A 96043-nucleotide genomic window follows, 5' to 3' on the forward strand; every position below is an offset into this window, starting at 1 on the left:
ATTGAAAGGTGAAGATGATATGGCGGTTGGTAATATCATCGGCTCAAATATTTTTAATATCGTGATTGTATTAGGCGTTCCCGCATTGCTGTCCCCTGGCGATATCAACCCCGAAGCGTTCCAGCGAGATTATTGGGTCATGCTCGGTGTCAGTGTGATATTCACTGTGCTTTGCCTGGGGCGTAAACATCGAATCGGCCATATAGCGGGCGCTCTGTTATTATGTGGGTTTATTGCTTACCTGGCGGTGCTATTTTTTGCTCCCTTTAGTGCCGCATAACATAAACAATGCCGCATACAGGAACCAAGTATGTCTTCTTCTGATTTACAGCCAAGAGTAGATTTCCAACGGGCGGGTAAACAAGTTCTACAGATTGAGCGCGAAGGGCTGGCACAGCTTGATCAATATATTAACGATGATTTTGCCCAAGCTTGCGAGGCAATATTTAACTGCCACGGCAAAGTTGTTGTTATGGGGATGGGTAAATCTGGTCATATCGGATGCAAAATTGCCGCGACTTTCGCCAGCACCGGCACTCCGTCATTCTTTGTTCATCCCGGCGAGGCCAGTCATGGCGACTTGGGGATGATCACGCCGCAAGATATTGTATTAGCCATCTCCAACTCGGGTGAGTCCAACGAGATTCTGGCTTTGATTCCCGTACTTAAACGCCAGAAAATTCAGCTTATTTGCATGAGTAACAACCCTGAAAGCACTATGGGTAAAGCGGCTGATATTCACTTGTGTATTAAAGTGCCGCAAGAAGCCTGCCCACTGGGATTAGCACCGACCACCAGCACCACGGCGACATTAGTGATGGGTGATGCGCTCGCCGTAGCCTTGCTACAGGCGCGGGGCTTCACGCAAGAAGACTTTGCGCTCTCTCATCCGGGTGGCGCACTGGGGCGCAAGTTGTTATTGCGAATCAGCGATATCATGCATACCGGAGCCGACATTCCTCACGTCAGCCCTGATGCCTCATTGCGCGACGCATTACTGGAAATTACTCGGAAAAATCTGGGTTTAACCGTAATCTGTGACGACTTAATGATGATTAAAGGTATCTTTACCGACGGTGATTTACGCCGGGTATTTGATATGGGCGTTGACTTAAATAATGCGAAAATCGCCGATGTGATGACCAGCGGTGGCATTCGAGTTCGTCCTACCATGTTGGCGGTGGATGCTCTCAACCTGATGGAATCGCGTCATATTACGGCGGTGTTAGTCGCCGATGGTGACCAATTGCTGGGTGTGGTGCATATGCACGACATGCTGAGAGCTGGTGTCGTTTAATGAAAGGTAAATTATGAGCAGCGTTGTATATCTGGACACATGCTATGGCCCGGTGGCTAGCAGCGTTATAGAACGTGCGGCCAACATTCGCTTATTGATCTGCGATGTTGATGGTGTCATGTCTGATGGCCTGATTTACATGGGCAATCAGGGCGAAGAGCTGAAAGCGTTCAATGTGCGAGATGGCTATGGTATCCGCTGCCTGCTAACCTCTGGTATTGAAGTGGCCATTATTACTGGCCGTAACGCAAAATTATTAGAAGACCGCGCCAACACCTTAGGTATTACCCACCTTTATCAAGGGCAATCTGATAAGCTGGTCGCCTATAACGAATTATTAGTTGCCTTAAAATGTCAGCCTGAGCAGGTAGCTTACATAGGTGATGACCTGATTGATTGGCCTGTCATGGCACAAGTGGGTTTATCTGTTGCTGTGGCGGATGCCCATCCATTACTCATTCCCAAGGCGCATTATATTACGCGCATCAATGGCGGGCGCGGTGCGGTACGCGAGTTATGTGATTTGATATTATTGGCCCAAGGTAAACTCGAAGGTGCCAAAGGATTGTCGATATGAGTAAAACAAGACTATGGATAACCCTATCCTTAGCACTGATTGCTTTAGCCCTGATCGGCTGGAATATTTCTGGGTTCAATCAACAAGATACGCAAACTACGGTTGATGATAATGAACCCTCATCGCAAAGCCAGCATACGGTGACGGTGGTGTTTAATCCGGTCGGGCAACTGAATTATAAATTGGTAGCAGAAGAGGTTCAGAACTTCAGCGCGCAAGAACTGACCTGGTTTACCAGGCCGGTGATGACGATGTTTGATGAGAATGCTGTCGCCACCTGGACAGTACGAGCAGACCGCGCCAAGCTGACCGATGATAAAATGCTTTATTTGTATGGACATGTTGAGGTTGATAGCCTGACCCCAGACGCCCAATTGCAAAAAATTAAAACTGATAACGCCCAGGTTAATTTGATCACTCAGGATGTATCCTCCGATGATGAAGTTACCCTCTTTGGTGTTGGATTTACATCTAACGGCATGAAAATGCGTGGCAACTTGCGGGATAAAACCGCCGAGCTGATTGAAAAGGTTAAAACCTCTTATGAAATCCAAAAATAAAATTCGTCATTTGTTGCTTGCCAGCTCACTTTTGGCTGCAAGCCTGCCAGCATTGGCGTTAACTGGCGATACAGACCAGCCTGTTCTGGTCGACTCGGTTAAGCAAGCATTGGATATGGGTGCCAATACCGTCACCTTTACCGACAATGTGGTTATCAAGCAAGGCACCATTGAGATTAAAGCGGATAAAGTCGTGGTGACCCGCCCTGGTGGCGATCAGAGCAAAATGGTCATCGAAGGTTTTGGTAATCCAGTGACTTTCTATCAGATGCAAGATAGCGGCAAACCAGTTAAAGGCCACGGCCAGAAACTGCGTTACGAAGTCGCTAATGATTTTGTCGTCTTGACGGGTGATGCCTATCTGGAGCAGCTTGATAGCAATATCAAAGGTGATCGCATCACCTATCTGGTGAAAAAACAGCAAATGGAAGCCTTCAGTGATAAAGGCAAACGTGTTACCACTGTACTATTACCGTCTCAATTACAAGATAAAGGGCCAGCAGCTTCAGGCCAAAAGAAGAGTAACTAATCATTTATGGCAACATTAATCGCAGAAAAACTGGCTAAGGCGTATAAAGGCCGTAAAGTGGTCGAAGACGTTAGCCTGAAAGTAAAGTCCGGTGAAATTGTCGGTTTACTTGGGCCGAACGGTGCAGGTAAGACCACCACTTTTTATATGGTCGTCGGCATTGTCCAGCGTGACGCCGGGCGCATTGTGATTGATGACGAAGATATCAGCCTCTTGCCATTGCATGAACGCGCCCTGCGCGGGATTGGCTATTTGCCGCAAGAAGCTTCTATCTTCCGCCGCCTGAGTGTTTTTAACAATCTGATGGCGGTGCTGGAAATCCGTAAAGACCTCTCATCTGAGCAACGTCAGGAGCGGGCTGATGAGTTAATGGAAGAGTTCCATATTACTCATTTACGTGACAGTCTGGGGCAGTCGCTTTCCGGCGGGGAACGTCGCCGTGTTGAAATCGCCCGTGCGCTGGCAGCCAATCCTAAGTTTATTTTGCTGGATGAGCCGTTTGCCGGGGTTGACCCGATTTCTGTTATTGATATTAAAAAAATAATTGAGCATCTGCGCGACAGTGGCCTCGGTGTTCTGATTACCGACCATAACGTGCGTGAGACGCTAGACGTTTGTGAGCGGGCTTATATTGTAAGCCAAGGCCATTTAATCGCTCACGGCACACCACAGGAAATTTTGGCTGACGAACAAGTTAAACGTGTTTATCTGGGCGAGGAATTCCGTCTTTAATCTCCCAATACCAGACACTATTAATGATTTTGTTAGCCATCAGGAAAATTGATACCGCATTATGAAGCAAGGTTTGCAACTCAAGTTCAGCCAACAACTGGCAATGACTCCGCAGCTACAGCAGGCTATTCGCCTGTTGCAACTCTCTACGCTAGAACTCCAGCAGGAGATTCAGTTAGCGCTGGAGAGCAACCCCCTGCTTGAGCAAACCGATCTTCATGAAGAGATAGATGCAAAAGAAACGGTAGACAGTGAATCGCTTGATACCCGCGAAGCGCTGGAGCAAAAAGATATGCCGGAAGAGTTGCCACTGGATGCAACCTGGGATGAGATTTACACCGCAGGCACGCCATCGGGTATGGGCAATGATTACAGCGACGATGAGCTGCCGGTCTATCAGGGGGAAACCACTCAAACGCTGCAAGACTATTTGATGTGGCAAGTGGATTTAACCCCGTTCTCAGAAACTGATGCCGCCATTGCAACCTCTATCGTCGATGCGGTTGATGAAACCGGCTATCTCACAGTGCCACTGGAAGACATTCTGGAAAGCATGGGGGATGAAAATGTTGCACTGGACGAAGTAGAAGCTGTGCTCAAACGGATACAACACTTTGATCCGATTGGTGTTGCTGCGCGCAACCTGCGCGAGTGCTTGTTGGTGCAGTTATCGCAATATGCCAAAGACACCCCCTATCTCGCTGAAGCACGCCTGATCATTAGCGAATATCTGGATTTGCTAGGCAACCATGATTTCCGCACGATGATTCGTTTAAGTCGGCTAAAAGAAGATACACTTAAAGAAGCCATTGCCCTGATTCAGTCACTGGACCCGCGCCCTGGTCAGTCTATCAATACCGGGGAATCTGAGTATGTGATTCCAGATGTTCTGGTACGTAAAGATAAAGGGCACTGGACGGTCGAGCTTAATGCCGATAGCATTCCACGCCTGAAAATCAACCAGCAATATGCCGCCATGGGTAGCACTACCCGCAATGACAGTGACGGGCAGTTTATCCGTAGCAATTTGCAAGAAGCAAAGTGGTTGATTAAAAGCCTTGAGAGCCGTAATGAAACGCTATTGAAAGTGGCGCGGTGCATTGTAGAGCAGCAGGTGGCTTTTTTTGAGAATGGGCCAGAATTTATGAAACCCATGGTGCTGGCAGACATTGCTCAAGCCGTGGATATGCATGAATCGACAATTTCTCGTGTGACCACGCAGAAGTTCCTGCACAGTCCTCGAGGAATTTTCGAACTAAAATATTTCTTCTCCAGCCACGTCAATACCGATAGCGGAGGCGAAGCTTCTTCTACTGCTATCCGTGCACTGGTGAAAAAATTGGTTGCGGCAGAAAACCCTGCCAAACCGCTGAGCGACAGCAAGCTGACCACTCTATTATGTGAACAAGGCATTATGGTGGCACGGCGTACCGTCGCGAAGTATCGAGAGTCGTTATCCATCCCGCCGTCAAATCAGCGTAAACAGTTGGTTTGACCTGAACTGAGAAGGAAGACACTATGCAACTCAATATTACCGGACATCATGTCGAAATAACCGAAGCATTACGCGAGTTTGTTACCACTAAATTTGCCAAACTTGAGCAATATTTTGATCGCATTAACCAAGTGTATGTGGTTTTAAGTGTCGAAAAAGTAAAACAAATTGCAGAAGCCACGGTACATGTGAATGGAGGCGAGTTGCACGCAAGCTCAGAGCAGGAAGATATGTACGCCGCAATTGATATTTTGGTTGATAAACTGGCCCGCCAGTTGAACAAACACAAAGATAAATTGAAACAACATTAGGAGCCTTGTTGCTGTTATATACCCTAGATAATTCGAGTTGCATGAAGGCGGCAACTGAGCGAATCCTCAGGAGCTTACACCAGTAAGTGACTGAGGTGAACGAGGGCAGTCAACGCACATGCGGCTTGAAGTATGACGGGTAGACAGCAAAGGTTCTACACTCGCTACACAACCTGATGCCAGCAGAATATTCCGCTGGCATCAGGTGTAAAACAGCGCTTAAGTGAAAGATGAAATGATCAACGATCCAGCATTGCAATTAAGCTCGGTATTAAATATCGAGTGCACCAAAAGCTCCGTACATTGCTCAAGTAAAAAACGGGCTTTGGAAATTATCAGCGAGTTAGCTGCCAAGCAGCTTAACCTGCCGTCACAGGTCGTTTTCGATGCTGTGTTAACCCGCGAACGCATGGGCAGTACCGGCATTGGTAGTGGCATCGCGATACCTCATGGCAAGCTGGAAGAAGATACACTGCGTGCTGTGGGTGTATTTATCCGCCTGGAACAACCTATTGCTTTCGATGCTATTGATAACCAACCGGTTGATCTATTATTTGCCTTGTTGGTTCCAGCAGATCAATGTAAAACTCATTTACACACTTTGTCTTTAGTGGCCAAGCGATTAGCTGATAAAACAGTGTGCCGCCGTTTACGAATGGCGCAAAGTGATGACGAGCTTTATCAGATCATTACTGAATTACCGCCAGAAACAGCGTAATCAAGTCAGGCAAGTAACGTCTGTTTTATTTACTATGTCCGGTTCCTGTAGCCGGAATACAGGGTTCTAATATATAGCCCAATAGATTTCAAGATTCAGGAAGGCGGCAAAGGAGAGAACCCCGATAAGCTTACACAGGTAAGTGATTCGGGTGATAAATCTGCCCGGAGCAGATTTAAACGCTGCTCGCAGAGGCGAGGTCCATGGACGGGCCGAGTAGCGAAAGCAGCCAACGCGCCTGTAGCTTGAAAGATGACGGGTCTAAAGGGGAGTCACTCACATGGTGCTGATGATTGTCAGCGGCCGTTCCGGTTCAGGGAAGTCTGTTGCTTTGCGCGCATTGGAAGATATGGGCTTTTATTGCGTCGATAACTTGCCCGTGGTTCTGCTGCCGCAATTGGCAAGTACACTTGCCGATAGGAATATCTCCGCCGCAGTCAGTATAGATGTGCGCAATATGCCTGAGTCTCCTGAGGTATTTGAACATGCCATGACTCAACTGCCAGACAGCTTTTCACCACAATTGCTGTTTTTGGATGCAGACCGTAATACCCTGATTCGTCGTTACAGTGATACCCGTCGACTGCATCCGCTATCGACTAAAAATTTGTCATTAGAAAGTGCTATCGATGAAGAGAGCGACCTGCTGGAGCCTTTGCGCTCACGGGCTGACTTGATTATTGATACCTCTGAAATGTCAGTGCATGAACTGGCTGAGATGCTCCGTACCCGCCTGCTGGGTAAACGTGAGCGCGAGTTGACCATGGTGTTTGAGTCCTTCGGCTTTAAACACGGCATCCCTATTGATGCAGATTATGTCTTCGACGTGCGCTTCCTGCCAAACCCGCATTGGGACCCTAAATTACGTCCAATGACAGGCCTGGATAAGCCGGTGATCTCCTTCCTTGATCGCCATACTGAAGTGCATAACTTTATTTATCAGACCCGCAGTTATCTGGAACTGTGGTTGCCGATGCTGGAAACCAATAACCGTAGTTATCTGACAGTAGCTATTGGGTGTACCGGCGGAAAGCACCGCTCAGTCTATGTTGCTGAACAATTGGCCGATTATTTCCGCGCCCGCGGTAAAAATGTCCAATCACGTCATCGTACTCTGGAAAAGCGTAAATAAATGACCGTCAAACAAACCGTTGAGATCAAAAACAAGTTGGGAATGCACGCCAGACCCGCAATGAAATTGTTCGAGCTGGTTCAGAGTTTTGATGCAGAAGTGATGTTACGTAATGACAGTGGTACTGAAGCCGAAGCCAGTAGTGTGATTGCACTGCTGATGCTTGATTCTGCCAAAGGCCGCCAGATTGAGGTTGAAGCTACCGGGCCAGATGAGATTCAGGCTCTGGCGGCGGTGATTGAACTATTCAATTCGGGGTTTGATGAGGATTAAGTTTTTATTTTTGCGGTTCAGTTGATATTCAATTAGATGATCCGGTTCGGTTGTTAGAATTTCATTGCCAGCAAACGATCAGATTTCGGTTGATATTCGATTTATTCTCAATGCTGGCTGCGTTGCCTCAACCGAGCAGGAGGGCAAGCCGGCCCTCCTGCACCTGCGGCTTGCGCGAAATATTACTGCTTTCGCAGTCCCCTCCAGCAGTCGTTGGCCTTATCGAGCCAGCGCGAGTCGCTTCCTGCTCCAGCGCGCTTTTCGCCGCCGTCCATGGCGGCTCACTCGGGCCATCGTCTTTGTCGGTAATATTCCTGATTGCGCTCAACATCAAAACCATGATTTTTAGGTTTTGAAGTTTAAAAGCACATTTGAGCCGCCGAGTGAAGAATGGAGCAAGGGAAATCCGCCATGGACGGCGGATTTAGGCGTCACGCGGAGGGACCCGCGTAAAGCCGTCCCGCCAGCGAAAAGATGAGTCGAGGGAACCCACGCAGTGGGCAAGCGATACGTGCGAAAGCGCGGGATTGCATAAGGGGCCACGCTTATGGCCCCTTTGCCGGTTGGTTCGTCGGAGGTTAGGAAAGCTGTGAAGTTTTAACAACCGAATTAATCATAACAACCGAAAGAGGATCCAATACGTGAACAACCGAATTAATCATATCAACCGAAAGATGACCCGCAGCGTTAACAACCAAACCAGTCACTGAACAAATCACATCGAAACAAACATTACCCAACTTAAGATATTTGAAATCAAAATGTACTGAGTAATCGTTTGCTAATCATAAAAAATGCAGCTTTCCCCTCTTGCAGAGAAATCTCACGCGAGTATAATTCGCCACAATTTGCCGGGAGAAATGATGAAAAGCCGCTTGAATTTTGCTAAACATCGTCGTTTTGTTGAAAATGACCCGATCGATGGTCGACAAAATAGACTGCTAGCAGGCAGCCAATTGCCATTCTTTCTCCCGTTGCTAAACCGATCCTGAAAGGCCCCTCATTGAGGGGCTTTTTTTTGTCTGCCGATCGGCGCCAGATTAAGCATTATCACCAATTAAAAATATATACCCTAAATAATTCGAGTTGCAGGAAGGCGGCAACTGAGCAAATCCCCAGGAGCTTACACAAGTAAGTGACTGGGGTGAGCGAAAGCAGCCAACGCACATGCAGCTTGAAGTATGACGGGTCATCGAGGAGAGCGAAAATGGCCAATCCGTTGTATCACAAACACATCATCTCAATTAACGACTTATGTCGCGAGGAACTGGAACTGGTACTGCGCACCGCCGCCAGTTTGAAAAGCCATCCGCAACCCGAGCTGTTAAAACACAAAGTGATCGCCAGTTGCTTTTTCGAAGCCTCAACCCGCACCCGTTTGTCGTTTGAAACCTCAATTCATCGCCTTGGGGCATCCGTTGTCGGTTTTTCTGATAGCAGCAACACCTCACTGGGTAAGAAAGGTGAGACGCTGGCTGATACCGTGTCAGTCATCAGCACCTATGTCGATGCCATTGTCATGCGCCATCCACAAGAAGGGGCAGCACGCCTTGCCACCCAGTTCTCCGGCAATGTGCCGGTGGTCAATGCCGGTGATGGTGCCAACCAGCACCCAACTCAAACACTGCTCGATTTATTCACCATTCAGGAAACCCAGGGCCGACTGGATAAGATTAATATCGCCATGGTCGGTGACCTAAAATATGGCCGCACCGTGCATTCACTGACGCAAGCGCTGGCGAAATTTGACGGCAATCGCTTCTTCTTTATCGCCCCAGATGCATTAGCGATGCCAGCTTATATTCTTGAAATGCTGGAAGAAAAAGGCATCGAATACAGCCTGCACGAAAGTATTGAAGAAGTGGTGCCAGAGCTGGATATTCTCTATATGACCCGCGTGCAAAAAGAACGCCTTGACCCATCAGAATATGCCAACGTCAAAGCACAGTTTGTCCTGCGCGCGGCTGATTTAAATGGCGCACAAGATAATCTCAAAGTGCTGCACCCGCTGCCGCGTATTGATGAAATCACCACTGATGTTGATAAAACTCCTTACGCTTACTATTTCCAACAAGCAGGTAACGGGATTTTTGCACGTCAGGCGCTGCTGGCATTGGTATTAAACGCAGAATTGGCTCTTTAAGGGATTGAATATGACTCAGGATTACAAACTACAGGTCGAAGCGATTAAATGCGGCACCGTGATTGACCATATTCCGGCACAAATCGGGTTCAAATTATTGTCGCTGTTCAAACTGACCGCGACCGACCAACGCATCACCATCGGGTTGAATTTACCGTCGAAACGATCAGGCCGTAAAGATTTGATTAAAATAGAAAATACCTTCCTGACAGAGCAACAAGCCAATCAATTAGCCATGTATGCCCCCGATGCCACGGTCAACCGCATCGACAATTATGAAGTGGTGAAAAAGCTGACACTCAGTTTGCCAGATCATATCGACGGCGTCCTCACCTGCCCTAATAGCAACTGTATCAGCCATAATGAACCGGTCGATTCCAGCTTCAAAGTGAAGGCCAAACAAGGTGAGATCCACCTTAAATGCAAATATTGCGAGAAAGAGTTCGACCATCAGGTCGTGCTACAAGCGGATTAAGAGTTACAAGCAGATTAAGTGTCGCAAGCAGGTTGATACCTACCCAGGCGAATATTGCTGCCTAAAAATATTTACAATAGTGGCAATATTCGCCGTCGCGGAGCATCGCAAACTTGATTTGCTGCGGTTGCTGTAATTCAAGCTGCCTTTATAATACATAAATAATTATACCCTATAGATTTCATGGTGCAGGAAGGCGGCAAACGAGGAGTCCCGATGAGCTTACTCTGGTAAGTGATTCGGGTGACTGAGTGCAGCCAACACACCTGCAACGTGAAAGATGACGGGTTCCTTTCCGCATTACGTAAACCAGGAGTCTACATGTCCCGCACTATCAGCACTGAGCTTGCCCCTGCCGCCATCGGCCCTTATGTTCAGGGTGTCGATTTGGGTAGCATGATCATCACTTCCGGCCAGATCCCAGTTGATCCGAAAACCGGCCTGGTGGCTGATGATATTTCAGCTCAGGCACGCCAATCACTGGAAAATGTGAAAGCTATCGTTGAAGCGGCTGGCCTGAAAGTTGCCGATATCGTGAAAACCACGGTATTCGTGAAAGATCTGAACGATTTCAGTACCGTTAACGCCACTTACGAAGCTTTCTTCACTGAACACAATGCGCCATTCCCTGCCCGCTCTTGTGTCGAAGTTGCCCGTTTGCCAAAAGATGTAAAAATCGAAATCGAAGCTATCGCAGTACGTCGTTAATGCTGATGTGATTGCGTCTACGGCTGGTGCCTACCGGCCGTTTTTTATTATCCCGCCCCTATTTTCTCTCTGACTTTCTCAATGCGCTATTGCAGTTCATCATCTGCAAGACGGAGCAACATCCTGCTCAGTCATAAAGCATCCTGCTCAATCATTGCACCCAAATAGTGCTGAAATCGCGCTAACTTCCTCTATTTTGCCGGTTTTAAGAGCTGGCACAGTTTATGCGTGATCCCGAATACAGCCTGTTCTGTTAGCGAGGTGATAATGCTGAACATCGACCTTTCCACACCACAATTTTTCGATGAAATGTTACTGGCTGAGGGGAAACATCGAGGCCATTACGACGCCTACTGGCAATGGTTGCAGCAGGCCGACCAACTGACAATTGCGCGTAAACGCGAAGAGGCGGCGCTGCTGTTTCACCGGGTGGGCATTACCTTTAATGTGTATGGTGACGATGATGGCGCAGAGCGGCTAATCCCATTTGACAGTGTGCCGCGCATTATTCCGGCCAGTGAATGGCAGATGCTCGACCGCGGTATTCGCCAGCGGGTTCAGGCATTAAATGCATTCCTGCATGATATTTATCACGAACAACATATTCTCAAAGCCGGGATTATTCCGGCCGAACAAGTGCTGGCTAATGACCAATATCAGCCCTGTATGCAAGGAGTGAACCTGCACCGGGACACCTACGCACATATTATTGGCGTGGATATGGTGCGTAATAGCGATGGCCTTTATTACGTACTGGAAGATAACCTGCGCACCCCATCTGGCGTCTCTTATATGCTGGAAAACCGCAAAATGATGATGCGGCTCTATCCAGAGCTATTCGCCGAACAGCGCATTGCACCGGTGGAGCGCTACCCTTCCCACTTGTTGCAAACCCTGCGCGAAAGCACACCGGTTAATGACCCTACTGTGGTGGTATTAACCCCTGGGCGCTTTAACAGCGCTTACTTTGAGCACAGTTTTCTGGCTCAGCAGATGGGGGTCGAACTGGTCGAAAGTGCCGATCTGTTTGTCAAAGAAGGCGCGGTATTTATGCGCACCACCGCTGGCCCGTGCAAAATTGATGTTATCTATCGCCGTGTTGACGATGCTTTCCTTGATCCATTGGCTTTCCGCCCTGACTCCATGCTGGGGATCCCCGGATTGCTGTCTGTCTATCGAGCCGGCGGGGTTGTATTAGCCAATGCTATTGGTACTGGTGTTGCAGATGATAAATCTATCTATCCGTATGTGCCGGAAATGATTCGATTTTACCTCTCTGAAGAACCTATTCTGGCGAACGTTCCGACCTGGCAATGCCGTCAACCAGCTGATCTCTCTTACGTTTTAGCCAATTTGGATCAGATGGTAGTGAAAGAAGTCCATGGGGCCGGGGGCTATGGCATGTTAATTGGCCCAGCAGCGACACAAGCTGAAATTGCGCAATTTCGCCAGTTACTGCTGGCGCGACCACAAAATTATATTGCGCAGGAAACCCTCGCCCTCTCCACCTGCCCCACCTTTGTGAACAATGGGTTAGCACCGCGGCACATTGATTTGCGCCCCTTTGCGCTGTCTGGAGCCGAGATCCGCTTAGTGCCCGGTGGGTTAACTCGCGTGGCTCTGGCACAAGGCTCGCTGGTGGTTAACTCCTCACAAGGCGGCGGAACCAAGGACACCTGGGTACTGGAGGATGATGCATGCTAAGTCGAACAGCCAGCGAGCTTTATTGGATGGCCCGTTATCTTGAGCGGGCAGAAAACATCACCAGGGTACTGGATGTCACTAACCGGCTCTCGATGATGCCCACCAGCAATCGCGTGAATTTTGATTTACTGGTGCCACTGAGCCTGAGTAATACCCAGGTTTTGTTTGCCGAGCACTATCCGCAGGTCTCAATGACCCACCTGCTAAATTTCTTCGTGCTCGACAGCAATAACCCCAGCAGCATTTTCAGTTGCTTACAGATGGCGTGGAATAACGCTCATGCGGTGCGCGGTAGCTTATCGTCCGAAGTGTGGGAAAGCATTAATGCCACCTGGATTGAGATAAAACAGTTACGCCGCCAAGGGATTAGCGCCGCTGGAATCGATGCCTTTTTTGATTGGGTTAAGGAGCGCTCACACCTGTTCCGTGGCGCGGTATACGGTACCTTGCTGCGCAGCGATGCGCTCTATTTCATTCGTCTGGGCACTTTGATTGAACGGGCTGACAGCACTGCCCGCCTATTGGATGTGAAAAACCAATTACTGGATAACGACGATGATCCGGTGCGCGAATACTACCGGATGGATACCTTATTGCGGGCTGTCAGCGCCCGTGAGGCCTACCACAGTTTGTATAAACAGCAACTGAGCCGCGAGGCCATTGCTGAGCTACTGATTTTACGTAATGAAATCCCGCGCTCCCTGTTGGCTTGCGTCAACGATATGGAACAGCAGTTGGCATTGATTGGTGGTAATCGCAGTAATCAGCCTCGGCGGTTGGTCAGTATTTTGCTCGCCGAGTTGCGCTTTAGCAGTATCACGGATGTCATGGCCGATGGCCTGCACGTCTACCTGATGGATTTTTTAGGCAAGATAAATGCTATTGCCGATAGCATTCATCAGACCTATCTGGAGGTCCAATGAGACTAAATGTCGATCACAGCACCCATTACACCTACGCCCAGCAGGTGCAGCACAGCACACAATATCTGCGCCTGACCCCGCAGGACTCAGCCCATCAGCGCATTTTGTCCTGGCAACTGACCTTGCCGGAAGAAGCCATTTGCACCACTGATGCCTTTGGCAATGTGCTACATGTTTTGACGCTGGATAAGCCGCATCAAGCCATCACTATTCAGGCCCAAGGCGTGGTCGAGATTAAAGATAATGTCGAAGATGACAGTGGCGACCACCTCTCGCCATTGGTTTTTTTACGCCACAGCCCACTGACGCAACCGGATGCCGCGATCCGTCAATTTGCGGCGGGTTATTGTGAAGGGGTTAGCAGTGCCGAGGGGCAACTGGATTGCCTGACACATCTAATGGGCGAGCTGCTGGCTAAAATGCCCTACAGCCCCGGCACCACGACGGTGCAAGACAGCGCAGCGCAGGCTTTTGCTGCCGGGCAAGGCGTTTGTCAGGATCACACCCACGTCTTTCTTGCCTGTTGCCGCAGTTTAAATATTCCGGCTCGCTATGTGAGCGGCTATCTTTATACAGAATCCTCCAGTCATGTTGCAACCCATGCCTGGGCCGAAGTGTGGTTGAATGGTTATTGGCAGAGTTTTGATATCACTAATAATACCTGCCAACCGAATCAGCATTTGAAACTGGCGGTGGGCATCGATTATCTCGATGCCTGCCCGGTGCGCGGTATCCGCCGGGGTGGTGGCTATGAAGATATGCAAACCATAGCTGCCGTGCATATGCTATCAAACCCGCGGCTGGATATGTCGCAATAAACGCATCTGACTTAAGGATTGTTATGACCTACTGTGTGGCCATGCGGCTGTCGTCCGGGCTAGTGTTTGCTTCTGATTCCCGCACCAACGCCGGGGTGGATCATATTTCCACTTTCCGCAAATTGCATCTGTTTCAGCAAGATGGCGAACGAACGCTGGTGGTGCAAAGTGCGGGCAATCTTGCCACCACACAGAGCATTGTCAGTTTGCTGCAACGCCGATGTTTAGACCCCGAACTGACTAACCTGATGAATGTACCGTCGATGTATGAAGCGGCCACATTGTTGGGCGAAACGGTGCGGGAGGTGATTAACCGGGACAGTGGCGCACAGCAAAACAGTGGCGGGACAGATTTTAGCTGTAACCTACTGTTAGGCGGTCAGATTAAAGGTGAAGGGCTGCGGTTGTTTCATATTTATCCGCAAGGGAATTTTATCGAAGCCACGCAGGATACACCCTATTTTCAAATTGGTGAAAGTAAGTATGGTAAACCCATTATTGATCGCGTGTTGAGCTACGACACCGCGCTGGATCAAGCAATGCAATGTGCGTTGATTTCAATGGATTCAACCTTGCGCAGTAATCTGTCGGTGGGATTGCCGCTGGACGTGATGATCTATCCGCTGGACAGTTTCAGCACCGCCCAGCAGTATCGGATCACCGAAGATCACCCGTATTTTATGATGATCCGTAAAGGGTGGGGGGAAGGATTGGTGAGTATTTTTTCTCAGCTTCCGGAGTTGAAGTTGGGGGGATAATAGAGTGGATCTGGTTTCGGTTGATATGAGATTTGTTCTCAATGCTGGCATTGCCACCTCAACCGAAACCAGCTCCGAACTAGTCTGAACTGATCTAATCAATCCCTAATCCAATAAATCCCCTCATAGGCGCGCAATTCCATGGCCTGCGGCTGGAAGGCGCTTTCGCCATAGCTGCTCATCAACAACTGCCAGTGACCATCCAGCTCGATATCCTCTGGCTGCCATTGTTGCGGCTCACCACTTAGATTCGCCACCACCAGCAGTTGCTTACCTTGCCAACTGCGTAAATAACACCACAAATCTGGGTGCTGCGGGCAAAGATCCTGATAATCACCAAAAGTGAACACATCATGTTGCTTGCGCAGAGCTATCAGATATTGATAGGCATAAAATACCGAATCGGCATCAGCCAGCGCGGCATCGACGTTAATCTCACCATAGTTACTGCAAGGCTCAATCCACGGGGTTCCCTGGCTAAAACCAGCATTATGACTGCGATCCCATTGCATTGGGGTGCGGCCATTATCGCGAGATTTAGTCGCCAAAATCGCCAATAACTCATCAGGATCGCGGCCTTTTGCACTTAATTCGGCAAACATATTCAGGCTTTCAACATCACGGTATTGATCAATAGAGCTGAAGTTTGGATTGGTCATCCCAATCTCTTCGCCCTGATAAATATACGGCGTGCCCTGCATGCCATGTAGCACCATCGCCAACATTTTAGCAGCGGGTAAGCGCAGCGCACCTTCATCACCAAAGCGCGAGACGATACGCGGTTGGTCATGGTTGCACCAGAACAGCGCATTCCAGGCACGATTATGCATCCCTTGCTGCCACTGGTTAAAAATCTGCTTAAGTTGGACACGATCCGGTTGCATCAGCGACCATTTCTCACCATTAAGATAATCCACTTTCAAATGATGGAAATTAAAGGTCATCGACAGTTCATCACCACCCAATGCAGCATAGCGCTGGCAATGCTCAAGACGGGTGGAAGACATCTCACCCACCGTCATCAGGCCGCGCGGCTGAAACACATCGCGGCTCATTTCTTGCAAAAATTCGTGAATACGTGGGCCATCGGTATAGAAACGGCGGCCATCGCCGTCAAAATCATCGGGGAAGTCTTGTTGTTTGGACACCAAATTGATCACATCCAGACGCAAGCCATCCACGCCAATATCCGCCCAAAACTCACAAACTTTTTTCAATTCATCACGTACGGGTTGGTGTTCCCAGTTGAGATCAGCCTGCTCTGTAGCAAATAAATGCAGATAATACTGGCCACTGGCCGCATGCCATTGCCAGGCATTGCCACCAAATTTAGAACGCCAGTTATTGGGCAAATTATCACCCTTCCCATCACGCCAAATATAGAACTGGCGGTAAGGGCTATTGCGGTCTGTTGCTGCTTTAAACCAGGCATGTTCAGTGGATGTATGGTTGAACACCATATCCATCACAATACGAATACCACGCTGATGGGCTTGTTCCACCAGATGTTTAAAATCATCCAGGGTGCCATAAGCCGGATCAATGGCGCAGTAATCCGCCACGTCATAGCCATTATCCACCTGTGGCGAAACATAAACCGGCGTCAGCCAGATAGCATCAACACCGAGTTTTTGCAGATAATCCAACCGCTGCGTCACCCCCGCCAGATCACCGTAACCATTACCGGTGCTGTCCTGAAAACTCTTCGGGTAAATCTGATAGATGACGCCGTTTTGCCACCAAGGGACAGGATTATTCATAGCAGACTCTTATTCATTGAGAAAATAACTCCGCCAGCGAATAACCACTGGCGGAGGTTTACGATTCAGACCGGCAATTCACCACGGCTATCTTTACGTTTATAAACCAATATGGTCAGTACCAGTGGCACGACAATCGCCACCAACATTGCCAGAGAATAAATCGCCCAAAACTGCGGTTTGATGGACAAAATACCCGGCAAACCACCGACACCAATACCATTTGCCATTACCCCGGTCAGCCCGCAAATCAGGCCTGCCAGCCCAGAGCCAATCATGGCGCATAACATTGGGAAACGATATTTCAAGTTGATACCGTACATGGCGGGTTCAGTCACACCGAGATAGGCTGAGATGGCCGCCGGAACAGAAATTTCTCGTTCATTGATCTTACGGCTAATGATAATGATGCCCAGCACCGCAGAGGCTTGCGCGATATTGGACAAGGCAATCAGCGGCCAGACAGGTGTACCGCCCATGCTCTGAATCATCTGCATATCAATAGCCAATGTGGTTTGATGCACCCCGGTTATCACTAACGGCGCATACAAGAAACCAAACAGCGCAGCGCCAATAGGGGCGAAACTACCGGTCATCACTGCTTTCACGCCCCATGCCACACCATCACCAATCATGCGACCAAACGGCCCAATCAAGGTATGAGCAAGGAATACTGCCAGCAATAAAGACACCACCGGCACGATAACTAAGTAAAGATAAGCAGGAATAATTTTCTTTAGATTGGTTTCAATCCAGCCCAGCGCCAAACCGGCCAGAATTGAAGGGATAACTTGCGCCTGATAACCCACTTTTTGGATAGTAAACCAGCCGAAGTCCCACACCTCAGGGATTTGCTGCCCCAGCAGATAGGAGTTCATTAGCTGCGGAGAAACCAGCGTAATCCCCAATACAATCCCCAATACCGGCGTGCCGCCCATTTTCTTCACCGTCGACCAACAGATAGCCACTGGCAGGTAGAAGAAGATGGCTTCGCCCAGTAACCACAGGAAGTCGTAAATGGTTTTCCACGCCGGATACATCTGCGCCAGCGTTTGGCCCTCAGACATCGGGATGTCGCCGATCACATTACGGAAACCGAGGATCAAACCGCCGCTGATCAAAGCCGGTAACAGCGGGAAGAAGATCTCGGCAAAGTGAGAAATACCGCGCTCAAACCAGGTCATATTCTGGCGCGCAGCCAGCTTGGTTTGTTCTTTATCCACTTCATTTTGGCCAATTTTAGCAATGAGCGCCTGGTAGTAATCATCGACTTCCGGCCCGATAACCACTTGAAATTGACCGGCATTGGTAAAACAGCCTTTGACCATCGACAGCTTTTCGATCTCTTTGGGAAATGCTTTGGCTGGATCATTTAGTACAAAACGTAACCGGGTAATGCAGTGGCTGACGGTGGCAATATTTTCTCTGCCTCCCACCAGTACGATCAATTGATCGATGTCTTGTTGTTTTACTTTGCTCATTTCAGCATACCTTTCGTAAAGGTGGGATCGGTTCCAAGTGGCTTATTTAAGGTTAGCCAACTATTAATTTTTATGGAATGGGAACGTTCCCAACTTGCGTTCAAGATCACAATTTGACAATTTTTGTGCAAATTTTCGTCGGAAATCAGTTAATGCCTAAAGCGCCCCTACGATTCAGCGCGAATTGGCAGGGAGCATAAGGAGGAGAAAAAGCATCAGGCCAATTGGCCGGGGATGATAATTTGTTGAATGGGCTGGTTATTATTAAGTTGGTCGAGCAGTTGCTGTGCCGCTTTCACACCGGCACTGCCATAACCCAGTTCGACTGACAGGCTATTGGGGAACAAGAAGTGCAATAGCGGTGTGTTGCCGATACCACATACCTGGATATGCTGTTGCCCTTGCTGTTGCAAGTACTTACTTACCCCCATAGCAATAGTATCAGAGGCACAGACCAGCGCGGAGGTATCGGGTTTTATCACTTGAGGCGCGAGCTGAAAGCCGCTCTGATAGCTCAATTCTCCCAATGCAACAGTGGAAGTCAGGCCATATTGCTGGCAGTAATCGAGATAAGACTGATGACGACGCATGCCGGTCGTGGCATCCGAGGGCTGCACCCCGATATAGCTAATATGGCGATGCCCGGCCTGGCGCAGTTTATCCATCAGCAGCCGCACCGCCCCTTCATCGTCATAACAAACTGAAGAGAAACCGGTATATTCTCGCGCCAGCACCACCATTTTTTCCTGCCACGGCGCGAGCATTTCGGCGGTTAAGCCGGTGAAACCAAACAGAATCACCCCATCCACATGGCGCTGTTGTAAAACATGCAGATGCTCGCTGACCAGCTCAGGATCAAACTGGCTTTCCATCAGAATAGGGTCGTAACCTTGCTGATAGAACAGCGGCAACATGGTGCGCACCGCCTGATTCTCAGAGGGAGAATCCAGACGCGAGACAATAATCCCCACCACTTTATCGCTCTGACCCCGCATCGCGCGGGCCGATTTTGATGGGGTAAACCCCTGCTGACGGATAACCGCCTCAACTCGCTCGCGCGTCTGTGGGCTGACACTGCCTTCATTGTTCAATACCCGTGAAACGGTGGATTTTCCAACTCCACTCATGCGGGCAATGTCCTTAATGGTCAAACGGTTTTGCATGGTTTACCTAATGTTTAGGTTTGAATACATATAATAAACTGATTATTTATAGCTACCGTATTATTTATATTTACCAGAACGGTGGGAAGCATACCATGCCCAGAATCAGACTCAGCGCATGATATCCCCATGACTGGTAACATATTATTACCCTAACGGATGAAATTCCCGTCAGGGTGATTTTTGCCGTGGCAATAATTATGACGCAGTTTATTGTTTGTATAACTGTTTGAGCGCGATGGTGTGCCGCTCAAACAAAGCGATTCTTCACTCACCGGAGGTTAATTACCCAGTGGACCCTGTTCCCTCAATCTACACCCTTTGGGTGTACCGATAAGGTAATCCCCCGTCTGACGTGGCTGCCTTATCGGATAACAATCTGATAAGCAGTCACTACGCATTATCCCTGCGTTGGTTTCTGCTGCTGATGTTTTTGCCCTCTCTACGGCAGGTTTGCCGTGGGCGCTACCTGAAGACAATTCAGGTATGACAGTAAGGTTTGAACCATGCAAATTAAAAATTTCACCCGCCAATTGCTCAATGTATTGAGCCGCAACCTGCCCCGCCGCCTGATCCGGCGGGAAACCATGCTTGAGGGGGTTTCAGCAGGAAGTACGGCAAAAGATATCCCGGCAGAACTGGCCCGGCAACGTTTGCAGTGTGCCAATGAAACGCCACAGCAGCTTTATCAACGCTTTCACAGCCACCCCGAAGGCTTGACTGAGCAAGAAGCCGAGGCTATTCGCTTAAATTGTGGCAGTAATTTGATTGAAAATCAGCAGGCTACCCCTTGGTGGGTTCACCTATGGCACTGTTATCGCAACCCCTTTAACTTGCTATTGACCATTCTGGCCTTGATTTCTTACGCCACGGAAGACCTCACCGCCGCGCTGGTGATTGGTGCCATGGTATTGATTTCCACTCTGATGCATTTTATTCAGGAGGCTCGCTCTAACCGCGCCGCAGATGCGCTGAAAGCCATGGTCAGCAACACCGCCACAGTGCTACGCAGTGATGCACATAGCGGAAAAAGCGAACATCGCGAACTGCCGATATCTCAATTGGTGCCTGGCGATATTATTAAACTCTCTGCCGGTGACATGATCCCGGCTGATTTGCGTATTCTGGTGGCAAAAGATCTGTTTATCAGCCAGGCCGCTCTGACCGGCGAATCTCTGCCGGTGGAGAAAGTGGCGCAGTGCCGGGAGTGCAATGAACAGAATCCCTTAGAGCGGGATACCCTGTGCTTTATGGGCACCAATGTAGTGAGTGGATCTGCGCTGGCCATCGTTATTGGCACCGGTAACCAAACCTATTTTGGCCTGTTAGCTGAGCGAGTGACCCATCAGGATGAACAGCCCAATGCTTTCCAGAGTGGTATCAGCAAAGTCAGCTGGTTGTTGATTCGCTTTATGTTGGTCATGACTCCCATTGTGTTGTTAATCAATGGGTTTACCAAAGGTGACTGGTGGGAAGCGGCACTATTTGCTCTCTCGGTTGCCGTGGGTTTGACCCCGGAAATGCTGCCGATGATCGTCACATCCACATTGGCAAAAGGGGCGGTAAAGCTGTCAAAACAGAAAGTTATCGTCAAACGACTGGATGCTATTCAGAACTTTGGCGCGATGGATGTTCTGTGCACCGACAAGACCGGCACCTTGACCCAAGATAAGATTATACTGGAAAGCCATACCGACGTATTTGGAACCAATTGTGAACGTGTAATGCGCTATGCCTGGCTCAACAGTTACTACCAAACCGGCTTGAAAAACCTGCTGGACGTGGCGGTGCTGTCATCCATGACCGATTCATCCCAGTCTGCTGAAATACTGGCGGATTACCGCAAAATCGATGAAATTCCATTCGATTTTGAGCGCCGCCGGATGTCCGTGGTGGTCAGCAATAAGCCCGATTATCACGAGCTAATCTGCAAAGGCGCATTGGAAGAGATGCTGTCTATTTGCCGCCATGTCCGTCAGGGTGATGACGTCATCCCCATGACCGACGTGCTGCTGGCGCGTATCCGCCGCGTTACCGATGAGCAAAACCAGCAAGGGCTGAGGGTGGTTGCCGTCGCCACGCGGATTTTGCCAGCATATCAGCGAGATTATGCGGTTATCGACGAATATGACCTGATTCTTGAAGGCTATATCGCCTTCCTCGATCCGCCGAAAGAGAGCAGCGCGCCCGCACTACTGGCATTGAAAAACAGTGGCGTCAGCGTCAAAATTCTTACCGGTGACAATGAGTTAGTGGCGCGTAAAGTCTGTAAAGATGTCGGGCTGCCTGTCGAAAAAGTTTTGCGTGGCAGTGATATCGAACAAATGAGTGAGGCAGAACTGACGCAAGCTACTCGCACCACCACCGTATTTGCGAAACTGACACCGATGCATAAAGAGCGCATCGTGCAAAATCTGCGAGAAGCGGGCCATGTGGTGGGCTTTATGGGCGATGGTATCAACGATGCTCCGGCACTGCGAGCGGCGGATATCGGGATCTCAGTAGATTCAGCGGTAGATATTGCCAAGGAAGCGGCTGATATCATTTTGCTGGAGAAGAGCCTGATGGTGCTGGAACAGGGCGTGATAGAAGGCCGCCGCACCTTTGCCAACATGCTGAAATACATCAAAATGACCGCCAGTTCTAACTTCGGTAATGTTTTTAGTGTGCTGATTGCCAGTGCATTTTTACCCTTCTTACCGATGCTGCCGCTGCATCTGCTAATCCAGAACCTGATGTATGATATTTCTCAGATTGCCATTCCGTTTGATAATGTTGACGAAGAGCAACTGGCAAAACCACAACGCTGGAACGCCGGCGATCTTGGGCGCTTTATGGTGTTCTTTGGGCCGATAAGTTCAATCTTTGACGTTTTGACCTTCAGTTTAATGTGGTGGGTATTTAAAGCTAATACGCCGGAAATGCAGACCTTGTTCCAGTCTGGCTGGTTCGTTGAAGGGCTGCTGTCCCAGACCTTAATTGTGCATATGATTCGCACCCGTAAAATTCCCTTTATTCAAAGTCGCGCTTCATGGCCGTTGTGTCTGATGACACTGGCAGTGGTGGTAGTCGGTATCGGGCTGACCTTCTCGCCACTGGCCGGATTCCTGCAATTACAGGCACTACCACTCTCATACTTCCCGTGGCTGATGGTGATTTTGGCAGGTTACATGGTGACGACACAATTAGTGAAAGGGTGGTTTGTCAGGAGATATGGCTGGCAGTGATTCGGATTTAGTTATCGGTTCGGTTGATATGGGATCGGTGAAGTATTAACAACCGAACTCATCACCGTATAACACCACCGAGTCGATCATTCACTTAATCGGATAAAAATAAAATACGATTTAAATTCGACTCAAACAATCAATCGCAATAGCCTTAAAACTAGCAAAATTCTGGCTGCTCAATAAACGGCTCATCGAGCGCTCGCGCACAAAGGTCACGAACAAATCATAAATCGCCATTGCTTCCTCATAATCGCTTTTGCTGATAGCTAACAGGAAAATGACATGAGCCACTTCGCCATCCCCCCAGGCAATGCCATTAGGTGCCAACAAAGTGACCACGACTGTTTTCTTGGCTAATAGGCCCAGTGAATGTGGCAATGCTATCCCTTCACCCAGCATGGTAGAGACAATCGCTTCTCGCTCCACCACTGACGGGTAGAAATCCGCATCCACAAACCCTTCTTCTTCCAACTGACTACAGACTTTTTTAAACAACTGTTCCTGCGTCATCGGCTGGTCGATAATCATAAAGTGATGACTATCAAAGAACTTTTCCAACATGTAAGGCCGGGTACGATCAACCAAGACCAACTTACCCAGTTGCTCTAACTGATATTCCGTCGGGAAGGGGGACATCACGACTACCGGCTTGTTCTTTTCCGTGAGTCGCGAATTCGAAATAATGAAATCTTCGTCGATATGGTCAAGATTTTCGTAATCACGCAGGGAAATGGTTTGAGTCATCACAATTTGCGGATACTTACGCGAGATCTGCGCCTGAATCATTCGGGTAGTGGAATTACCGGTATCACACACCAGCATCACCTGCGGATGGCGCTGATAACCAATGTTGTAATGGCGCTCCAAACCCACCCCTATGTGCAACACCAGATAGCCAATTTCATTTTCACTTAAGCTGTAAGGCGTATATTTTCCCCAACTGGAAACCGCCGCCAATGTGACGTCATAGGCCATCGGGTAATGCTGTTTAATATTGGATAACAATGGGTTAGGGATCGTAATCTGATACTTCACCCGGGTTATCATGGTCTTGATATGGGTGAGTAAATCAACCCGTAGCTGCTTATCGCCCTGCAAATTGTAGTTATAGTGAGCATTAATGTACGAGAGGATGTAGTCCACCAGCGTCTCTTCGTCATCGGCATTGATTTCACTCGGACGGCTGGTATTTAGCTGACTGGCCTGCACCCGGCGGGCGGCAATATTCACGCGTAAATAAGCTTCTTCTGCGGCTGAAATATCCTTCCCTGACAGCAACTTAAGCTCCGTAGCCAAACGGCCCGAGGCCAACTTAACTGCCTCATCCACATCTTCGGCATCAAAATCAGATAAGGGATAACCGTCGGTGATACGTTTTATTGCCACCGCACAGTAGAAAATCAGGTATTGCTCGCCTTCATCGGTTAACCGTACGGCATATTGTGCGAGTAATTCATGCAGCAGCCGCGTCAGATCCGGAATGGTTTGGATACTTAAAAACTCATTCTTTAATAACGGGTTATCGGCATCTTGCAGTTGTAACTGGAACAGTAAATCTGTCAGGCAGGTACGGATAGCCAACTCAGTGCCAAACAACTTCATGCCATATCGAGGCTTGGTTTCGATGGTCAAATGATAGCGGTTTAACCTTTCTCTCACCTCAGCCATATCATTTTGCAATGTGCCGCGGCTGACAAACCATTCATCGGCTAAATCTTCCAGCTTCAATGAAAAGGCAGAAGTCAAAAAACGGATTAACAGATAATGCACCCGCTCATTGGCGGTGCGCGGCGTCAGGTGCATCTTGCGATTTTGCTGCTGTAGGCTACGGAAGCGGTCGGCATCTTCCACCATCAACCGGTAACCGAAGCCACGGTTATGCACAAAGTGCGCGCCATAATGCTCCAGGATCTCATTCAACGCCGTAATATCAGCCCGTACAGTACGTGTCGAGACCGCAAAACGTTTCGCCAACTCCTCCTGAGGTAGCGTTTCCGATTGCAGCGCATCGAACATATAGGCCAGACGTTGATAGGGAAATCTCACTGCTCCACTCCGTTGCTCAGAATATTAGGCATCCCCCTGACAGTATGACCGCAGGGGGCGCGTACCTCGTATCAAACTTTATACCAATAAATCACCAGGTTATTGCACTATCTTTTTCACGATATCCAATAATGCTTTCACATCTTCCGGGCGGGTATTGCCGGTCTTGCTATCAATAATCGAGCTATAGATATGCGGGATAACTTTCGTCACACCCGCATCCAGCGCGATTTGCACAATTTGTTCGAAATTATCCAGACCAATGCCGCCGGTTGGCTCCAGCCAGAAACCGGTTGCAGCGCATGCCTCGGCAACAAAACGGTATTCATCGATAGAATCCAACCCATTCATCGGGAAGAATTTTACCGAGCTGCCGCCCATATCTTTCAACATCGCAATGGCGGTGGTGACCGTTACAATCGCGTCTTTTTGCTGTGAACTGAGCGGGCCGGTTGAAATCTTCACATAACCGACTTTACCGGTCGGTGATATCAGGCCGTTGACCACAGTATCGTGCTGGCCCAGCAAGGCACGGCTGGCACCGACGCCAGTAAACACCTGATTCACATGCTGCGGCTGTACCTGTTGCGAAATCTGACTCACCATCACCGACTGCCTGGGGTCACCCGCACCTAGCCCCACCGACAAAGCATTGTCGATAAGGGCTGCGTACTCACGCATGTCTTTGACGGCACTGTCGACATCCGGATAATTCTTCGATAACACGCCCACCAGCACATAGCCTTCAGCAGCCTGATAAATCGCGCGCGCATTGTCTTTAGAACCGGCCAACACATTCAAGCACACCCGGTCACGGTAATAATTGGGGGTCAGTTTCATTGGTTAAGCTCCTTTAACCAGCCGGTTAATACAGGTGTAAATAGTCTCAAGCTGCGCTGGCGTGACACTGCGCACATCTACCTCAATCTTGCCTTCGTTGGCTTTGTAAGCACGGAAGTAAATAGCAATATCGCCATTTTTTAGCGCATCAACCAAATCGGGTGTCGAACGGCCAATTTTCGCTTCATCAAAACTGATTTCCGTGCGGGCAATATCGCGCCCCGCCGCATCCCAAACCACTTTGGCTGAAACACCATCGATAGTATTCAACTGACTGATAAACGGTGTCATTTTCTCTATCATCTGCTGGCCGGTTTCTTTCTCCAGCGTGATGTAACTTTCAATCGCGCGGGTCAAGCCAAGGATGCCTTCTTTACCCACTTTCATTGCTCGCCCGATGCCGTTTGATTGCAATTTCACCCAATCTACATAGTTTTTTTTGCCCAAGACCAAGCCACTGGTTGGGCCTTCAATCGCTTTGGCTCCGCTGTAAATCACCAAATCAGCGCCCATTTGGTAGTAGCACTGCAAATCTTCTTCCGCAGCCGCATCAACAATCAATGGCAGTTGATGCTTGCGTGCAATCACCACCGCCTGTTCAACCGACAGAATACTTTTTTGCACACAATGATGGGATTTTATATACAAGATCGCCGCAGTATTCGGTGTGATCGCAGCTTCCAACTGTTCTGGTAAACACTCATTAGCATAGCCCGCTTCCACCACTTTGCCGCCGCCCAATGTCACCATGGTATCGACTGGCGCACCAAAGTTAACATTGTGGCCCTTGGGTAAAACAATTTCATGGGGTACCGTGCGTGGTGCGGCGTGCAGATTCACCAGTAAATTGGCGTTGTCTTTGACAATCACGGCCGCGACCGACTGAGCAATCCCAGCCGAGGCACAAGACACCACCACGGCGCTTTCTACATTCAATAACTTCGCAATATAAGCGCCGGTTTGATTCACTAAATCTTTCATGACAAAGTAATGATTCAGGCCCAACTCTACGGCTTCGACCACATCCTGTCGTGGCGTCGAAACACCCAGCATCGTCATGCGGCCAGAAGCATTAATGACATGCTTTAACTGGTATTTTTCATAGACTGAAGACATCTTTTGACTTCCCTTCATCAGTTAATACTAAGTCACCAGCGACGACCGCAGCCAGTGGCACCAGATACTTGTCGCCAGTTACCGATTTCCCTTCTGAATCATTGAACACTTGAGGTTGCTGTTTCAGCTCAAAAATAGTGAAATCAGCATCATAGCCTGTATCCACCACCCCTTTATCGGTCAGACGGAGGGCATGCGCGGCATTTTCTGTCACACAGCGAATAACTTGCTCAAGGCTCAGACCGAGGGTGAAAAATTTGGACATCACGGTCGCCAGGCTATGGACTGGCCCGTTCAGGCGATTGCGGCAATAAATGTCAGAACTGATAGTGTGCGGATAAATACCTTGCTTGATAGCAAGCTCAGCCACATCAAAGCTAAAACTGGCGCTGCCGTGACCCACATCTAACAATACGCCGCGTTTCAGCGCCCTCTGGATAGATTCACGTAATGCGCCAGCAGGCGTTAAAATTCGGTTCGGTTTGCCGTTATAGCAGTGGGTTATGATGTCGCCCCGTGTTAATAAGTCGGCAATTTCATCCAGATCCGGTGGGTTATTACCAATATGCACCATCAGCGGCAACTGATTGTTTTCTTGCTGAATTTCTTTAGCGCGCAGCAAAGGTTTGATGCCGTTTTTACCGACCACACTGCTGCTCATGCGCGCTTTAATGCCAATAATAAAACCGGGATTGCGGGCTATCGCCTCGGTCACACTTTGCTTATCAATCTGCGCCATATCGGCTAATTCGTTTTGTGTCACGATGCCGGTTTTCGCAATATTCAGAAAAGCATAAACATGGGTTTTAGCTGCACGGGTTAAGCGGTAAAAATCGTCCACATCATTGGCACCGGTGCTACCCGCATCCACCACCGTGGTGACGCCACTGGCAACCCCGACTAAATCAGCCTCATCATGATAAATAGGTGATGCGGGGTAACAGTGGACATGGGAATCAATCCAACCTGCGCTGAGGTAATATTTCCCCGCCAAATCCAACACTTTTTTAGCGGAATAAATCTGAGATTGTGTCTGATTTTCAGCAATAGCCACACTGACCGCGACTATTTTTCCGTCATTAATGGCAATATCAACCTGGCGACCGTCAACTAATAGTGCTCCGGTAATAATAAAGTCATACATTATGTTCCCCTTCTTACTTGACGTCGCAGCGGAGTAAATATCCAGTTATTTGAATATTTACTCCGTGGATTAGGAAATGGCGACTGGGAAAATAGAACCTAAAATCATAGCCCCCAGAATAGCGCCACCGGTAATAGGTTTGTTCCAGAGATAAAACAGTAATGCACCAGCTAAAGAACCAATCCCAATTGGAATTGACGCCGTAATAGCAGACAAAATAATCAATGGCCCCAAGAAACGGCCAGATGAATTACCTGCCCCCATCATGACATCAGCACCGTAGGTTGAATTACTTTGGTTAATAGTGAATTTACGCGCCAAAATAATCAGATAACCGATAGCTAAACCAATAATCAGGCCAGTAACTAGAGAAGCGGCGAAATTAGCAACCGGGAAGACAAATCCGGCCCCCAGCAATAATGCTGGCACACCCAAACCAACACCAGTTTGAATGGCACCGCCGATATCTAAAATACCGACCAGTGAACCTTCAATAATTCGGGCGAATAAGAAGCTGGCACCAAACGCTGCAACTGCACCATAAACACCGGTATCCATACCTGCACGTAGCATTGAAACAAAAGCAACTTCGTTAAATGCGCCGATCCCATATAAATAATACATATGGGTACCCGCAAATACGCCGGAGGATAATAATCCTACAAAGATCGGAAATGACCAGTCGGCATACCAGAAATTATTCTTGGTTTGTTCATCCATCATCAAGCTCCTCTCGCTGTGTTATTTTCCGCTTAATGCGTTATGAATAGTATCGAGCCATACTGGTGCACTCAGACTGAATGATTCCAGGAATTTCAGATCGAATCCGCGGAAGAAACCACTGAGAACGAATAACAGAACAATCACTGTCATCATGATTTTAGTGACTTTATTCCAGCCACTTTCTTCAACACCTTTCCCAATTAAAATACCCAAAACCAGGCCCGGTACTGCGTTACCCATAATTAACTGCGCCAAACCACCAAAAATAGTGGCCCAGAAACCAGAGCGACGCCCTGCATCAATTGCAGCTAACCAGAAAATAACCGGCATCACAGTGTTAACCAGAATATTTGCCGCCGGTACCAGCACTTTAATTGCCGTGACTTGCAATGCCGCAGGAACTGCTGATGCTGTGGTATTTAAGAAACTGACCACAATAACCCCGATAATTCCGCAGGCAATCGCCATCTTTTTCGGGTTATGCATGGTTTCCGCCACATTGCGATTTTTAATCATCAATGCTGCGGCCCCCCAGTTAGGAATAATGCGGTGGTCAACGTCTTGAGTAAAAGCACCTGCTGCCACTGAAGAGGCCCAGGCGTTGAAGAAGAATCCTAATCCAAAAGAGAAATGCGAAGCCGGATCACCCTCACACGAGTTTAACTCGCCCAAAGTACGAAACGCCCCCATTCCCTGTATGGTTGGTGCATGGAACATGCGGGCGGCTCCAACACCAACCCCCACACCAACCAGTCCGCCGATAATAATCGACTTAAAAAGAATGATTAGAAACATCAGTATATCCTTTTCATTTAGATATGAAGACGACCTTATCTGTATTAATAATTGTCACACTCAGGGTAATATCTAATTCGACGCTGTAAGTTTTTCTTTCCCGTGGCAGGAAAAAGAATAAAAACTTTTCATTTTTGACTGATAATTCTGCTTTTAATACTTTTACGTCTTGTGGTTCAATCCGCAGCAAAATATTTTGTGTCGACTTCAACACTGTATTTTGGACATTACCGAGTGCATTGGCGAAGGCTTTACCTTTAGTATCGCCTTTGCCTTTTACTTGCACCTGAGTGGTATATTGCTCTTTCATTACGCTTGACCATATTTCTTGATATAGGCTTCCACTAGCTTTTGTCCTAATTCTTCTTTATCCATAAATCCGAAACCTAATACCTTGCAGCCTTCGTTTATTGCCGTCACACCTTCTTCCACTGAACGCATGCCGTATTTTGCTTTGTAACCATATTTATTTTGTGCTGTAATAGCACCCGCGCCACCACTACCACAGAATGAAATACCGAAATCTGCTTTTTCGCTATTCATCACATCACCCAGTTTCATATCTGCGGCCACACCGGGAATAACCACCACGCGGCCACCAGCCAATTCAACGCCTTGTCCGACTTTCTGGCCTTTTCCTAAGCGGTCGCCAATCACAACGGTAATTTGACTCATAGTTTCTTCTCCAGATCAGTATTTATGGGTTATTATCTTTCGCTACTTCAAAATGCACCGACAATAAATAAGCTTCTTCAATAGGTAAGTTAGGAAATTTATCAACCACCTGCTGTGCCATTTGCATCGAATGTGCTGAAATCTCATCAAATAATGATTTATCCACTTCTGGTAACGGCTCGCCTGTTATTGAGCGCAACACCATAGCCCGAATGTGTGATGTCAACATTTGCTGTTGAACTGCATTGGTAAAAATATTTTCGGCATTTAACATCGCGGTAATTTCAGCTAATACCCGCTCAGTGATGATAATGGCCTCTTTCATTCCAGGGTCTTCGGCTGCATTCAATGCGGCTACATCATTCACGCTAGCAATCCTCTATTCCTTGCTGCTACAACCCGATGACTGCAAAGATAAGCTCAGTTATTTATTCGACCTTGCCTCTGCGCGATAACATCACCCTACCTGCAAGCGGAATAGCTGTGTAGCGGCATTTTTTCCAGTTCAAAGTGGAAATGTAATGGAGTGAAGGGATCACTTTCGCAAATAGCGATGTTAGATAGCTAACTTAATCATTAACAACAAAATAACTTTTATATAAATGCACAGCGAAAGCGGGTAGTGGAAAAAAGTTCGTGATCCGGATCTCTTTCTTTTCTGACCGGAAGGGCCTAATATCAGACTAATATTAAGCTATTTTCTAACACCCCCTCTCCTATGGCGTGGGGGTGTTGTTTTTATGTTTTGCTGAAATTGAAATTGGAGAGTGGTATGACCAAGCCAACCATCACGATTAACGAGCTGGATGCTGAACGTTTGGATGCGTTACTGGCGCAACCGGCCTTTGCCGGTTCAGTGGTCGCAACAGCGCTCAATGAAGAACTGGATCGTGCAGAAATTCTGCCGCCGAATGCTATCCCGGCTGATGTAGTGACCATGAACAGTCGCGTGCGTTTTCGCGACCTGAATAGCCAGGAAGAACATATTCGCACCCTGGTTTACCCAGCGTCGCTAAAAGACAGCAACGAGCAACTCTCCGTCATGGCGCCTTTAGGTGCAGCATTGTTGGGATTGCATGTTAATGACGAAATTAGTTGGAAACTGCCGGGTGGGGATGAAGCCCGCATTACGGTGCTGGAATTGCTGTATCAGCCGGAAGCGGCCGGTGAATATCACCGCTAATTGATGTTATGAGGGTAACGACCTGAAACCATTACCCTCTTTCCCGATCAGCGGTACTTTTTGTGATAAGTATCGCGCGTCGATTTAAAGTCTTGTGCCGCCTTTTTAGCTTCATCTAGCTTGCCTTGATCGGCCAATGCCAGTGCACCATCAATCTTCCCAATCAATAAGTCCAAACCGTGACGGAAATCTTTCACCTCGGGGCTATCCTCGGCTTTATTTTTCAATTTGGTAGGAATCCCTTTCTGCGCATCAAGTGCTGCCGCTCGCATCGCCTGTAAGCCTTTCTTGATGACATCAGTAGAATCAGCTTTCAGCACTTTGCCGTAATTCTCAGCAATGGTGTCCATGTTATCAGCCACACTCGCTGCCATAGCCAGGCTACTGGCACTGAGTAACGCCGCCGCGATTAATGCCATGATTGTCTTGCCCATTTGCGCTCCTTATAATTATTGTTAATTTAATAGTTACATTGCTCCTACTTAACATAGGCAATGAGAGCGGAAAGTGACAATAATTTTTGTCATCAGTTGAGAAATGGAACTGGATTGGATTTAAACCAAAAAAAAGCTGGCAACAGATGCCAGCCTTAGATTCACAGAGACAATTTATTATTCGCCCGCAATCTTCATGGCAGGTAATAAAATAGAGCCACATTGAATGTTACTGCGCGTTTCGATGTCACTGCCGATGCTGACGATGTTACGTAGCATGTCTTTCAGGTTGCCAGCGATAGTTATCTCGCTGACCGGATACTGAATTTCACCGTTTTCGACCCAGAAACCGGCCGCACCACGTGAGTAATCACCGGTCACGGTGCTGACACCCTGGCCCATTAATTCAGTTACCACCAAACCTTTATCCAATTGCTTAAGCATTCCCGCGAAGTCCTGCCCCTGACCAGCAACACGCCAGTTGTGGATACCACCTGCGTGCCCGGTGCTTTGCAGCCCCAATTTACGGGCAGAATAGCTGGTCAGCAGATAGGTTTGCAGCACACCGTCCTTGACGATTTCACGTTGCAGCGTCCGCACACCTTCACTGTCAAACGGCGTCGAAGCCAAACCACGCAGTAAATGTGGATGCTCTTCAATCGTCAGCCACTCAGGCAAAATCTGCTTGCCGAGATGGTCGAGTAAGAAAGTGGATTTACGATAGATATTGCCGCCGCTGATAGCCGACACCAAATGCCCAAACAGGCCAGTTGCCACTTCTGCGGCGAACAGCACCGGCGACTGCATGGTGGGCAACTTACGCGGCGATAAGCGGGATAGAGTACGGCGAGCGCACTCTTCACCCACCCATTCCGGGCTGGCCAGATCTTCCATTCGACGGCCAATGGTATAGGCGTAGTCTCGTTCCATATCCCCGTTATGCTCGGCAATCACACTGCTGGAGAGTGAGTGGCGGCTGGAGCAGTAGCTCTGCAACATACCGTGGCTATTGCCGAATACCTTAATGCCGTAATGGCTGTTAAAACTGCCACCTTCGGTATTGGTAATCCGCTTGTCAGCCTGCAATGCCGCTTGTTCTGCCCGAGCGGCCAGCAAGATACCTTGCTCTGCATCTAAATCACTCGGGTGGAACAAATCCAAATCCGGCGCGTCAAAGGCCAGCAGCGATTTTTCAGCCGGGCCAGCGTAAGGATCAGGGGAGGTATAACGGGCGATATCCAACGCCGCCTGCACTGTACGAGCGACCGCATCTGGGTTTAAATCGGTGGTGGAAGCGCTGCCTTTACGCTGCTGGTGATAAACGGTAATTCCCAGCGCACCGTCGCTGTTGAACTCCACGTTTTCCACTTCACCAAAGCGGGTGCTAACGCTGATTCCGGTGGTTTTACTGACGGCAACTTCGGCCGCATCAGAACCCGCGCGGGCCAATTCCAAAGCTTGTGCAACAGCTTGTTCCAGCGTTTTACGCTGTTCTGCAACTTGAGTGACTACTTTCATCAGTCTGCCATAATTAATGAGATAATCGTTCAGGAAAGTGTCGTCATGAAACGACTTACACGGATAAAATAGAGAACGCCATGGTTCTGAGTCTATCAGAGATCTTTGTACAATTTCGCAGAAAGCCAACAACCTGCTACGATTAGCCTCTTTTTAAGGAATTTGACCATGAACAAACAGCCCGAAGACTGGCTAGATGAAGTCCCAGAAGATAAAAACGACGATGACGATGAAATTATCTGGGTCAGTAAAAGTGAAATTAAACGTGATGCCGAAGCGCTGAAAGATCTCGGTACCGAGCTGGTTGAGCTGGGTAAAAATGCACTTGAGAAGATCCCGTTAGATGAGGATCTGCTGGCTGCTGTTGAATTGGCACAGAAAATCAAGAAAGAAGGCCGCCGCCGCCAAATTCAGTTAATTGGTAAAATGCTGCGCGCCCGCGATGTTGAGCCGATTCAAACCGCGCTGGATAAGCTGAAAAATCGTCATAATCAGCAAGTCTCGCTGTTCCATAAATTGGAAATACTGCGCGATCGTTTGGTGGCAGAAGGCGATGATGTCATTCCAACCGTGTTGGAATTGTATCCAGAAGCTGATCGCCAGCAACTGCGTAGCCTGGTGCGTAATGCCCAGAAAGAGAAAGCGGCGAATAAACCGCCGAAATCATATCGTCAGATCTTCCAGTATCTGCGTGAATTGGCTGAGAAGCAGTAATCATCGGGCGGCAAACGAGCCTATTCAATCAGGCGTAGTTATCGGGCGGGGTCGGACTAATCCGGCTCCCGACTCAATAAGCGTCTCATTTAGGTAATATTGAAACGTAAGCTGCCCGCCAACTCCTCTTCCGCCTCTTCGAACAATAAAACTATTGCCCCAAAACGGCGTTTCCGGCGGTGATTGAAATGAATAAATTCAATCTCTACCGGTAAAGCTATCTCGCCTGTTACCACATCCCACAGCGCATCCAGATTGGCACCAAAACTTTCGCTCAGCGCAAATTTTTCGGAAAATGCGCGGTAAAAAGCAGGAAGATCAGGTATATGGTCAAAATCGAATACCACTTTTACCATCTTTTCACTCCATCCGAATGAAATGCTTGTAGTGATCCTGAGTGAGATAAATCAGGCCGTCATTGGAGTAAAGCAAGCGATCAGTACCACGATGCCCACAGCGATAATTCACATCAGCTTCACGCCAGTTGCGGCCTTTGGCTTCAGGCAGTTGGCGTTCACGGTTAGAAAAACGATCACCACCAATCGCTTTTCCCGGTAACACCTTGCACAAATTCCCCTCTTTGGGGTTCCAGCCCTTTTCACGCGCCTGTTGTTTGGTGATGTAATAATCCGGCAGGCGCTGATGGGCTTGCAAGTATTTGACGACCTGCTGGTGCTGAGTCAGTTGCTCAATAGAGGCAGGAGCCGATAACTGCGGGCGTTCAAGATCCGGCGACTGACCAATATCACGGGCAGTGACATTATCAACGCCCTGGAACGCCACCACCACTAGCAGCAATAGCGCCGCCAGAATGGCCATAAGTCGTTTATTCATGGTTCTCCTTAACCTTCGGGCTTCCAATCATGGTTTGACTACTCATCGCGATCATCCACGGCCTGCCATAACTTTAATCTGAATTATAAATTGCCCAAATGCAGGGTTTTCACTTCCATAAATTCATCCAACCCCAGCACTGAACCTTCGCGGCCAAGGCCTGATTCTTTAACGCCACCGAAAGGTGCCAGCTCAGTTGACACCGAGCTTTCGTTCACACCAATCATACCGCTTTCCAGCGCATCTGAAACCCGGAATACCCGTTGTAAGTTCTGAGTATAGAAATAAGCTGCCAATCCAAATGGAGTATTATTCGCCCGCTGAATGGCTTCTTCTTCCGTTTTGAAGCGGAAACACGCAGCCAGTGGACCAAATGTCTCTTCAGAAGCCACTTTCATTTGTTCGGTGGCATCAGCAATAACAGTCGGTTGGAAGAAATTACCGCCCAAGGCGTGGCGACTGCCACCGGCCAATAATCGCCCACCTTTCTCAAGCGCATCTTTTACGTGGTCTTCCACTTTCTCCAGACCGGCCAGGTTAATCAGCGGCCCCATGTTGACATCTTTATCCATGCCATTGCCGACTTTCAGTTTTTTAACTTCAGCGGCCAGGCGGGTAACAAACTCGTCGTAAACGCTATCCTGAATATAGAAACGATTGACACAAACACACACCTGCCCGGCATTGCGGAATTTACAAGCCATGGCTCCCGCGATGGCAGCATCTAAATCGGCATCATCAAATACGATATAGGGTGCATTCCCGCCCAGCTCCATGGAGATTTTCTTCATGGTAGCGGCAGCATTGCGCATCAAGGTCTTGCCCACTTCGGTCGAACCGGTAAAGGAGATTTTGCGTACTTCAGGGCTGGCCATGATGGCATCGCTGATAGCATGGGTATCACCGGCAACACCATTGAGCACTCCTGCTGGTACCCCCGCCTGTTCAGCCAATGCCAGTAAAGCAAAAGCGGATAACGGTGTGTTATTGGCCGGTTTAATCAGCCCGGTACAACCTGCCGCCAGTGCTGGCCCGAGTTTGCGGGTGAGCATCGCCAGTGGGAAGTTCCACGGCGTGATAGCCGCAACCACACCGACCGGTTCACGGGTCGCCAGAATGCGGGCACCTTCTTTGGCTGGAGGAATGATTTCGCCATTGGCACGCTTAGCCTGCTCACTAAACCATTGAATAAAGCTGGCGGCATAAGCAACCTCGCCTAATGCTTCTTTCAATGGTTTACCTTGCTCAGAAACCATTATCTCGGCCAATGACTGTTGATGTTCCATTATCAACAAATACCAGCGCTGTAGAATCTCTGCTCGCTGTTTAGCAGGAGTTTTGCGCCAGGCAGGAAAAGCTTTACTGGCGGCTTTAATCGCGGCCTCGGTTTCATGTTTACCGGATTTAGCCACTTTTGCCACCAATTCACCGGTGGCAGGATTGCGAACCTCGAAAGTATCCTGCGCCTGATGCCAGGTGCCGCCAACGAAGTAGCCGATATGATAAACACCGTCACTGTGTCGCTGGGGTTGTAATGGATTGCGTGATGGGGTGTCTGATGGATTATGTGATGGATTATGTGATGGATTATGTGCTGACATCTTGTCGACCTCCGGCGGGAAATGATGCCCCCCATCAATGGAGGGCGAGGAAGGATGGTTCCAGATTCAGTATAGCCGTTGAAAAAGTGATGGGAACAGCTTAGCGCCTTTCGAGTATTTGCTAAATAAGCGCACTCTGATATCTGTGCAGCATATCTGCCAGTCGTTTTACCGGGCGGGTAACCGACTCAGGTGATTGATAATCAACTAACTTCTGCTGATATTGATCAAGTTCCTGCAATAATCTGGCGAAGTAATAACGGCGCTTCTGGGAGTTCTTCGCATTAATGACTCTATCCGCGGTGTAACGAATTTGCTTATGAAAAGCACTCAATTCAGCATTCACCGGAACTTCCGTTTTGTTGAGCCGCTGATGGGCGATAATCAAGGATAAAGCCAGGCGATACTTATCGATATCACCAGGGAACATCATCAAAAGCTGATTCAGTTGTTGATATAGCGCGGGCAGATGATTTTCATTGCGGCGCGCTTTGTTGGTGGTCAGCGCGGATACTGCACTGTAAACAAAGCGATTTAACAAGGTTCTGCCGGTTCGGTCCTTGGCGTTATCGCGGATCAACAGCAACACAATCAGGGAAACAAAACAGCCGACAATTTGGCCCAATGCGCTGTCGAGAAACAGGCTGACATTAAATTCCATCGGGTTGCTCAACACCATAATATTGATGGTGCTGGCTAGCGTCCCGAGTGATCCCAGGCGCCGTTTTTGCACTTCGATACCAATAATAAATGCCAACAACCCCAGGCTGATACACAGCAGCAGCATACTCTGCTGCGTAGCGGGGATGATAAACATAAAGTACAGCGCCCCGATGGGCAGCGCCATTATCACTCCCAGCAGGAAGTCTATCGCCACCATGCGAGGATTAGGGGTTCGCATCGCCAGCGACGTCACCACCGCAATCATCACCATACAACCCGCACCGGATGTCCAGCCAGTCCAGAGCCAGAACAGGCCACCAATTGCTGTTGCAATACCGGTACGCAGGCCATTAATCATCGCGTGATGACCTTCGGCTGAGACATGTTTCACCGGCACCACGCCGGTTAAAATATCTTCCTCAACCCCGCTAATGCTGCTGTTGGTATGAATCCCTTTTGCCAGTAATAAATAGCGGGTTGCCGCCCCAACCCAACTGCTGATGGTCGCGGGAATAGCATCACTGTGGCTGGCACCGATAAATTGGCGCAGTTTTTTCATTCGTTGATGAATTTCAGCCGGTGTTTGTGCCGGTTCGCTCAACATGGCTTTCAGTTCAGCGGTTAAGATATCGGGGTGATTGGCGAGCACCAGATAGGTTTCACACGCCTGGGTGATGAGTGTTAATGACTCGGTATGTAAGACCTGTAAACGGCGATTACAGCGCTGCCAACGAGAAGACTCCATCATCAGATAGCTGCGCATCCCATTGAGTGCAGTGGTATTTTTGACTAAATCATTCCAGGCACGATCAATATCGGTTTTTTCCGCCGGGCGAATACACAGTTGTAGCAGTCGATATTGATCCACCAACACCTTATCCACCAGCCGATCGATATCCTGCTTGATTGATCGCGGCGAAAACAGCAGATCAGCCATTACCGCACAGACGATCCCCAGCACAATCTCACTACAGCGCTCAACAGCAAACTGAGGGGTTAATAGCGGGGTTTCACCGGTTGTCACAATGATGATAAGCGCGGTATAGCCTGCTAAACCAAAGGCATAGGAGTTTTCGACGCGCACCAGTGAGGAGATCCAGGTACACACCCCCGCCCACAAACAGCACAGCATCAAGGTCAAAACCGGCGCTCTGATGGTCAGAACAATTATAATCAGTCCGCCAATACAGCCGATGAATGTCCCGATGATACGCAGCCAGCCACGATGACGGATTGCACCAGAAAACGGTTCGCCACCGGCGGCAAAAGCCGGGCCAGCGGCCACAATTGCCGCCGTCAATACCGACCAGCGCGGTGTTTCCAATTGCAGATGAAAGCCCAGAAACAGTGCCGCCACAATGGCAAAACTGAGCTTAAAAGCAAAGCGCAGGCGGATAAAAGTCGGGCTGGTCATGTTAGCCAAACTCGCGCAGACGATGCATTAATTTCACAATAGGTGATGCCTGATTAGGGTCGCGATCCGTTGAGCCAGTAATAACCACTGTCGCGGTAGTACCTGCCGGATACGAATGCTGCTGATCTTCGCTATCCAACCGGATCTTCACTGGCACACGCTGCGCCAGCCGCACCCATTCCAGATTATTATCAATGGTCGCCAGCCCTTTGCTATCCGCACTGCTGCTGCTATTGGTGACCCCCGCAGAGATACTATCAACAGTGCCATGCAGAATGCGGTTGCTACCCAGCGGCGTAATTTCCGCCCGATGCCCTGGCTTAACCCCTTCCAGCTTGGTCTCTTCCAGATAGGCTAAAATATAGAACGTATCTTTTTTCACCAAGGCCACCGCCGTTGCACCACGGTTAATAAACTCTCCGGCGTGAACATTCAGGTTTGTCACCCACCCTTCGGCGGGAGCGCGCACGGTGGTGCGCTCCAGATCAAGTTTGGCTAAATCGCGCACCGCGACAGCTTTCGCCAATTGATGACGCACGGTTTGTAATACGTTGTTAGACTGGTCGATCTCTTCTTGCGACATTGCCTGAATCCCCAGACGTTGGCGTCGGCCGGATTCCCGCTGTTTCTCAGCGGCTAGCGTCTGATAATAGGCCACATCAGCTTCGGCCTCAGCCAACGCTTGTTGATAGCGCGGTTGGTCAATCACAAACAGGACCTGGCCTTTCTGCACCAGTTGGTTGTCTTTCACCGGTACATCAGTAATCAGGCCGCTGACGTCAGGGGCAATCGCCACCACATCGGCGGTAAATTTTGCATCACGGGTCCACGGCGACTCAGTGTAAAAGGCCCAGACTTTGAAAATGGCGATAACCGCCAGTAAAACCACCAACAAGGTGATGCCGATGCGGATTATTTTTAATGAAAAAGTACTCACGGCGACCTCAGGAAAAAAGACGAGATATTAAATAAAAAAGACAACCATACAGCGCGGTATTAAACAGCGCCGGATGCCAGACAAACTCATAAATACCCGTGGGCTGCAACACACGGCGCAGGACGAAAAAAAGTGCCAGCGAGAGGATCAGTTCAAGAAATATCGGAGGAAAAGAGAGACCGAAAATAACCATCACCGGAAGCAAACTCATTCTTTAAATCCTTTCTATTATAGGGTGTCGGTGAATACGCCCGGGTGAATAATCTGATGCTCAGTTGCAACACATCCAACCACCGCGACCACGACCAAAAGCACCAGCCATAAGACTGACTTATAGGTTAAACTTGATTGTTCAGTATGACTGCAACCTGGACGAGGCGAGGTAACACTTCGACTACGCGGCTTTCAAACTTCGGACTTATCTCCCGACAACAGTATATTAGCCTGCTTATTATCAACTTATCTACAATGTGTGATCTAAATCACTTTTAAGCCAGAGTTAACAATCAACACAGAGTGAACCATGGAAAGATTAAAACGAATGTCAGTCTTTGCCAAAGTCGTCGAGTGCGGATCCTTTACCGGCGCGGCACGACAGTTGGCAATGAGTGTGTCGTCGATAAGCCAAACAGTGTCAAAACTGGAAACTGAGTTAAATGTTAAGTTACTTAACCGCAGCACCCGGCGTATTGGTTTGACGGAAGCTGGCCGGATTTATTATCAGGGCTGTCGGCGCATGTTGCAGGAAGTGCAGGAAGTGCATGAGCAGTTGTATGCGTTTAACAATACCCCGACCGGAACACTGCGAATCGGTTGCTCTTCAACTATGGCACAAAATGTGCTGGCGACCATGACGGCTGAGATGCTGAAAGAATATCCAGGGCTTTCCGTCAATTTGGTGACCGGTATTCCTGCGCCGGATCTGATTGCTGATGGTTTAGATGTGGTAATTCGTGTCGGAGCTTTGCAAGATTCAGGGCTATTCTCGCGCCGCCTCGGTTCTATGCCAATGGTAGTCTGCGCGGCCAAAAGTTATTTAGCGCAACATGGCACTCCGGAAAAACCCAGTGATATGACTAACTTCTCCTGGCTGGAATACAGTGTACGGCCAGATAGCAATTTTGAATTAATCGCACCTGAGGGTATTACCACTCAGATATCGCCACAGGGGCGCTTTGTCACCAATGATTCGCAAACCATGATCCGCTGGCTTAAAGCAGGTGCAGGCATCGCCTATGCGCCATTAATGTGGGTTATTGAGGAAATAAAACGCGGTGAAGTGGAAGTATTATTCAAAAAATACCATTCTGACCCACGACCGGTATATGCGCTATATACCGAGAAAGATAAAATGCCGCTTAAAGTTCAGGTCTGCATTGATTATTTAACCGAATACTTTAAACGCGTTGCAGAGGTGTATCAGGGTTATCGATAAATATTAGGTGCCCAATTTAAGACTAAACTGAGCACTCTAAATACCGACAACGCTTAAGCCGTGCCACCTACTGTCAGATTATCCAACTTCAGGGTCGGTTGACCGACGCCAACCGGCAAGCTTTGCCCCTCTTTGCCGCAAACGCCAACGCCTTTATCCAGCGCCAGGTCATTGCCGACCATCGAAATCTGTTGCATCGCCTCAATACCCGAACCAATCAAAGTAGCCCCTTTCACCGCGCTGGTAATTTTACCTTTTTCGATTAAATAGGCTTCGGAGGTTGAGAATACAAACTTGCCGGAGGTGATATCCACCTGCCCGCCACCAAAGTTAGGAGCATACAGGCCATATTCCACACTGGCGATAATCTCTTCCGGTGTTGATTTGCCCGCCAACATATAGGTATTGGTCATACGCGGCATCGGCAAATGAGCATAGGATTCACGGCGGCCGTTACCGGTCGGTGCAACTCCCATCAGGCGCGCATTCAGCTTATCCTGCATGTAGCCTTTCAGAATACCGTTTTCAATCAGCACGTTATATTGACCCGGTACCCCTTCATCGTCGATAGCTAATGAGCCGCGACGGCCTTGCATGGTGCCATCATCCACCACGGTACACAGCTCTGAAGCCACCAGCTTACCCATTTGCCCGCTGAATACTGAGCTGCCACGACGGTTGAAATCACCTTCCAAGCCATGACCGACCGCTTCGTGCAACAACACGCCCGGCCAACCTGCGCCCAGCACCACCGGCATGGCACCAGCAGGTGCGGCGATTGCGGACAGATTCACCAGCGCCATCCGTACCGCTTCATTGGCAAAGTTATCGGCACGCACTTCACCATCAACGGTTTCCAGGAAGTAGTCATAGCCGAAACGACCACCACCACCGCTGGCACCGCGTTCGCGTTTGCCGTTATCTTCCACCAATACGCTAACTGACAGGCGCACCAGTGGGCGTACATCTGCCGCCAACGTGCCGTCAGTAGCGGCGACCAGGATTTGCTCATATACGCCGGTTAAACTGGCGCTCACTTCCTGCACCCGCTTATCAGCAGCACGCGCGACTTTATCTACGCGATGCAATAAAGCAATTTTGTCTTCACGCGACAGACTTTGCAGCGGATCAAGCAGCGGATACAGTGCTTGATGGCGAATCTCGCCCAAGGTATGCACGTTGCCATTGCCAGTATCGCGCACAATGCTGCGTGCGGCATGGGCGCTTTGCTGTAAGGCATTCAGGGTAATTTGGTCTGCATAGGCAAAACCGGTCTTTTCACCGCTGACCGCGCGCACACCTACACCCTGATCAATATTGTAAGAGCCATCTTTAATGATGCTGTCTTCCAACACCCAGGCCTCGTGGTAGCTGGACTGGAAATACAGGTCAGCATAATCGAGGCGGCGTTCAGCCAACTGCCCCAATACTGAGAACAAGTCCTGATGGTTCAGCTTGTTAGCAGCGAGTAACTGCTCACTGACAAACGAGAGGCTCATAGTTTTCACTCTTTATTTAGATGATTGTTTTGAATCAGATAATCGCGGTACCAGCGATGATACAAAGCGATTGTGCTGTAATACCGGCATCTGGTTGCGAATAGTTTTCAAACCGGTGGTTTCGATTTTGACTTTTAAGGCTGAAACCGCATCTGGATTCTGCCCAATGATTTTACCCCAGGCATCGACCGCCATGGTGTGGCCCCAGGTACGACGAGTCGCGCCATGACGCCCCACTTGTGCTGCGGCCAGTATCACACACTGGTTTTCAATTGCCCGTGCGCGTAACAAAATCTCCCAGTGCGCTTCACCGGTCATTTTAGTAAAGGCCGCCGGGACTGAAATAATCTCGGCTCCCTGCGCCCGCAAGGCCTGGAACAAGCCAGGGAAACGCAAATCATAGCAAACCGTCATGCCAAGACGACCTACCGGCGTATCCACCACCGTCAGTTGCTGGCCCGGCTGATAGGTATCTGACTCACGATAGCGGCCATGCACATCGTTGATATCCACATCAAACATATGAATTTTATCGTAACGGGCTTTAAGCTCGCCTTGAGAATCAAACAATAAGCTACTGGTGGTGATAAGATCCGGTGACTCGCGGCTTATCATCGGCATCGATCCCACTTGAATCCAGACACCATACTTACGCGCCATCTCGCGGACTTCTTGCTGCAATGGCCCGTCATTATGTTGCTCAGCATGTTGCCGATAAGATTTGGCATCGGCAAATAGCAATGCATTTTCCGGCGTCATAACCAGTCGAATACCAGGGTTTAACTGTTTGATCTGTTGCTCAATTTGAGCCAGATTGTCACGGGTATTTTCACCGCTGCATAACTGTAATAATGCAACATTGGCATTTTTCATGGAGTCTTACTCTCCTTTAGTTGGCGTAATACTTCATGGATGGTCGGTTGATCCAAGCTGCCAGTAATCTGATAGCGAATCAGCGAAACCTTACTCCATAGCGGCCCTAAAATCTTCGAGGCCGCAAATACAGCCGCCCCGACCACTGGGTTAATCGCAAAAGCAGTGGCGACACCGACAGTAGCAGAAATATCCGGCGTGATGACCGCTTCCATCGCTATTTTACGTTTCGCCAAATCGACATTCCCACTCATGGCAATATCAGCCGCCAACCCATCAACCACTAAGTCATTGGTATGCATCACGCCATCTTTGATATTGGCGGTGCCGCGAATAGAATCAAACGCAAAGTCACGACTAAACGTATCACTAAAATCGAGCTGAAGTTTACGTAATAGTGCGTCAAAACTGACCAGCCGCAATAACTGCCCCGCGCGACCGCCGCCGAGATCCGTCAGTTGGCCTCTGCCCAATCGATTCTTTAATGTGCCATTGAGGGTATTAATCTGCGGTTGCCACGGAACTCCGCGCCAACTGACGTCAGCATTGATATCAAACGAGGCATTTTTTATCGGCGTCGTCAGGCCAAAGAACGAGATAGTTTCATCGATTTTTGGCCCACTTAGCGCCACATTGAGCGTCGTTTTATCACCTGAACTGTCTTGTTGCCATTGCCCGCTAACTTTCGCTCGCCCGTTACCCGCTTCGATTAGCCCATTAGTCAGTACCAAAGTGTTACCTTTCGGGGTCAAATCTGCATTAACTCGCCCGACACTCTGTCCGAGGATCCAACAATCCTTGCAGCGCAATTGCAGGGCTGGCCAGTCATGGAAGCGGATATTACTGGGGCTTTGTGGCTCCTGCAATGCCGCTTGCGCCAGAGGATCTTTCTTTTCACTCCCCGCCCACTGCGGATTGTAATAAAGGTAATCAAAATCAGCATGCCACGGCCCACTTCCCGACATAAGCAGACTACCATCCACTTCCTGACCTTGTGCCGTGACTTTCGTTCCGGAAGGCAACGGATCGACCTGCAAGGTCAGATTATGCCAAGCCTGGCCGCCCACCAATAGCTGCGGTGTCTGCAATATCAGTCGCTTAGGAAGAATAACATTGGACTGGCCGCCCTTGATTGCAGGTTGATCTGATGCGGTAAAAGGCGTACTGACCGCCGCTAATTCCTCCCCCAACAAAGCCAGCCAGCGCTCGCCGTCCAGGTTAGGCAATTTGAGCACCAAACCTTTATCATCTGGCAATGGCGGCGCTTTTTTACTGTCTGTTTTCAAAATAGTGCCGGTCTGCCAGATAGCGCGCGCCAACTCCACTTGCTGTTTTTGCATCAACCATTGGCTATTAAAAGCATTGTTACTGCCCGCACTGCCCGACAAGGTAAAACTCTCCAGCCCACCGACAGCTTGTACCTGTAGCGGCAACGACTGACCACTTGATTTATCGAGTGGTGACGGTAAGTGACTGCTCACTTTCTTAAGATCAGCAGTCACATCAATTTTGTAATCCGGCTTACCATTTTTAGGCAATTGCACTGCAACTTTACCTTGCCAGTTGGCGCTGCCGCTCAGTAGTTTCGCCACATCGCTCGGTACACCCGGCAACTTGGCGGGTAACCAATCGCCATGCAGCCCGACATTCACCAAGAAGTTCTTTGGCTGCTCTTCGGTCGTAAAATCAACGGTTAACGGCTGCCCAAACCAGTTGGCAGATAAAGTATCACTTGCAAGATTGCCGTCATTGAAACGGAATTTGCCGCTGATATTCTCCAGTTGGCTTTGCAACGGCTTCACCAACAGGCTGTTATTTTTCAGCGTGACTTCACCGCTGGCATGAGTAATGCGGTTTTCTTCCAATGGGATATCCAGATGTAAGCGCCCACTAACATTACCTCCCACCTGTAACTCTTCCAGTGTTTCCGCTACCGAATCATTGAGTGGTGTTTTGGTAAAGTAGTCATGGACGTCACGCCCTTCACCTGCGACTTCAGCATCAACATAGAGTTTTTCTTTCAGATAATCCGGAATGATCGCGCTGATATTGCTGCCGGTAACTTTACCCAGCATGGCATGAGGCGCATTCATCCACAGGCCTTCATTGAGAAAATCGAGGTCGATGGCTAAATTATCTAACGCGGGCCAATCTGGCTGGAACTGGAAGGTCGCGTTACGCAGCGGAACATAAACCTGGAACTGGCCCTCTTTATGTTTATAGGGGAAATCGTGAGGATTGCCGTTGTAAATCAGCGTGGCGTTATCGACCTGCCCGCCGTGCAATGCCTCAGTCAAATAATCGGCCAGCTTCCCGCCCATTAAGGGCACCGGGAAGTAGCGCCAGGCATCAGCCGCATCATACAAGCGAATACCACTTAAAATCTTAAGCCACGGCTGCCCTGTGTCTGGTTGCATATACCGGAAACTGCCGTTGGCCCACAATGACTTAGCCCTGACATCCAGCTGATCACTCCACAGTTCCCAGCCGTTATCATCAATTTGCCAATTCACTGTGCCACTAGCCTGACTGACCTCTAGCGGCGCACGGAACATATCGCCATAAGGTAATGTGCTGTTTTTCAGATTGATATCCAGCCGCCCAAGCTCAGCAGAGCCACTGAGCGCACCGGCAAAATTATTCACCCCCGGCACCCTATCCCAATGCTGCCAACTGATATCGTGCCATTTCGCCTGAAAACGGGTCTTTTGCGGTTGGCTGATAGGAATATCCAAAGCCAAAGCATCGACGATCCCTTGAGGCTGCAAATCAGCTAAGTGATTCATCAGCTCGGGGGTCAACAGTGACAAGGTAGGTAATATTGGCCCGATCCGCTCTAGCTGAATATTAGTGGCACGAATGCGTAACTCTTGCGGCTGGTCTGGCCCAATAAATTGGGTATTTTCTGGTAACCACAGCGCAGATAAATGCCCTTTTGGCCAAGGTTGCCCATCGGTTTTCAGACTCAATTCCGGCGCATCAATTTGCCAACCGTTACCCTGACGGCGACCTGCCAGCACCAAGTTATCGACTGCTAACTGATGGGATTCCCCTTCCACCATCCAATTGGCTTGCCCCTGACTGAGCAACGCATTGCCGCTGTAGATTTCGCCACTTTTGATGCTCAACCAAGCTGCCAAACTGAACTCAGCACTCTCCAGCCCGGTATTGGTGTGTAGCCAACGGCTAATCCAGGGTTTTACATCAATATTATCGGCCTGCATATAAACCGTGCCGTTGCTTAAAATCCCCTGATTATCATGCAGATCCATCCGCACCATTAGCACGCCATGCTGACCGTTAATGGTCGACAGGCTGATTTGCCCTTCAGCACGATGCCGGGCTGAAGAGTTAAGCCAGGTGAGTTGTGGAATCTCTAATTCGGCGCGCGGGCCAGAGGGGGTAAGGAACGAAATACGGCTGTTACGCAGATCAAAATGATCTAACTGACGTAAGAAGATATCAGTGATAGTGCTGGCTTCAAAGCTGTTATCATTGCTCTGCTGCCTATCCAGCGTAGTATTGAGATCCAGCTGCAACTGATAGAAAGTCATGTCACGGAATTGCCAACGCCGATGCAATAATGACTGCCATACATCAAGCGCAAGAGTCACCCGTTGCACTTGCCAGTCGGCTTTCGGCAACTTAGCGCGTATATCACGCAATTCCAACGTCGGGCCAAAGGTTTCCCATGTCCCTTGCATGAACCCCACTTCCAGTGGAATACCGCTGATGGACTGAACCTTGGCCACGATTTGTGGGCGATAGTCGTTGATAAGAGGCAACATCATGCGTAGCCCACTGACCAACAGTGCTACCACAACAATTATTGTGGCGCCTGTCGCAAACATTATCTTGGGCAGTCGCCTCACACTTCTCTCCTTGCCATCCGCCGCAAATGTGGCAGCGGGTATTGATAGACCCCATATATATATAAAGGTCGAGAGGCTATTACATCATCACCACATCAAATTGTTCTTGGTTATACAGTGGCTCAATCTGAACTTTCACTTGCTTACCGACGAAGATTTCCACTTCAGCCAGTGCATGAGATTCTTCACCTTTCAGCGCTTCCCCCACCGCTGGAGAAGCATAAACCAGGAAACGGTCAGAATCATAAGCATGGTGAACACGAACAATCTCGCGCAAGATTTCATAGCACACGGTTTCTACCGATTTGACCGTGCCACGGCCACGGCAGGTTGGGCACTCATTGCATAATACATGCTCGATGCTCTCTCGCGTCCGCTTGCGAGTCATTTCGACTAAGCCTAGCTGAGAGAAACCGCTAATACTGGTTTTTACTCGATCTTTAGTCAGTGCTTGTTCCAGTGAATGCAGGACTCGCCGACGATGCTCTTCGTTACTCATGTCAATGAAATCAATAATGATAATGCCACCCAGATTGCGCAGCCGTAACTGGCGCGCGATAGCTTGAGTGGCCTCAATATTGGTATTGAAAATAGTCTCATCAAGATTACGATGACCGACAAAAGCACCGGTATTGATATCCACGGTGGTCATGGCTTCGGTCTGGTCGATAATCAGGTAACCGCCTGATTTTAACTCAACTTTGCGCTCTAATGAGCGCTGTATTTCATTTTCGACATCATAGAGGTCAAAAATGGGTTGTTTACCCGCATACAGCTCCAGTTTTTCGGTCATTTCTGGAATATATTCACTGGTAAATTCCACCAGCAAATCATAGGTCAATTTGGAGTCGACGCGGATTTTATCCAATGCTGCACCGGCAAAATCACGTAGTACACGTTGTGCCAGCGCCATTTCACCGTACAACTTATATTTGGTGATATTACGTTTTTTACGTTCCTGAACCTTTGTCCACAAACGTTTGAGGAAGGCAGCATCAGCGGCCAACTCTTCTTCACCAATCCCTTCCGCGGCGGTACGGATAATAAAACCACCTTGCTCATCGCAATACTCTGCCACGGTTTTTTTCAGGCGCTCGCGCTCCGCTTCACTTTCAATACGCTGGGAAACGCCAACATGAGCGGCCCCTGGCATCAAGACCAGATAGCGGGAAGGCAGGGTAATATCGGTGGTCAAACGTGCACCTTTGGTGCCAAGCGGGTCTTTCACCACCTGCACCATGAGATCCTGCCCCTGACGAACCAGTTCAGCGATATCACGCACATTGAAATTTTTCTGCTCATCCCCAGCTACGCATTCGGTGTGGGGCATGATATCGGAAGCATGAAGGAAAGCGGCCTTATCCAGACCTATATCAACAAAGGCCGCCTGCATCCCCGGTAAAACCCGGCTAACACGACCTTTGTAAATATTACCGACGATCCCTCTTTTAGCTTCTCGTTCGATGTGTATTTCTTGCAGGATGCCGCCATCAATATAGGCAACCCGCGTTTCAGACGGTGTAATATTGACCAGTAATTCAGCTGTCATGTATTCCTCTCACATTACGTAGCGCAATGAAATTACTTAGTAATTCATGGGTTTCAACCAACGGCAAACCCACCACGGCATGATAACTGCCGGTAATGGATCTGACGAAACAACCACCTTTCCCCTGAATACCGTAAGCGCCCGCTTTGTCCATGGGTTCACCGGTAGCAATATAGTCACTGATTTCCAACTGGGATAACACGCGAAATGTCACATCTGTCACAACCATAGCAGATAACATATTTTTTCGGTCAGCGAGAGACACCGCAGTGATCACTTGGTGCTGCTGTCCAGACAATGCACTCAGAATTTGCTGTGCATGCGCTTTATCCCGTGGTTTTTCTAACACTTGCCCATTTAACACCACAATGGTATCTGCACCGAGTACCGGCAAATCCTGTGGTGCGACACTCACCCCTGCTCGTGCTTTGTCCTGTGCTAAACGCTGGACATATTGTTGTGCACTTTCCTCGGCTTTGCGCTGCTCTTCGACGTCTGTTTTCAGTACCTCGAAAGGAACATCAAGCAGAGTCAGTAATTCACGGCGGCGCGGGGAGCCAGAGGCGAGGTACAGGGCGGTCATGAGTCTTAAATCCTTATTGCACCGAGAATTGACGGCGAATTTTACGCATTAACAAAAACAGCCACGGCCACAAAATACCGTTGACCACGCTACTCCAGAAGACTTCGGGGCGGAATGAGACATTGCTGACTAAAAACTCAGACCAAAACACCACGACATCCATCGTCAGCGACAGCAGCATCACAATAAGCGCCTGCTGCCACAAGGCCATATTGCGGAATAGCTGAAACTTAAACGCGACCAGATAAGCAATAATACTCAGTGCCAGCGCACGCACGCCGAGAGTGGAACCCAAAATAAGGTCCATAATCAGCCCGAGAGTAAAGCCTGTCCCTACATTCACGCGGTGCGGTAATGCCATAACCCAATAGATTAAGACTAATGCTAGCCATGAAGGGCGGAACATATATATCTGTTCAGGCCACGGCATGATTTGCAGCACCATGGCAATCAGGAAAGATAACCAGATAACCCAACGGCCATTGCTGCTGTAACGGTTCATGGTGAGACTCCCGGAGCAGTCACTGCTGTTGGGGCCGTTGCTGCTGGCGGTGCCGGAGGGCCCATGGCATCTGCGGCCGGTAATACTTGCGACATCATGGGAGCCAAACGCTCATTTGCGACGCGGCGAACTTCATCAGGTGGCAATGGAATATCCCCATTGCGATCCGCCCCCCACAATAACAACAGGTAACGTAAGCGTTGTAAATCAGCGGTTGGGCGCGCTTTAATCACAGTATAAGCTCGCTGGTTATCAACTTTAACAGAAGAAACCACCGCTACCGGATAACCCTCTGGGAAACGACCGCCCAAACCTGACGTCACTAATACATCACCAACACGAATATCGGTATTGCTAGGCAAGTGCTCTAATAATAAATCATCGGTGCAACCGTTACCGGCGGCAATCACCCGAATATCATTTCGCAGAACCTGGATAGGAAGCGCGTGGGAGGTATCACAGATCAATAATACGCGGCTGGTGAGTTTACTCACCGCAACAACCTGGCCTACGACGCCACGGTCACTGATAACCGGTTGGCCTTCGTACACCCCATTGTTAGAACCTTTGTCGATAACTACTTGGTCACTATAGGGATCTGTCCCACTGGACATCACCTGTGTCACCATCTTTTGTTCATCCTGACGCAGCGGAGAGCCGAGCAATTCACGTAAGCGGTTATTTTCCTGCTTAAATTGCCCCAACAACTGTAGATCAGTATTTTTTAGCAATAGCTCCTGGCGCAACGCACGGTTTTCCAGCTCCAACTGTTGGTGGGTAGCCAGAGTTTCAGAAACGTTGTCGAGAACTTTGCGTGGCCCATTGGCCAGAAAATAGAAAGGGCTAACGGCGGTGTCCATATAGGTACGTATTTTAACAAATGTACCCAATCGGCTATCCGCAATAACCAAAACAATGGCTGCAAGAACGGCAAAGAACAACCGCAGTTGCAGGGATGGACCCCGGCTAAAAATCGGCTTCATAAATTTTGCGTATTCCTCGACGACAAAAAAAGAAGCACTTGACCTGATGCGTACAAAATACGGTTATCCGATCAAGCCCTCTTCTTTTGTTTTGGCTGACTATTCTTCGCTGAACAAATCGCCGCCATGCATGTCGATCATTTCCAACGCTTTACCACCGCCGCGAGCGACGCAGGTCAATGGATCTTCTGCTACCACAACCGGGATACCTGTTTCTTCCATCAACAAGCGATCCAGGTTACGCAGCAATGCGCCACCACCGGTCAACACCATGCCGCGTTCGGAGATATCAGATGCCAGTTCTGGTGGACACTGTTCCAGCGCAACCATGACGGCACTAACAATACCCGTCAGCGGCTCTTGCAGCGCTTCAAGGATCTCATTGGAGTTAAGAGTAAAGCCACGTGGCACACCTTCTGCAAGGTTACGACCACGAACTTCGATTTCCAGAACTTCATCACCTGGGTAGGCAGAACCGATGCTGTGCTTGATACGTTCAGCCGTTGCTTCACCAATCAGGGAACCGTAGTTACGGCGCACGTAATTAATGATGGCTTCATCAAAGCGGTCACCACCGATGCGCACGGAAGAAGAATAGACCACACCGTTCAGAGAGATAACGGCCACTTCTGTGGTACCGCCACCAATATCCACAACCATTGAGCCGGTTGCTTCAGAAACCGGTAAGCCTGCGCCAATTGCCGCAGCCATAGGTTCTTCAATCAGAAACACTTCACGGGCGCCTGCGCCCTGAGCAGATTCACGGATCGCACGGCGCTCAACCTGAGTTGCCCCGACCGGTACGCACACCAATACACGCGGACTTGGGCGCATAAAGCTGTTGCTGTGAACTTGCTTAATAAAGTGTTGCAGCATTTTTTCAGTGACAAAGAAGTCGGCGATAACGCCATCTTTCATCGGACGAATTGCTGCGATATTGCCGGGGGTACGCCCCAGCATCTGTTTGGCATCATGGCCCACAGCCGCAACGCTCTTCGGGGAACCGGCACGATCCTGGCGAATAGCAACCACTGAAGGTTCATTCAGTACAATGCCTTGTCCTTTAACATATATAAGGGTATTGGCGGTACCCAAGTCGATGGACAAGTCGTTGGAAAACATGCCACGAAATTTCTTAAACATAACGAAAGGATAATCCTGCAAGCTGGGGGCGGAAAATAAAATCCGCCTACTTTACCAACCACACGAAGCAGCGACAAGGCGCAAAAACGTCCTGATTCGGTGAAAAAGTAGCTGCGTTATTGACATCTCGTTCCATCACGAACCCATATTGTTTGAAAAGGTTGAATAAACCCTTGGTACAACACAGACTCTGCGCAACGACCGGCGTAACACAGCACATAAAATCTAACATTTAACCTGATTCTCGTCGGAAGTAAGCACCCACCAACGATTTACGGAAATGACTGGCACATTCTACGTTAATTTTTGCTCAACGATCAGGCTAAACATGGCCCTAATACGAATATTTTTTCTTTCCAGGGTTTAAAAGCGTTGGCGGAGCAAAAAAATTGCCCTGTCCACCGTAAACACCTTTCTCCTTCAGCGTTTGCCATTCTTGCCGGGTAAGAACTTCTGCGGCAAAAACTTTTGCATGCGTTCCCGCACAAGCACCGGTCAGGCTCTCGACAAACAACTGATTTTCATAACGCAGATTAATGCTTCGAACTAATCCCGGATGAAGTTTGATCATTTCAACCCGAAGAGACTTAATATATGACGTACTGACCACCGTCAATCCGGCCTGCGACACCATGACCTTACAACCCACACCCAGCAATAAACGCATCATCGGGCGGATTTGGCTGATATATTGACACACATCTGCCTCTGCAAGTTCAAAGATAATTCGCTCTCTATCTGATTTTCTACATTGCAACAGCGTATCCCGCAGCCAGCGCTGGAAGGGACGCTGCAATAATGAATCAACGGAGATAGAAAATGCCAGAGTTTCATCCGGCCATAAAGCTAATAAAGGAATTATCCGATCAATTTTTTGACGGTCATAGCGCTCACCCAAACCGAACAATTGCACCAGTGGGGTAAATTCAGCGGCACGCAATTCTTGTTCGCCATCATATATGCGACTAATTATTTCCCGATGGTGAATTTTACCGTCAACAGTAACAACCGGCTTCTGATAAAGCCGAGGGCCACCATTAGCCAGCGTTTGTTCTAATAAAGTGCGCCATTTGACACTACCACGCCCTTTTTCTGCTACGTGGGTATCATAGACATACCAGCCGTTGCCCCCATACATCGCCGCATTTTTGGTCGCCTGCCCTGCATTATCCATGACCTGTTCAGCAGAATCGCCATTGCGGTACGCCACAATGCCAATATGCAGCAGTGACTCACGATCAATAACCTGTGGATCGGGTAATGCCCCCAGCGCATGCACCAATTGTGCAGCGATAACATCAGCATCTTTTAGCGTTTTATGAGGGAGTAAAATCGCGATATCACTGTGATGATAACGCGCCAATAACGCAGAGGGGTGGCGAGTAACAAAAGTCGAAAGCAGGTTAATCAGCGAATGCATCAATTCTTGCACTTTCTGGTGATCATCCGTTTCAATTAAGCTGTCAAAATCCGGTAACTGCACCATCATCACAACCCCGTGGGCACCAGGCTCTTCCAATTGAGTTGTTAACTGATTATCAAAAAACTGGCGATTACTGAAACCGGTTTTGGCGTCTTGTGCGGCAAAAGTACGAATCAATGTATCAACACGATTACGCTCTTCTCTTACTTCTATCAACTCAGCTAATAGATGGTCTATAGCACGGCTGGCACAAGGCGGCCATTCGTGACCGTCACTATTAATGGCGTGTTCACGTTCGCCATTTAGGATCCGTTTAGCCCGCCATTCAAGTTTTTCCTGGCCTGCGGTCTGTTCACGCAACCAACGGAAACTCAGCAACAGTGTTATCGCAATAATCACCACCGCCAACGATAAAATAGCGGCGGCATACAGGGAGCGAGCATAGCTGTTTAAGGGGTCAATATAAGTGAAATGCATAGAGGCCCCCGGCTGATGCAACATAGGAACAACCAAGTTACGGTGGCGGTTTTGACTATTCCAGGGGGTATAAATGGCGGGAAGTTTTAGTTGGTACAACGTGCTGTCTTCATTTTGAACGCTGACTTCCAGCACACCCAGTGTTCGCATCATTATAGGTAGCCATTCGCGTTCTTTATCCGCAGGTTGTAACAGCAATGACTGATCATAAGCTGTCACAATGCTCTGGAGGCGGTGCTCCATTTTTTTCTGGCATAAATAAAAGAAACTTGCCGTGCTACCCAGTAGCACTAAGCACATCGCCAATACGACCAACAAGGTCATAAATACAGAAAGTTTGGTTGTAAATCGCATCCTTTAACCTTGCGAAGCGCAATTCAATGAAAAAATGCCTCAGCTCCTTCGAGAAAAACACTATATGTCAGAATGCCGACATAATACTGGTTTTTTACTTCATAATGCGACCAGAACACAATAACTCAGCCTTTTTCCCTGAACTTTGACTCATCCTCTTTCAAGAATAGTCACGGACGAAATCAACCACCTGATTTTTGTTCTTGATCAGGCTCAAAGGTTGATGTTGTCGCTATATTGGCTCACTCTTAAATCATTCTTTTTCTGTTTTTCTGGAGTGCCATATGCGAGCGCTTGTACTTGAGCAAACTGAAGGCCGTACTACCGCCGAAGTGCGTGAGATATCCCCTTCACAGTTGCCAGCCGGTAATGTCACGGTTGATGTCAATTGGTCCAGCCTGAATTATAAGGATGCACTGGCTATCACGGGTAAAGGGAAGATTATCCGTGAATTCCCGATGGTGCCAGGTATCGATTTTGCGGGTACAGTTCACAGTAGCGAAGATCCGCGTTTTCATGTCGGCCAGTCGGTTTTGCTGACCGGTTGGGGCGTGGGTGAGAATCATTGGGGCGGTTTGGCAGAACAGGCTCGTGTCAATGGCGATTGGCTGGTTCCGATGCCTGAAGGGTTGGAACCACGTAAGGCCATGATTATTGGTACTGCTGGGTTTACCGCGATGCTGTGCGTCATGGCGTTAGAGGAAGGTGGCGTGACACCGGACAGCGGCGAAGTGGTGGTCACCGGAGCCAGCGGTGGTGTGGGCAGTACCGCAATCGCCTTACTTGCCGCACTGGGTTACAAAATTGCCGCTATTTCGGGCCGAGACAGCAACAGTGAATACCTGAAAAGCCTGGGCGCTCATCGGGTGCTATCGCGCAATGATTATCTTGATGCTTCGCGCCCACTGGAAAAACAATTATGGGCCGGTGCGATTGATACCGTTGGCGACAAATTACTGGCTAAAGTGCTGGCGCAGATGAATTATAACGGCACCGTTGCCGCTTGCGGTTTGGCCGGTGGCTATTCACTCCCGACAACTGTGATGCCATTTATTCTGCGCAATGTGCGGCTACAAGGGGTGGATTCAGTGATGACACCGCAACATCGCCGCCTGCAAGCCTGGCAACGATTACAGAAAGTTTTGCCTGAAAGCTTCTATCAGCAGGCCTCACAATCCATCACGCTAGCTGATACCCCGACCATCGCCGCTCGCCTGTTGGCGAACGAAGTCACCGGCAGAACTCTGGTGAAAGTACGCTAATCCCGCGTCGCCGGAGGCTCATACCTCCGGCCTATTATCTATATTGTAATGATTTTCAAATTTCCCTCTGCCTACTAGCACTTATCCCCATAAGCCGCCATGATTAATGTCAATAAGGTTGGTATGTCTACCCCTGTTTGACGGAGTTATTTTATGCGCAACTTTTTATCCCATTCCCTGCGTAATGCTGCCATGGCGCGCAAACTAACCGAAGCCGATGTGACACCAGAAAGTATTTTTTATCAGCGCCGCAAAGTATTGCAGGCATTGGGAATCACTACCGCTACACTGGCATTGCCCACATCAGCACAGGCTGATTTGCTGGCATGGTTTAAAGGAAATGACCGCCCCAAAGCCCCTTCTGGGAAGCCGCTGGATTTCACCAAATCAACAGCTTACCATCCAGATTTGGCGCTAACGCCAGAAGATAAAGTCACCGGCTACAATAACTTCTATGAATTCGGTTTGGATAAGGCCGACCCTGCTGCCAATGCCGGAACACTGAAAACCGAAGGTTGGCAGATAAAAATCGACGGTGACGTCGCCAAACCCATGACACTCGATATTGATGATCTGATAAAACACTTCCCGCTCGAAGAACGCATTTACCGTATGCGCTGTGTTGAAGCCTGGTCAATGGTGGTACCGTGGATTGGTTTCGAATTGGGCAAATTACTCAAGTTAGTTGAACCCACCAGCAATGCCCGCTATGTCGCATTTCAAACACTTTACGCACCGGATCAAATGCCGGGACAAGAAGATCGCTTTATCGGCGGCGGCCTGAAATACCCTTATGTCGAAGGGTTACGGCTGGATGAGGCCATGCACCCACTGGCCTTTATGACCCTGGGTGTCTATGGCAAAACCCTGCCACCACAAAATGGTGCGCCACTGCGTCTCATCACCCCCTGGAAATATGGTTTTAAAGGAATAAAATCCATCGTTCATATTCGTCTGACTCATGAGCAACCTCCGACAACCTGGAACCTGAGTGCGCCCAACGAATATGGCTTTTATGCCAATGTGAACCCACATGTCGATCATCCGCGCTGGTCGCAAGCAACCGAACGCTTTATTGGCTCCGGCGGAATTCTTGATGTTCAGCGCCAACCGACACTGTTGTTTAACGGCTATGCCGATCAGGTAGCTTCACTTTATCGTGGCCTGGATCTACGGAAAAACTTCTAATGCGGCTGACTTTACGACAAATCAAGTGGATCAAGGTGGCGATCTGGCTGGCCGCCGCACTGCCGTTTCTATGGCTGATTTTATCGGTAGATCAAGGCTGGTTCAGTGCTGATCCCGCCAAAGACATTCAACACTTTACCGGACGCATGACACTGAAATTGTTACTGGCGACATTGTTGGTCACGCCGCTGGCGCGCTATGGCAAGCAACCGCTGCTGATCCGCTGTCGTCGGTTGTTGGGTTTATGGTGTTTTGCCTGGGGAACCCTGCACTTGGTCAGCTACTCGGTATTGGAGCTTGGGCTGAGTAATATCGGCCTGCTGGGACGTGAACTGGTGACCCGCCCTTACCTGACGTTGGGCATAATCAGTTGGTTGTTGTTACTGTCACTGGCCGTGACATCCACCTTATGGGCGCAACGAAAAATGGGAGCTAACTGGCAAAAATTGCATAATTTGGTGTATGTTGTCGCCATTCTTGCGCCGATTCATTATCTTTGGTCGGTGAAAACCCTATCGCCACTCCCCATTATTTACGCAGTGGCAGCAGCAATATTATTGGCGTTACGTTATAAAAAATTTCGGCAATGGTGCCGCTAACCGTCTGAACTTATCGTGGTTATCCCCATCATAAATAATGTTGAACGCACAGTTCGCTATTTTTTCTATTGAATATCTTCGCTGATAAGACCAGTATTTAGCTGCTAATTGCTACGATATCATTATAATGCCCGACCTTAGTACCGATCGCAGTGTCAAATTCATCGTAAAAAGGTGACAAATCGGTGACATCAGGTTATTTTTTACGATGATGTACTAATTGCCGGAGATACCAGCACAATGTCGGATAAGTTTCACATTTTGCTTCTGAATGGCCCTAACTTGAATCTGCTTGGAACCCGTGAACCGGAAAAGTACGGTTACACGACATTGGCTGAGATTGTCAGTCAGTTAGAGACTCAAGCTCAGGGAATGGATGTGGTGCTATCCCACTTGCAGTCAAATGCAGAGCATGTGCTGATCGATAGAATTCACCAGGCGCGGGGTAATATCGACTTTATCCTGATCAATCCGGCAGCGTTTACACACACCAGTGTTGCACTGCGTGATGCGCTGTTAGGTGTGCAGATCCCGTTTATCGAGATTCACTTGTCTAACGTGCATGCCCGGGAGCCTTTCCGTCATCATTCATATCTCTCTGATATCGCGGTTGGCGTAATCTGTGGACTTGGCGCAGATGGCTACAACTTTGCTTTACAGGCAGCGGTAAATCGCTTGTCAAAATCCAACTAGACCCGAAATAATTCGAGTTGCAGGAAGGCGGCAACTGAGCGAATCCCCATGAGCTTATTGATTTTCAAGTCAATGGCAGTCAGTGTCCGGGGTGAACGAAGGCAGCCAACATACATGCAACCTGATGAATGATGGGTATAATTGCAACACACAAAGAGTACGGAATCACACTCATGGATATTCGTAAGATTAAGAAACTGATCGAACTGGTTGAAGAGTCCGGCATTTCAGAGCTGGAAATCTCAGAAGGCGAAGAGTCAGTACGTATCAGTCGTGCTCCCGCCGCACCAAACTACCCAATGATGCAACAGCCATATGCTTTTGCTGCACCACAGCAGCAGCCAGCGCTGGCCGCCGCCGTTGCTCCAGCACCTGCTGAAGCCGCAGCACCAGCATCCATCAGTGGCCATATCGTGCGCTCCCCAATGGTCGGTACGTTCTACCGCACCCCGAGCCCGGATGCTAAATCCTTCATTGAAGTAGGTCAGAAAGTTTCTGTTGGTGACACTCTTTGCATCGTTGAAGCGATGAAAATGATGAACCAAATCGAAGCAGATAAATCCGGTACTGTAAAAGCCATTCTGGTTGAAAACGGTCAACCGGTTGAATTCGACGAGCCTCTTGTCGTCATCGAGTAACGAGGCGTTCCATGCTTGATAAAATCGTAATCGCTAACCGCGGTGAGATTGCGCTACGTATCCTGCGAGCTTGTAAAGAGCTGGGGATCAAAACTGTTGCAGTTCACTCTGTTGCGGATCGTGATCTTAAACACGTGTTATTGGCTGACGAGACTGTCTGTATCGGTCCCGCACCTTCTGTTAAAAGCTATCTGAACATTCCAGCAATCATTTCTGCTGCGGAGATAACCGGCGCGGTGGCTATTCACCCCGGCTATGGTTTCCTGTCTGAAAATGCTGATTTTGCCGAACAGGTAGAACGTTCAGGTTTCATCTTCATCGGCCCACGCGCCGAAACTATTCGCCTGATGGGTGACAAGGTTTCGGCGATAAATGCCATGAAGAAAGCCGGTGTACCTTGCGTACCAGGCTCTGATGGCCCACTGGACGACGACACTGCCAAGAACAAAGCCTTTGCCAAACGAATCGGTTATCCGGTCATTATCAAGGCATCAGGTGGTGGTGGTGGTCGTGGTATGCGTGTCGTTCGTCACGACAAAGATCTTGAGCAATCCATCAACATGACCCGTGCGGAAGCCAAAGCGGCTTTCAATAACGACATTGTTTACATGGAAAAATACCTGGAAAACCCACGCCATATCGAAATTCAGATTTTGGCTGACGGCCAGGGTAATGCTATCTATCTGGCTGAGCGTGACTGTTCTATGCAGCGCCGCCACCAGAAAGTGGTTGAAGAGGCACCAGCACCAGGTATCACCAGCGAAATGCGCCGTCATATCGGTGAGCGCTGTGCGAAAGCCTGTGTGGAAATCGGCTATCGTGGCGCAGGGACTTTCGAGTTCCTGTATGAAAACGGCGAGTTCTATTTCATCGAAATGAACACCCGTATTCAGGTTGAACACCCGGTTACCGAAATGATTACCGGTGTTGATTTGATCAAAGAACAGCTGCGCATTGCTGCGGGCCAACCTCTCTCCATCAAACAAGATGAAGTGAAAGTCCATGGTCACGCAGTAGAATGCCGTATCAACGCCGAAGATCCGAATACCTTCCTGCCGAGTCCGGGTAAAATTACCCGTTTCCATGCGCCGGGTGGTTTTGGTGTGCGTTGGGAGTCTCATATTTATGCCGGTTATACTGTGCCGCCATATTATGACTCCATGATCGGCAAGCTGATCACTTATGGTGAAAACCGTGATGTTGCTATCGCCCGCATGAAGAATGCGCTGGCAGAACTCATTATCGATGGCATCAAGACCAACGTTGAGTTACAGCAACGCATCATGAACGACGAAAACTTCCAGCACGGTGGTGCCAATATCCACTATCTGGAGAAAAAACTCGGGTTGCAAGAAACCTGATATTTCGCCTTTCATGTGTTTTATCTTTTATATCAGGGCCGGTTAATCATCGGCCTTTTTCTTTGTTTGATTTTCTTTTGATTGATATAGCTGGCGTATCGCATAACTGCAGCTAACAACGCTGTTGTGCCAAGTACGAAGGGTATTGGAGAGAATATGGACACAAGGTTCCTACAGGCGAACAAAGAAGCACGCTGGGCCTTTGGCTTAACGCTGGCTTATCTGGCTGGGTGGATAATAACGGCGTATTTACCGGGCAACATTGCTGGGATAAGCGGCCTGCCTGCCTGGTTTGAAGCCGCCTGTATTGCACTGCCACTGCTGTTTATTGTGCTGTGCTGGTTAATGGTACGCGTCATATTTCGCGATATCCCATTGGAGGATGACAATGCAAACTGATGTCATCCTGCCATTAGTGGGCTATCTGGTTATGGTATTTGGCTTATCCGTTTATGCTTATACCCGCCGCAAAACCGGGAATTTCCTCAATGAATACTTCATCGGCAGCCGCTCGATGGGGGGATTCGTACTGGCAATGACCCTGACCGCCACTTATATCAGTGCCAGCTCATTTATCGGCGGGCCAGGTGCTGCTTATAAATACGGCCTTGGCTGGGTGCTGTTGGCCATGATTCAATTACCCGCAGTGTGGTTATCACTGGGCGTATTGGGTAAAAAATTCGCCATTCTGGCGCGGCGTTATAATGCTGTGACCCTCAACGACATGTTGTATGCCCGCTATCAGAGCCGCTTATTGGTATGGCTTGCCAGCCTCAGCTTACTGGTGGCATTTGTCGGCGCCATGACAGTACAATTTATTGGTGGCGCACGTTTGCTGGAAACCGCAGCGGGTATCCCTTATGACACGGGTTTACTGATTTTCGGTATCAGTATCGCGCTATATACCTCTTTTGGTGGTTTCCGCGCCAGTGTACTCAACGACGCCATGCAAGGGCTGGTGATGTTGGTCGGCACCATTTTGCTGTTGGTGGCGGTTATCCATGCCGCAGGTGGGCTACATAAAGCCGTCGAAACCCTACAGCATATTGATCCCGCACTGGTTTCTCCGCAGGGTGGCGATCAGATCCTCGATCTGCCGTTTATGGCATCATTCTGGATCCTGGTGTGCTTCGGGGTTATTGGCCTACCACATACCGCCGTACGTTGTATTTCGTACCGTGATAGTAAAGCAGTGCACCGCGGCATTATCCTCGGCACCATTGTGGTGGCAATCTTGATGTTTGGTATGCATTTAGCTGGCGCATTAGGCCGGGCCGTGTTGCCGGATCTGAAGATCCCGGATCAAGTGATCCCAACACTGATGATAACCGTGCTGCCCCCCTTTGCTGCCGGGATCTTTTTGGCGGCACCGATGGCGGCGATCATGTCGACCATCAATGCCCAGTTGCTGCAATCCTCTGCTACCATAGTGAAAGATTTATACCTCAATCTGCGGCCGGAAGAGCTGAAGAATGAACGTAAACTGACACGTATCTCCAGTTTGTCGACACTGGTGCTCGGATTACTACTGCTACTTGCCGCCTGGAGGCCACCAGAAATGATTATCTGGCTGAATCTATTAGCCTTTGGCGGCCTGGAAGCCGTATTCCTCTGGCCACTGGTGTTAGGGTTGTACTGGGAGCGCGCCAATGCTCACGGTGCCCTTAGCTCAATGATTGTCGGTGCGATATGCTATACCGTGCTGGCTAGTTTCGACATTAAGATTGCTGGTTTACATCCAATAGTGCCCTCTCTGGTGCTTAACCTGCTGGCGTTTTATATCGGTAATCAGTTTGGCGATAGAGCGCGAGCGCGGCAGCCCGTCATCGCCAACACGGAATAGAATCGCTATTTACCGCTATTATTTACCGAAACCTTATTGATAAAAGCCGATCCAGGAACGCGAGTTGCGGATCGGTTTTGGAAGAGAAAAGCTATGCCTTGGATCCAACTAAAATTAAACACCACCGGCAATCAGGCCGAATCCCTTGGGGACGCGCTAATCGAAAGTGGCGCGGTATCCGTAACTTTTCAGGATACCCACGATAACCCTGTATTTGAACCGCTGCCCGGTGAAACCCGTCTATGGGGCGATACCGATGTCATCGGTCTGTATGATGCAGAAACCGATATGGCAGAAGTGATTGCCATGCTGGAATATCACCCGCAGATCGGAAAAGGTTTCATCCATAAAATTGAACAGTTGGAAGATAAAGATTGGGAACGCGAATGGATGGATAACTTCCATCCGATGCGTTTTGGCGAACGTCTGTGGATCTGCCCGAGCTGGCGCGATGTGCCCGACCCCACTGCCGTTAACGTGATGCTTGACCCCGGTTTGGCGTTTGGTACCGGTACCCACCCGACGACCGCACTGTGTCTGCAATGGCTTGATGGCCTCAGTCTGGAAGGGAAAACAGTTATCGACTTCGGTTGTGGCTCTGGCATCCTGGCGATAGCGGCGCTAAAACTCGGTGCAGCGCGCGCTATTGGCATTGATATCGATCCGCAAGCCATTCAGGCCAGTCGTGATAACGCGCAACGTAATGGCGTTTCAGAGCGTCTGGAGCTGTATCTCGCCAAAGACCAACCAGCCGATTTATCCGCTGACGTGGTGGTCGCCAATATCCTGGCTGGCCCATTACGTGAACTCGCGCCGTTGATTAGCGTCTTGCCCGTTGCAGGCGGCCATCTTGGCTTGTCAGGCGTGTTGGCAACGCAAGCGGCGGGTGTCGCACAGGCTTATGAGGACAAATTCACTCTCGACCCGGTGGCAGAGAAAGAAGAGTGGTGCCGCATCACCGGTATTAAGAAGTAATACCGCCAGCAAGTTATTGGCGTCGCAGCTTATATTCATTGCTGTGACGCCAAATTCGAAGGATAGCGCTAGCATTTCTCTGCATCAGGCCGCAATCCATCGATCATTATTTTTAACTGAAATGAGATGTCGAACTCATTTATATCTACTCTTTATCATTGATTTGATGAATAAATCAGCACTTTCGACCGCAGTTATGCTGCGTCAGCAGTCGATAATTATGTTGTTTAGTAGAAAATCATTAAGCGCACAAATTAGCCACACCAAGCTAACCCAATGTTATATATAGTTAAATAATTAATTAGCCAAGATTATCCTGTAACTTATTGCTCTTTTTTCATCAATTGGTCAAAGTTTGGCCTTTCATCTGAGCGCAAAAATGCGTAATATACGCGCCCTTACGGACACAGTGTGGTCATTCTTTGTCTATGCGTATTGGACACATCCAGCTTACAAATTGCCTGATTGCCGCCCCGATGGCTGGTATAACAGACCGCCCCTTCAGAGCGCTATGTCATGGCATGGGGGCTGGGATGACTGTATCTGAAATGCTCTCCTCTAACCCAGAGGTATGGCGGACGGATAAGTCGCGTTTGCGCATGGTTCATAGCGATGAGCCAGGAATTCGTACCGTGCAGATTGCCGGTAACGACCCGGATGAGATGGCAGCAGCCGCCAAAATCAATGTGGCGAATGGTGCACAAATCATCGACATCAATATGGGATGTCCGGCCAAGAAAGTGAACCGCAAACTGGCAGGATCTGCATTATTGCAACATCCTGATCTGGTCAAACAGATCCTCTCCGCAGTGGTTAATGCGGTAGATGTGCCGGTAACGTTGAAGATCCGGACTGGTTGGTCTGCCGAACACCGTAACTGTATAGAAATTGCCCAACTGGCTGAAAATTGTGGTATACAAGCCCTGACGATTCATGGCCGAACCCGTTCTTGCCTGTTTAATGGTGAGGCGGAATACGACAGTATTCGGTCAGTTAAGCAGATTGTTTCCATTCCGGTTATCGCGAATGGCGACATCACTGACCCGCATAAAGCCAGAGCGGTGCTCGACTACACTGGGGCTGATGCCCTGATGATAGGACGTGCTGCTCAGGGAAGACCTTGGATCTTCCGGGAAATCCAGCATTATCTGGACACTGGGGAGCTGCTGCCACCGATGCCACTTGGCGAAGTACAGCGCTTGTTGGACGGGCATATACGGGAATTGCACGACTTTTATGGTCCAGGCAAGGGATTTCGTATTGCACGTAAACACGTCTCTTGGTATCTCCAGGAGCACGCCCCTAACGACCAGTTTCGGCGCACATTCAACGCCATTGAGGATGCCAGCGAACAGCTGGAGGCGTTGGAGGCATATTTCGAAAATCTTGCGTAAACAGAAAAAAGAGCTGACAGAACTATGTTCGAACAACGCGTAAATTCTGACGTACTGACCGTTGCAACCGTAAATTCACAAGATCAGGTGACTCAAAAGCCTTTGCGTGACTCGGTTAAACAAGCACTGAAGAACTATTTTGCTCAACTGAATGGTCAGGATGTAAGTGACCTGTATGAGTTGGTACTGGCTGAAGTTGAACAGCCATTGTTGGACATGGTGATGCAATACACCCGTGGCAACCAAACCCGCGCTGCCCTGATGATGGGCATCAACCGTGGCACGCTGCGTAAGAAATTGAAAAAATACGGCATGAACTGATACTAGTCAGTTAACTTGTTGTTTAAAAAGGCGTACTCCACACGGAGCGCGCCTTTTTTATTATTTAGAAAACTTCAACCCGATTGCGCCCGTGCTGTTTCGCGCGATATAGCGCCTCATCGGCCCGTTTCAGCGCATCCTCTGGCATTCCTTCGCCATTCCAGAACGCCACACCCAATGAAATCGTGATAGGTCGGATGTCCGCCATCAACATCATTTCTACATTATGCCGTAACCGTTTGGCGACCTGTGTGGCAACCTCAGGCACGGTGCCGGGTAACAACATCAAAAACTCTTCACCACCGCTGCGACACAAGATATCGCTGTCACGGGAGCTTTCACGGATTTGTATCGCCAATTGTTTGATAACTTCATCACCGACGTCATGACCATAAGAGTCATTAATCGCTTTAAAGTGATCAATATCCAATGCAATAACAGAAAAATGCTGTCCGAGCTGCGCGATAGGTTCAAGCGTTGTCGCCAGTCCGCGTCGGTTATACAGGCCGGTCATGGGATCGGTTTGGGCCTCAAACCTCAGTTTACCGATTTTCTTTTGCAACAGACTGATGCCTATCAGCAATGCCCGTTTGAGCTGAGTCGCTTCGAAATACCATGAGGGAATCTCTTTAATGCTGCTGGCAATATCTGGCTTATCCATATCATTGGCGCTGCCAGCAAGTAACCACAGCGGGCGGGCGATTAAGCGGGATAACAACCAAACCCCCAGCAAGGTCAGTAAGGCCAGTGGCGCTATATGACCCAAGCCTTTTAGCATCAACCCTTCCAGGGGCTTCAAAGTGGATGACTCTGGCCGCAGAGTAATAATTTCCCAACCAGACGGCTCCACAACAGCGTAACCCGCCAACATCGACTCGCCACTGGTGCTGGTCACCATCAAGCTACCATTGTCAGCGTTTTTGACGGCCGCGGTAATCGGCTTCGGCTCCAGTATCTCGCCAATACGGTTCACATCCCGGTGATATAAAATGCGCCGATCATGGTCGAGCACCACAATGTAAGAGCCATCGCGATAATAATGCTCACCCAATAATTCATTTAAAATGCTTTGTTTACGCAGATAAATCGTCCCACCTATATAGCCGCGATAGCGTCCATCTGGCGTGATAATAGGTGACGATATATTGATAACCAAATTATTGGCTGCTGACACATAGGGTTTACTGATAAGCGGACGCCGGGCTTTTAGTGCCTCCGCCGATCCTGGCGAGGTCAAGGTATGACCCAAGAGTTGCAGGCTATCTGGCGATGTAGCACGAACAATGCCGTGAGCATCCGTTATCACTACCGAATTAAAACTGTCTGTTTGGTATTTGAGCCGTGCGGTTTCTGCTTGCAGAACGGCCTGATCGTCAAAATGCTTAGCGGCGATCATGCTGCTGTAGTGAAGCTGCTTTTGCGCACTTCGCACAAAAATTTCAGCACTGGACGCCAGCTTAGTGGCATAAACACGGTTAGCTTCCAGTGTGTTATCAATCAATAGCTGCCGTTGAACCCGATAACTGGCATAGAAGCTATTCGCCAGAGTCACAAAGGCACTCATTACAGCCAGAATAAGAATTAAGCGACCTAAGTCGAGGCGGAAAATCTTGGTTGAAATCATCGAGCGTAACAAGACAACATTCCTGAAGAGGTTAATCGGCGATATTGGGTATTGACGTTAACATGAAAAGTCAGCGGGAACTCGCCTATATGAGTATCTGCTCATTATTTATCTCCTCAAATGAATTGTTATCACGCTATAGTCATTATTAACAGTTACCTATACCCTAAATAATTCGAGTTGCAGGAAGGCGGCCAACGCACATGCAGCTTGAAGTATGATGGGTATATGGCTTTGGTGATTGTTAGCTGACGTCTGACTTGTACTGATAATTAGGGGTTCATGATGAATAAACTGGTCATTGTTGTCGCTCTCGCGGCTACCGTATTAAGTGGATGTGCCAACAACAGAACGGCGTCTGGTGATACTTTCACTGCTTCTCAGGCACGACAAGTACAGACTGTGACTTACGGCACGGTGGTCTCAGCGCGGCCAGTCACCATTCAGGGTGGTGATAAGAATAATGTCGCTGGTGCCATTGGTGGTGCTGTGGTGGGTGGCTTCCTGGGGAATACTATCGGCGGTGGTCGCGGTAATAGCCTGGCGACAGCGGGCGGTGTCGTTGCTGGCGGTATGGCGGGTCAGGGCGTACAAAGCGCAATGAACCGCAGTGAAGGTGTCCAACTGGAAATCCGTCGCGATGATGGCAGTAGCATCGTCGTCGTACAAGCGCAGGGGCCAACCCGCTTCAGCGCAGGTCAACGCGTTATCATTGCCAGTGATCGCAGCGGTACCGTGACAGTTTCTCCTCGTTAAATTCAAATGCCGGGGGTATTCCCCCGGTACTTAGCGGCCTAATGCAAAAAAAAATCGCAGTTTTTTTATTGGCCTAATTGACTGTTTAGTCACATTAAAATAGCAAAATTCATGCATATCCAGCTAAAAAAATCATTGATATTGGTTATGGCAGTCAAATATTAGGTTGCCACAAGTAATGTGTTGTGGTTAAATAGCGTCATCGGTTTGGAACACAGACCTTATGAAAGCAGTTTTAGTAAAGCAGTCCTCAGTTCAAGCGTTATCCATAGATATCCCTTCTCCGTGAGTCTCCTCCTAAGTGCCCAATAAGTTATCCTCTGAAAGACAGACCACGTTCGCCGCTGTATTGTGGCAAAAAAATAATTGAAGGAAGTATCTCTATGTCTAATAAAATGACTGGTTTAGTAAAATGGTTTGACGCTGGTAAAGGTTTTGGTTTCATTACTCCTGCTGACGGCAGCAAAGATGTGTTTGTTCACTTCTCTGCTATCCAGAGCAATGATTTCAAAACCCTGGATGAAGGTCAAAAAGTTGAGTTCTCTATCGAGAACGGCGCTAAAGGCCCATCAGCAGCAAACGTAGTCGCCCTGTAATTCAGTGTGATTAGGGGAGCAGGCTGCCAATAGCGATGACGGCCAGACCCGAGCAGAGCACCCGCTCCCCAAGTAAATTAAGTAACAGTAAGTAGTACCCGGTTGACAGTAACATTTATGCAAGCAGTTTTAGTAAAGCAGTTCCCCGTATTAGCGTTATCAGACAGATACCTCTTCTCCGCGAAATTCCTTCTAAGTGCCCCATAAGTTGTGCCCAAGCCTATTCGCTCGCCTATGGCGGCAATCAAAAATAATTGAAGGAAGTATCTCTATGTCTAATAAAATGACTGGTTTAGTAAAATGGTTTAACGCTGATAAAGGTTTTGGTTTCATCACTCCTGCTGATGGCAGCAAAGACGTGTTCGTTCACTTCTCTGCTATCCAGAGCAATGATTTCAAAACCCTGGATGAAGGCCAAAAAGTTGAGTTCTCTATCGAGAACGGCGCTAAAGGCCCATCAGCGGTAAACGTTATTGCTCTGTAAGAGTCAATAATGATACCCAAGTCATTGAGCTACGGCTTTAATGATGCAGGTATATCGGAATGATTTACGATAGCGATGAAGGTGATAGCCCTGAGCAGTTAAATCGTTCTGAATAAGATAACCCGCCTTTGTGCGGGTTTTTTGTTACAGTCGATATGACCCTATCCATGATCATATAAGTTTATGATCAGACAAACACGGCATGTTCGATGATCAATGTTTATGTATTAACAGATGCTCAGAAAACATTAAACCATCTGTCCGCCATTTATCTTATTATTTCATTTGCCATGGTTATGATATAATTCGCCAAAAGCTAGCCTCGCTTATCGATAGCCCCTCTTTTGTGACCATTCACTACGCGACTCCGCTTTTAATGTAAATAATTCGTCAATTATCGTGTTTGTGAAAACGATAGTCGACCTACGGTGTCTGAAGATATGTACCGCTATCGAATTATATCCTTATGCGCTACACGCTCGCACTTAACGTATAACGATAGAGTTCCCAATGATAAAACCGCAGAAATTCCATATTTCCCTGCTCCACCCACGCTATTGGCTGACTTGGTTCGGTCTCGGCGTACTGTTTCTGTTAGTCCAACTGCCCTACCCGCTGATCAATAAGTTAGGGATTTGGCTCGGCCGTACCTCAATGCGTTTTCTCAAACGGAGGGTTTCCATCGCCCGACGTAACCTCGAACTTTGCTTTCCTGAGATGGACAAAGCCACCCTCGAACGAACTATTGTAGGTAATTTCGAATCCTTAGGCATGGGGTTGCTGGAAACCGGTATGGCATGGTTTTGGCCCGATGCACGCGTCAAGCGCTGGTTTACTGTTTCCGGTCTGAATAACCTGAAAAAAGCGCAGGAAGGCAACCGCGGTGTCTTGGTCATTGGTGTGCATTTTATGTCGCTGGAACTGGGGGGCCGAGTGATGGGGCAATGTCAGCCGATGATGGCAATGTACCGCCCACACAATAATAAAGTGATGGAACTGGTACAGACGTGGGGCCGTATGCGTTCCAATAAGGCGATGCTAGATCGCAAAGACCTGCGCGGTATGGTGCAGGCCCTGAAGAAAGGTGAAGCCGTGTGGTTTGCGCCAGATCAGGACTACGGCCCACGTGGCAGTGTTTTTGCGCCTTTGTTTGCGGTAAATCAGGCCGCGACCACCAGCGGTACTTTTATGTTGGCGCGTCTGGCAAAACCGGCATTACTGCCGTTGGTGTTGCTGCGTAAAACGGATGGCAGCGGTTATGACCTGCTTATCCAACCGGCATTGGAAGATTATCCAATAGATGATGAATTAGCCGCCGCCCGCTACATGAATAAAGTGATTGAAAAAGAAATCATGCGCGCACCTGAGCAATATCTTTGGTTGCACCGCCGTTTCAAAACCCGCCCAGCGGGCGAAGCGTCACTCTATTAAGTCAGCGTATAAACAGGAAACCCGGTCTCGGCAGGGTTTTTTATTGCCTGAATTCCACTCTATATGGCGAAATTATGGCTGTACACCCTCCGGTGCTGCGCCGCCTATCTGTGTCGCAGCTTCACTTGCCGCAATAGCATTACGCCCCGACAATGTTTTACAGGCCGCTCCAACTACTGGGGGTGCCGTCGTGGGATAGACATCTTTGGGTGAGATATAAACCGGCGTAGTGGCGACAAAACCGTCGCTGAAAGTGGCCTCAACAAAAGTTGCCTGCCACCCAGTAGCCGGTGTGGCCAGTGCAATGTCCAGGGTATTCGCCGGTGTGATTGTCAGCGGGAATTCACTGTAGCGCACATCACAAGCATAGCGAAAATCGCGTGCGTCTGTGTTGGTAGCCGTCCATAACAGCACTTTATCTGGTGTCTCAGACAAACTCACCGTCAATGTTTGTACCTTATCTTTTATGGCGATGCTGGCATTCACTTGCGGCATTGGCATAGATTGACGTAGCCGATTAACAAAGGAAATTAATGACTGTTCGCTGAAAGCCTTAATTCCCGAGTGACTAGAATTTGGGGCAACCCGCAGTGCTTTCTCACCGGGTAATTTTTCGTAATAAAAGTCTGTATTATCAGGCACGTAAAAATCATCGCCACTGGCATTGATAATATATTTCGGAATACTAAGCCGTGATTGATACTCAGTCCCCATATACTGGAGGGGATCAATAATCTGCATCAATTTGGCAAAACCGGCAGTATCCAGCTTTTTATCAACTTCGTCCAGATAATAAGGGGTAAAAGCGATAGGCCAGTTACCGCCATAAGATTGATACATATGCTCTAATGCAGCGCGAGTATCCAGTAAATCAATCACAAACGGCGCAATGGCCACAACGCGCGAGTCCGCAATCGCCGTCAGCCAGGTGGTCCAACCACGTTTTGATAAGCCAGTAACAATGAAACTGTCTAATGCTTTCTCCGGCAGGGCTTGCTGGGCCATCGTCATAGCCTGGGAAATCGCCGCCGCCATCGGAACCTGTAAAGGTAATGTTGAACGAGACTCTGGCGCATCCATAAATAACTTCCAACTACGGGCAACACTGTAATCCTCTTTACGTGGCTCATTATCCTGCTGATATTCAAGATATTGATTGGGAATATTGCTTACGGCTATTACTACAGTGTTGGTTTGGCGGGCAATATTTTGCAATGACTCGATGGAAAAATCAGTCGGCCCGGAAACAGGAACCGTATCGGTAGCATGGTTAGTACCATTATTAATCACCACCAGCCCTTGCGTCGAAGTGCTCTCACTCGGAATAAAGACCTCAATTTCATGCTGCCAGACGGCAGGAGCGACTAAACCCTCCGGCGACCAATGTTGAGAAGTCAGTTGGTAGCGACGCCATTCCAACCCCGGCAAGTTCTCCTGACTCAACAAATTGTAGATAAGGGGTTCTGTGGCTAATTTATCTTTGTAGCAGGACAAAACCTGAGAGAAATCCGTATTGCTGCATTTTGTTGATTCAACATCTGCTTGTGCCAGACAACGGGTCGTGAGCAGCCATGGCAACACACATATCAAGGCAGTTAAATAACGAAGCATAATCCCTATCCTTTTATCTGGTTTAAGTAAAAACTGTCCCAAAGGGATTAGATAACGGATTGAGAATTCAAAAAATCCGAATTTCACCTGTATTGGCGATTTTTTATATTACGACACAGATAAAACTCGAACAGTAAACCCACTCAGCAGCCTGAAATCCCACAGATTAAAACCATAAGAACTTTCTGCACTAAAAAACACCAATTTGCCCTGAAATGCCCTATTAAAGTGCGTTTTATCCTATCGGCATCCACCCCAAAAGAGTTAACCCTTAGTAATTATCCAGTTGTTCAATGAAATATAACTCTGGCACTCCATTTGCTAATACCAAACTGGCTACACGCCAACAGACAGCGACGGTGCATCACGGGTGCGCTACAAAATTAAAATAGGCACGACTTTGCCTCACAGGACGCTTTCATGAAAAAAATAATGATTTCAACGCTGGTTGCTGCTGCATCATTAGTGGCATTGGCGGGTCAGGCCCATGCGGGCACTACTTTGGATGCGGTGAAGAAAAAAGGCTTTGTGCAATGTGGCATCAGTGATGGGTTACCTGGCTTCTCTTATGCTGATGCCAGCGGAAAATTCTCCGGCCTTGACGTTGATGTTTGTCGTGGTGTGGCTGCGGCCATCTTTGGTGATGCAGAAAAAGTAAAATATACCCCGTTGACGGCCAAGGAGCGTTTCACCGCGCTGCAATCAGGTGAAGTTGATATTTTATCCCGTAACACCACCTGGACATCATCCCGCGATGCCGGCATGGGGATGCTGTTTACCGGTGTGAACTATTATGACGGCATTGGTTTCCTGACCCACAATAAAGCCGGGCTGAAAAGTGCCAAAGAGCTGGATGGCGCCACCGTGTGTATTCAAGCCGGTACCGACACTGAGCTGAATGTCGCCGACTACTTTAAAGCCAATAAGATGCAATACACCCCGGTCACTTTCGACCGCTCCGATGAAAGTGCCAAAGCGCTGGATTCCGGCCGCTGCGATACGCTGGCTTCCGACCAATCCCAACTGTATGCATTGCGTATCAAGTTAGGTAAACCAGACGAATTTATCGTCTTACCGGAAGTCATCTCCAAAGAACCACTGGGGCCGGTGGTGCGCCGTGGCGATGAAGATTGGTTTGCCATTGTACGCTGGACTCTGTTTGCCATGCTGAACGCAGAAGAAATGGGCGTGACATCGAAAAATGTCGAAGAACTGGCAGCCAAACCGACCACACCTGATATGGCTCACCTGTTAGGTCAGGAAGGTAACTACGGGAAAGATCTGAAAGTGCCGAATGATTGGGTGGTTAAAATCGTCAAACAAGTGGGTAACTACGGCGAAAGTTTCGATCGCAATGTGGGTATGGGCAGTGAGCTGAAAATCAAACGCGGCCAAAATGCGCTGTGGAACAATGGCGGTCTGCAGTACGCACCTCCGGTTCGCTGATTTAGACTCCCCTCCGGCAGGCCAGCCCTGCCGGATGAATGACCCAGACCGAGGCCCACACTATGTCACAACGCCCAACCGTCAAAGGTGCCTTTTCGCTGACCAATCCAGCGGTGCGCGCCTGGCTGTATCAAATTATCGCGCTATTGATACTGATCGGATGCGGCGCGTATCTTTTCCATAACACCATCACCAACCTGTCAACCCGAGGTATCACTTCCGGTTTTGCTTTCCTCAATAACAGCGCCGGTTTTGGCATTGTTCAGCATCTTATCGACTACGAGCAGGGCGATACTTATGGCCGGGTGTTTCTGGTCGGGTTATTCAATACCTTGCTGGTCTCCGTGCTCTGTATTTTCTTTGCTTCGATACTGGGTTTCTTTCTCGGATTGGCGCGCTTGTCGGATAACTGGCTATTACGCAAACTGTCGACCATCTATATTGAGACATTCCGTAATATTCCGCCGTTACTGCAAATCTTCTTCTGGTATTTTGCCGTTTTGCGCAACCTTCCGGGGCCAAGACAGAGCCTGGATGCTTTCGGCCTGGCATTCCTGAGTAACCGTGGTTTATATCTGCCATCCCCTGAATTTGCCGCCGGTTTTGTACCCGCCCTGATAGCTATATTACTGGCGGTTATCGCCATCATTGCATTGCAGCGCTATAACCATTTTCGTCAGTTACATACCGGGCAATTCCGCCGCACCTGGCCTATAGGCTTGGTGCTATTAATCGCTCTGCCCGCGCTGGCTCATTGGCTTTATGGCCCGGCGCTGCACTGGGATTTACCGCAGTTACGGGGGTTTAATTTTAAAGGCGGATTGGTGCTTATTCCCGAACTGGCTGCCTTAACACTGGCGCTGTCGGTTTATACCTCAACCTTTATTGCTGAAGTTATTCGCTCAGGCATTCAGTCTGTGCCTTATGGTCAACACGAAGCCGCCCGCTCATTGGCGCTGCCCAACACTGTTACTTTACGTCAGGTGATTCTGCCGCAAGCGCTGCGGGTCATCATCCCGCCGCTGACCAGCCAATATTTGAATATCGTCAAAAATTCCTCACTGGCGGCGGCGATTGGCTACCCCGATATGGTGTCGTTATTTGCCGGAACAGTGCTAAACCAGACCGGCCAGGCGATAGAAACCATCGCCATTACCATGTCGGTCTATTTGGTTATCAGTCTGTCCATTTCATTTTTAATGAATATCTACAACCGGCGCATTGCGCTGGTCGAGCGCTAAGGGAAGCGAATGACGATGACATTAACTCGTGAGCCACCCAGCACGGTACGACCGGGCAACCCCCTGAGCCGCATAGTGTTTTGGGCCAAAAAGAATCTGTTCTCCAGTTGGACTAACAGCTTACTGACCCTTTTGTGCCTATGGCTGATATGGCAGTTGATCCCGCCGCTTCTAAACTGGGCTGTTTTCAACGCCAATTGGCTGGGTACAACGCGCACTGATTGCACCCGAGAAGGTGCCTGCTGGGTATTTATTCATGCGCGCTTTGGCCAGTTTATGTATGGCCTTTACCCTATTGAACAGCGCTGGCGCATCAATACCACGTTGATTATTGGCTTGGTCACACTCATCCCGCTGTTCTGGCGCGCAATGCCAGGTCGCGGGCGTTATCTGGCGGTTTGGGCCGTGGTCTATCCATTATTAGTCTGGGTGATGCTATATGGCGGCTTTTTCGGGCTGACCCGCGTTGAAACGCGCCAATGGGGTGGGTTGACACTGACCTTAATCATTGCAGCGGTCGGAATTGCTGGCGCGTTGCCACTCGGTATTTTGCTGGCACTGGCGCGCCGCTCCAGTATGCCGGTAGTGCGTATTCTATCGGTGGTATTTATCGAGTTTTGGCGCGGGGTGCCATTAATCACCGTGCTATTTATGTCCTCGGTGATGCTGCCACTATTTATGACCGAAGGCACCAGCATCGATAAGTTGATCCGCGCGTTGGTCGGGGTGGTGTTATTCCAATCGGCTTATGTCGCAGAGGTGGTGCGCGGTGGCTTACAAGCCCTACCCAAAGGGCAAACCGAGGCCGCCGAATCACTTGGGCTGGGTTATTGGAAAACCCAAGGGCTGGTTATCTTGCCGCAAGCGCTGAAAATGGTAATTCCAGGGCTAGTGAACACCATTATCGCGCTGTTTAAAGATACCAGTCTGGTCATCATCATTGGTCTGTTTGACCTGTTCAGTAGTGTGCAACAAGCCACTGTCGACCCCGCCTGGCTGGGCATGTCGACCGAGGGCTATGTCTTTGCCGCCGCTGTTTATTGGATTTTCTGTTTCAGCATGTCGCGCTATAGCCAGCATCTGGAGAAGCGCTTTCACACCGGACGTTCCACACATTGAGGCATAACATGAGCGACAATCAGCCAACCCAAGGCGATAACATGATGATTACGCTGGAAAACGTCAATAAGTGGTACGGGCAGTTCCACGTATTGAAAGATATCAATTTGCACGTGCGCCCCGGCGAACGCATCGTGTTATGTGGCCCTTCTGGCTCGGGAAAATCCACCACTATCCGTTGCATTAACCACTTGGAGGAGCATCAGGAAGGGAAAATCATGGTGGATGGTATTGAGCTGAATGATGATTTACGCAACATCGAGCGGGTACGCACCGAGGTTGGCATGGTGTTCCAACACTTCAATTTGTTTCCGCATTTAACCGTGATGCAAAACTGCACGCTGGCCCCGAGCTGGGTTCGTAAAATGCCGAAGAAAGAAGCGGATGAGTTGGCGATGCATTATCTGGAGCGCGTGCGCATTGCCGAGCATGCACATAAATTCCCCGGTCAGCTATCCGGCGGGCAACAGCAGCGAGTAGCCATTGCCCGCTCGCTGTGTATGAAACCCAAAATTATGCTGTTTGACGAACCAACCTCGGCGCTGGACCCGGAAATGGTGAAAGAAGTGCTGGATACCATGATAAGTCTCGCACACGAGGGGATGACCATGCTGTGCGTCACCCATGAGATGGGCTTTGCCCGCACCGTCGCTGATAGGGTTATTTTTATGGATCGCGGGGAAATTGTTGAGCAAGCGCCACCGGCTGAATTCTTCTCCAACCCAAAATCAGAGCGCACACAGGCATTTTTAGCACAGGTTATTCACTAACAAATTCATTACTTTGGGAGTTTCATTGGGTACTTCTGGGTGAGGGCATCCTCACCCTTTTTTATCGCGGTTACCACAGCAAATGGCCCATCAGCGGTGCGCCGATAACAGTAATAATACCGGCCAGCATCATCACCAGGCTGGATACCACGCCCTCCTGTTGCCCCATCTCATACGCTTTCGCCGTGCCGGCTCCGTGAGAAGAAGCCCCAAGGCCCGCGCCTTTTGCCAGGCCACTGCGCACAGAAAGACGTAGAAATAGCAAATCCCCGACCGCCATCCCAAACACCCCGGTAATCACCACAAACAGTGCCACTAGATCCGGTTGTCCACCTAGCTGTTTTGCCGCTTCCAATGCAAAAGGTGTGGTAATCGAGCGCACCGCTAAACTGCGCTGCACTTCTTCCGATAGCGTTAATAACTTCGCCAGCCACACCGAGCTGACCACCGCCACGGTAATTGCGGTGATAACCCCCGCAGTTAGAGATAACCAGTGACGACGAATAATCGACAGATTCTCATAAACCGGCACCGCAAACGCGATAGTTGCTGGCCCCAATAGCCACAATAACCAATGCGTCTCACCAATATAATCCTGATAAGAGATATGGGTGACCACCAGCAGCAGCACCAACACCATCGGCGTCAATACCAAGGGCATCAGCAATAATGACCGGCGGCGGCGATAGAGTTTTTTGTTGGCGAAATACAGTGCCAGCGTGGCAAGGAAACACGCAATACTGATAATAAAATCATTCATGGTGATTAGACTTGCGGCGTTGTAGCCACACCTCAAAACGGTAAACCCGGTCAACCACCAAACCTGTTGCCGCCAGGGTCAGTGAGGTACTGACCGCGATAACGGCGAAAATCTTCCAACCGTCCACCATGATCAACTGGGCATAATTCACCACCGCCACCACCGCAGGAACAAAAAACAACAGCATTTCAGCCAATAGCCAGCGTGAACCGGCCTGAACCCAGCGCACCGGCAGAATCCGCAGCATAATCATAGCCAGCAGCAATAGCATGCCGACGATATTGGCGGGTAATGGTAGATGAAAAACGCTAACCATTTGATCAGAAATAATAAATATCCCGGCATACAGTGCTACCTGAACCGGTATCTGTAAACGCGTGAGAACAGACGGCGCAAAACTGCGTAACGCCAACGACATGAGAAACCCCGATGGGAAATTTTACCAGTGCTCAGTATAGGCCGCGGGCAACCTTGCGGAAAATGAATTAAAATCATTGGAATCATGCCTAAATGGCATACTTTTCCGCTCCGCTCACAGGAAAAATAATGGATATCCGAACACTGCGTTATTTCGTCGAAGTCGTGCGCCAGCAAAGCTTCACCCGAGCCGCGGAGAAGTTGTTTGTCACTCAACCCACCATCAGCAAAATGCTGCGCAATCTGGAAAATGAGTTGGAATGTAGTTTACTGACGCGTGAGGGGCGACGCCTGCATTTGACCGACAGCGGGCAGGCGGTTTATCAGCGCGGGCTGGTGATCCTCGACCAGTTTCAGCAGTTGGAAGCGGAGCTGGAAGACATCAACTCATTAAAGAAAGGTAAGCTGCGGCTAGGCATTCCGCCGATGGTCGGCACGCAAATGGCAGTGCTTATCAGTGAATTTCGCCGCAGTTACCCCGGAGTAGAGCTGCAAATTGCTGAGTTTGGCGGTTTAACTGTGCAACAGGCGGTGCTCTCCGGGGAATTGGATCTCGCCCTGACAGCCCTTCCCGCTGACGCCGATTTGCCGCTGACATCATTGCCGCTGTTCAGTCATCCATTGTGTGTGGTGGTGCCGCGCACCGCGTTTTGGCTTAACCGCACCACCCTCAGTATTCCTGAGTTAGCTGACCAACCGATCCTGATTTATAACGAGGATTTTGCCCTCTATCGCCAGCTAATGGATGCTTTTTCTGCTGGGGGATTTACGCCGCAAATCGCCGTGCGCAGCGGCCAGTGGGATTTCTTGGCCGCGATGGTGCAAGCCAATATTGGGATCGCCATTTTGCCAGAACCTATCTGTCAGCGGCTGGATAAAAGCGCCCTGTTATGGCTACCATTAGAACCGCTGATGCCCTGGCAATTAGGATTGATCTGGCGTCAGGGAAGTTACCTTTCTCACAGTGCGCAAGCGTGGATTAGCCGCTGCCGTGAGTTTTGGCCCAATGGTTCGTTGGTGGAAATAAAACCGGCCACTGATCAGCAGCCGGATTAGGGGATATTAACCTTCTTTCTCGATCAGCAGCGCTTCCAGCAAATCCAAGTCGTGCAACAGTTTTTGCAGAGTTTCATTGCTGATTTTCTGTGTGGCGCGCAAATGATACAGCTCGCCGCGTTCAGCCCGCAGCGCGGTTAAGCGAAAGCGCCGCTCCAGATTTTCGATAAGTAAAGTGTTCTCGATTTCATCTTTACTGCCCGTTCGTCGGCGCAAAGTCCCGATGACGCGAGAGCTGACCTCTTTTAGCAATTCAGGATCGATATTCTCCTCACTGCTGGCCGCCAGGCGCTCTTCCATCTTATTCAAGCTGACAATCGCCACCTCTGCCGCTGCCGCCCGCGCCAAACGAATCTCTTCACGGCTGGCGCTTTTATCGGCCACTACCACGCCGCGCAATAATGGCGGCAAAGCAATAACCCCGACAATCACCGACAGCAAAATGACGCCGGTGGCGATAAACACCAATTGATAACGGGATGGGAAGGCCGAACCGTCACTGAGGAATAACGGAATGGACAGCACACCGGCCAGTGTAATTGCCCCTCGCACCCCGGCAAACGAAGCCACCCACAGCTCGCGGGTGGTGTAATTACTGAACTCTAATGGCCGCTTACTCAACAAACGCTTACTGATTTTCTTCATTGACCACAGCCAGCCAAAACGTAGCACCAGCAAGGCACCATAAATGATGGCGACGTCGGCAAACAGATTCCAGGTTTGAATCGTCGGATCTAACTCAGCCTGCACAATTGAGGTTTCGAGAATCCCCGGTAATTGCAGGCCCAGCAGGATAAACACCATGCCGTTAAACACGAATTCCAACATCGACCATACACTGTCGGCGCGTAATCGCATGGTGAGCGGGGCATTACGGATCACACCAGACTGACTAATGGTCATACCCGCCGCCACTGCGGCTAAAATACCGGACACACCAATATGTTCTGCAATCAAGTAAGAGGCGAATGGCAACAGCAGCAACAAGACGATTTGAGTTGCCGGATCATCGCCACTCCAGCGGCTCATCAGGCGCAGCGACTTACTGTATAGCCAGGTGACGGCCACACCGGCCAGCAGGCCACCAATCGCTACTTTCAGGAATTCCAGCGTCGCGCCGGACACCGTAAACACCATGGTGCCCATGGCAACGGCAATAGCAAATTTCAGCGCCACCAGACCGGAAGCATCATTCATCAATGCCTCCCCTTCCAGCACGCCCATAATTGATTTAGGTATGCGCCCTTTCCCCACGATACCGGACAACGCCACGGCATCGGTTGGCGACAACACCGCCGCCAGCGCAAAGGCGGCAACCAGCGGAATACCTGGCACCATCCAGTAAATCAGGTAACCGATACCCACCACCGTGACCAACACTAACGCCAAGGCCAGACCAAATATTTCCCGCCCGTGGTGAATAAACTCCCGCGTCGGTGTTTTCCAACCATCAGCAAACAACAATGGCGGAATAAACAGCACCAGGAATAACTCCGGGTCAAAATCGACATGCAAACCAAAATGGGGCCAGGCCAACAAAGCACCACAGACAATCTGCATCAGAGGGAGGGGAACTTGAAACGGTAACATTCGCGTGACAACGCCGGAAAGCGACACCACTAAAATCAGAATGAGGATTGTAAAAAAGATTTCCATGCTTTCCTTAGACTCAACTCAACGCAACACAAAACCTGATCGAACTCGCCCGAAATAGGGCTGGAGCGCAGCTTTTGATAGTAGATCAATTTTTTGTGCAATGGGGAAAAAAATCAGTAATTGATGGCAGGAATAGACAAAGAAAGTAGGGGTATTAAAAGGAGTAATGGCATCGGGAACATATTTATCCCGATGCCAGCAAAGACTCAGGGCTTAGATTGCCCAACCGCCAGCATAGAATGCCACCAGCGCCACCGCGATAATCACTGTGCCAAGATTCAGTTTACGCCATTCACCGGAGCAAATACGGCCAATCACCAATGAGCTGAAGCCCAGCATAATACCGGTCACGATATTACAAGTCAGCACGATAAACACCGCGCAGAGTAAACCAGACATGGCATCAACGAAGTCGTTGAAATCTAATTTGGATACGTTGCTCAGCATCAACAAACCGACATACATCAGGGCCGGAGCAGTTGCATAAGCTGGAACCAAATAGGAGAGCGGTGAGAGGAACAGAATCAGCAAGAACAAGATACCGACGACGGTCGCTGTCAGGCCAGTTTTGCCGCCTGCCGCAGTACCGGCCGCTGATTCAATGTAAACTGCCGCCGGAGCTGCGCCCACCAAACCGGCGAAGATGCTGCTAACGGAGTCAGAAGTCAGCGCTTTACCGCCACTGATAATCTGGCCATCTTTATCCAGCAAGTTTGCCTGCCCTGCTACCGCACGGATGGTGCCAGTGGCATCAAACACCGCAGTCATCACCAGCGCCAACACACTTGGCAGCACCACAGGTTTTAGCGCACCCATGATATCAAGACTAAAAATCAATGAGTTGCCGTTTTCATCTGCCAGACTTGGCATGGCAAACAGCCCTTGATATTTAACACTTGGATCAAAAATCAAACCAATAACAGAGATGGCAATAATCACCAACAGAATACCACCTGGCACCCGCAGCTTTTCCAGACCAAAAATCACCGCCAGCCCCAGTAACGTCATCATGACCGGGAAAGAGGTAAATGCGCCCAGCGCGACCGGCAAACCTTCAATTGGGTTTTTGATAACCAGGCCGACACCGTTGGCAGCAATGAGCAGTAAGAACAGGCCGATACCGATACCGGTACCATGCGCCACACCCATTGGTAGGTTACGCAATATCCATGAACGAATCCCCGTCACAGAGATAATGGTAAACAGCACCCCCATCAGGAATACCGCCCCCAGAGCCACAGGAATACTGATGTGTTGGCCCAATACCAAGCTAAATGCAGTAAACGCCGTCAATGAGATGGCGCAACCAATCGCCATCGGCAGATTCGCCCACAACCCCATCAGCAAAGAACCCAGGCCCGCGACCAGACAGGTTGCAACAAACACCGCGGTTGGTGGGAAGCCCGCTTTGCCCAACATGCTCGGCACAACAATCACCGAATAGACCATCGCCAAAAAGGTCGTCAGACCGGCCAGCACTTCCTGTCGTACATTACTGCCACGTTCACTAAGCTTGAAAAACGCATCAAGCGAACTCTTCGGCTTTACGGCCTGGTTCGCTTGAGGATTGGTGCTAGACATGGTTATGTCCCCTGTGTGTCATTTTAAAGTCGTCAATAAGCCACGCACCCTTTCCTGACGTAATCGTTTCCGTCCCTGCCGATAAACTCGTCAACTTCCCCAACATCGATATGACGGAGAAAATAGCAAACGATTAGCTGGAAATACGCATGACTGAAAAAAATCGAAGTTTAGGGTAGATGAAATTCAAGGCAAACGATTATCTAGCTATTCATAGCGACTAATCAACATCAGAAAGCGACATTTAATGCATTTTCTTACATTAATTTATCTGGGGGCATGGGTTATAGCAGGAAATCAAAGTGTGAGCAGCCTCACACCCATTTTTCATATATAACTCTTGCCAGACTTATCCGTTTTCTAATTTAAACGCGCCGCCCTTTTCAATCGCCTGTTGATAGGCTGGGCGCTGATGAATGCGCACTAAGAAATCTTGTAGTTTCGGGAACCCCACAAGACCGCCGCGTGTATTTATTGCCTCAATAGGAAAACTCATCTGAATATCTGCTGCGCTAAAATCGCTGCCCGCAAACCATTGATTCTTTTCTAAATGCTGTTCCAGGTAATCGCGGTGAGTGGCAATTTGCTTATTCAGATAACTTTTCTGCACCCCATCGCCCAATGCTTTGGCGACCGGACGAATAATCCACGGAACTGGCGGTCCACCGAAGCGGCTGAAGATCAGTTTCATCACCAGCAATGGCATCAATGAGCCTTCTGCGTAATGCATCCAGTAACGAAATTGCTGGCGATCATAGTGACCGGTGGGCTTAAACAAACCCTGCGCATCATAGGTTTCCTGCAAATATTCAATGATGGCACCCGACTCCGCCAGTGTCAGATCGCCATCAGTAATCACTGGCGATTTACCCAAGGGATGGATTTTTTTCAACTCCGGTGGTGCCAGCAAGCTGCCGGGATCGCGTTGATAACGCTTCAATTCATAGGGAATTTGCAACTCTTCCAACATCCACAAGATACGCTGCGAACGTGAGTTATTCAGATGGTGAACAATGACCATAGCTAAGCTCCAGATGGTAAGTGACAGAATGAGTTGCAACTATTGATACATGATTATAGTTGAGTCACGGATAGCGCTTTATAAATCTGGCTACCAGCTCGATATACAATTTATGCGTTGTTTAATAAAAAACCCTGCCGGAGCAGGGTCTTATTTTGATAAATACTGTTAGTGCTTAGCAGGCCACAGGATCAGAACGGAATATCGTCGTCAAAATCCATTGGTGGCTCATTGCCGCCTTGTGGTTGCGCTGCTGGCGCTGACTGAGCCGGTCGTGAAGCCTGCTGACCGCCGCTGAACTGGTTGCCTTGTGGCTGCTGAGGTTGACCCCAGCCGCCTTGTGCGCCGCCGTCTTGTGATGCACCACCACCCGCCGGAGCACCGCCGCCTTGACGGCCACCCAGCATTTGCATAGTGCCACCCACGTTAACCACAACTTCAGTGGTGTAACGTTCCTGGCCACTTTGGTCTTGCCATTTACGGGTTTGCAATGCGCCTTCGATATAGACCTGAGAGCCTTTGCGCAGATATTCACCAGCAACTTCTGCCAGTTTGCCGAACAACACCACACGGTGCCATTCCGTCTTTTCTTTCTGCTCGCCGGTTGCTTTATCACGCCAGCTTTCGGAAGTGGCCAGGGTGATATTGGCAACAGCGCCGCCATTCGGCATGTAGCGGACTTCCGGGTCTTGGCCCAAATTCCCGACCAAAATCACTTTGTTTACGCCTCTGCTGGCCATGTGAACTCTCCTGATGAAATAAATTTTGTACAGTATAAACCAGTAAGTTTAACACGCTAGCAGGTAAACGGCACAACTGATCATCACTGCGCAATGCATTGCAAATTTATTGCAATAACTGCCTTAATTGCACCCGAACACTGGATATCCATTCAGGTTTTTTTGTGTCATAATTATCCGTTTCGTACTGGCTGTGTCCTTTTTTGACGTTGCAAAATGCGTCTATATATTACTCAAAGTAGTTGGAGTTGCAGGTAGGCGGCAAGCGAGCGAGTCCCTATGAGCTTACAACCAGTAAGTGATTAGGGTGAGTGAACGCAGCCAACAATCCTGCGGCTTCAAGTACGAAGAGTAAAAAAGGGCATGGGAGAGGCTCAGTTTACATCCGGGAAGTGTTTGAATGGATAATATCGAAGTTCGGGGCGCTCGCACCCATAATCTTAAGAATATCAACCTGATTATCCCGCGCGACAAACTGATCGTGGTCACCGGTCTATCGGGTTCAGGCAAATCCTCACTGGCTTTTGATACTCTGTATGCCGAGGGCCAACGCCGCTATGTTGAGTCTCTCTCCGCCTATGCGCGCCAATTTCTATCGCTGATGGAAAAACCGGATGTCGACCATATTGAAGGTCTCTCTCCGGCCATCTCCATCGAGCAAAAATCGACTTCCCATAACCCGCGTTCTACCGTGGGCACCATCACTGAAATTCATGATTATCTGCGTTTGCTGTTCGCCCGTGTCGGCGAGCCACGCTGCCCGGATCATGATGTGCCGCTTGCCGCGCAAACGGTCAGCCAGATGGTGGATAACGTCATCAGCCAGCCCGAAGGCCGCCGCCTGATGTTACTGGCGCCAGTGGTAAAAGATCGCAAAGGCGAACATACCAAAACGCTGGAAAATCTGGCGATGCAGGGCTATATCCGGGCGCGGATCGATGGCGAAGTTTGCGATCTGTCTGATCCACCAAAATTAGAACTGCAAAAGAAACACACCATTGAAGTGGTGGTCGATCGTTTTAAAGTGCGCGAAGATCTGGCTCAGCGCCTGGCGGAATCATTTGAAACCGCATTGGAGCTTTCCGGTGGTACTGCCGTGGTCGCTGATATGGACGATCCTCACGCCGAAGAACTGCTGTTCTCCGCCAACTTTGCTTGCCCAATTTGCGGCTATAGCATGAGCGAGTTGGAGCCGCGTCTGTTCTCCTTTAACAACCCGGCCGGTGCTTGCCCAACCTGTGATGGCCTGGGTGTGCAGCAGTTCTTTGATCCAGACCGTGTGCTACAAAACCCTGAGCTGTCACTGGCAGGGGGCGCAATCCGAGGTTGGGATCGCCGCAACTTCTACTACTTCCAGATGCTACGTTCACTGGCTGATCATTATAAGTTTGATATCGAAGCGCCGTTTAACTCATTGGATGCCACCATCCAGAAAGCTGTGCTGTATGGTTCTGGTAAAGATACCATTGAATTCAAATACATTAACGACCGCGGTGATACCACGGTACGCCGCCATCCATTTGAAGGTGTGCTGCACAATATGGAGCGCCGTTATAAAGAGACGGAATCCAGCGCGGTGCGCGAAGAGCTGGCTAAATTTATCAGTAATCGCTCCTGTACTTCATGCCATGGCACACGTCTGCGCCGTGAAGCACGTTATGTTTTTGTCGAAAACACCACATTGCCGGAAATCTCCGAACTGAGCATCGGCCATGCGCTGAGCTTCTTCCAGAATATGAAACTCAGCGGCCAGCGGGCGCAGATTGCCGAGAAAGTGCTAAAAGAAATTGGCGACCGGCTGAAGTTCCTGGTTAACGTCGGGCTGAATTACCTGTCACTGTCCCGCTCTGCGGAAACCCTCTCCGGTGGTGAAGCGCAGCGTATTCGTCTGGCCAGCCAGATTGGTGCTGGTTTGGTGGGCGTCATGTATGTGCTTGATGAGCCGTCCATCGGTTTACATCAGCGCGATAATGAACGTTTGCTGGAAACACTGATTCACCTGCGCAATCTGGGGAATACCGTGATTGTGGTGGAGCATGATGAAGATGCGATTCGTGCCGCCGACCATGTGATTGATATCGGCCCTGGTGCTGGTGTGCATGGTGGTGAAGTGGTTGCAGAAGGGACGGTTGATGACATTATGGCGGCACCTGAATCACTCACCGGCCAGTTCCTCAGCGGCAAGCGGGAAATTGCCATTCCAGCTCAACGGGTGGCGGGTGATCCGAGCAAAGTGTTGAAGTTGATTGGTGCCAGCGGTAACAACCTGAAAGATGTCACTCTCACACTGCCAGTCGGGCTGTTTAGCTGCATTACCGGTGTTTCTGGCTCAGGTAAATCGACGCTAATCAACGATACTTTATATTGCATCGCACAGCGCCAGTTGAACGGGGCGACCAGTAATGAACCGGCTCCATATCGTGATATTCAAGGGCTGGAGCATTTTGATAAAGTTATCGATATCGACCAAAGCCCAATTGGTCGCACACCGCGCTCTAACCCAGCAACCTATACCGGTATCTTTACCCCTATTCGTGAACTATTTGCGGGAGTACCTGAGTCACGCGCCCGCGGCTACACGCCGGGCCGTTTCAGCTTTAACGTGAAAGGCGGTCGCTGCGAAGCCTGTCAGGGTGATGGGGTGATTAAAGTTGAAATGCACTTCCTGCCGGATATCTACGTGCCTTGCGATCAATGTAAAGGCAAGCGCTATAACCGCGAAACGCTGGAAGTGAAATACAAAGGCAAGAGCATTCACGAAGTGTTGGCGATGACTATCGAAGAGGCACGCGAGTTCTTTGATGCCGTTCCGGCATTGGCGCGTAAGCTGCAAACCTTGATGGATGTTGGCCTGTCATATATTTGTCTGGGCCAGTCGGCCACGACCCTATCGGGCGGGGAAGCACAGCGCGTCAAACTGTCACGCGAACTGTCAAAACGCGGTACCGGCCAGACACTCTATATTCTGGACGAACCGACCACTGGCTTACACTTTGCTGATATTCAGCAGCTATTGGCGGTGTTGCATCAGTTGCGGGATCAAGGCAATACCATTGTGGTCATTGAGCATAATCTGGATGTGATTAAGACCGCAGACTGGATTGTTGATCTGGGGCCAGAGGGCGGCAGTGGTGGTGGCGAGATTTTGGTTTCCGGCACGCCAGAGACCGTCGCAGAATGCGCAGCATCACATACGGCCCGATTCCTCAAACCTATGTTGCAGCGTAAATAGCCATTAAATGTGCGCTCCGGGGCAATCAGTCGGTTGTCCTGGAGTGCTATTTAGCCTTCAGACAACTAACTCTTGCCGCCGGTGTTCGGGCAATCCCTGCAAAACCAATTGATAAGAGCGGTCTATTAGCGAATAGAACTGTGAGTTTGGTAATTTGCCATCCAGAAACACCGTGTTCCAGTGCGCTTTATTCAAGTGTTCACTCGGCACGATCTCCGGATGTTGTTCTCTCAGGCTTTCTGCCAATTCAGGGCTGGTTTTCAATGAGATAGAGGGACGTCCTTCCGTCTCACCTACCATAGCAAACATCACATCTGCTACTTTAATCTGATTCACTTGCCACTTCTCATGGTCGCTCTGCTCTGCCCCTGGTTTGGACATGCAGTATTCCAGTAATGCTGAATTATTCATGGGGATATCTCCTGTCATGGGCCGGTACCGTCTCGCGAAACGGCCTCATAAGCTATTTATTCCATAAAGGCTTCATGGAGCAGTTATACATGCTGAACCGCCAGTTTGCGCCTTTGACAACAGATTTACTGTGAGCAATGAATGATCGTTTGGCATGCATCTATCACATCAATTAGTATATTCTTTAATCGATTTACAGCCATCGGCCTTGGACTAAACAAGTAGAAGATGAAGGTAACTCACGGAAAGGCGGCGAAAAAAATAAATAAAAAAAGGCGATATTGCGGTGGCCTGAGGTTAATGACAAAGTGCCCGTAACGGTGAAAACAGGCAGATCGTAAAGACGCCGTAAACCCCTCCCTGGGGGCTCGAGCCGCGCCATCCCTGGCGCGGACGCTTTACTCTTCTACCTGTTCTCACCTTGCAAGATCGAGTCGTTGGGGTTTGCCAGCAGTCTGAGGCGATATTACTATCGCCTTAATTTAAATCATGTGAATAGCAGATCACTGTACCGCAGCAAAAGCCGCCGCAACGCGCTGAACATTACTGTGATTGACGCCCGCCATACACATCCGGCCACTGGCAATCAGATACACACCAAACTCTTCACGCAGGCGATCAACTTGAGCTGCGCTAAAACCGGTGTAACTGAACATACCGCGCTGTTGCAGCAAGTAGTCAAAATTGCGATTTGGCAGTGAGGCTTTCAAAGCTTCTACCAACGTGCTGCGCATTTCAATAATACGCAGGCGCATTTGCTCTACTTCAGCCTGCCATTGCGCCCGTAGTTCGGTGTCATGCAGCACTTTGGAGACCACTTGCGCGCCGAAGTTTGGTGGGCTGGAATAGTTACGGCGAACGGTGGCTTTCAGTTGCCCTAATACACGGCCCGCAACTTCTTCACTCTCACACACCACAGACAAGCCGCCGACCCGCTCGTTATACAAAGAGAAGATTTTAGAGAAAGAGTTACTGATCAAACAGGGTAACTCAGCCGCTGCCATCGCACGGATAGCATAGGCATCTTCGTTCAGCCCGGCGCCAAAACCTTGATAAGCGATATCCAGGAAGGGGATCAGATCCCGGCCTTTCGCCACTTCAATCACTTGATCCCATTGGGCATTAGTGAGATCCGAACCAGTCGGGTTATGACAGCAAGGGTGCAATAACACAATGCTTTTGGCCGGTAACTGCTGGAGTGTGGCCAGCATTTGATCAAACTTCACGCCCAGTTTGTCGTTATCGAAATACGGATAGGTATTTACTGTAAAACCTGCGCCACTAAAGATAGCAACGTGGTTTTCCCAGGTAGGATCACTGACCCAGACCTGTGAATCAGGGAAATAGTGATTCAGGAAATCAGCACCGACTTTCAATGCACCAGAACCGCCCACGGTTTGGATGGTCGCCACTCGCTGCTGCGCCAACATCGGGTGATCTGCACCAAATAAGAGCTGCTGAATAGCCGTGCGATAGGAGTGTAGACCCTCCATCGGCAAATAGACCGGTGCTCCGTGCGGCTGAGCATTCAATTGTTCTTCAGCCGCTTGAACCGCTTGCATCAGTGGGATCTCACCCAGCTCATTGTAATAAAGCCCGATGCTCAAATTCACTTTATGAGCACGGTTATCAGCTTTAAAACTTTCCATTAGCGACAGGATCGGGTCACCTGCGTAGGCGTCAACATTTTGGAACACGGCGCTGCTCTCCTGAATTAAATAATAATTGTTTATACCTTGATTAGGCAGCTTACCTTATTCACCTAAATATTCCATCGCGACGCGGGAGGTCAGCTTAGTAATCAATTCGTAGGCGCTGATACCTGTGCACGCTGCAATTTTTTCAACCGGCAACTCAGGCCCCCACAGCAACACCTCGTCACCCACTTTATCTGTCGCATTTGGCCCGAGATCAACAGAAATCATATCCATTGAAACCCGGCCCACAATGCCAACTTCACGGCCATTCAACCACATCGGGGTGCCAGAAGGGGCGCTACGTGGATAACCGTCGCCATAGCCGATTGCCACCACACCCAGACGGGTATCGCGCTCACTCACCCAAGTGCCGCCATAACCCACAGACTCACCGGCTTTATGCTCACGTACTGCAATCAGGCTGGATTTCAATGCCATTGCAGGTAACAGATCAAAATGGCTGGCATAAGGCTCATCCATCGGCGAAACACCGTACAAGATGATGCCAGGGCGAACCCAATCGCGGTGCGCTTCTGGCCATAGCAAAATACCACCAGATGCCGCGATAGATTGCTTGCCAGGCTTATCAGTGACGAAAGTATCAAAACAGTCCAGTTGCTGGCGGGTGGTATCCACTTGTGGCTCATCCGCGCGGCTAAAATGGCTCATGATATTGACTGGCTGAATAACATTCTTACACGCGCTTAAGCGCTGGTAAAACGCCTCGGCTTGTTCCGGGCGAACGCCCAAACGGTGCATACCGGTATCGAGTTTCATCCAAACATGGATTGGCGCAGAAAGCTCGGCAGCTTCCAACGCTTCCAACTGCTCAATGCTATGTACTGCTGTTTCAATGCAGTTGGCCACCAGAACCGGCAGATCTTCTGCGGCAAAAAAACCTTCCAACAACAAAATCGGCTTCACGATCCCACCGGATCGTAGCATCAGTGCTTCCCCGATCCGCGCTACACCGTAGCAATCTGCGTCCTGCAAAGTATGCGCTGTTTCTAATAACCCGTGGCCATAAGCGTTTGCTTTCACAACAGCAATCAGGCGACTTTGTGGCGCCATGCGCCGTACCTGTTGCAAATTATGTCGCAGAGCGCGGCGGTCGATTACTGCTGTTGCCGCTTTCATTTCTTATCCTTATTTATTGATATTATTCACTACTCATCATCGTATTGCGGGCCTGCGTAGTTATCAAAGCGCGACCATTGACCATTAAACTTCAGTCGAACAGAACCGATCGGGCCGTTACGCTGTTTACCCAAAATAATCTGTGCAATCCCTTTCTCATCACTGTTTTCGTGATACACCTCATCACGATAAATAAACATGATTAGGTCGGCATCCTGCTCAATAGAGCCTGATTCACGTAAGTCGGAGTTGACGGGCCGTTTATCCGCACGTTGCTCCAGGCTACGGTTAAGCTGAGAAAGTGCTACGACCGGCACTTGTAGCTCTTTGGCTAATGCTTTGAGGGAACGCGAAATTTCGGCGATTTCCAGGGTACGGTTATCCGAAAGCGACGGAACCCGCATCAATTGCAGGTAGTCGATCATAATCAGGCTTAACCCACCATGTTCGCGGAAAATACGTCGCGCACGGGAGCGCACTTCTGTCGGAGTCAGGCCGGAGGAGTCATCGATGTACATATTGCGCTTTTCCATCAATATGCCCATGGTGCTCGAAATTCGCGCCCAATCCTCATCATCGAGCTGGCCGGTACGGATACGTGTCTGATCGACATGAGACAATGACGCCAACATACGCATCATGATCTGATCGCCTGGCATCTCCAGACTGAAGATCAATACCGGTTTTTCCTGCATCATCGCGGCGTTTTCGCACAGGTTCATCGCAAAGGTAGTTTTCCCCATCGACGGACGCGCGGCGACAATGATCAAATCTGACTTCTGCAAGCCAGCAGTCTTCTTATCCAAATCGGTAAAACCGGTTGAAACCCCGGTAACGCCATCATGTGGCCGCTGATAAAGCTGCTCGATACGCGCAACAGTGGCTTCGAGGATCTGATCGACACTCTTCGGCCCCTCATCTTTATTGGCGCGGCTTTCGGCAATCTGGAATACCTTCGATTCGGCCAGATCCAGCAGATCTTCACTGCTACGCCCTTGCGGATCATAACCGGCATCGGCAATTTCATTGGCGACCGAGATCATTTCACGTACAACTGCACGTTCGCGAACGATGTCAGCATAAGCGCCGATGTTTGCTGCACTTGGCGTATTTTTTGATAACTCTGCCAGATAGGCGAAACCGCCTACCGACTCCAAATCACCCTTTTGCTCCAGTGACTCAGAAAGTGTGATCAAATCAATCGGCTTGCTGTTTTCCAGCAAGCGCTGCATTTCAGTAAAGATTCGGCGATGCGGGCGGCTGAAAAAGTCATTGCTGGCTACGCGCTCTGATACGTTATCCCAGCGCTCGTTATCCAGCATCAAACCGCCCAACACGGACTGCTCTGCCTCCAGCGAATGAGGCGGGAGTTTCAGCCCTTCCATCTGGCGGTCGCGCGGTTCTGCCATATTGTTGGTTGGTTTTTTTGCTGCCATAAAAAGTGTTATTTACCTCTATTATTGCGATAGGACAATGGTTGCGATAGGAAAATAGTGCCGCTTAGTATACGCGATGATACCCGAAGGGTAATTATGAATTCCCTATTACTTATCGGTATTAGCAAGATGTTGGCTCCTCGTGTAGAACCCTGTAGGGTAAAAATACATCTATCGCAAAGGAGCTAACATGGCAAAGCATATTCAATTTAGCACCACGGGCGGGCCGGAAGTGTTGCAATACCTCGATTTCACGCCAACAGACCCCGCTACACATGAAGTTCAGGTAGAAAACAAAGCTATCGGTATTAATTATATTGATACCTATGTGCGCAGCGGCCTTTACGCACCACCACACTTCCCCAGTGGGCTGGGAACAGAAGCTGCCGGGGTCGTGATAAAAGTGGGTTCGGCAGTTAACTCGCTAAAAGTGGGTGACCGGGTGGTTTATGCTCAATCAACTCTCGGCGCATACAGTGAAGTGCATAATGTTGCTGCGGAGAAAGTTGCCCTACTCCCAGAGCAAATCTCTTTTGAACAAGCCGCCGCTTCATTCCTTAAGGGGCTGACAGTTCAGTATTTATTGCGCCAAACTTATGAAATAAAACCCGGTCAAGTATTCTTATTCCATGCGGCGGCGGGTGGTGTCGGGTTGATTGCCTGCCAATGGGCAAAAGCGCTGGGGGCCAGGCTAATTGGTACCGTCGGTTCTGATGAAAAAGCCGAATTGGCTAAAGCCAACGGGGCTTGGGCGACCATCAACTACCGCACAGAAAATATCGCCGAACGCGTGGCTGAACTGACGAATGGCGAAAAAGTGGATGTGGTTTATGACTCGGTGGGCAAAAGCACCTGGCTGGACTCACTTAATAGCCTTAAACGCAGAGGCTTAATGGTCAGCTTTGGTAATGCTTCTGGCCCGGTGACAGGGGTAGATCTTGCTATACTCAACCAAAAAGGCGCGCTGTATGTGACTCGCCCATCTCTTAATGTTTATGTCACTAATCGACAAGAACTGGAAAGCGCCAGCCACGAACTGTTCTCACTGATTATCAGTGGTGCAATTAATGTTGATGTAGCCAAAGCTCAGCAATTCCCGCTCAGCGATGCCCGCCGTGCCCATGAAATATTAGAAAGTCGTCAGACAACCGGCTCCAGCCTATTAATTCCGTAATTAAAGACTTTCACCAATAATGGATAGTTAAATATTACTATCCATTATTTACAATTATAATTTATTAAAAAAGTTATTTCCTATTACTTTCAAGCTACTGCCTAATATATCCTGATTGCCCTCGCACTATTAACTATATATCCTCACAACGTCATATCCAGACATCCTAAATCCATTACATATACTGAGGTTTAAATAATGACTAACACTGAACAAAACAGAAATATAGATAAATTATTAAGCTATATTTATTGTGATAATAAAATTAACAACGTGGAGTTCCAGATGTTACGCGACTACGCGGATGAAAAATTTGATGAACTGTTAAATAATTATGGTGAAAATAATAATTTATCTGCTTTCCAGAAATCAATGGATGTCACAGTTCAATTAATGCAACAGAGTTTTTTTGATATCAAAGCGAAATGTAAAAGTGATGAGGAAAAGCAATTAGCAAAAGAAGCCTTTGATGCACAAATTTCTTATATCATTGCCAACTATGATCGGTTCTTTTCTAACCTTTAATATTGTTCTTTAACTTATTGCTCATCCGAGGCTCTTCTCGTCAAGCTTCACATCGAAAGTAATAACCAGGGCCTCTAACTACCAGAAGCCCTGGTTACACTGTTTTCTTTAATGCAAGTGTAGGGGTACTACAGGGTAGACTGCCAGAACTGCGTGCCGTTTATACAGCTATTGTTAGTTCTGTCAGGGATGAAAATGTGATACCAAAAACGTATCGGGTAGCATCCTAGCAAGCTCGTTTGAGAAAAAAAACGTTTTCCCCCAGATTCATCCTACTAATCTTTCAGGCTGTGATCGCTGCCGCAAGAAAGCGAAATTTTAGTAACGCCTTACAGTAGGTTTTTGCATCGAACGCCATATCCAGACCACTACAACGGCCAGAATCAACCATGGCAGCAATTTAATCATCATCACAAATAAACCACCTAACATCATAAAAGCTGCCGCGACCACTAAAGCTGCAAATATGCCCAACAAGGAGATGCCGGTCGCCATCAACATGATGAAAAAACCAATAACAAAAAGAATTTCGAACATGGCTAGCTCCTTAATAATTGTATATCCCCCACCGCAATATCATTCTATAAATGATATTGCCTGAGGTTTTATCAAGAGTATTACAAGAAACGTGCCAATTTAAAAAAGACAGATAACCGATTGAATTTATTTGTTTTAAATAAAAATAAGCCTGCCAGAGAAATAGGCAGGCATGGTCAATTTCACTAACTTATAGTCACTTTTCTTACGAACTGTGCTGTGGGCGAGCCACCAAAGCCAGTGCCTGTTCTACCACGGAAACATCAGCGCCAGGCTTATGTGCATTTTCGCTCAGATGACGACGCCACTGGCGCGCACCGGGGATTCCTTGGAAAATACCCAGAATATGACGAGTGATATGGCCCAAATAAGCGCCACGCGACAATTCCTGTTCAATATAAGGAAAGAGCGCTTCAACAGCTTTAACACTGTCAACCACCGGCGCATTAGGATCAAATAATTCACGATCTACTTGCGTCAATATACTGGGGTTTTGGTAAGCTTCGCGCCCCATCATCACCCCATCAACATGTTTAAGATGTTCTTTAGCTTCAGCCAGTGTTTTCACGCCACCGTTAATGGCGATGGTCAGTGCAGGGAAATCACGTTTAAGCTGATAAACCCGCTCATAATCCAGTGGCGGTACTTCACGGTTCTCTTTCGGACTCAATCCTGAGAGCCAGGCTTTACGGGCATGGATGGTGAAAATATCGCACTCCCCACGCTCCGCGACAGTTTGCACGAATTCGCACAGAAACTCATAGCTATCCAGCTCATCAATCCCAATACGCGTTTTCACCGTAACTGGAATAGAAACCACATCACGCATGGCTTTTATGCAATCAGCGACCAAATTGGACTCCGCCATCAGGCAAGCGCCAAAACGACCATTTTGTACCCGGTCAGATGGGCAACCCACATTCAGGTTTATTTCATTATACCCACGCTGCTCGGCTAATTTTGCACAATGGGCTAATGCCTGCGGATCACTACCACCCAATTGTAATGCAACCGGATGATCTTGCTCGCTATAAGCCAGATAGTCGGCTTTCCCATGGATAATGGCGCCGGTGGTAACCATTTCGGTATAAAGCAAAGCCTGCTTGGTCAACAAACGATGAAAATAGCGGCAATGGCGATCTGTCCAGTCGAGCATCGGCGCGACGGAAAACCGCTGTAGGGGGTAATGTGGCAATATGGCTGGCTCATCTGTTTTCATGGCCAAATCTACTGAAGTATTTTCTTGATACATTCGCTGAATTTATTCTTGATTGACCCCGCTACAGCCCATAAATGGGGTAAAGGCTGGACGAGAGTGACGGAAAACGGCTCTTATGATAGCACAAAATGTACCCGGAAATCTGGAAGACCTTTCTATCATTGACTGCAAAAAAGATCCTCCAGTGCCGCATGCTGTTTATCAATTTGAATTTATCTTGGTTTGCCTAAAAGGGATTGGCCCCAAGACCAATTTAGCCCCAGCATTAGAAAGATGATTCCCTTGATTATACAACCCACCATTTTTATTGATAATCATGCAGTTATGCCCTTCACATAAACTATCAACAGGTCTAATAATAATTAAGTTAGGATTAGGTTTAATATAGTTATCCAATTCTTCACTTAATGATATTGCAGCGTTATATCCTTTTGTACTTTTATCATAAACTTTCCCGACGTTACCATTACTGATATCGAGTAGTCTGAAGTAATCTCTTTTCACATCCGTCCGCACCGAAGGAATGGGATAAACTAAAACAACGCGGTGCCCCATGGAAAGAAGTATATTAATGTTACCGGCTAAAGACTGCCATACCAATTGGTTAGGCGCAATTTTCTCTGATGTTATATTTTGACCTGAAGCACCCTCAACAAGTTTGGTATCTTTAAATTGAGCATAATTAGCTGCAATGAGAAATGTCTTTTTATCTGTGAATGCTTTAATTACTTCCCAGCGCCGGCGATTGATTTCTGGACACTCTGGCGCAGTTCCAAACCATAACTTGTCTGATACAAAAGAACATTGTTCATATGTTAGAGATATAATACCCTTACCTTGTCTGGCTAGTTCTGTTTGTAGAGCATATTCAAAAGACCCCGCATAGCTATCACCAATAACTACCCAACTTTGATCACCAAATCGACATGCATCCAGAGGATCTCTATTTCCACATGACGACTCCATATTACCTGAAAGGTAATTTCTCCCTTTGGTATCACTGTCTAATCGTCTAAATTCCGGCACTTTAAATTCTTGATACATTTTTTTTGCGACAGGAGATAAACGTTCTCCCGTTGAATCAGCAAAGCCATTCTTAATAATGGTCACACCAGCAAAGATAACCAAAATGAGTACTGACACCAACATTACAACCCGTTTCCATAGTACAAGTTGTTTTTTTCTAAATGGCTTCTCGATTAAATAAAATGAAATAACAGCAAGAATTACTGTAAAGACAGTTAACATTAAAGATGTTTTATTATCTATACTACCAATTTTTACTCTATAAAAAACAAATAGCGGCTGATGCCAAAGATAAATAGAATAAGATATAGCACCAATAAAAATTATAGGTTTGACTGATAATAGAGATGTTGCAATATCATCCTGTCGAGAAAAATAGATAATAATGCATGTACCCAATATTGGAATAGCCGTAATAAAAGAAGGATGTAAAATTTTATCATCAACAAACAGAATTGAACTTAAAATAATGAGTAAACCAATGGAAGGCATTATTTTGAAGTAATAGCTTTTTACATTAAACTGTTCCTCCATTAAAAGAATGGCTACGATACTCCCAGCCAGCAGTTCCCACATTCTGGTGGGTAGTAAATAAAAAGAAAAGTTAGGCTGCCAAAATGATAGCAACTGAGCTAATAATAATGACAACGCCAATAAAGATGCAATAAACTGCCATTTATTGTGTCTGAAGTATTTGAATGCAAGAATACATAAGAATGGAAATATTAAATAAAACTGCCATTCAACCGAAAGACTCCATGTATGTAATAATGGCTTATATTCACTTGAGTCAGAGACATAAGTATCTTCATCAAAAAAATAAAAGTTTGATACGAAAAATAGCGCGGACAATAGCGTTTTTGCATAAACCACCAAACTATCTGGCAATAAAAATCTTTAAGCAAAAAAAGAAGTGACAATAAGTATAAAAATTAATGCTGGTAATATT

The 96043-nt window shown here is 48.8% G+C and carries 89 protein-coding genes (1 of these 89 running past the window's edge); 45 read left to right on the forward strand and 44 right to left on the reverse strand.

Annotated elements, in window-relative coordinates; translation table 11 throughout:
- The 18 genes from HU019_RS01850 to HU019_RS01935 all read left to right on the forward strand — a co-directional run.
- Positions 1–280, forward strand: the end of a protein-coding gene (locus HU019_RS01850) for a calcium/sodium antiporter (protein WP_174850059.1). The gene continues 695 nt to the left of window position 1, outside the view; only the last 280 of its 975 coding nucleotides appear in the window; the start codon falls outside the window, past its left edge; its stop codon occupies positions 278–280.
- Positions 281–310: 30 nt separating this feature from the next.
- Entirely contained in the window at positions 311–1297 is a 987-nt protein-coding gene (gene kdsD, locus HU019_RS01855; protein WP_174850058.1) for an arabinose-5-phosphate isomerase KdsD, read from the forward strand.
- A gap of 13 nt (positions 1298–1310) precedes the next feature.
- Positions 1311–1874 carry a 3-deoxy-manno-octulosonate-8-phosphatase KdsC gene (gene kdsC, locus HU019_RS01860; protein ID WP_174850057.1) on the forward strand — a complete coding sequence of 188 codons (564 nt, stop codon included), beginning with the start codon at positions 1311–1313 and terminating at the stop codon, positions 1872–1874.
- The gene (gene lptC, locus HU019_RS01865; protein WP_174850056.1) at positions 1871–2434 is read left to right on the forward strand and encodes an LPS export ABC transporter periplasmic protein LptC; all 564 of its coding nucleotides are present in this window, start codon (positions 1871–1873) and stop codon (positions 2432–2434) included. Before kdsC ends, lptC begins: the two co-directional genes overlap by 4 nt.
- The gene (gene lptA, locus HU019_RS01870; RefSeq protein WP_174850055.1) at positions 2418–2963 is read left to right on the forward strand and encodes a lipopolysaccharide ABC transporter substrate-binding protein LptA; all 546 of its coding nucleotides are present in this window, start codon (positions 2418–2420) and stop codon (positions 2961–2963) included. Before lptC ends, lptA begins: the two co-directional genes overlap by 17 nt.
- A 6-nt stretch (positions 2964–2969) precedes the next feature.
- The gene (gene lptB, locus HU019_RS01875) at positions 2970–3695 is read left to right on the forward strand and encodes an LPS export ABC transporter ATP-binding protein (protein ID WP_004392029.1); all 726 of its coding nucleotides are present in this window, start codon (positions 2970–2972) and stop codon (positions 3693–3695) included.
- Between the two features lie 61 nt (positions 3696–3756).
- Positions 3757–5190, forward strand: coding sequence for an RNA polymerase factor sigma-54 (gene rpoN, locus HU019_RS01880; protein WP_174850054.1), 1434 nt, complete (start codon positions 3757–3759; stop codon positions 5188–5190).
- A gap of 23 nt (positions 5191–5213) precedes the next feature.
- Positions 5214–5501, forward strand: coding sequence for a ribosome hibernation promoting factor (gene hpf / locus HU019_RS01885; protein WP_004392031.1), 288 nt, complete (start codon positions 5214–5216; stop codon positions 5499–5501).
- 235 nt (positions 5502–5736) lie between these two features.
- Positions 5737–6219 (forward strand): PTS IIA-like nitrogen regulatory protein PtsN, encoded by a 483-nt coding sequence (gene ptsN / locus HU019_RS01890; protein ID WP_050077246.1) that lies wholly within the window; start codon positions 5737–5739, stop codon positions 6217–6219.
- Between the two features lie 280 nt (positions 6220–6499).
- Complete coding sequence (gene rapZ, locus HU019_RS01895; RefSeq protein WP_005162486.1) at positions 6500–7351, forward strand: RNase adapter RapZ; 852 nt, start codon at positions 6500–6502, stop codon at positions 7349–7351.
- Positions 7352–7624: a PTS phosphocarrier protein NPr gene (gene npr / locus HU019_RS01900; RefSeq protein WP_005162489.1), complete on the forward strand. Its 273-nt coding sequence runs from the start codon at positions 7352–7354 to the stop codon at positions 7622–7624.
- A 1207-nt stretch (positions 7625–8831) separates the two neighbouring features.
- Positions 8832–9767: an aspartate carbamoyltransferase gene (pyrB, locus tag HU019_RS01905; RefSeq protein ID WP_174849139.1), complete on the forward strand. Its 936-nt coding sequence runs from the start codon at positions 8832–8834 to the stop codon at positions 9765–9767.
- Positions 9768–9777: 10 nt separating this feature from the next.
- Entirely contained in the window at positions 9778–10242 is a 465-nt protein-coding gene (gene pyrI / locus HU019_RS01910) for an aspartate carbamoyltransferase regulatory subunit (protein WP_019080056.1), read from the forward strand.
- A gap of 321 nt (positions 10243–10563) precedes the next feature.
- Entirely contained in the window at positions 10564–10950 is a 387-nt protein-coding gene (ridA, locus tag HU019_RS01915) for a 2-iminobutanoate/2-iminopropanoate deaminase (protein WP_005162498.1), read from the forward strand.
- Between the two features lie 267 nt (positions 10951–11217).
- Complete coding sequence (locus tag HU019_RS01920; RefSeq protein ID WP_174849140.1) at positions 11218–12654, forward strand: circularly permuted type 2 ATP-grasp protein; 1437 nt, start codon at positions 11218–11220, stop codon at positions 12652–12654.
- Positions 12648–13577: an alpha-E domain-containing protein gene (locus tag HU019_RS01925; protein WP_174849141.1), complete on the forward strand. Its 930-nt coding sequence runs from the start codon at positions 12648–12650 to the stop codon at positions 13575–13577. The genes HU019_RS01920 and HU019_RS01925 overlap by 7 nt, the downstream gene beginning before the upstream one ends.
- Positions 13574–14395: a transglutaminase family protein gene (locus HU019_RS01930; protein WP_174849142.1), complete on the forward strand. Its 822-nt coding sequence runs from the start codon at positions 13574–13576 to the stop codon at positions 14393–14395. Before HU019_RS01925 ends, HU019_RS01930 begins: the two co-directional genes overlap by 4 nt.
- Before the next feature lie 23 nt (positions 14396–14418).
- The gene (locus HU019_RS01935) at positions 14419–15153 is read left to right on the forward strand and encodes a proteasome-type protease (protein WP_174849143.1); all 735 of its coding nucleotides are present in this window, start codon (positions 14419–14421) and stop codon (positions 15151–15153) included.
- Positions 15154–15251: 98 nt separating this feature from the next.
- Here the strand turns inward: HU019_RS01935 and treC are convergent, their stop codons facing one another.
- The 3 genes from treC to treR form a co-directional block, all read right to left on the reverse strand.
- Positions 15252–16913, reverse strand: a complete 1662-nt coding sequence (gene treC / locus HU019_RS01940; RefSeq protein WP_174849144.1) for an alpha,alpha-phosphotrehalase — start codon at positions 16911–16913, stop codon at positions 15252–15254.
- Positions 16914–16978: 65 nt separating this feature from the next.
- Entirely contained in the window at positions 16979–18394 is a 1416-nt protein-coding gene (gene treB, locus HU019_RS01945) for a PTS trehalose transporter subunit IIBC (RefSeq protein WP_046694481.1), read from the reverse strand.
- A 215-nt stretch (positions 18395–18609) separates the two neighbouring features.
- Complete coding sequence (gene treR / locus HU019_RS01950; RefSeq protein WP_174849145.1) at positions 18610–19557, reverse strand: trehalose operon repressor TreR; 948 nt, start codon at positions 19555–19557, stop codon at positions 18610–18612.
- Positions 19558–20063: 506 nt separating this feature from the next.
- On the opposite strand from treR, the gene mgtA reads away from it, so the two are divergent.
- Positions 20064–22784, forward strand: a complete 2721-nt coding sequence (gene mgtA / locus HU019_RS01955) for a magnesium-translocating P-type ATPase (protein WP_174849146.1) — start codon at positions 20064–20066, stop codon at positions 22782–22784.
- Between the two features lie 120 nt (positions 22785–22904).
- On the opposite strand, the gene HU019_RS01960 is transcribed toward mgtA, so the two are convergent.
- From HU019_RS01960 to HU019_RS02000, 9 genes are all read right to left on the reverse strand, one after another.
- A complete protein-coding gene (locus HU019_RS01960; RefSeq protein ID WP_174849147.1) occupies positions 22905–24833 on the reverse strand; it encodes a BglG family transcription antiterminator in 1929 nt (642 codons plus the stop codon).
- Between the two features lie 99 nt (positions 24834–24932).
- Positions 24933–25673, reverse strand: a complete 741-nt coding sequence (gene dagF / locus HU019_RS01965) for a 2-dehydro-3-deoxy-phosphogluconate aldolase (protein ID WP_174849148.1) — start codon at positions 25671–25673, stop codon at positions 24933–24935.
- Between the two features lie 3 nt (positions 25674–25676).
- Positions 25677–26789 (reverse strand): DgaE family pyridoxal phosphate-dependent ammonia lyase, encoded by a 1113-nt coding sequence (locus tag HU019_RS01970; RefSeq protein WP_174849149.1) that lies wholly within the window; start codon positions 26787–26789, stop codon positions 25677–25679.
- On the reverse strand, positions 26773–27933 hold the full coding sequence (locus tag HU019_RS01975; protein ID WP_174849150.1) for an amidohydrolase/deacetylase family metallohydrolase: 1161 nt from the start codon (positions 27931–27933) through the stop codon (positions 26773–26775). The genes HU019_RS01970 and HU019_RS01975 overlap by 17 nt, the downstream gene beginning before the upstream one ends.
- A 69-nt stretch (positions 27934–28002) precedes the next feature.
- Entirely contained in the window at positions 28003–28653 is a 651-nt protein-coding gene (locus tag HU019_RS01980; RefSeq protein ID WP_025376851.1) for a DUF4310 family protein, read from the reverse strand.
- A 21-nt stretch (positions 28654–28674) separates the two neighbouring features.
- Positions 28675–29451: a DUF4311 domain-containing protein gene (locus HU019_RS01985; protein ID WP_004392358.1), complete on the reverse strand. Its 777-nt coding sequence runs from the start codon at positions 29449–29451 to the stop codon at positions 28675–28677.
- 13 nt (positions 29452–29464) lie between these two features.
- On the reverse strand, positions 29465–29761 hold the full coding sequence (locus HU019_RS01990; protein WP_174849151.1) for a DUF4312 family protein: 297 nt from the start codon (positions 29759–29761) through the stop codon (positions 29465–29467).
- Complete coding sequence (locus HU019_RS01995) at positions 29761–30126, reverse strand: glycine-rich SFCGS family protein (RefSeq protein WP_174849152.1); 366 nt, start codon at positions 30124–30126, stop codon at positions 29761–29763. The genes HU019_RS01990 and HU019_RS01995 overlap by 1 nt, the downstream gene beginning before the upstream one ends.
- Before the next feature lie 22 nt (positions 30127–30148).
- Positions 30149–30493, reverse strand: coding sequence for a glycine dehydrogenase (locus HU019_RS02000; RefSeq protein ID WP_005174305.1), 345 nt, complete (start codon positions 30491–30493; stop codon positions 30149–30151).
- 405 nt (positions 30494–30898) lie between these two features.
- Here HU019_RS02000 and rnk point away from each other — a divergent pair, with 405 nt between their 5' ends.
- Positions 30899–31309, forward strand: a complete 411-nt coding sequence (gene rnk, locus HU019_RS02005; protein ID WP_005174306.1) for a nucleoside diphosphate kinase regulator — start codon at positions 30899–30901, stop codon at positions 31307–31309.
- 47 nt (positions 31310–31356) lie between these two features.
- Here rnk and cybC read toward each other — a convergent pair whose 3' ends face one another.
- Both cybC and pmbA read right to left on the reverse strand, forming a co-directional pair.
- The gene (gene cybC, locus HU019_RS02010) at positions 31357–31743 is read right to left on the reverse strand and encodes a cytochrome b562 (protein ID WP_174849153.1); all 387 of its coding nucleotides are present in this window, start codon (positions 31741–31743) and stop codon (positions 31357–31359) included.
- Between the two features lie 177 nt (positions 31744–31920).
- Positions 31921–33261 carry a metalloprotease PmbA gene (gene pmbA / locus HU019_RS02015; RefSeq protein WP_020282726.1) on the reverse strand — a complete coding sequence of 447 codons (1341 nt, stop codon included), beginning with the start codon at positions 33259–33261 and terminating at the stop codon, positions 31921–31923.
- Between the two features lie 168 nt (positions 33262–33429).
- Between pmbA and yjgA the strand changes: the two genes are divergently transcribed.
- On the forward strand, positions 33430–33975 hold the full coding sequence (gene yjgA, locus HU019_RS02020; protein ID WP_174849154.1) for a ribosome biogenesis factor YjgA: 546 nt from the start codon (positions 33430–33432) through the stop codon (positions 33973–33975).
- Between the two features lie 89 nt (positions 33976–34064).
- Here yjgA and HU019_RS02025 read toward each other — a convergent pair whose 3' ends face one another.
- The 6 genes from HU019_RS02025 to aaeX form a co-directional block, all read right to left on the reverse strand.
- On the reverse strand, positions 34065–34331 hold the full coding sequence (locus tag HU019_RS02025; RefSeq protein ID WP_004392366.1) for a barstar family protein: 267 nt from the start codon (positions 34329–34331) through the stop codon (positions 34065–34067).
- A gap of 4 nt (positions 34332–34335) precedes the next feature.
- Positions 34336–34809 carry a ribonuclease gene (locus tag HU019_RS02030; RefSeq protein ID WP_174849155.1) on the reverse strand — a complete coding sequence of 158 codons (474 nt, stop codon included), beginning with the start codon at positions 34807–34809 and terminating at the stop codon, positions 34336–34338.
- Positions 34810–34892: 83 nt separating this feature from the next.
- Positions 34893–36410, reverse strand: coding sequence for an NAD-dependent succinate-semialdehyde dehydrogenase (locus tag HU019_RS02035; protein ID WP_174849156.1), 1518 nt, complete (start codon positions 36408–36410; stop codon positions 34893–34895).
- Between the two features lie 121 nt (positions 36411–36531).
- Entirely contained in the window at positions 36532–38487 is a 1956-nt protein-coding gene (aaeB, locus tag HU019_RS02040) for a p-hydroxybenzoic acid efflux pump subunit AaeB (RefSeq protein WP_174849157.1), read from the reverse strand.
- A 1-nt stretch (position 38488) separates the two neighbouring features.
- A complete protein-coding gene (aaeA, locus tag HU019_RS02045; protein WP_174849158.1) occupies positions 38489–39424 on the reverse strand; it encodes a p-hydroxybenzoic acid efflux pump subunit AaeA in 936 nt (311 codons plus the stop codon).
- Between the two features lie 7 nt (positions 39425–39431).
- Entirely contained in the window at positions 39432–39635 is a 204-nt protein-coding gene (gene aaeX, locus HU019_RS02050; RefSeq protein ID WP_005174323.1) for a p-hydroxybenzoic acid efflux pump operon protein AaeX, read from the reverse strand.
- Between the two features lie 312 nt (positions 39636–39947).
- On the opposite strand from aaeX, the gene aaeR reads away from it, so the two are divergent.
- Positions 39948–40859 (forward strand): HTH-type transcriptional activator AaeR, encoded by a 912-nt coding sequence (aaeR, locus tag HU019_RS02055; RefSeq protein ID WP_019080077.1) that lies wholly within the window; start codon positions 39948–39950, stop codon positions 40857–40859.
- A 53-nt stretch (positions 40860–40912) separates the two neighbouring features.
- Here the strand turns inward: aaeR and tldD are convergent, their stop codons facing one another.
- From tldD to csrD, 9 genes are all read right to left on the reverse strand, one after another.
- Positions 40913–42358, reverse strand: coding sequence for a metalloprotease TldD (tldD, locus tag HU019_RS02060; RefSeq protein ID WP_174849159.1), 1446 nt, complete (start codon positions 42356–42358; stop codon positions 40913–40915).
- Positions 42359–42370: 12 nt separating this feature from the next.
- On the reverse strand, positions 42371–43231 hold the full coding sequence (gene nit1, locus HU019_RS02065; RefSeq protein ID WP_174849160.1) for a deaminated glutathione amidase: 861 nt from the start codon (positions 43229–43231) through the stop codon (positions 42371–42373).
- The gene (yhdP, locus tag HU019_RS02070; protein ID WP_174849161.1) at positions 43228–47103 is read right to left on the reverse strand and encodes an AsmA2 domain-containing protein YhdP; all 3876 of its coding nucleotides are present in this window, start codon (positions 47101–47103) and stop codon (positions 43228–43230) included. The genes nit1 and yhdP overlap by 4 nt, the downstream gene beginning before the upstream one ends.
- A 79-nt stretch (positions 47104–47182) precedes the next feature.
- Positions 47183–48652, reverse strand: coding sequence for a ribonuclease G (rng, locus tag HU019_RS02075; RefSeq protein ID WP_005174333.1), 1470 nt, complete (start codon positions 48650–48652; stop codon positions 47183–47185).
- Positions 48642–49235, reverse strand: coding sequence for a Maf family protein (locus HU019_RS02080; protein WP_174849162.1), 594 nt, complete (start codon positions 49233–49235; stop codon positions 48642–48644). The genes rng and HU019_RS02080 overlap by 11 nt, the downstream gene beginning before the upstream one ends.
- A gap of 13 nt (positions 49236–49248) precedes the next feature.
- A complete protein-coding gene (gene mreD / locus HU019_RS02085) occupies positions 49249–49737 on the reverse strand; it encodes a rod shape-determining protein MreD (RefSeq protein ID WP_005163138.1) in 489 nt (162 codons plus the stop codon).
- Positions 49734–50720, reverse strand: a complete 987-nt coding sequence (gene mreC / locus HU019_RS02090; protein WP_174849163.1) for a rod shape-determining protein MreC — start codon at positions 50718–50720, stop codon at positions 49734–49736. Before mreC ends, mreD begins: the two co-directional genes overlap by 4 nt.
- A 99-nt stretch (positions 50721–50819) precedes the next feature.
- Complete coding sequence (gene mreB, locus HU019_RS02095) at positions 50820–51863, reverse strand: rod shape-determining protein MreB (protein ID WP_002228205.1); 1044 nt, start codon at positions 51861–51863, stop codon at positions 50820–50822.
- 334 nt (positions 51864–52197) lie between these two features.
- Positions 52198–54117, reverse strand: a complete 1920-nt coding sequence (csrD, locus tag HU019_RS02100) for an RNase E specificity factor CsrD (RefSeq protein ID WP_174849164.1) — start codon at positions 54115–54117, stop codon at positions 52198–52200.
- Positions 54118–54401: 284 nt separating this feature from the next.
- Between csrD and acuI the strand changes: the two genes are divergently transcribed.
- From acuI to fis, 11 genes are all read left to right on the forward strand, one after another.
- Positions 54402–55379 (forward strand): acrylyl-CoA reductase (NADPH), encoded by a 978-nt coding sequence (gene acuI / locus HU019_RS02105; RefSeq protein WP_174849165.1) that lies wholly within the window; start codon positions 54402–54404, stop codon positions 55377–55379.
- Between the two features lie 153 nt (positions 55380–55532).
- Positions 55533–56567 (forward strand): protein-methionine-sulfoxide reductase catalytic subunit MsrP, encoded by a 1035-nt coding sequence (msrP, locus tag HU019_RS02110; protein WP_174849166.1) that lies wholly within the window; start codon positions 55533–55535, stop codon positions 56565–56567.
- The gene (gene msrQ, locus HU019_RS02115) at positions 56567–57166 is read left to right on the forward strand and encodes a protein-methionine-sulfoxide reductase heme-binding subunit MsrQ (protein ID WP_174849167.1); all 600 of its coding nucleotides are present in this window, start codon (positions 56567–56569) and stop codon (positions 57164–57166) included. Before msrP ends, msrQ begins: the two co-directional genes overlap by 1 nt.
- 240 nt (positions 57167–57406) lie before the next feature.
- On the forward strand, positions 57407–57859 hold the full coding sequence (aroQ, locus tag HU019_RS02120) for a type II 3-dehydroquinate dehydratase (RefSeq protein ID WP_174849168.1): 453 nt from the start codon (positions 57407–57409) through the stop codon (positions 57857–57859).
- A gap of 173 nt (positions 57860–58032) precedes the next feature.
- Positions 58033–58497, forward strand: coding sequence for an acetyl-CoA carboxylase biotin carboxyl carrier protein (gene accB / locus HU019_RS02125; RefSeq protein WP_174849169.1), 465 nt, complete (start codon positions 58033–58035; stop codon positions 58495–58497).
- A gap of 11 nt (positions 58498–58508) precedes the next feature.
- A complete protein-coding gene (accC, locus tag HU019_RS02130; protein ID WP_050078211.1) occupies positions 58509–59858 on the forward strand; it encodes an acetyl-CoA carboxylase biotin carboxylase subunit in 1350 nt (449 codons plus the stop codon).
- Positions 59859–60014: 156 nt separating this feature from the next.
- Positions 60015–60257 (forward strand): YhdT family protein, encoded by a 243-nt coding sequence (locus HU019_RS02135; protein ID WP_005163104.1) that lies wholly within the window; start codon positions 60015–60017, stop codon positions 60255–60257.
- Entirely contained in the window at positions 60247–61701 is a 1455-nt protein-coding gene (gene panF / locus HU019_RS02140; protein WP_174849170.1) for a sodium/pantothenate symporter, read from the forward strand. Before HU019_RS02135 ends, panF begins: the two co-directional genes overlap by 11 nt.
- Before the next feature lie 93 nt (positions 61702–61794).
- Positions 61795–62676, forward strand: coding sequence for a 50S ribosomal protein L11 methyltransferase (gene prmA, locus HU019_RS02145; protein ID WP_050078209.1), 882 nt, complete (start codon positions 61795–61797; stop codon positions 62674–62676).
- Between the two features lie 428 nt (positions 62677–63104).
- Positions 63105–64070 (forward strand): tRNA dihydrouridine synthase DusB, encoded by a 966-nt coding sequence (gene dusB, locus HU019_RS02150; RefSeq protein ID WP_050078208.1) that lies wholly within the window; start codon positions 63105–63107, stop codon positions 64068–64070.
- 24 nt (positions 64071–64094) lie between these two features.
- Entirely contained in the window at positions 64095–64391 is a 297-nt protein-coding gene (gene fis / locus HU019_RS02155; RefSeq protein WP_002210061.1) for a DNA-binding transcriptional regulator Fis, read from the forward strand.
- A 64-nt stretch (positions 64392–64455) separates the two neighbouring features.
- Here fis and HU019_RS02160 read toward each other — a convergent pair whose 3' ends face one another.
- Complete coding sequence (locus HU019_RS02160) at positions 64456–66015, reverse strand: sensor domain-containing diguanylate cyclase (protein WP_174849187.1); 1560 nt, start codon at positions 66013–66015, stop codon at positions 64456–64458.
- A gap of 285 nt (positions 66016–66300) precedes the next feature.
- On the opposite strand from HU019_RS02160, the gene HU019_RS02165 reads away from it, so the two are divergent.
- The 4 genes from HU019_RS02165 (at position 66301) to lpxP (ending at position 69282) form a co-directional block, all read left to right on the forward strand.
- Entirely contained in the window at positions 66301–66771 is a 471-nt protein-coding gene (locus HU019_RS02165; protein WP_019080091.1) for an outer membrane lipoprotein, read from the forward strand.
- A 383-nt stretch (positions 66772–67154) separates the two neighbouring features.
- Positions 67155–67367 (forward strand): transcription antiterminator/RNA stability regulator CspE, encoded by a 213-nt coding sequence (gene cspE, locus HU019_RS02170; protein ID WP_174849171.1) that lies wholly within the window; start codon positions 67155–67157, stop codon positions 67365–67367.
- Between the two features lie 271 nt (positions 67368–67638).
- Positions 67639–67851, forward strand: a complete 213-nt coding sequence (gene cspG / locus HU019_RS02175) for a cold shock protein CspG (protein WP_005163087.1) — start codon at positions 67639–67641, stop codon at positions 67849–67851.
- 510 nt (positions 67852–68361) lie between these two features.
- Complete coding sequence (gene lpxP / locus HU019_RS02180) at positions 68362–69282, forward strand: kdo(2)-lipid IV(A) palmitoleoyltransferase (protein WP_174849172.1); 921 nt, start codon at positions 68362–68364, stop codon at positions 69280–69282.
- A 72-nt stretch (positions 69283–69354) separates the two neighbouring features.
- Here the strand turns inward: lpxP and HU019_RS02185 are convergent, their stop codons facing one another.
- A complete protein-coding gene (locus HU019_RS02185) occupies positions 69355–70893 on the reverse strand; it encodes a PhoPQ-activated pathogenicity-related family protein (protein ID WP_174849173.1) in 1539 nt (512 codons plus the stop codon).
- Positions 70894–71313: 420 nt separating this feature from the next.
- Here HU019_RS02185 and HU019_RS02190 point away from each other — a divergent pair, with 420 nt between their 5' ends.
- The 4 genes from HU019_RS02190 to HU019_RS02205 all read left to right on the forward strand — a co-directional run bounded on the left by HU019_RS02190 (position 71314) and on the right by HU019_RS02205 (position 75469).
- Positions 71314–72339, forward strand: coding sequence for an amino acid ABC transporter substrate-binding protein (locus HU019_RS02190; protein WP_005174361.1), 1026 nt, complete (start codon positions 71314–71316; stop codon positions 72337–72339).
- A 62-nt stretch (positions 72340–72401) separates the two neighbouring features.
- Positions 72402–73580, forward strand: a complete 1179-nt coding sequence (locus HU019_RS02195; RefSeq protein ID WP_174849174.1) for an amino acid ABC transporter permease — start codon at positions 72402–72404, stop codon at positions 73578–73580.
- 15 nt (positions 73581–73595) lie between these two features.
- Positions 73596–74699, forward strand: coding sequence for an amino acid ABC transporter permease (locus HU019_RS02200; protein WP_407083985.1), 1104 nt, complete (start codon positions 73596–73598; stop codon positions 74697–74699).
- Positions 74700–74707: 8 nt separating this feature from the next.
- On the forward strand, positions 74708–75469 hold the full coding sequence (locus tag HU019_RS02205) for an amino acid ABC transporter ATP-binding protein (RefSeq protein ID WP_320407042.1): 762 nt from the start codon (positions 74708–74710) through the stop codon (positions 75467–75469).
- Positions 75470–75539: 70 nt separating this feature from the next.
- Here the strand turns inward: HU019_RS02205 and HU019_RS02210 are convergent, their stop codons facing one another.
- The gene (locus HU019_RS02210; RefSeq protein ID WP_005174368.1) at positions 75540–76229 is read right to left on the reverse strand and encodes an LrgB family protein; all 690 of its coding nucleotides are present in this window, start codon (positions 76227–76229) and stop codon (positions 75540–75542) included.
- Positions 76222–76647, reverse strand: coding sequence for a CidA/LrgA family protein (locus HU019_RS02215; RefSeq protein ID WP_174849176.1), 426 nt, complete (start codon positions 76645–76647; stop codon positions 76222–76224). Before HU019_RS02215 ends, HU019_RS02210 begins: the two co-directional genes overlap by 8 nt.
- A gap of 128 nt (positions 76648–76775) precedes the next feature.
- On the opposite strand from HU019_RS02215, the gene HU019_RS02220 reads away from it, so the two are divergent.
- Positions 76776–77702 (forward strand): LysR family transcriptional regulator, encoded by a 927-nt coding sequence (locus HU019_RS02220; RefSeq protein WP_174849177.1) that lies wholly within the window; start codon positions 76776–76778, stop codon positions 77700–77702.
- Between the two features lie 6 nt (positions 77703–77708).
- Here HU019_RS02220 and HU019_RS02225 read toward each other — a convergent pair whose 3' ends face one another.
- The 4 genes from HU019_RS02225 to ssb1 form a co-directional block, all read right to left on the reverse strand.
- Positions 77709–79358: a Na+/H+ antiporter gene (locus HU019_RS02225; RefSeq protein WP_050323722.1), complete on the reverse strand. Its 1650-nt coding sequence runs from the start codon at positions 79356–79358 to the stop codon at positions 77709–77711.
- Positions 79359–79571: 213 nt separating this feature from the next.
- On the reverse strand, positions 79572–80939 hold the full coding sequence (locus tag HU019_RS02230; protein WP_174849178.1) for an NCS2 family permease: 1368 nt from the start codon (positions 80937–80939) through the stop codon (positions 79572–79574).
- A gap of 349 nt (positions 80940–81288) precedes the next feature.
- Positions 81289–81960 carry a glutathione S-transferase family protein gene (locus HU019_RS02235; RefSeq protein ID WP_174849179.1) on the reverse strand — a complete coding sequence of 224 codons (672 nt, stop codon included), beginning with the start codon at positions 81958–81960 and terminating at the stop codon, positions 81289–81291.
- A gap of 191 nt (positions 81961–82151) precedes the next feature.
- Positions 82152–82700: a single-stranded DNA-binding protein SSB1 gene (gene ssb1, locus HU019_RS02240; RefSeq protein ID WP_174849180.1), complete on the reverse strand. Its 549-nt coding sequence runs from the start codon at positions 82698–82700 to the stop codon at positions 82152–82154.
- Positions 82701–83100: 400 nt separating this feature from the next.
- Here ssb1 and uvrA point away from each other — a divergent pair, with 400 nt between their 5' ends.
- On the forward strand, positions 83101–85932 hold the full coding sequence (uvrA, locus tag HU019_RS02245) for an excinuclease ABC subunit UvrA (RefSeq protein ID WP_005174389.1): 2832 nt from the start codon (positions 83101–83103) through the stop codon (positions 85930–85932).
- A 57-nt stretch (positions 85933–85989) separates the two neighbouring features.
- Here the strand turns inward: uvrA and HU019_RS02250 are convergent, their stop codons facing one another.
- From HU019_RS02250 to dnaB, 4 genes are all read right to left on the reverse strand, one after another.
- Positions 85990–86343 (reverse strand): MmcQ/YjbR family DNA-binding protein, encoded by a 354-nt coding sequence (locus tag HU019_RS02250; protein WP_050078180.1) that lies wholly within the window; start codon positions 86341–86343, stop codon positions 85990–85992.
- Positions 86344–86846: 503 nt separating this feature from the next.
- Positions 86847–88040, reverse strand: a complete 1194-nt coding sequence (locus HU019_RS02255) for an amino acid aminotransferase (RefSeq protein WP_174849181.1) — start codon at positions 88038–88040, stop codon at positions 86847–86849.
- Positions 88041–88097: 57 nt separating this feature from the next.
- A complete protein-coding gene (gene alr / locus HU019_RS02260) occupies positions 88098–89177 on the reverse strand; it encodes an alanine racemase (RefSeq protein WP_174849182.1) in 1080 nt (359 codons plus the stop codon).
- A 29-nt stretch (positions 89178–89206) separates the two neighbouring features.
- Positions 89207–90613 carry a replicative DNA helicase gene (gene dnaB / locus HU019_RS02265; protein WP_174849183.1) on the reverse strand — a complete coding sequence of 469 codons (1407 nt, stop codon included), beginning with the start codon at positions 90611–90613 and terminating at the stop codon, positions 89207–89209.
- 190 nt (positions 90614–90803) lie between these two features.
- Here dnaB and HU019_RS02270 point away from each other — a divergent pair, with 190 nt between their 5' ends.
- On the forward strand, positions 90804–91787 hold the full coding sequence (locus tag HU019_RS02270) for a quinone oxidoreductase (RefSeq protein ID WP_174849184.1): 984 nt from the start codon (positions 90804–90806) through the stop codon (positions 91785–91787).
- A 198-nt stretch (positions 91788–91985) separates the two neighbouring features.
- A complete protein-coding gene (locus HU019_RS02275) occupies positions 91986–92312 on the forward strand; it encodes a hypothetical protein (RefSeq protein ID WP_174849185.1) in 327 nt (108 codons plus the stop codon).
- A gap of 318 nt (positions 92313–92630) precedes the next feature.
- Here the strand turns inward: HU019_RS02275 and pspG are convergent, their stop codons facing one another.
- The 3 genes from pspG to HU019_RS02290 all read right to left on the reverse strand — a co-directional run bounded on the left by pspG (position 92631) and on the right by HU019_RS02290 (position 95982).
- Positions 92631–92849 carry an envelope stress response protein PspG gene (gene pspG / locus HU019_RS02280; protein WP_050078175.1) on the reverse strand — a complete coding sequence of 73 codons (219 nt, stop codon included), beginning with the start codon at positions 92847–92849 and terminating at the stop codon, positions 92631–92633.
- Positions 92850–93054: 205 nt separating this feature from the next.
- The gene (gene dusA, locus HU019_RS02285) at positions 93055–94101 is read right to left on the reverse strand and encodes a tRNA dihydrouridine(20/20a) synthase DusA (protein WP_407083984.1); all 1047 of its coding nucleotides are present in this window, start codon (positions 94099–94101) and stop codon (positions 93055–93057) included.
- A gap of 168 nt (positions 94102–94269) precedes the next feature.
- A complete protein-coding gene (locus HU019_RS02290; protein WP_235921473.1) occupies positions 94270–95982 on the reverse strand; it encodes an acyltransferase family protein in 1713 nt (570 codons plus the stop codon).
- Positions 95983–96043 lie beyond the last annotated feature (61 nt).

Source organism: Yersinia artesiana (assembly GCF_902726545.1).
GTDB lineage: Bacteria > Pseudomonadota > Gammaproteobacteria > Enterobacterales > Enterobacteriaceae > Yersinia > Yersinia artesiana.

Excerpts from the sequence above, each read along its gene's own strand:
- pmbA (WP_020282726.1), bottom strand. The coding sequence starts at position 33,261 with ATGAAAGTAGTCACTCAAGTTGCAGAACAGCGTAAAACGCTGGAACAA.
- HU019_RS02235 (WP_174849179.1), bottom strand. The coding sequence starts at position 81,960 with ATGGTCATTGTTCACCATCTGAATAACTCACGTTCGCAGCGTATCTTG.
- lptA (WP_174850055.1), top strand. The coding sequence starts at position 2,418 with ATGAAATCCAAAAATAAAATTCGTCATTTGTTGCTTGCCAGCTCACTT.
- panF (WP_174849170.1), top strand. The coding sequence starts at position 60,247 with ATGCAAACTGATGTCATCCTGCCATTAGTGGGCTATCTGGTTATGGTA.
- treC (WP_174849144.1), bottom strand. The coding sequence starts at position 16,913 with ATGAATAATCCTGTCCCTTGGTGGCAAAACGGCGTCATCTATCAGATT.
- HU019_RS02195 (WP_174849174.1), top strand. The coding sequence starts at position 72,402 with ATGTCACAACGCCCAACCGTCAAAGGTGCCTTTTCGCTGACCAATCCA.
- rng (WP_005174333.1), bottom strand. The coding sequence starts at position 48,652 with ATGACAGCTGAATTACTGGTCAATATTACACCGTCTGAAACGCGGGTT.
- ptsN (WP_050077246.1), top strand. The coding sequence starts at position 5,737 with ATGATCAACGATCCAGCATTGCAATTAAGCTCGGTATTAAATATCGAG.
- HU019_RS01975 (WP_174849150.1), bottom strand. The coding sequence starts at position 27,933 with ATGTATGACTTTATTATTACCGGAGCACTATTAGTTGACGGTCGCCAG.
- tldD (WP_174849159.1), bottom strand. The coding sequence starts at position 42,358 with ATGAGCCTCTCGTTTGTCAGTGAGCAGTTACTCGCTGCTAACAAGCTG.
- uvrA (WP_005174389.1), top strand. The coding sequence starts at position 83,101 with ATGGATAATATCGAAGTTCGGGGCGCTCGCACCCATAATCTTAAGAAT.
- pspG (WP_050078175.1), bottom strand. The coding sequence starts at position 92,849 with ATGTTCGAAATTCTTTTTGTTATTGGTTTTTTCATCATGTTGATGGCG.
- prmA (WP_050078209.1), top strand. The coding sequence starts at position 61,795 with ATGCCTTGGATCCAACTAAAATTAAACACCACCGGCAATCAGGCCGAA.
- dagF (WP_174849148.1), bottom strand. The coding sequence starts at position 25,673 with ATGAAACTGACCCCCAATTATTACCGTGACCGGGTGTGCTTGAATGTG.
- accB (WP_174849169.1), top strand. The coding sequence starts at position 58,033 with ATGGATATTCGTAAGATTAAGAAACTGATCGAACTGGTTGAAGAGTCC.
- HU019_RS02210 (WP_005174368.1), bottom strand. The coding sequence starts at position 76,229 with ATGAATGATTTTATTATCAGTATTGCGTGTTTCCTTGCCACGCTGGCA.
- lptC (WP_174850056.1), top strand. The coding sequence starts at position 1,871 with ATGAGTAAAACAAGACTATGGATAACCCTATCCTTAGCACTGATTGCT.
- HU019_RS02025 (WP_004392366.1), bottom strand. The coding sequence starts at position 34,331 with ATGGTAAAAGTGGTATTCGATTTTGACCATATACCTGATCTTCCTGCT.
- npr (WP_005162489.1), top strand. The coding sequence starts at position 7,352 with ATGACCGTCAAACAAACCGTTGAGATCAAAAACAAGTTGGGAATGCAC.
- HU019_RS02165 (WP_019080091.1), top strand. The coding sequence starts at position 66,301 with ATGAATAAACTGGTCATTGTTGTCGCTCTCGCGGCTACCGTATTAAGT.
- fis (WP_002210061.1), top strand. The coding sequence starts at position 64,095 with ATGTTCGAACAACGCGTAAATTCTGACGTACTGACCGTTGCAACCGTA.
- HU019_RS01920 (WP_174849140.1), top strand. The coding sequence starts at position 11,218 with ATGCTGAACATCGACCTTTCCACACCACAATTTTTCGATGAAATGTTA.
- HU019_RS02215 (WP_174849176.1), bottom strand. The coding sequence starts at position 76,647 with ATGTCGTTGGCGTTACGCAGTTTTGCGCCGTCTGTTCTCACGCGTTTA.
- dusB (WP_050078208.1), top strand. The coding sequence starts at position 63,105 with ATGCGTATTGGACACATCCAGCTTACAAATTGCCTGATTGCCGCCCCG.
- HU019_RS02190 (WP_005174361.1), top strand. The coding sequence starts at position 71,314 with ATGAAAAAAATAATGATTTCAACGCTGGTTGCTGCTGCATCATTAGTG.
- mreB (WP_002228205.1), bottom strand. The coding sequence starts at position 51,863 with ATGTTTAAGAAATTTCGTGGCATGTTTTCCAACGACTTGTCCATCGAC.
- mreC (WP_174849163.1), bottom strand. The coding sequence starts at position 50,720 with ATGAAGCCGATTTTTAGCCGGGGTCCATCCCTGCAACTGCGGTTGTTC.
- lpxP (WP_174849172.1), top strand. The coding sequence starts at position 68,362 with ATGATAAAACCGCAGAAATTCCATATTTCCCTGCTCCACCCACGCTAT.
- kdsC (WP_174850057.1), top strand. The coding sequence starts at position 1,311 with ATGAGCAGCGTTGTATATCTGGACACATGCTATGGCCCGGTGGCTAGC.
- treB (WP_046694481.1), bottom strand. The coding sequence starts at position 18,394 with ATGAGCAAAGTAAAACAACAAGACATCGATCAATTGATCGTACTGGTG.
- HU019_RS02250 (WP_050078180.1), bottom strand. The coding sequence starts at position 86,343 with ATGAATAATTCAGCATTACTGGAATACTGCATGTCCAAACCAGGGGCA.
- HU019_RS02185 (WP_174849173.1), bottom strand. The coding sequence starts at position 70,893 with ATGCTTCGTTATTTAACTGCCTTGATATGTGTGTTGCCATGGCTGCTC.
- dnaB (WP_174849183.1), bottom strand. The coding sequence starts at position 90,613 with ATGGCAGCAAAAAAACCAACCAACAATATGGCAGAACCGCGCGACCGC.
- HU019_RS01930 (WP_174849142.1), top strand. The coding sequence starts at position 13,574 with ATGAGACTAAATGTCGATCACAGCACCCATTACACCTACGCCCAGCAG.
- yjgA (WP_174849154.1), top strand. The coding sequence starts at position 33,430 with ATGAACAAACAGCCCGAAGACTGGCTAGATGAAGTCCCAGAAGATAAA.
- HU019_RS01925 (WP_174849141.1), top strand. The coding sequence starts at position 12,648 with ATGCTAAGTCGAACAGCCAGCGAGCTTTATTGGATGGCCCGTTATCTT.
- aroQ (WP_174849168.1), top strand. The coding sequence starts at position 57,407 with ATGTCGGATAAGTTTCACATTTTGCTTCTGAATGGCCCTAACTTGAAT.
- cspE (WP_174849171.1), top strand. The coding sequence starts at position 67,155 with ATGTCTAATAAAATGACTGGTTTAGTAAAATGGTTTGACGCTGGTAAA.
- treR (WP_174849145.1), bottom strand. The coding sequence starts at position 19,557 with ATGCAAAACCGTTTGACCATTAAGGACATTGCCCGCATGAGTGGAGTT.
- aaeB (WP_174849157.1), bottom strand. The coding sequence starts at position 38,487 with ATGACCAGCCCGACTTTTATCCGCCTGCGCTTTGCTTTTAAGCTCAGT.
- csrD (WP_174849164.1), bottom strand. The coding sequence starts at position 54,117 with ATGCGATTTACAACCAAACTTTCTGTATTTATGACCTTGTTGGTCGTA.
- accC (WP_050078211.1), top strand. The coding sequence starts at position 58,509 with ATGCTTGATAAAATCGTAATCGCTAACCGCGGTGAGATTGCGCTACGT.
- HU019_RS02160 (WP_174849187.1), bottom strand. The coding sequence starts at position 66,015 with ATGATTTCAACCAAGATTTTCCGCCTCGACTTAGGTCGCTTAATTCTT.
- HU019_RS01985 (WP_004392358.1), bottom strand. The coding sequence starts at position 29,451 with ATGTTTCTAATCATTCTTTTTAAGTCGATTATTATCGGCGGACTGGTT.
- nit1 (WP_174849160.1), bottom strand. The coding sequence starts at position 43,231 with ATGAAAAATGCCAATGTTGCATTATTACAGTTATGCAGCGGTGAAAAT.
- dusA (WP_407083984.1), bottom strand. The coding sequence starts at position 94,101 with ATGTATCAAGAAAATACTTCAGTAGATTTGGCCATGAAAACAGATGAG.
- HU019_RS01980 (WP_025376851.1), bottom strand. The coding sequence starts at position 28,653 with ATGGATGAACAAACCAAGAATAATTTCTGGTATGCCGACTGGTCATTT.
- rpoN (WP_174850054.1), top strand. The coding sequence starts at position 3,757 with ATGAAGCAAGGTTTGCAACTCAAGTTCAGCCAACAACTGGCAATGACT.
- pyrI (WP_019080056.1), top strand. The coding sequence starts at position 9,778 with ATGACTCAGGATTACAAACTACAGGTCGAAGCGATTAAATGCGGCACC.
- HU019_RS02200 (WP_407083985.1), top strand. The coding sequence starts at position 73,596 with ATGACATTAACTCGTGAGCCACCCAGCACGGTACGACCGGGCAACCCC.
- HU019_RS02270 (WP_174849184.1), top strand. The coding sequence starts at position 90,804 with ATGGCAAAGCATATTCAATTTAGCACCACGGGCGGGCCGGAAGTGTTG.
- msrQ (WP_174849167.1), top strand. The coding sequence starts at position 56,567 with ATGCGGCTGACTTTACGACAAATCAAGTGGATCAAGGTGGCGATCTGG.
- HU019_RS02135 (WP_005163104.1), top strand. The coding sequence starts at position 60,015 with ATGGACACAAGGTTCCTACAGGCGAACAAAGAAGCACGCTGGGCCTTT.
- aaeX (WP_005174323.1), bottom strand. The coding sequence starts at position 39,635 with ATGAGTTTGCTTCCGGTGATGGTTATTTTCGGTCTCTCTTTTCCTCCG.
- HU019_RS02035 (WP_174849156.1), bottom strand. The coding sequence starts at position 36,410 with ATGTCAGCACATAATCCATCACATAATCCATCACATAATCCATCAGAC.
- HU019_RS01995 (WP_174849152.1), bottom strand. The coding sequence starts at position 30,126 with ATGAGTCAAATTACCGTTGTGATTGGCGACCGCTTAGGAAAAGGCCAG.
- mreD (WP_005163138.1), bottom strand. The coding sequence starts at position 49,737 with ATGAACCGTTACAGCAGCAATGGCCGTTGGGTTATCTGGTTATCTTTC.
- kdsD (WP_174850058.1), top strand. The coding sequence starts at position 311 with ATGTCTTCTTCTGATTTACAGCCAAGAGTAGATTTCCAACGGGCGGGT.
- HU019_RS02275 (WP_174849185.1), top strand. The coding sequence starts at position 91,986 with ATGACTAACACTGAACAAAACAGAAATATAGATAAATTATTAAGCTAT.
- HU019_RS01970 (WP_174849149.1), bottom strand. The coding sequence starts at position 26,789 with ATGTCTTCAGTCTATGAAAAATACCAGTTAAAGCATGTCATTAATGCT.
- HU019_RS02220 (WP_174849177.1), top strand. The coding sequence starts at position 76,776 with ATGGATATCCGAACACTGCGTTATTTCGTCGAAGTCGTGCGCCAGCAA.
- ridA (WP_005162498.1), top strand. The coding sequence starts at position 10,564 with ATGTCCCGCACTATCAGCACTGAGCTTGCCCCTGCCGCCATCGGCCCT.
- HU019_RS01935 (WP_174849143.1), top strand. The coding sequence starts at position 14,419 with ATGACCTACTGTGTGGCCATGCGGCTGTCGTCCGGGCTAGTGTTTGCT.
- HU019_RS02225 (WP_050323722.1), bottom strand. The coding sequence starts at position 79,358 with ATGGAAATCTTTTTTACAATCCTCATTCTGATTTTAGTGGTGTCGCTT.
- HU019_RS02230 (WP_174849178.1), bottom strand. The coding sequence starts at position 80,939 with ATGTCTAGCACCAATCCTCAAGCGAACCAGGCCGTAAAGCCGAAGAGT.
- pyrB (WP_174849139.1), top strand. The coding sequence starts at position 8,832 with ATGGCCAATCCGTTGTATCACAAACACATCATCTCAATTAACGACTTA.
- HU019_RS02205 (WP_320407042.1), top strand. The coding sequence starts at position 74,708 with ATGAGCGACAATCAGCCAACCCAAGGCGATAACATGATGATTACGCTG.
- acuI (WP_174849165.1), top strand. The coding sequence starts at position 54,402 with ATGCGAGCGCTTGTACTTGAGCAAACTGAAGGCCGTACTACCGCCGAA.
- lptB (WP_004392029.1), top strand. The coding sequence starts at position 2,970 with ATGGCAACATTAATCGCAGAAAAACTGGCTAAGGCGTATAAAGGCCGT.
- mgtA (WP_174849146.1), top strand. The coding sequence starts at position 20,064 with ATGCAAATTAAAAATTTCACCCGCCAATTGCTCAATGTATTGAGCCGC.
- rapZ (WP_005162486.1), top strand. The coding sequence starts at position 6,500 with ATGGTGCTGATGATTGTCAGCGGCCGTTCCGGTTCAGGGAAGTCTGTT.
- aaeR (WP_019080077.1), top strand. The coding sequence starts at position 39,948 with ATGGAAAGATTAAAACGAATGTCAGTCTTTGCCAAAGTCGTCGAGTGC.
- HU019_RS01990 (WP_174849151.1), bottom strand. The coding sequence starts at position 29,761 with ATGAAAGAGCAATATACCACTCAGGTGCAAGTAAAAGGCAAAGGCGAT.
- alr (WP_174849182.1), bottom strand. The coding sequence starts at position 89,177 with ATGAAAGCGGCAACAGCAGTAATCGACCGCCGCGCTCTGCGACATAAT.
- ssb1 (WP_174849180.1), bottom strand. The coding sequence starts at position 82,700 with ATGGCCAGCAGAGGCGTAAACAAAGTGATTTTGGTCGGGAATTTGGGC.
- cspG (WP_005163087.1), top strand. The coding sequence starts at position 67,639 with ATGTCTAATAAAATGACTGGTTTAGTAAAATGGTTTAACGCTGATAAA.
- msrP (WP_174849166.1), top strand. The coding sequence starts at position 55,533 with ATGCGCAACTTTTTATCCCATTCCCTGCGTAATGCTGCCATGGCGCGC.
- hpf (WP_004392031.1), top strand. The coding sequence starts at position 5,214 with ATGCAACTCAATATTACCGGACATCATGTCGAAATAACCGAAGCATTA.
- HU019_RS02080 (WP_174849162.1), bottom strand. The coding sequence starts at position 49,235 with ATGACCGCCCTGTACCTCGCCTCTGGCTCCCCGCGCCGCCGTGAATTA.
- HU019_RS02030 (WP_174849155.1), bottom strand. The coding sequence starts at position 34,809 with ATGAATAAACGACTTATGGCCATTCTGGCGGCGCTATTGCTGCTAGTG.
- rnk (WP_005174306.1), top strand. The coding sequence starts at position 30,899 with ATGACCAAGCCAACCATCACGATTAACGAGCTGGATGCTGAACGTTTG.
- cybC (WP_174849153.1), bottom strand. The coding sequence starts at position 31,743 with ATGGGCAAGACAATCATGGCATTAATCGCGGCGGCGTTACTCAGTGCC.